The following is a 115,343-nucleotide window of genomic DNA, read 5'->3' as shown; positions in this document are numbered from 1 at the left end:
GGCGGCCCGCAACGCCTCCCGATCGAGGCGCCAATCGCCCGGTTCCGCCACCCACGGCACCAGCCGCGGTTGACCGCCCGCCAGGCTGACGCGATGGATCATGCCGGCATAGCTGGGATCCGTGAGAATGACTTCATCGCCGTGATCCGTGGTGGCGAGCACGGCGTCGAACAGGCCTTCGGTGCCGCCCGCGGTGATCACCACATTCGCCACGCCATAATCCTGGCCGGTTTGCCGGTTGAGGTGTTGCGCCACCGCCTCACGCAGCGCAGTTTGCCCGAGAAACGGTAAATAGCTGTTGTCCGCATCGCGGCCGATGGCGGCGCGCGTCGCCGCCAACGCGGCTGCCGGCGGCGCAAGATCGGTATCCAGATTTTCCAGGCGCAAGACTTCGGGATCATCGCCGGCAGCGGCTGCCATGCGATCAATCGCAAATCCCGGAATGTTCGCCAAGCGCGCGACTATCATTGCGGTTCTCCTGCAGCATGCGTTTGCAGCCAGGCAAGTGTTTCCTGCCAAAGCGCGGCACTCGCGGCTTCACGGAAAAAGCCGAAATGCCCAATTTGCCGCCGGCCAACCTCATGCGGCTCGAGATGGCGGTGCTTCTTTTCGGTGCTGCCGTATGCTTGCATGAGGGCCACCACCGCCGGCTGCGGCGCGTAGAGGGCATCATCGGAAAAACTGAGGAACTGCAGCGGCAAGCGCACGGCGGCGAATCGCTCGCGGACATCGGCGCGATGGCTCAAAACATAATCAGGATGGCGGCCCCAGCGCGCCCATTCGGCCGCAACGCCGCCAGGCAAATCAGCTCCCGCGCCCATCAGCCAACCGGGGAAGTGATCGAACACGGCGGTCGCGCCGGGAATCACCACATGCCACAGCGCCCAGATGAGCGGCCGTTCTTTGCCGTGCCACAGTTTCCAGTAGCCGAACTGGCTGGCAACAAAGCAGGCGGCCTGCACCAAATCATGATTCTCCGCCAGCGGAAAAATCTGTCCGGCAACGCTGTGGCCGACGAGCAGAAGTTTTGGCGGCCGGATTTCCTGTGCCGCCCACTGAATCACGCCGGCCAAATCCAACTCACCCCACTCATGCAGCGAGGCGCGAAAACCCGCAAGGCGCGGCGGCCGGGAAGCACCAATCCCGCGATAATCAAAAGTCACCGCCTGAAGACCGTGTCGAGCGAGAAACTGCGCGAACCTGGCGTAATAGCCGCGGCGCACGGCGGTCGCGGAGGCAATGATTACCAGCGGCGCGGCTGCGGCAGCAGCAGGGAAAAAAGTAGCGGCGAGCGGATAACCATCCAGCGCCGGAATGCGCAACTGGTCCTTTGGCACCAGGCCTTGCGGCAGCGCTCCGGTACGGCGCGGGTGGATGGACTGCAGATTTTCCGGATTCGTCGTGAATTCTCCTGCTCACAAAAATGCCGGCCCTTCGAGGCAGCCGGCATGATTACTGCAAAAGTGGAACACTTCCTCACTTGCTGACGAATCAAGTAAAACATTTTTTTCACTAGATCAAGCACGGCGAGCCGAAAGACAAATCGTTGCGGGCAACGGCCCGACCTTGCGCGCGAGGTTCGTTCGCCTACTCTACGCGGTCAGGTGGCCAACCTGGCCTGCAGGCTGATGGCAGCCGAGCCGTTGCGCAACGCCCGAGAAAGCGCGCAGGCATTCTTGGCAAACTCGGCGATTCTTTGAAAGTCCGCGGCGTCCAGGCCGGGAATGCGCGCTTCCGTCTCCAGAGCAATCGCGGTGATCTGAAAGCCCTGTTCGTCCGCCTCGATGTGCACACGGGCGCGGGTATGAATTCGCTCCGGCGCATACCCGGCTTGCTGCAAGATGCCGGCAAGCGCCATCGAAAAACAGCCGGCGTGCGCCGCGCCCAACAACTCTTCAGGATTGGTGCCCGCTTCTTCCTTGAAGCGCGAGCCGAAAGAATAGCTGCCCTCAAACGCGCCACTGCCCAGCTTCAAGAGCCCTTTGCCTTGCGGCACGCCGCCCAGCCAGATCGCTTCTGCCTTGCGAGTCGCCATGATGTTCTCCTTGATTGGATCGTTGTAGATTGCGCCGCACGGCCGCGGTCGAAGCTCTGCCGTGCTGCGATTGTTTGGTCCGCCTGCAGTGCCGTGATCTGCCGCAGCGAAGAAGCGGTTGAAGCCGGTTTCGCGGATTCACGCCATTCCTTTGGCCGCAGCACCCGGCTTCGTGCGCGTAGCGGGGTAATCCGGAACTGGCGGCGTCCACAGACAACTCTCCCGCGTAGCGTCACCGGCGGTCCGAATCGCGGCGGTCTCGGTTGCGCGGCGTTGCCGGTTTCTTCTGCGGTTTGCGCAAGCGCAAGCAGCGACACTGCGGCGGTAGCGCGAATCATCCTGCGCTCACTTGGGTTTCTTCTCGAATAAGTACCTCCCAAGTTGAATCTAGTGCCTTGTCACTTTGATTTGCATAAATGATTCCGCGTGTCATTCAGAGGGAATCTTGTGAGGTACTTGGCACCGCGCTCAAATCTTCACCGGATCCTTGCTGGATGACGTTGGCGGCGGCGATACATTTCAAGGTAACAGACTACGAGATTGGCGTCATAGTAGCCATCGCTATTTCATCTGTACTGCGACAATCGTCATGTCATCGTGCAAGGCCCGCGCGCCGGCCCAGGACTTGGCTGCCCGCGCCAGATGCCGAACGATCTTGCAGGGCTTTTGATGCGCGACCTCGGCAAACAGCTTGATCATTCGGCTTTCTCCCAGCATTTCCTCTTGTGTGTTGAATGTTTCGTACAAGCCGTCACTCATGAACAGCACGGTATCGCCGGGCTGCAGTTTCAACGTCCTTTGTTGATACTTGAAATTGGAAAAACTGCCCAGCGGCATGGCTTTCAAGACGATTTCTTCGGTCATGCCGGTCGCAGCGCGGTGCACCAGCGTAGAAGGCATGCCGGCCGCGGAGAGAATCAGGCGCTGCCGGTCGAATTTTGCCAAGGTCATTCCCATGAACATCTTGCGAAAGCCCATCGATTTCAGGGCGCGCGACATTTTCTTCAAGATTCGCGCCGGCGCCGGTTCATCCACCAAAGCTTTGAACAGGCTTTTGGTGGAAGCGACAATCGTTCCGGCCTGCAAGCCATGGCCGGTCGCATCCCCGATTGCGACCGTCAGCCCGCCTCCGGAATTCACATTGAAGTCATAATAGTCGCCGCCCACTTCGGTGGCGGTTTGCATGAACACGCCAATTTCAAGATACGGCAGTTTGGGAATGGTTCTGGGCAACAGCGCAAGCTGCAGCCGGCGCGCTTCTTCCAGCTCGCGGGCTTTGCGCGCGTTTTCGGCCTCCAATTTGTTCTGGATGATCTGAAGCTGCTGCAATGTGACTGCCAGCTCATCGTGCCTTGCTTTCAGCTCCGCCAGCAATTCGGTTTTGGCCTGATTCGCCGCTTCTGCCGCCTCCTTTGCTTCGCGCAGCTCTTTCTCCGCGCGCGTCGGCTCAGTGATGTCGCGCAGGTAGGCGGTGAAGATCGGATGCTCGCCCAAATGAATCGGAACGATCGCCAGCTCGACGGGAAACTCTGATCCGTCCGCGCGCATTCCGGTAATCTGAATGCGCCTGCCCAGCACCGGGCCCTGGCCGGTGGCCAGATAATGCGCCATCCCGCGCCGGTGCGCTTCGCGCAAAGCCGGCGGAACAATGGTTGCCGCCAATTCGGCGCCGAGGACCTGCCCGCGTTCATAGCCAAACGTCTTTTCCGCTGCCGGATTGAATTCGATGATCTTCCCGTGGTGATCGATGGTGATGATGCAATCCAACGCGGATCTCAACATCGCATCCTTGCGCGCTTCACTCTCCTGCAGTTGCAGGATGGCCTGGCGCAATCTTGCCTCGGCAGACTTTTGCTCGCGAATATCCGCGCAGGTGACGATGGCGAACTGGCGTTGCTCCGCCGTGTGGAAGGTACGGCTGCTGATAATGGCCGGCACGCGCGCGCCGGACTTGCCGCGCAGGTCGTATTCAAACCGAATGTGCCCGTTGCGTTGCCGCTGCTCGATCTGTTGTTGAATGAAAGGCAAATCTTCCGGCGCAAAAAAATCGGTGCTGGCGCGGCCGATCATTTCCTGCGGTTGGAATCCGGTCATGCGCAGCAACGCTTCATTGACGAACAAGACACGGCCGGCTTCGAGCACGGCAACTCCTTCGTTCATCGCGTCGAGAATGCTCTCGGTTTGCAGCAGCCAGTCCGGCTTTGAGAAGTCGGGCTCATTTCCCATAGAATTCTTGTCATTCTGCAAAAACGATCCTGCCGCTGTCTTTCTCACGACTGCATGCCATGCGCTTGCCGGATTGCTCCGGCGCGCGGCAGCCGCCTGCAATTTCCGTTTTCTGATCATTTTCGCCGCGTACCGGGGAGCCGGCCAGATCGCTGCGGCCCGACGAATCGCCATGATGTTCTCCTTGCTCGGATCAATGCAAATAACGCTGCACTGCCGAGACCGGATCTCGGCGGTGCAGCGCTCGCTTGCTGGCGCTGCGTTGCTGTGCTCTACTGCAACGAAGTCGTGGCACCAGCGCGGCTCGGCGCCGTGCGCACCGGCCGCAAGGCATGCGCAAAGACCCATGCTCCAATCTGCTCGCCTTGCACATAGCCGGCGTTGACCGCAGAGGTGAAGTGAATGCCTGCCAGCACGCGCGAGGCGCCGTTTTCACGCGCGGCCTCCGAGAAACTCCAAAACTTGCGGGTGAGGCCGGGATAGGGCACGCCGCTCGCCGACTGGAAGCTGACGAAGTCGGTTTCGCAGAAGCGCGCCATCACCGTGGCTGCGGCCGCGCCCAGCACCGTGTGCGTGGAGGGATAATCCGGAACCGGCGGCGTCCACAGATAGCTTTCCCATGTGCTGTCACCGGCGGCGCGAATCGCGGTAGCCGGCCGCCAATAGTAGTAGTGATATTTCGCCTCAAACCCGCCGATGAAACCATCGGCCATGGCGAGATTCACCAGCGCGAAGAAGCGGGCGCTTTCCCAAAGCGACAACTTGCGACTCATCGCGATTTCGCGGCTGATGCGATTCCACCCCTGCGTGGAGTTTTCGTACCAGAAGCGCGCGATTTCGCTTTGCTCTTCGCTGCGCGTGGGACTCACTTGTGCGCCGATGGCCTTGACTTCCGCGATGTCAGCCAGCGCAACCTCACTGTCGACGACGGGCGGCGGTGCCGGCCGGAATTGCGCCGCGGACTTCAATACAAAAGGCGTGATCCCCGGCCACTGCGCGAATTTCGCCGGCGTGTAGTCCGGCGGAGTCGGGCGATACTCGCCGGGTTGCGTGCCGGCTGCGCGCTCCACCGTACGACTGGCGCCATCATTCCTGCGCAGCGCAAGCATGGCAGCGGCGGCTTTGCTGCCTACGGAGAGTCCGCGCTTCTTGGCTTCGTCGTTGCGCAACGGCCGCAGCGCCTCGGCATAGGCTGCATCGAAAGTCGGTTTCGCCGCCGGAAACAGCTCGGTCAAGACGGCGTGGGCAGCCGCAGCCACCGCTGCTTCGGCGGTCGCGCCGGCACCCGCAGGCACCGCTGCCGCATAGGTTTCATAACGCCGATCGATGGCATTGAGCGCATCATGAATGGCGAGATGCAGGATCGCGAACAGGCGCGATTCGGCAAGCGGATCCATTTCCACTGCGACTGTCGCGTCGGTCGCGATGCGATTCCAATACGTCACGGCATCAACGGTAGCCGGCGCTGGCTGCGGCCGACCGGCGCCCGCCCAGACCAGCAAAGCGGCGGCGGCGACCGCCATAATTTTTCTACCAGACATAAAGCATCTCCTGTTGATAAAGGTTGATGATTGATTGGCAGGAACGATCAAACCCACAAAAATTCGCTTGTCCACTGTGGTGCGCGCAGCCATCCGCGAGCGGAAAATTCGGGAACGCAGCATTGCCGCACTCGCATTGCGCGTGTCCTCTCCTTCGATCTCACAAATAACTCAGCCACCAGTCTCTGCGGCGCTGCTTGACTTGCGCAAACCAATGGCACAATGGATAGAGCATGCCGACAATGCCGAGCCAGGCGGCATAGATCACCGGCAGACTGAGACCGTAATTCTCCGGCTTGGCCAGTGGCGGCAGGCCGGTGAACAGCCAGGCCGATTCACCGAGGGAAAAATGCGCGAGCACGACCGCCAACGTGTGAATGAGAAACACATGCACGACATAGTACAGAAACGGCACCCGCCCGATGGTCACCATCATTTTGGCCAGCCTGCTTTTGGCTTCATCGAAAAGTGCCAGCGCGGTCAATGCCGGGCCGAGGGTCATTGCCAGGAACAACAGCGAGGGCGGATACTTTTCGCAGTTGATAAAAGCGAGTATGGTCGCCAGCCCGTTGCGCTGCGGCGTCCAAATTGCCGGATCACCGTAGACATTGGCGGCTCGCAGCACGATAAACAAAACGATCAGCGCCAAGCCGAGGCCGAGCAGGCGGCGGCGCCGCGGTCCCGTCGCCAGCAGCATGATCGGACCGCAGGCATAACCTGCCGCCAAAACGCCGATCCAGGGGATCAGCGGATAGAGCACGAAGACCGTCACGTCTTGATTCAAGGGCACAAAGCCGGGTTCGTGCAGCAGCAACCACAGCCAGTTGGCGCTACCGAAACTTTCGGCACGGATGCCATCGAGCAGATGGTGCCCGGCAATCATGGTGAGCGCGAGACCGGCAATCACCGGGCGCGGGAAATGCACCAGGCCGGCGAGCACGACCATCGCCACGCCGATCGCCCAAAGGACTTGCAAGAAGATCACCTCCGGTTGCACGTTGAACGTCCACGCGCAGCGCATAACCGTCAGTTCGATGAAGATCAACCAAAGTCCGCGGGTCAACAGGAAGCGGCTGATTTCACTCTTGCTGCGGCCCCGATTGCCATAAAGAAACGCGGAGACTCCCGCGAGAAAAACAAACACCGGCGCACAGAAATGGGTGATCCAGCGGGTAAGAAACAGGAGCGGCTCATGCACGTCGCGCGGATTCACGCTGCTGGTGCCCAGAAAATCACGGGTGTGATCCAGCACCATGATCACCATCACCAGCCCGCGCAGCCAGTCGATCGCCTCCACGCGCGGCCGTGCCGCTGGGAAGTGCAGCACTGCCGGCCGCGCTGACGGCTTCGTCTTGAATTCAACTTCGCTTGGGGCAGCCATCATGGTTGTCGTCTTTTTCTTTGCGTGAATGTTGTTCTTGCTCACTTCGCAGTTGTGCCTGCGATATATACCAACCGCGTGCCAGGCGCGAACGCCGCGCGTGCATCTTGTGCAAGTGAACGAATGCGCCGGAGTTAGGCAGGCGGGCAACACCGTCGTCAGCTTTCACCTTTTGGCGGCGAGTGCCGAAATACCGGTAGCGTGCTGATATTTGAGAAATGCAATCGGCGCGCACCGGTGTGAATGCAGAGGCCGCAGTGCATGCCCCAAAAAGAAAAACGCCGGCACGCACCGGCGCGGCTGGCGCAATCTTTACATGGCGAAAAGTTGTGTGTCTTCTGGAAAACGTAAACAGTGTCTGCCCGGCAATGAAGAAGCCGCCGGGCTGATGCTAGCAGCACGGCCAAGCAGACAAGAGCGCATCATGCAAACGAAAAGCGCAGTAACGCAGTAGCATTCGCCTGCAATAAGGCAAACCAACGCCTCCGCAACCGATCAATTCGTTTTCGGCAGCGTGATCCCCAACTTCTTCATGCGCGACCACAACGTAGAGCGATGCAGGCCGAGCAGTTCGGCGGCACCGTGCCGTCCGGCCAGCACGCCGCCGCTGCGTTCGAAGGCTTGCAGAATATGGCGGCGCTCGACTTCCTCGAGCGTGAGAAACTCATCTGCCGCGGGTGCGCGATTATCGAGGCGGCCGAGATGCTCGGCCTGTAACACCCGCCCCGCGCAGAGAATCACGGCGCGCTCCAACACGTTGGCCAGTTCGCGCACGTTGCCGGGCCAGTCATAGCGCGACAGTTTCTCAATGGCCTCGGCATTGATGCGATTGATGCGCTTGCCCAGACGCCGCGCGAACTCCTGCACATAGTAATTCGCCAGCAGCGGAATATCCTCCCGGCGCTCGCGCAGCGGCGGCAGGCGGATGGGAAAGATATTCAAGCGATAGTACAAATCCGCGCGAAACGCGCCGCGCTGCACCTCGGCGGCAAGATCGCGATTGGTGGCCGCGATGACCCGCACATTCACTTTCAATGTGTTGGTGCCGCCCACTCGCTCGAATTCCTGCTCCTGCAACACGCGCAACAGTTTCACCTGGGTGTCGAGCGGCAGCTCGCCGATTTCGTCGAGAAAAATGGCACCTTGATGCGCCAACTCGAAGCGTCCCCGGCGCAGCGCGGTGGCGCCGGTGAAGGCGCCTTTCTCATGGCCGAACAACTCGCTTTCGACCAGGCTGGCCGGCAACGCGCCGCAGTTGACTTTGACCATGATGTGATCTTTGCGATTGCTGAGATGGTGAATGGCGCGGGCCATCAACTCCTTGCCCGTGCCGGTTTCGCCCAGCAGCAACACCGTGGCATCCGTGGCAGCCACCATTTCCGCACAGCGGAAGACCGACTGCATGGCCGGACTTTCGCCCACCACCGGCCCAAAGTTGAACTCTTTGCGGATTTCTTCGCGCAAGTACAGGTTCTGCGTTTGCAGCTCCTCGGCGCGCTTGCGGTCGGTAATGTCGCGCGCCACGAACACGATGCTCTGCTTGCCGTTGAGGCTGCGGCGCAGCGGCGCGGTCCGGCCCTCGAACCAGCGCCGGCCCGCGGGCACCTCCAATTCATACTCCAACACCTGCGAGCGATCGGTGGCGATGGTGGTGCGCACGCACTCCCAAAAGCGGGAGGCCTGCGGCTCGGGAAAAACCTCGTGCAACAGCCGGCCCTTGAGTCTCTCCGCAGGCGTGTACAGGAGATTCTCTTCGGCAGTCAGCACATCAAGGTAGCGCCCGTCTTCATCCAGGACAAACAGAAGATCGGGAAGCGCATTGGTAATCGCGCGCAGCCGCTCTTCGCTGGCGCGCAGGGCCTGTTCCGCCTTGATGCGCTCGCTGATCTCGCGGCGCAAATCCGCATTCGCTGCTGACAGCTCCGCGGCACGCAGGGCCATCGTCTCCATGGAGATTCCTGAAGAAATTGTTGTTGGACTGAGCATTGTGCTGCTGCCAAAGTTGTCTATTACTTCCCTCGTGGTGCTGATCGCCTGCCTTCGGTTTCTCCCCTGGGGCGAAAGAAGCCCCACGTTTCGAGGCGCGCAGCGACGCGGGCATGCCCCACGACGCGGTAACCGAAATGCTCATAGAGGGAAACATTCCGCGCGTTCTCTGTGGTCAGCGCCACGCCCTGCGAAGCCGGATCCTCTTCCGACATCGCATGCACCGCCGCGAGAAGCTGGCGAGCTAGACCGCGGCCAAGATGCGATTGCCGCACGCCAATCATGCTGAGATGATGATGCGGCCGGCCAGGATCAAATGCCTGCGTGGCTGCACTGAAAGCCTCGTAGCGCTGGCGCGCGGCTTCGCCCAATTCGCGCCACACCGACGCGCGCAGCCGGGCAAACTCGGCGGGCGGTTGCCGTTTCCCGGGCAACGTGAGAGTTGCCGCGGCGACCAACTCTTCACCGTCGCTTATGCCCAGGATCGGCTCCTCCCGCCACACGCGCGCCATGACGAAAAAGCTGACCAGCGTGTGCAGGCGACGATCATAATCACCATCAACCGGTCCGATGACATACCGCATGACGGGGTAATCGTGAAAGGCGTCGCACAGAACGCTCACGGCGTGCTGCACTTGCGCCGTGGGCAATCGGCGCACCGGTGCAGCCTCGCGGCGGTGAGTCTGATCTAGTTTGCCGTCGATTTTGGAACTCCTGCTGGTTTTTGATTGGAAACTCGCAAGCTGCCGCAAGAATTGCGTCGCAAAGATCCTGGGCAAAGCTTGACCTCATGACATTTGCTTCTTCGTGCTTTCATGGTTGGCAGCCTTCCGGAACTCGATTCTGAGTGTGAAACGCCAAAAGATTAGGATTCCTTAATCCTTCGCCTGCGAGAAAATTCGTTGCTGACAAGCCTGAACCTGCGCGAGTCCCTGGAAATATAGCTTGTGCAGGTTGGTTTTTTTTGCCATTTTTGCTCAAAGATGAGGACTCAATGAACGGCAATCGAGACTATCGGGATCTGCTGCAATGTCTGAATGAAACCGGCGCGCGCTATCTGATCGTTGGCGCATATGCCGTGATTTATCACACGGAGCCGTGTTACACAATAGATTTGGATATTTGGGCAGAACCAACGCCGGAAAATGCCAGGAAGGTATGGGACGCACTGGCAAAGTTCGGCGCACCCTTGGCCGGTTTAACTGTGGCCGATTTGTGCAATCCGGACGTGGTCTTCCAAATGGGCATTGAGCCGAATCGCATCGACATCATTGTGGACGTCGTTGGCCTCGATTTCGCCGACGCGTGGGAAAACCGTGTCAGCACCACCTATGAAGATCAAAAGGCATTTGTTCTGAGTTATGAGCATACCCTGCGCGCCAAAAAAGCTGCCGGCCGGGAACAAGATCTGCTTGATGCACACCGGCTGGAAGTCGCCAAATAGAAAGAAGCCTGAGCCATACCAGGGCAAACGTGGATCATGAGCGAATCGTTGAACGAAACCGAGCAGCCGAAACCTCGCGTCATCATGTCGCGCGTCGCGACTCTTGAACAACACAGTGACCGCTCCTTCGACATTGCATTTTGGCAAGAGGTGGGAGACGCGGGCCGCTTTGCCGCTGCCTGGCAAATGGTGAAAGAAGTCCAGCTCATCCGCGGCCAAAGCGGCGAGCTGCCTCGCCTGCAAAAAAACGTGGCCCGACTGATTCGGCGCTCGCAGAGCAATAATCCCGGGTAGCCACCGCTGAAATAGACCGGGCTGACCAGGGGGAATCTTCAATATCTCAAATGCAATGGAAAAATTCTGCGAATCCATCCGAAGCTTCTCCTGGTCGAGCTTTCGTTGCGGATTTCTTTCGCGCGGACGGCGCAGTTGTTTGGTATTCCTGCGCTGTCGATTACGCGATGCCAGCTTTTGATTCACTTTTCCAGCACCCAGATCATCACCGGGCTTTGCGCCGGATCGAACTGGGCGCGGTCGTAGCTGCCGTAGAGTTGCACGATGCGAAAGCCCGCGCTTTGTGCCATTTGTTCGAAATCGCCTTTCTCCACAAATGCAAATTTCATCTGCAGCAGCCGTTTCTCGCGCAGGCGCCCATCGCCGTCGAAGAACTCGAAAAACTGCTGGCGCGAAACCACCGGGTTCCCACCTTGCTCGAAACCCGATACCACCAACGTTCCATCCTTCGTTGGAAAGTGACCAACGAAATGCAGCAAACCATCGACTTGCTTGCGACGGATCGCCGGATGGTGCAACGTGCAAATGAACCGCCCGCCGGGCGCGAGACATTTACACACGGCTGCCAGCGCCGCGCGTTGATTTTCCTCGCCAATGATTTCCATGAACGCTTGAAAAGGCAGAATGGCAAGCTCGAAGCGCGCCGGCAAACTTAATTGACATACATCCGCGCAAACCACCTCAGCGCGCAATCCGCGCTGCTGCAATTTCCGCGACAAGACGTCGAGCATGGCGCTCGAACTGTCCACGCAAGTCAGCTTCGCGCCGGCCTCGATCAAGGGCAGCGACAGCCGTCCGGTTCCGGCCATCAGTTCGAGAATCGGGCCTTGCACCGGCTTGATTTCCGACAGGAAAAACGGAATGTCATAATCCGCGGTGACGTAGAGATCGTAAATTTCCGCAATGCTGTTGTAGTCGATTTCTTTCATCGTTGAGGCGCTTTGGGATACTACTGCAAGATGATCATCTTCTTGACCGCTGCGAGATTTCCCGCCTGCAGGCGGTAGAAGTAAACGCCGGAGGCCAGGCCATTGCTGCGCCAGCGGATTTGATGCTCGCCCGCGGCCATCACATGATTCGTCAGGGTGGCGACTTCACGGCCCAAAGCGTCGTAAATCTTCAGCCTTGCCAATTCCGTCTTCGGAAGTGAAAACGCGATAACCGTCTCCGGATTGAGCGGATTGGGATAGTTTTGTTCCAGCTTGAAGGTCGAAATGATGGTGGGATCATCATCAACCTCGGTGGCCAGATCGGCGACGAATTCATACACGCCGCCTTTGTCCAGTCCCAGATACAGTCTGTCGGTCATGCCTTCGTTGACATGCAGCAAATCCCACACGCCGCCGAATTGTGCAGTCTTTTCGTGAACTTCCCGCCAGCTTTCGCCGGCATCGTCGCTGAGGTAAACGATAAGCGGTTGTGGATCGGAGGTCTTGAACCACGACGCGGTGTAAATGCGCTCGGGCCGTCCTGGATTGATCGCGAGGCCGAAGAAGAAGCGGCCGTCTTCGGCAAGAATTTCCTCCCACGTCTCGCCGCCGTCCGTTGTTTTCAAAATGTAGCTTTCCAATCCCGCATAGACGGTCTTCGAATCTTGCGGATGAATCACAACCGTTTTCCCGGTGCTGACCTCATCGACGATGCGGGGCCATTCCCGCCAGCTCGCGCCGGCATCTTCCGATTTCCACAGAAAGGCTTCCTCGATTGAATTCTGTCCGCCCACCCAGATTATTTGGGGATCGTTGGCGTCGATCGTGATGAAATTGACTCCTGTGGCCAGCCCGCCCCAACTGCCATGACTGATCTGCCAACTCTCACCCCGATCGCGCGATCTTGCCACAACCGTCGCGCCGGTGGCAAAGAGAATGTGCGGCTGTTGCGCATGACGCTCGATGGCCAGAACGGATTCCGCATACTCGCCGCCAAAGCCATTCTGGTAGGATGACCAGGTCGCGCCGGCATCCGTAGTGCGGTAAAGAGAAACCGTATCGAACTGCGTCGAAGCAAGCAGGGTATCCGTATCAAAAATGAGCAGCGCCCTGGCCCGTTTGCCTTGCAGCCCGATCGGCGTCCACGAGGTATCGGCCACACGAAGATCTTTTCGATACAGGCCGGTGATGGTCGCCGCATAGAGATGTTGATCATGCAGCCGCAACTGCTGGACGGTTTTTCCTCGCAAGCCCAGAAAGCGCCATGTCACGGATTCGGCTTGAGCGAGCAGCGGTGGCAAGCCACCGGCCAGCAAAAGGACGAGCGCGCCCGCGGGCGCCGCAGCGGTTCGGCGGACTGTGATTTGTTTCTTGCAGAGGCACATCAGCGAATCTCCTCAGTGCAGGGCCGGACTTGGGGCGGCCAATTCCCAACGATTTTGCACAGGATCGGGCGCCAGTCTGACTCTGCCCCCTTTACGGTACCTGGTCAGATCACTGCTCTTCGGCAGCGACAACGGTGCTGCAGGTGTTTCGTACGCTGCCGCGGCGCGCATTTTCTTGTTTTGCTGCGCCGCCGCCAGAGGCAACAACATCAAAGCAATGGCATTGCTTGATTCCACGATCATGTTGGGGTGAGACATATTCCCTTCCTGTTCGCTGGTCCGATTGCCATGCGTTGCGACGAGTGCGCCCAACGCCGAATAGTCGCGTGATGCGGCGACCACGCCTGCCAAACCGACTCCGCCCATGCTTGCACGCGCCGGCTGTGTTCCTGCAAGCTTTGCGCTCTTGTGACGTCGAGAATCGTCATGTTTGCCAACTATGCCGGCGGCGCCAGCCACACGAAATGGTCGCAATGTTTCAGCGCGCCCCGCATCGCTTCCCTCATCTTGGCAATTTCAAATCGGCGCTCGCTGAGGAGAAACAAGCTGATCAAATGAACCGCGACGGATTGAATAGCTTGTCGCGACGGCACGCCCGGATGCTGAACCGCGTACGCGTCGACCCTCAGGCGATGCACGGCGGGATGGCGATACTCGCCGTATGCTTTTGCCAGCACTCGCCGTAGATGACCCAGCAGCCGGGCGAGGCGCCGAGATTCGGATGACTCGGGCCGTCAATATCCGGCACCAGGGCTTGGCAGCCGGAACAGGCGAGGGTTTTGATGGGTGCGCTCATTTTTATGCGGGATACGTCTCAATGCGCTCGAAATGCAAAACGCCGGCGCCCGGATCGTCATGATCCGCGGCGAGCATGCACTGAAAATAATGCCGGCACACCGCGCTCTCCGCGACATTCTTAGCGGCTTGTTCGGCGTCTTCCCGGCTTTGCCAATAGACCAGATCGACCCACTGATTGTTCTTCCCCTTCAGAAGCTCGCGCCGGATAAATCCCCTTTGCTTGCTCAAGAATTCTCTTTGAAGAGTTTCGGACGCCTGCAGCAGGGTTTTCTCATCGAAACCTTCCGCCAATTCAAAAGGCGCCCACTCGATAATCACGTTTTGGTTCATTGCAGTCTCTACTATTTGAGTTTGAGTGCCGTCATTCATTGAACTTCCTTTGGCTGAGGCACCGCGTCCGGGCGGTCGAGAGAAAAACCAGTGGCGTCCTCGCAGGGCTGTGCGCGAACATTGACCCCGCGATGGATGCGCTCCAGCGGCTCTTCCCAGCCCACTTGCCCGGACTTGACCGTGAAGCGCTCGCGCTGCTCGCCATGCCGGTATTCGATGGCGAGCGCGTCGCCCCGCGAGATCACGCCGGCGCGGTGATCCGGATCGCGACGCCAAGGTATGGCTTCGCCCGGCGCCAGCCGGAGCCGGCGGACGTAAGTCGTTCCGCGTTGAAAGAGAATCTCCTCGGTCATAAGTGATTTCCAGCATGTTTTGGGTAGTGGGCCAGGGGCGTGGCGCAACGCGTTTTCTTGCGCTTTGCTCTTTGCCCTCTGCCCCATGCCCTACGCCCCATGCCACCATTCATGATGCCGCGCGTGCGTTTCCAGATACGAATTCGGAGTGTAGTATTTGTCATAGAATTCCAAATCCAGGTGATGCGCCTGCAGGTACATCATCACGAAGATCGAAGAAGCCGTTCCGGGGCATCTTCCAAATTGGTCGTAGGTGTATTGTGCCATCGTCGTCACACAGTCTTTGAACTCTTCATCGTGTACCTTCGCGCTGCTGCGCATCTTCGCGTTGTCGCGATATGGTCCTGGCGTTTCACGATGGAATGGGCCGCCAGGACCGAACTTGCGCTGAACGACGCTTTCGACTGCTGCTCGCATATCCGAAAAATGCGGCGGGCAAAGGCCTTCGAAGACCCCCGCAAGACCGGTGACGTTCGGCAACGGCCAGCGCTCATCGGTATCGAATCGGAAGCCCAGCCCCGGCACCTCCGGATCGCCGCTGGCGCCGAGCACGCTGAACGGATTGATGCCGGCATAAGTCCAGCCGCCGAGGCCAATCGCCTGCAGCATGAGCATGCCGGCGTAACACGCCGTGCCGACCTCAACCGAGGCCTCTTGCAGCGTGATTTGCTCCAAAAAGCTGAGCGGATACGGATGCTCCACGTCTACAATGTTCTTGAAACGCGCCATTCCCGGAATCGCGCGCTGATTGATATCGTCGTAAATGCAGGCGCCGTTCTGAACGAGATAGCAGAAGTTCAGCAAGTGATGTTGCGCGAGATCAACCACCGGGATGATCAGCGTGCTGCCGGGCCGGTTGGCGCACCATGGGTTGTGCATCTCGATGTGCGCCGGATGTGCCGGGATGTGCAAACGCTTATCCGAAAGCTTGCGGAGGCGTGACCGATGGGCCTGCAAATACGCATTCAAATCCATGGCGCCGTCACCATCACGTTCGAGCAGCGAGGGTGCGTCACGCGTGGGAAGAAAGTACACGCCATTGTCATCCGTATAGAAAAACTCCGTCGTATGAATGCCGCCGCCGGAGGGAAAAGTGCGACCGCCCGCCGCGCCGGCGTAGTTCGGGATATGCGGCAGATAATTGGAATTGTGGGGAATGAGATGATGCCATCCCGTATTGCCGGCGGTCGCGGTGAGTACCAGCATCTGCTCCAATTCACTCAGCGGCAGGGGTTCGTGTTGGGACTTGAATTGGAACGGACCGTCTTTGATCTCGGCTCCCAACGGAAAACGACGGGAGCGGCGACCGTGCAGCACTTCGATGAACGGCATACGCACCGCCTCTTCCAAACCCGGCGGAATCTTGGGTAGGCGGTCCAAAAGCACCTTGCCTTTGTGTCTGGCGCGTTCGCCGAGCGCGTTCATCTTGAAACCGGAAAGCATCGTGCCGGCGCCCAGCAGCAGCGCGCCAAGCATCTTGCGTCTTGTGGTCAACATCCACGATGATGATTTTGCCGCCACGCTCATGAGACGTTATCTCCTCACCGATGATCCTTCAACACGGCGTTTCTGCATTTGCCTAGCGAAGAAATTCCAGATTTCCTCCAAGCTGTTGAGGTCAGCATTGGTTGCGCCATAGATTTCAGGGAACTGGAACTTGGTCTGCGCAATCGTGTGTCCGCCGCCATGAACCGTGAGCAGACTGACTTCCGGCAAGCCCGCGCCATCCCAAGTGAGACGTTCCACCCAGGTTTCGGCATTGCCGTCGCCGTCCGGATAGCGATGGGCTACTGGTTCAACTTCATGCCCGGCCAATCGGCGAAAGTCATCAGCCGTCTCCAGGGCAGAACGCACGGCACCGAGATGATCGCCGGAAGGCAGAGTCACCATTCCGCCGGCATAGGGATTGATGCGATCCTGATCGCCGTTTACAATCATCACCGCCAGCGGCCGTTGCGAATGGAAACAATCACAGTTGTCCTCAGTTGGCAGATTCGCGCCGATCGCCGCAATCGCCGCAATTTCATCTGGCATTTCCAACGCCAGCCGATAGGCCAGGTGGGCCCCGTTGGAGAAACCCATCGCAAAGACGCGGGAGGAATCCACGCCGAACTCGGCGCGCAAGTGGCGAATCAACGCGCGGACGAAGACGGGGTCATCGACCTGCTTCAAATTGGCCGGATACGGCGCGCGCTGGCGGCAGTCGTTCCAACTTTTCTCAAAACCGTTGGGATAAACCACGATGAAGCCGTTCATCTCCGCCAGCCGTTCAAATTCATAGCCAGTAATCGCACGCATTTGTTCTGCATCAATATTGCCGGCATGAAACACGAAAACCAGCGGTGGGTTCGCCTGCAATAATTTGGGCACATGATAGAGAAAAGTGCGATTCAAATCGCCCACCTGAATGCTCCCGGTTTGTATGGTGGAGGAGAGCTGCGGATTCTGCCGTGGCGCAGCATGAACCGGATCCAAGCTCGCGTTCAACATCAACAGGGCGATGGCGGCTAATCGTGTTTTCTGACTTGGCATCGTGTATCTCTCAAGACAGTTGTTCTTCTTCAACCAGCCATCACGGCAGTCTCCACCATATTCGAGTTCGTCGGCAACCAGACCTCATCAAAGGTCGCCACGATGTCATTTGCGCCGCCGAAAAAGCCGAGCACCTTCGCGGTTTCATTCCCGACGTTGCGCAGATCATGCGGCACCATGGTGGGCACCACGGCGATTTCGCCCTGGCTAAGCCGGCCTTCTTCCCCACCGACGCTGACTTCCACCTCGCCGGCGAGAATCAGCAACGATTCTTCAGCGCTATCGGTGTGGCGGCCCAGACTATCTCCCGGCTCCAGCTCGAAATACACTGCCGCAGAATTCTTGGTGCCCAGCGCACCAAGCAGCGGAAAAGTTGCGCGACAATGTTGCTTGGGATTGGTTTTTCCCGTGAACTCGGTCAATGCGAGTTTGTTCAGATTAACGGTCAGCATGATGATTTCCTTGTTGAGTTTCTGCAAAGCGCCGCCTTGCTAGCGGGTAACGTCGAACGTGCACGCGACGCTGAGGGCGAAGGGCAAGGGGCATGGCGCATGGGGCATGGCGCTTTTGCTCTCTGCTCTCTGCTCTTTGCCCTCTGCTCTTTGCCCCCTGCCCTTTGCTCTATGCCCTTTGCTCTATGCTCTCTGCTCTATGCCCTCTGCCCTACATCCGATGCCACAGCTCCTGATGCCGCGCGTGCGTTTCCAAATACGCGCCGGCAGTGAAGTGCTTGTCGTAGAACTCCAGATCGAGATGATGCGCCTGCAAATAAGTCAGAATGAAGATCGAGGGCACGGTGCCGGGAAATTTGCCGAATTGATCGAACACGTATTGCGCCATGGTGGCCACGCATTCTTTGAACTCTTCGCTGTGAACTTTGCCGGCGCCGCGCACGCGAGCATTTTCGCGATACGGCCCCGGCGTGTTGGGATTGAATGGGCCGCCGGCGCCGAATTTGCGCTTGACAAAGGCTTCCACCGCGGCGCGCATGTTTTGGTAATGCGGCGGGCAAAAGCCCTCGAACACTCCGGGCAAGCCGGTGACGTTCGGCAGCGGCCAGCGCTCATCGGTATCGTAACGGAAACCCAACCCCGGCATTTCGGGATCACCACTGGCGCCGAGCACACTCAACGGCGTGATGCCGTCGAACATCCAGCCGCCCAGGCCCATGGCCTGCAGCATCAACGCGCCGGCATAACATGCAGTCGAAAGCTCCGCCGTCACTTCCGCGAGCGACAACTGTTCGACATACGTGAGCGGATACGGATTCTTCACATCGACCAATGAGCCGAACTTCTCGATGCCCGGAATCGGATTTTTGTTGATGTCGTCGAAGAGGCACGCGCCGTTTTGCACGAGATAGCACAGCACGGCAATATGATGCTGCGCCAGATCCGCCACCGGAATGATGAGCGTGCTGCCCGGCACATTCACGCACCAGGGATTGTGCATTTCGATGTGCGCCGGCTTCGGCGGAATGGCCATGCGCTTGTCCGACAACTTTTTTATGCGCGACCGGTGCGCCTGCAAGTAGGCGTTGAGATCGGTGGCCCCGCTTTCATCCGTCTTGATCAAATTGTCGGCGTCGCGCGTCGGCAAAAAATAGGTGCCGTTATCGTCGGTGAAGAAGATTTCGCTCGTGTGAAAACCGGCAGCCGAAGGAAACGTGCGGCCGCCCGCGGCGCTGGCGTAGTTGGGAAGGTTCGGCACATAGTTCGGATTGAACGGATGCAGATAAAACCAGCCGGTGTTTCCGGCGGCGGCGGTGAGCACCATCATCTGCTCCAACTCGCCGAGCGGCATGGGCGCGTGCCGAGATTTGAACTTCAGCGGGCCGTCCGGAATCTCCGCGCCCAACGCGAAGCGGCGCGCGCGGCGGCCGTGCAGCGCTTCAATGAGCGGCATGGTCACCGCGACTTCCAGGCCTTTCGGAACGGCCGGCATGCCCGAAAGCAAAATCTTGCCTTTCTCCTTCAAACGCCGGCCGTAGGCATTCTGCTTGATACCGGTCAGTAGCGTTCCGGCGCCGACGAGCAACCCGCCGAGCATCTTGCGCCGCGACATCGGCAGCCACGTTTGTGATGTTTTGCGTTCAGACATCTTGCGTTCCTCTCTTTGAACAAGGGGTGACTGGTCTTTGCATCGTGACGATTTGCCACTTGCTATTCATCTTCTCTGAACTGGAAAATCCGTGACCACGTTTTCCCCGGCCGGCGCAAAAGCAGAAAGTGCTTCGGCCAGCTCGCCCGTTCCGCTGCAGATCTGGCACGCGACCCAGCCCCGGCCCTGGCAGCGCGGGCACGCCGCTGTCGTGCCCAGGTAGAAGATCCTGCCCTGGAGGCAGGCGCCGCAATCGAGCCGGCCTTTGCCGGCGCAAATCGGGCAGCCTTCATTCACCGCCAGTGATTTGATCTCCTGCAGCGAGACGCGATGGTTCGGTTGCGGCCGATACTCGTGCCGCGGCGCAGAGCGCAGTGCCATTCCCAACACCAGCGCTGCCAGCAGCGAACTCCAAATCACCGATTGCCGGTGCCGCCGTACGGCGCGCCGGCAGCGCGCCGAACAAAACGGTCCGGCCGTTTCGAAATGCTTGTAGCAATGCGGGCAAATGCGAGTCATGGCCGAATCCTGTTTCTCAAAAAGCTCACTTGGGTCGGCGAGGGAATTGCCCTCACCCATGTCCTGCAGTCAAAGCGGTGATTGCTGCGCCTCAATCCAAGATCTGTGCCGAATGTCCGGAGGCGCGCATGATGTTCTGCAGCGCCACCGAGCCGTTGAGCAGAAATACCCGGCTGGTGATTGCCTCCTGCAGCTTCTCGACCGCGGCCGTGCTCATGCGCGTGACGTCACAGAAATCGAATATGACTTGCCGTTGCTCATGCTGCAGAATCGACTGCAGTGAATCGTCCCAATGCTGCAGGTCTTGAGCGCCGATCTCACCGACCAATTTGACCAGTAGAGTGAGATCGTTTTCAAAAGTTCGGTTGATGCGAAACATATTCCCGTCCCGGTTAAGGTTCGCTGCCGGCGGGTGCCAAAGGCGGGCCAACCTCCTAACGTGACGGGAGTACTGCGGCAAATTCATTTCCGCGAGAGACTTGCCGGCAGGGCGCTCGTGCCGGCACTCGACCTGTGTCTTCGCCCGATTGCCGAAATTCCGGCAGAGCGCTGATATTTCTGCAGTCGGTCGCAACGCAGTGCGTGCTGCAAAGGGCTACCCCCGGGCCTTGAGCGCGATGAAAGTCACATCATCGTGCTGCTGGCTGCGTCCGGCCCACTGCTCACCGGTGCGTACAAAGTGTTCGATGATCTGCGGCGGTGCGAGCGTTGCCACCCCGGCGAACGTTGCTTTCACGCGTTCATATTCAAACAGCTCGCCGGCGGGATTGAACAGCTCCGGAAAGCCGTCACTCATGAGTAGAATGGTATCGCCGGGTGCGAGCGGCACGGTTCGCTGTTGATAGGGAAACTCATAGCTGCCGCCCAACGGCATGGCTTTGAGCGAGATTTCTTCTATCTCGCCGGTCGCCGCACGGTAGTGCAACACCGGCGGCATGCCCGCGGAACAGACTTCGAAGTGAGAATTCGTGCAGCGCAGAATCTGCAGCGCCATGTAATGCCGGGGGAGATTCACGCGCTTAAGCCCGGCATTCAGTTGCTTGAACACGGTGACGAGGTCGGTCTCGTGGCGGAGCGTGGTCAAAATGCTTTTGGTGGCGGTCACCATCATGCCGGCATTGAGGCCGTGGCCGGTGGCGTCGCCGATCACGACGGTGAGCGTGCCGTCTGCGCCCACATGAAAGTCATAGTAGTCGCCGCCGACCTCGGTGGCGGTTTTCATGTAGGCATCGATTTCCATGTGCGGCAGTTGCGGAATTTCCTGCGGCAGCATGGCAAGCTGCATTTGCCGGGCTTTTTCCAACTCTTCGCTCTTGCGCCAGTTTTCTTCGGCGAGCAACGCCTGCGTGCGTTCCAGCTCCGCTTCTGCCTGCCGGCGTTTGGTGATGTCGCGAATGATGCCGGTGACAAACTGACCTTCGTCGGTTTGCCAGGCGGCAACCGACAGCTCGATGGGAAACTCCCTGCCGTCCTTGCGAATGGCGTGCATTTCCACCACGCGGCCGATGATATTGCGCGCGCCGGTGGTGAAGAACCGTTGCATGCCCCGGTGATGCTGCGCGCGATAGCGCTCGGGCATCAGCATCGCCAGCGACTGGCCCAGCGCCTCGCTCTCGGAATAGCCGAAGATCGTCTGGGCGCGGCGGTTCCAGTACATGATCTTGCCGGTGCGGTCGGTAGTGATGATGGCATCGTTGGCCGACTCGGCAACCGAGCGAAAGCGCGATTCCGAGCGGCTGAGATGGTTTTGTGCCTGCTGCAGATCCTGCAGCACATGCTGCAATTGCTCGTTCTTCTGGTGCAGCTCGAGGTTTTTTTGCAGGGTGATTTCCGCTTCGCGCAGTGCTGCCTTTTGCTGCTCTTTTCTGATCAGGCGCGCACGCTGGGTGCGATCCACCACGAAGACGCCGGCGGCCAACAACGCCAGGTAGCCACCATAGGCCCACCAGCTCCGGTACCAGGGCGGCAGCACGGTGAAGGCAAAGCGCGCTTCCCGGCTTTCCTGGCCGTAGAGATTGCGAGCGCGCACCCGAAACACGTAATCGCCCTCGCGCAGGCCGGTGTAATCTTTTTTCGTATCGCTGGTCCAGTTCGACCAGGCCCGATCGAAGCCTTCGAGCAGGAACTGAAATTGATTGACGGCGCCGGCTTCGAAGCTGGCGGCGGCACAATCAAAGCGCAGCGAGTTGAGAGGGTAATCCAACCTCGGCGGATAATCCGGCGGCCGGCCGCCGTGGAAGAAAATCGAATCAGCCTGCGGTGAAATCGTGGAAACGCGGCGAATCAAAGCAGGGAAGTCGCCGGCGGCGGTGACCGCGATCTGCGGCGCATAGCGCGCGACGCCTTCGGCTCCGCCAAACCAAACCGTGCCGTCCGCCTCGGGATAGATGCTGAACACATCGCCCAGATCATGCAAGCGCGCGAACGGTTGCTCCTGCCAGCGATAAGAGCCATCGGCTTGCGGAAACGCGCGGCCGTTCAGGGCCTGCTTCCCGCGACCGGCGATGAGCCAAACCGCGGCGTTGGCATCTTCCTGCATGCGAAAAATCCAGCAAGAGGTATCCGCAAAGGCAGCGCCGAAAGTGGAATCCGGCAGGAACCGCTGTGCCTCTGCCTCGAAGCAGCGCAGCCCTTTTTGCGTGGCAAACAAGATTCGGCCGGCAATGCGCGCCGCGCTGATGCGGGTGTTGGGCAGGCCGTGCGCCTCACCATAACGAGTCACCGGTGCCTGCAAGGCTCCGGACTGCAACGCGGCGGTGGCCTCATGCAGGTCGACGCGCAACACGCCTTCGAATTGCGTGCCCAGCCACAACTCGTCCTCGCTGGTTGCCGTGATGCTGACAATCATCTCGTCGATGCCTTGCAGCCGGCCGAGATCATGCCATTGTCCGGCGCTGCGGCGCAAGGCGGCAAGGCCTTCATACAAACCGACCCAAACCAGCGAGCTGTCCTGCTGCGATCGCCACAGGCAGGTGGCGCCTGACCATTTGGTGTTGAGCAAGGTGGCACGGCCCGGTTGGATTTGGTAGACGCCGTCATCGGTGGCCGCCAGCAGATCCTCGCCGGCGTCCAACAAATACCAGGAATGCGTTGCAATGCCCGGCACTTCGGCAAAACGCGGCGCGACCGACACAGCAGTCGCAGCCACGTCAGTAGGCAGCAAGTGCAACACCCCGCGATGCGTGGCGGCATAAAGGCTGCCGGCATGCCGCAGCAGGTGTTCGACTGTGCTTGCCAAATTTGCGCTGGCGGCAAAGCGTGAAAACGGACTGGGCACTTCCACGTGAGCGAGGCCATTGTTCAACGCCAACCACAGCCCGCCGCGCCGGTCCGCGTGAACAAAATGGACGCGATCATCGCGCAAGCCCGCGGCCTTGTTCACCACCTGGCAGAGATTGCCCTGGCGGTCGATGATTGCCACGCCGCCGCGCAGCGTGGCCAGTGCAATGAAGCCCTCCGGCAAAACGGTGGCGTGATAGAGTTGCTGCTCACGCAAGAAGGTTTCCGCCGCGGTGGGAAAGGGCGTAATCGTACGACCGTCATACACAAACAAGCCGTGCGCCAGGGTGCCGAGCAAGGCCTTTCCGGGTTCGAGCGGCAGCATGGTGAGAAGCGGCCGGTTGGCAAACATTTCACCGCCGCCAACCAGGCGCAGCGAATCGGTTTCCAGCTTCATCAACCCTTCGCCGGGCACGCGCACGAACAGGGTATCCTGCACGGCAAAGGCAAGATGAAAGCGATCTTTGGGCCGCCAGACTTTCATGCGACCGTTGCGCCAACGCAGCAGAGAATCGAAGGTCTGAAAATAGACATCATCGCCAATCACCAGCGTGCGCCATACGTCTTGAAAATCGCGGTGCTCCGCGGGAATGCTGTCGCGCAAGGAAACGTAGCGCAGCCGGCCGATGGCATCTGCCGCGAGATAGCCCAGCTCGCGTTGCGCGCCGAGGTAGATGCGTCCCGGCGCAATTGCCAGCGAGCGCACCGCCGTGTCGTTGATGGGAATGCGCTCCCAGGAGACGCCGTCGTAGATCAACACGCCATAATTGCCGGCATAGATCACGCCGTTTTCATCCTGCGCCAGGCACCAGTTCTGCGGTGTTGCCTGGTATTCCTGCGGGCTGAAGTTTTGCAGATAGGGAACGCCGGCTTCCTGCCAGACCGGAACTGCGGCAGTTTGTGCGCGCAGCAGTGCAGCCACCGGCAGCAGGACGGCGATCAAGTGCAACGAAAATTCGAAACGGCGCATCATGCTCACTGTCACTTGCGGTTGCCTCATTTTGGTGGCCGCAATGTAAACGATTTCACGCGAGATTTCTACTATCCCAAGGGATGGTTCTGGAGGTGAACGGAGGGATGCGCGCGCGACGGGATGCGCGGGTTAAGCACTGTGGGCGACGCGCTGAAAGAGGCGCCAGTGGCTTCGCGTCTTGAAGGTGGGAATTGGTTACCGCCGGTGTCGGGCAATGCCGGGGCCGGATGAGCAAGGGAGGGACAGCACGCTGGCGAGAACAAAAACTGAAATCGTGGATTTCTCTGCAAATCGAAAAACCCGCAGAAAACGTTCTTGCTTTGCAGAGCCAACCAGCCGGCGGCGCTGCCGGCTTTTTCTCCTAGGTTTCCGGCACGCGCAGCCGCTCGACAATTTTGCCGCCGAGCAAATGCGAGTCGATGATTTCGCTGACATCCTGCAGCGTCACTTTTTGATACCACACGCCTTCGGGATAAACCACCACGGTCGGCCCGGACTCGCACAAGTCCAGGCAGCCGGCCTTGTTCGCGCGCATGCGGCCCTTCAGCCCGCGTTTGTGCAGCTCTTCTTTGAATTTTTCTGCCAGCGCCAGCGAACCTTTGGCGGCACAACAGCCTTTGGGGTGGTCCGGCGGCCGCTCGTTGGTGCAAATGAAAATGTGGCGTTCGAATCGGGGCATGGTGAGGCACTCCCTCGCTGCGGGTTCATGCCGCATGGAAAATCCGGGCGCCGGCGGCGGTGCTGGCTGCCGGGCGCCGTGATTCACTCCTGCAATTTGACGCGCGCCAATTCCGCTTCCGCGGAGCGCGGGAATTTTTTGATGACATGTTCGAGCAAAGTTCTGGCTTCGGCGTTGCGATTCAATCCCAACAGCGCGTAGGCACGTTTCAGCATTGCGGCAGCCAGTTTGTCGCTGGTGGGATATTTGTCCGGTACTTCCGCAAACTCGGCGGCGGCGCGGGCATAGTTTTTCTGGGTGTAGTAGCTCTCGCCGATCCAATACTGCGCATTATCCGCCAGCGTGCTTTGCGGATACTTGCGCAGAAATTCCAGAAAGCCTTCCCGCGCGAGATCGATCTGGCCGCGCACCAGGTCCTGATACGCGGTATCGTAGAGCTTTTGCGCGGCCTCAGCGTTTTCGGGGATTGCCGTCGCGGCGGGAGTTTCTGTGGCCGTGGCCGCCGGCGTCGATGGCGTGGCAGCCGCCTTGTCGCTCATCAAGCGCAGCTTGCTCGGCATGCTGGCCAGCCGATTGTCGAGATCGTCAACCCGGTCGCTGAGAATGCGAATCTGATCGGCGAACTGATTGAGACGAAGCTCGTTGTCCGCACGCAGACGCAGGAACGATTCATCGGCTCTGCCGCCGGCCATTTCGGCCTTGGCCGCCGCGGTGCGCAGGCGCTGCACGTGCAGGCGCAGGGAATCCACCTGGGCGCGCAACGAGGCATTGTCCGACTCCATGCGCCGCATTTGGCTCGGCGTGAGGCAGGCGCTCAACGCCAGGCACGCGCCTGCCGAGAGAAAAAGCTTGAGGTTTCGCATATTCTGGTCACCCATGGCAATGCGTAACGCGAAGGTGGCTGCCGCAATCCCGGGCCGAAGCCGCGCCAAGCACGCTGCGGCCGGGAGCGGCGGGCGCCGGCTATTGATTCTGAATCACGAATTCCGCGCGCCGATTCTTGGCCCAGGCTTCTTCATTGCTGCGGGCATCCAGCGGCCGTTCCTTGCCGTAGCTGATCGTGCTCAGCCGCGAGCGTTCGACGCCCAGAGAAACGAGGTAGTCTTTCACTGCGTTGGCGCGCTTTTCACCCAAGGCCAGGTTGTACTCGATGGTGCCGCGTTCGTCACAATGCCCGGCGATGCGCACGTTGAGCTCGGGCCGCTCGCGCAGGGCACGGGCATGCCCCGCCAAAACGTCGCGGGCGCTGGCAGTGAGATCGTATTTGTCGTAATCGAAATTGACATTGGCCAGCATCAGGGGACGGGGCGCCGGCGCTTCCTCACGTTCCACCGCCGGCTGCCGGGCGGGCGGCGGTGGCGGTGGCTCCTCGCGCACCGGTTCTGGCGGTGCCGCTTCGGTTTGTTGCACGATCTGCTTGCCGCCGCCGCAACCCAGGTAACCCACGGACACAAGCAACAACAGAACCAGTGACAATAGCGGCGGCCAGCCGAACTTGCTCGAACGAGACAACATGCAAACCTCCTTGCAGTTTTGACGTTGACGACTAGTCTCTCTCTAAAAGTCTCAATGCGCTCGAACGCAGACGACGGTTTCTCTTTTCCTAAAACCTGAGAGTCAATCCCGGCACGCGCTGTTGAGATCGGGCCGGGAATTGTTTGACCACGCCGGGCTGGTGCAGGTTCCCTTGTGGGTGAGGCGCCGCACATTTTGCCCGTTCCACTCCATGCTGTAAATGTCGCTGCCGCCGCTGCGCGTGGAACTGAACACGATGCGATAACCATCCGGCGACCAGGCCGGGTCTTCATTGCTGCCGGCCTCCGCGGTGAGTTGGGTGAGATTCTCCCCGGTCACCTCGATGGTGGCGATGTTGAACCGGCTGTTCAAACGCGATACAAAGGCGACCTTATCCCCCTTGGGAGACCAGGCCGGCGAGTCGTTGTAATCACCGACGTAAGTCAGGCGGCGGACGTTGCTGCCCTCGGCATCCATGATGAAAATCTGCGGCGTACCCAACCGGTCGGAGGTGAAAGCCAGCTCACGGCCGGTGGGCGACCACGTCGGCGAGGAATCGACACCGGGATGATGCGTCAGCCGGCGCAGACGCTTGCCCTCGGCATTCATCACATAGATTTCAGAATTGCCCTCGTGCGTCGAGGCAAAGGCAATCAAGCTGCCATCCGGCGACCACACCGGCGCGGTTTGCAAACCGGTTTGGGTAAAGGCGCGCACCGTCCGTCCCGTCACACCGTCGACCAGCACGAGGTCGGGATTGTCCTGCCGGTAAGACGTCAACGCCAGCAGCCGCGCGTCCGTGGACCAGGCCGGCGTCAAGTTGAGGTTGCCGAAACCGGTGAACTGCCGCACGTTGGTGCCGTCAAAATCCATCACAAAAATCTCCTTGCTTTCGCCGACTTTGGCGGTGAAGGCAATGCGGCTTTTGGCAATACCGTTTTCGCCGGTGAGCAGGTTGACGATGTCATCGGCAAGGCTGTGCACCAGCAGGCGCAGGTTGTCGCGGCAACCTTGATAGCTCTTCTGCGCCAGCGGCCGGCGCGAGTTGCTGTCGATCAAATCCGCTTCCAGCTTGACGCGATCATTTTGCTGCGTCAGCCGCGGATGCACTTCCAGGCGAAACGGCTGCGCGGGGCCGCGGCTGGCAATTTCCAGCCAGGGCGAGTCGCCGGCTGGCGCTTCATCGCTGCGGAAGGAAGCAATGACGCTCGACATCCACAAATCGTTGTCGAGAACATCGAGTACGCGCGTGGCGTCTTTCGGGCTGGCCTGCTGCAACGGCCGGCACTCCTTCAATTCCACCGGAATGCGCGCGAAAGTGTTGGTTTCCACGCGCAGGTAGACTTCCGACTGGGCGACAACACGGCAAGGCAGCAGAGCAAGCAGGCCGATCATTCCGGCCAGCAACACGAGGGGGTGAGTCGTGCGCCGGCGGCCGGCAGCAATTGCACGGCGACGAGTCGAACGGACACAAACAGGCAGGCGAGATTCCAGCGTCATGATTCTGGCAAGCAACAGTGAGTTACCAATTCGCGACAAAATCAAAATGAACGCCCAGCGTTTCCAGGCCGGAGCCTTCCGGGAGTTGCGGCAGAGGGCTGGCGGTTTGCACCGCGCGCAAGGCCGCTTGATCAAAAGCAAAATTGCCGGAGGATTTTTCCAATTCGCTCGAGATGACGCGGCCTGATTTCGCAATCACAAAATGCACGGTGGCGAGAAACTGGCCACTGCCGCCATAGGGTGGACGCCAATGGCTTTCGATGCGCAATTGCAGCAACGCGATGTAGTGCGGAAAGGCAAAATCCGGCACATCGAGTTTGGCGACGCCACTGACTACCGGACCCTCTTGACCACCGCTGGCTGGGGCAGCGCCGCTGCTGGTCGAAGGCTCCCGCGAAATCGTTGGGGCTTTCGCGGGTGTTTGCGGCTTTGGCGTCTCCTCCGGTTTGGTGGCCGGTTTTCGGGGTTCCGTTTTCCTGGGAACGGCGATCTTGCTCGGCACTTCTTTGGTCACGGCCGGTTCCGGGCGGGGATTGATCACGGCGCGCGGCGCGGCTGCTGACCGCGGCTCGGTCGCTGCGGAGCTGCGTTCCACGAAGGTGGCGGTCAGCACACGGGGATAGCCGCGTGGCGCCGGCCTTGAGAAGCCGAGCAGAAAAATGGCCAGCAGCAACACTGCGTGCCCGGTCACGGAAAGGAGGGCGGCTTTTTTTTCGAATGTTCGCATGTGTTTTCTGCCCGCAGAGCTGGGGTGCTTTCACCCAAAATGTTCCGGCAACGGCTTGGCCGTTACATCAAAATCTTCGCAGTTTCCACAAGACTCGAAGTTTGAGAAACCTCGGCTCAGCCGAGGTTGGAGCACTCCCCAACTCAAGCATGTTCCGGCTACGGCTTGGCCGTTACATCAAAATCTTCGCAGTTTCCACAAGACTCGAAGTTTGAGAAAACTCGGCTCAGCCGAGGTTGGAGCACTCCCCAACTCATGCATGTTCCGGCTACGGCTTGGCCGTTGCATCAAAATCCTCGCAGTTTCCATAAGACTCGAAGTTTGAGAAAACTCGGCTCAGTCGAGGTTGGAACATCTTCGGACAGTTACTCTCCAGTGTCCGTCCCAAAAACCCCACCGCCCGGGCGCTTCATCATGAGCAAAAGCGAGTATTACATCTGACTTGTGCACGCTTCAGGGCCAGGCGCCTGGGCGGTCACTTGATTTCCGGATCGATGCTATCTATTCTTGGCGGCCAGCGGCTCCAGAATCAACCCCACGTTTTGGATGCCCGCCTGCCGCACCATGTCCATCACCGCGACAATCTTGCCGTATTCGGCACGCGTGTCCCCCTCGATCAACACCGGCTGGTTGGGCGCATTCTTGAGTTTGGCAGAGATACTCGCGCCGATGCCGGCCAAAGCAGTGCGCTCGCCGTCCACGAACGCTTCGCCGGTGCGGCTCACCGTCACCACGATGGCGCGCGGCGGTTGCGGCTGCGGCGCGATGGTGCCCGGCAGGTCGACTTTGACGCCCGAGCGCATGAACGGCGCGGCGATGATGAAGACAATCAACAACACGAAGGCGATATCAAGAAGCGAAGTGACGTTGATGTCCGAGACGATCTTCGTTTTTGAGTTTCTCACGGTGGACGACGTGGTTGAAGTAAATGGCCAGTTCCGTGTTGAGGCGGGCGAAATCATCTTCGATGCGGCTCAGGCGGGCCGAGAGGAAATTGTTGCACAGCAGCGCCGGAATGGCGACCAGCAGGCCCGCCACCGTGGTGACCAGGGCCTCGGCGATGCCGGGCGCGACCACCGACAAATCGGCGCTGCCGCCGGCCTGGCCGATGCTCAGGAAGGTGTGCATCACGCCCCAGACCGTGCCCAGCAGCCCGAGAAACGGGCTCAGGCTGATTGACGTCGCCAGAAAGGGAATACCGGCCGCCAGGCTGGAGATTTCCGTGACGCTGGCGGTTTGCAGCCGCAGGTTGACGTCCTTTTCGATGGCCGGCAGCACACCGTCCATCGCCAGGTCGAGTTTGCGGCCGCGCGGCGACTTAACCGGATCGAGATAGCCGGCGATGGTGACAAAGCCTTCTTCAAAAATGCGACCCACCGGCCCGCCGATTTCCTTCACCGCGGTTTGATAAACCGCCGCCACCTCCGAATTCGGCCGCAGGCTGTGCAGCAGCCGCAGGAAATCGGTGGTAATGCCGCGGAATTGCCAGTATTTGTTGATGGTGATCGCCCAGGTGATGATGGACAACAGCAGCAAGCTCGCCAGAATGAGCTTGGCAAAAAGTCCTGATTGAAAAATGAGCGAGACCACACCCTCTTGCCGGAACAGTGGTATGAGTAGGATTGCGGAGATCATGCCGTCCGATACTGATCTGGTTGTGACGAAGTTTCCGATGGCAGCGCCAGCAAGTCTATGCAACATGCCATTCAAATGCAAGAATAATTTCCCCCAACCGGCCGCGGTTGGCGTAGAAAATCATGTCTCATCTTTGATTCCTGCAGCCGCTTGCTTATATTGCCGCCACTTCACCGCGGCGGGCGCCGGCCAATTGAGAATGCACATCCGGGATCGGCAGCCGCCGAGGTGCCGCAGCCAACGACTCGACAACCGGTTTTTCCCGCGGCTTTGAAGAAGCGTCATGACCCCGCAGACCGCACACTTTCTGGAGGCACCATGGAGATTCTCGGCATTGACATTGGCGGCACTGGCATCAAAGGCGCACCGGTGAACCCCAACACCGGCAGACTGAGGAAAGAGCGTTTGCGTTTGCTCACGCCCAATCCAGCCACACCGGCAAAGGTCGCAAAGCTCGTGCAGGAGATGGCGCAGCATTTCGCGTGGCAGGGCGCGATTGGAATCGGCTTCCCGGGCGTGGTGCAGAACGGCAAAGTGCTCACCGCCGCCAATCTGGACAAAGCCTGGGTCGGCAAGCACGCGGAGAGTCTGTTTCGGGAGGCCACCGGCTGTGCGGTCACGGTCATCAATGATGCCGACGCGGCCGGATTGGCGGAGATGCGCTTCGGCGCCGGCCGCGGCCACTCCGGCAAAGTCTTGCTGCTCACCCTGGGTACCGGCATCGGCAGCGCCTTGTTCGTGAACGGCAAGCTGGTGAGCAACACCGAGTTTGGCCATGTGCAAATCCGTGGAAAAGCAGCGGAACGCCGCGCCTCCGATCAAGTGCGGGTGCGCAAGAAACTGAGCTGGAAGAAATGGGCGATGCGCGTGCAGGAGTATCTCGATTACATGTCCCTCCTGCTCTCTCCGGATCTGGTCATCCTCGGCGGCGGCGCCGTGAAAGACTACAAGAAATTCGCCAAGTACCTCAAACTGGCCGCTGTGATCAAACCGGCCGAGAGCGGCAATCTCGCCGGCATTGTGGGTGCGGCGCTCGCGGTGCAGGCGGCCAGCAAGAACCGCCGGCCGCCGCGCTGAACGCCGGCAAACAAAAAAGGCTGTTACCGCCACCGGCAACAGCCTTCGCGAACCGCCAATCTTCTTCATTCAATGAATGCTCTCAGCTTCACGCAAACGGCCTTCCAGCACGATGCGATAGGTGCCGGTTTGATGATCGACACTGGCCAGCGCGGCATTCCAACGTTCCGAATCACTCAGAATGGTTTCCAGATTCTCTTTGAGCGCTTCCGAAGATGGGGGTAAGATTTCAATGAAATCAAGCTCGCGGGATTTGAATTTGAACATGGGTAGACCTCCGTGTCAGCATGGTTCAGTCGAGCAACCTGAGAATTGAAGTGACTGCCCGGCTCTCTGCCAGCCTGCCCGCCTCGTCCTGGAGTTGCGCAGCGGCAGCGAAGCCCGGAGTGCTTGCTCCGATACACAAGAGCAAAAGCGGCTGTCAATAAACAAAAAGTTGCCGCGATGCGCAAGCTTTTTTCAGAAATTTATTGTTTTTCAGCCAAGCGGGGCGGTGCGCAAAGTTACGTTGTCTTAAAGTTGTTGCGCAGGCAATGTGCTTGTCGCTACCTCATGTTATTCCGGCAGTTTCGTGCGCTGCGGGGCGCGCGATAAATCCATGCTGCTCAGAGTATTACGGCTGTGACTTGCCCTTCCCCGGTAGCATGGAATTCTCCTTGACTTTGAATGAACCAACGAGTATGTTTCGCAGCCATGTTGGAATCACAAAATAACCTCCAAAACTTAAGCGAGTTACGAGTAGCGTCCATGAATGCGGAAGACAAACAGGATGGTTTTCGCCCGGCGATTTGGCGGGGTTCTGAAGACAGCAAAGCAGACCAGGAGGTCTGGGATGAATATATCAATCGCCTGAAGCGGGGGCCGCTGCCTGAGCATGTTGCCATCATCATGGATGGCAACGGTCGCTGGGCAAATCTGCGCAACCGGCCGCGCGTACACGGCCATCGTGAAGGCATCAATTCCGTACGCGAGATCGTGCGCGCCAGCGGCGAGTTGGGCATCCGCTACCTCACGCTCTACACCTTTTCGACGGAGAACTGGAGCCGGCCCAAAAGCGAAGTTGCCGCTCTCATGAGTTTGCTGGTCAAGACCATTCGGGAAGAGATCGAGGAGCTCAATCGCAACAACGTCCGCCTGATGACCATCGGCCATCTGCATGATCTGCCCTATGTCGCCCGCGCCGGCATGGAACACGCCATGCGCGCGCTGGGCAAGAATACCGGGTTGACCCTCAATTTGGCGCTCAGTTATTCCAGCCGCCAGGAGCTGACGGATGCCATGCGCCGCATCGCCGCCGAAGTCAAGGCCGGCCGCTTGAACCCGTCAGCCATTGATGATGAACTGATCAAGTCCTTCCTCTACACCTCTGAGCTGCCAGACCCGGATTTGTTGATTCGCACCAGCGGTGAGCTGCGCGTAAGCAATTTCCTGCTGTGGCAACTGGCCTACACCGAGATCTACGTCACCGAAGTGCTGTGGCCGGACTTCCGCCGCTGCGAATTCTACGAAGCGCTGCTGGCTTACCAAGGCCGCGAACGCCGCTTTGGCCGGGTCAGCGAACAAATCATCTCTGCCGACCTCGAACCCCATGGCATGCCGGCGGCCCAGTTCGCCGCCGCTCCGGTACCGCTGGATTTGGAATAGCTCCACATAAACTCATCACGCCTGTCGGCCATGAAGAAACGACGCCGGCGCTTGCTGACGGCGGCCACTCTGGTGGTCGCCGCTCTGCTTGGCCTCGCCGGGTGGAAAATCTACGCCAGCCGCCCCCTGCTGCAGCGCATCGTCGTGGAAAAAATCGAGACGACGCTCGGCGGGGTGTTGCTCTATCGGGATTTGCATCCCACCTTCAGCGGCGTCGACCTGCGTGACCTTTCCTTTCAGCCCCATGCCACCGCCGGCAAAATCGCCTTCACGCTGCACGCCCGGCAAGTCTCCATTCGTGTAAATTATCTCGCGCTGCTGCGTGACCTGTTCGCGCCTGCGCCGCGCGTCATTCAAATCGCGGTGTTTGAGCCGGTGCTGGCGATCTCGCCGGCGCGCTCCTCCCAGCCGGCCGCACCGGCGAAGCCGCCTGCTCTCACGCCGCCGGCCGCGGCCCGCCCCGCGGTGCCAGCCACTGCCGATTCACGTTCTCCGGAAACTGCTGCGCCAGCAGCCGCGGCCTCGAAATATCTCATCATCGAAAACGTCGAGATTCATCACGGCCGGATCACATTCGCCGACAGCGCACTCGCGCAACCGGCCCTTACCATCGTAAATGACATCAACGGCTGGATGCACGCCTGGGGCGAGTCGCAGGCGCAGGTGCGGCTGCACGGCAACGTCCAGCATCCCAGCGCCGCGGAACTGACGCTCTCCACCGCCATCGACATGCGGCGCGTCGCGCTCGATTCCATCCGCCTCGATATTTCCGATCTGCAGTTCAAAGGCCGGTTGCCCATTGGCTTGCCGGGTCGAATGGAAATGGCCGGCGGCACGCTCGGCGGCAGCCTGGTCTTCGCCCGCCACCCGGCGACGACGCCGGAGTCGGTTGCAGACGAAATCGAAGTCGGCGGCCATTTGCATCTCCGCCACGGCAAATTCCTCTACGCGTTGAACGAGCCGGTCAGCCCGGCCAAACCGCAAGCCTCCTCCTGGCTGGATCGCCTCAGCCACAAGCTTGCCGCCCTGACCGGCAACAATTTGATGAAGCATGTGGCCACCTCCCTGCAAACCGCGCCACTCGTCATTGCAGACGCCAGCTTTGATGCCACATTACAAGACGGCAGCCTGACCATTGCCAACGGCAGGCAATTGGTGAATGCCCAACCCATGCATTTCAGCGGCAGTGTGCAACTCGGGGAGCTGCCCTTTTGGATGGCGTCGCTGGGGCGCGGCAAGAATCCCTATGCCCTGAGAATTGCCGCCGAGATGCCACCGGCAGATTCCCTGCAAGCCAACCAATCCAATCTGGCAGTGCGCGCGCCGGCACTCAATCTGCATTTTGGTTGTGACTCTCTTGCGCTGCGCGAGTTTTTGGCGCCCTTTCTGCGCGTCGCGCGCCCGCCACGCACCGGTCAGGCTGCTCCCCTTACCGGCCTGGCTGCAATTCATGCGAGCATCACCGGCACTTTCTTTTCTCCGCACATTCAAGCCAGCCTCGCCAGCCCGCTCGCGGTGATCGGCAGCAAGAGGCTGCGTGAAGTGAAAGCTCAATTCGAATATGGCGCCGAGCCGGCGGACACGGTCGCGGCCGGCGCGAGCGCCTCATTGCGCTGGCGCGGCAGCGGCATGATTGATCTCGCTCACGAACGTGCCGCGCCAGCGCTGGCGCCGCCGCCGGAATTTCAGTGGGAAGGCTGGGGCAATATCGATCTCAGCGCGCGCCAGTTGCCGGTGGCCGCAACCGTGGTGGTGGAAGGCCGCTTGACGCCGCTGCTCTCGCGCTTGCTGGCGCGCCGCGGTTTCAAATTTCAAGACAACGGCCCGGCCAACGGCAGCGCCGGCCTCGTCTCGTTGCCGGCTCTGCCGCAAACGCGCATGGCCAGTGTGGCGCAGATCTCCGGCAGTTTTTGGCAGCCGTTGCTGCAGGGCCGCATGTCGCTCGAAGTGCAACGGCCGGACCAGCCGGCCATCCGCTGGCTGGGCAACTTTGCCATGGCGCACGACACGCTGCGCCTGAGCGCGGCGCTGCCGCAGCAACCCGGCAAGGTCAATGCCACTTTCTGGCGGCTCGGCGCGCGGCCGATGTTCAAAATCGAAGGGCTGGAAGTCGAGGCGCTGCCCGTGCTCTTCGGAGAAAAAATCTCGCGCTCGCTGCTGGCTGATCTCGATGTTGATTTCAACCTCGAAGGCCACACCGACAGCCTCAACATCGGCCTGGAGGTGCGCCGCAAGAATTCGCCAAACAGCTTTCTGCGCGTGGTGGGTTACATGCTGCCGCTGTTGCAGGGCGAGCGGGTCACCTCCGGCTATGTCAAATTCTTTCCGGGCCGGCCCAATGAGTTCATCGCCAACTACACGCTGCACGTGCAGGACAGTCTCTTCCGCATCACGGATTTCCGCTGCGAGCCCTGGCTCAATGCCACGCTCGAAGTGCAAACCGGCAGCCGCCGCGAGGTGAAAGGCGGCCTGCGCTTGTCCGGTGCGGATCTCAGCCGCTTGTTGAACGGCGCTGCGGGCGACAGCGCGGCTTGGCGCGGCAAGATGTTCGGGGAAATGCAGCTCAGCGGCCGCCTCGACGATCCCCGACTTGCCGGGCACTTCTGGCTGTTCGATGGTTTCTTTCATGAAGTGGGCAATCTCGCGATCAGCGGTCAAATCAACGCGGACCGCAGCGGCTGGCAGATTGACAGCCTGCAGGTGATGAAAGACAACCGGCCGGGCCTCGCGGCCGAAGTTGGCTATCGCCGCAGCGACCGCCGGTTGCAGATCGATGTGCGCGGGGGAGAAATTCGCAGCGGCGAATTGCTGCAGGCGCTCACCGGCATGCCGGCGCACAAATTCGACGGCGAGGCCTCGCTCCGGCTCAACGCCGACGGCCCGGCCGCTGATTTCTGGAGCGAAAAAGGCGTGCCGCTCTCCGGCGCGCTCGCCGTGCGCAATGCCAGCGTGTTCGGCATACGCTTCAGCGAGCTGAGTGCTGATCTCGAGGACAACAGCCGCGACCAGCAACCGCCGGCGAGGCTCTCCCGCCATGGGATTTATCTGCCGCGACTGCGCCTCAGTAAACAAGACGTGCTCTCGCTCGCGGGCGAAGCCTTTCTGCCGTTCAGCGGCGAAGCCGACGTGCGGGCCTCGTTTGCCGGCGGCGGCAATCTGCTGGCGATCCTGCCAGAGGTGAGCAATTGGTTCAAACCGGGCGCCTCCGGTCAAAGCCAGCTCAGCCTCAATGTGCGCGGCCCTTATGGCCGCTTGACGTTGTGCAATTCCCGCTTGAGCCTGCGTGACGGCGCCCTTCCGATGGCGCGGCTGGCGCGCGAAATCACCGGCATCAATGCTGAGATTGCCATCGATGGCCGCGGCACTTTCATTGCGATTCCCTTTCTGGAAGCCCGCCTCGGCGAAGCCACGCTGTCGGTGCGCAACGTCGAGCACCTCGCGCCGGTGTTGCTTGCCGATGCCAGCGGCGCCGGCATCGACGCGCTGGCGGCTGCCGGCGGTCCCGGCTGGGAACCGCTGCAGATCGGGAACTCCTCCCTGCATCTCGGCACCATTTTGGCCAAGTCCTCGGAAAACGGTTTGCCGTTGAGCATTCCGGGGTTGATGAAGAAGCATGAAATCGGCCGCTTCCGCTTGACGGGCTTGGTGGATTCCACCGCCGTGTGGGGCGATGCCGATGAGTTCATGATCGGCGGGCCGTGGGACCATCCGCGCGTGCAGGGCCGCGCCGTGCTCGAAAACGTCGAGTTCCAGTTTCCTTTCATCGAGGAATCCGATCCGGTTTTGCGCCACCTGCTGCGCCGCATCAACTGGAACGTGGTGGCGGAAAGCCGCAAGGACAATCACTACGTGCGCGCCATTCCCACCGCCTTCAACGATGTCTATATCGATCTCGGCGTCGATGATGCCCGCAGCCGCTTGCGTTTCGCCGGCATCGTGGATGACACCACCTATGGCGAGAATGCCTTTCGCATCGAGGGCAGCGTGCTCGCCACCCGCGGCGAGGTCGAATATCTCGACATGAACTTCGAGGTCGAGGAATTCGGCGCAGAATTCGACAAGAGCCAACTCTTCCCCATCGTTTATGGCCGCGCCAAAACCGTGGTGCGCGATTCCACCAACGCGCCCTACAATGTCTACCTGACCTTGGTGGCCATTGACCCGGTCTCGGGCCGGGAAGAGCCGCGCGGCCGCTTTCAGCACGCCGTATTCAAACTCGTTTCGGATCAGCCCAACCTGCTGGGAACCGGCCAGGAACAGGTGCTGGCCTCGCTGGGCTATTCCGTGGACCGCCTGGGCGAGAAAGCCACCGAAGCCGTGGGCATCGGCACCGACAATTTGATTTTGCGGCCGTTTCTGCGGCCAGTCGAGCGCGCGGTGCAGCGCACGCTCGGCCTGGACGTGGTACGCTTCAGCTCGCGCTTCACCAGGAATTTCCTGACGACCAACCTGTCCAGCAATTCCTCGGCAAATACGCCCACCCTGCCCGATGCCCGGCGCTCGTTGTTCCGCAGCAGCCGGTTGACGGTCGGGAAATATCTGCTCGACAATCTCTATCTCTCCTACATCGGCCAACTCGAGAGCGGCGCCGAGCAGGACAGCGCCACCGCGATCGCCGGCCAACCGCTGCCGGATTTGGAGTACAAACTGCAACTGCGCCACCGTTTGGGATTGGAGTATCGCCTGAATCCCGACATGTTGCTGCAAGTCGAGTATGACTTCGCGGATGAAAACGTGCGTTCCGATCGCAGAATCTGGTTGCGGCATTCCTTCCCGGTGGAGTTTCCGAAGGAGGAGAATTGAGGCAAAGTACGGAATTGGGATGACTAAAGCGTAATCCGCCGAGACCAAAGAGCCCTCAGCAAGGATATATCAAACACTGGAGCATGAGCATGAATCACACTTTGTTGCGTCAACATATTCAACAATTCATAAGAGCATCAAAGAAAGATCCTCAGGAATTTAACCAACATCTCAAGGATCGCCTGGACTTCACAGCTTACTACCAACAATTCACGCGAGACAGAATCCTTGCGATGACACCTGAGGAAATTTACGAATATATTTCGAAACTTTGGGCCATGTTGATTTGGGGGAATAAACATTACGTGGTTGACAAAATAATTGAAGACAACGGTCTGGCGAATCTTCGAAAGAATCTTGCCAATTTGGTCTGGGGCGAAGCTGACATTGCTGAGAGATGGGACATCTTCAGAAGCGAAATCAAAGGCATCGGACCAGCCATGATCAGTGAGATTCTCTGCAAAACCCATCCCAATGAGTTCATGTTGTGGAACAGAAGAGCGTATGTGGGCTTGCATTATCTATCTATCAGCAAACTTCCAAGATATGACTACCAACTCACTGGCGACGTTTACAGCTCACTTTGTCAAGTCTGCAAGGAGATCGCCCAAGAATTGAAGAGCGCGGGTTTTGGTGATACGACTCTACTCGCAGTCGACTACTTTATTTGGTTTGAACTCCAGGTCGAAGAAAATCTCAGTAAGATTCACTCGAAGAGAGACAATGATGAAGTGACAGAAGTTGAACCGGCAGAGACATCGAAGTTTATTCATGATGATATTCGAGACAAGTTGAGAGATATAGGCCAGTGGCTTGGATTCACTGCAAAGATTGAACAGAAAGTTTCCGAAGGGTCAAAAGTTGACACCATTTGGGAAGCAACAATCGGGAATATGGGACGTGTGATTTATGTTTTCGAAGTCCAAACGAAGGGAAGTATCGATAGTCTTATTCTGAACTTGCTTAAGTCACTCAATAACCCTGCGGTGCAGGGTGTTGTCGCCGTATCAGATAAACAGCAAATTGAGAAGATCAAGAACTATGTGCAAGATGTAAAAGACCTGAGGGATAAGCTGAGATATTGGGACTATGAGGAGATTTCGAGAGTACATGAAAGTCTCGAACAAGTGAATTGGAGTATCAACAACCTGGGATTGGTTCCTCAAGGGTTCTAATCTGGACATCTCTCGCACGACTGGCCTACTGTACTATTTTGGTTTCAGCATGCAGGCGCGTCCCGCCAAAGCGGACCGGCTCGCCGTTGCATTCCGCACCTGGTGGACCTTGCCAGACAAACGACAATCCGCAGGACGCCTCACCCTCTCACCATCATTCACCTCAGTCTTTCCATGCAACAGAATACGCGATTCGATCTGACCGGCAAGGTTGCTTTGATCACCGGGGCCAGCAAAGGCATCGGCGCGGCCATTGCCCGTGGCTTGGCTGAATGCGGCGCCCGCGTCGTCGTGAGCAGCCGCAAACTGGAAGCAGTGGAGGCCGTGGCGCAAACGCTGCGGCAGGCCGGCCACGAGGCGGCCGCCCTGGCCGCGCATATGGGGCGAATGGAAGAAGCGCGCGCTTTGGTGGACCAGGCGCAGGCCGTGTTCGGCGGACTCGATATCATCGTCAACAACGCGGCCATCAGCCCGGTGCTCGGGCCGTTGCTCGACCTGGAAGAAGGTCTGTTCGACAAGATCATGGCGGTGAACGTCAAGGGCCCGCTCGAGTTGTGCAAGCGGGCTTATCCGACGCTGGCGAAACGCGGCAGTGGCGCCATCATCAACCTCAGCAGCGTGGGCGCGATTTCACCCGAGCCCCTGCTCGGCCTCTACAGCGCGAGCAAAGCGGCGCTGGTCACCTTGACGAAGGTGATGGCGCGCGAATGGGGCCGGGACGGCATTCGCGTCAATGCCATCTGTCCGGGCGTGATCAAAACCCGCTTTAGCGCCGTGCTTTGGCAAAATGAAGAAATCGCCGGCCGCGTGTTGCAGCAGCAGGCGATTCCGCGGCTCGGCGTGCCGGAGGATGTTGTCGGGCTTGCGATCTTTCTGGCCTCTGACGCCGCGGCGCTTTGCACCGGCGGAGTATACGTGGTGGATGGCGGGCACACGATTTAGTGCGTTGCGACTTCACTTTGGCCATCCTGCCTCCTCGCGGGGCAGGGTTGCGACCGCGAATCGGTTGGCTTCAACAGCGGTTCACGAGGGTTAGAAACTCCTTCCGGTCCGGGAAGGCTCCCACCTCGGTTGAGCCGAGATTTGGAGAACTGCGAGAGTCGAGGAAACTCTGAGGCTTTGCTGCAACGGCGAGGGCGGGGCAGCAACATAATCTCACCGCCGCCCGACGCTATGGCGTCCGCATCCCGGAGCAACAATAAAAAAAGCCGGAGGCAATCATGCTTCCGGCTTTTTCATTCGTGCGTGCTGCTGAGCTGGAACGCTCAGCTTCGGCGGGGCGGACAGCCTACTTGATCTTCAAAGAGGCGACGACCTTCTCGAACGCGGGCAGAAAATCCGCACGCTTGGTCTGGTCATAGTTCATGATGAGGCGGTAAATCTTGTCGTTCTTCACCACGAAGTAGACCCGGCTCTCGACGCCGCGCACCGGTGAGTAGTTGCGATAGATGGCGGGGTTGCCGTCGATGGTGGTCTCGCTCTGGCCTTTGCCTTTGAAGAATTTTTCGTTCTGCGCGAAGACTTTGTCCACGGTCAGGCCCTGGGCCGGCAACACATCGAGCTGCACGGTGCAATCCTGGCGGTAGCCCTTCAACTGCAGGGAGAATTCCGCCGGCGCTTTGGCGCGCAGCAGGTTGGGGCTGAAATTGTCCGGATGGCGCAGGCTGAGGCGCTCGTTGGAGAACTCGATGAATTCCGCGGAGGGCAGGCTGGGGTCAGCGGCTGCCGCAGCCGCTTGCTTGCTGGGCAGCTTCAGCGTGGCAAGCAGAGTATCGATGGCGGCGCGATACGGCTCATAATAGTCGTTGAAAGCGGAATATTCGACGGTGTACAGCACGGAATCTTTCAACGCGATCACATGCACCACGTGTTTCTTCGTTTCCTTGTCATAGGCGCCGCTGAACACGATCTGCTTGGCGGCGGTGCTGTCGATGATTTTGTCATCGACGGACTTGATTTGGAAACCCTCGGTTTCGCGATCCTGCTTGAAGGAGTCGGCATATTGCGCGAGCGCCTGCACGGAATCCAGGCGCTGATAGCTCACCGCTAGCTGCGCGCCGTCCTTCCCGGTCTTGGAAGTGGGATTGTAAAACTTGTCAATGACATTGGGATCACTTGCCGAATAGATATTGACCTTGCCGCCTTCTTCCACGATATGCCAGCCGGTGGGGTAGCTGAAGGTTCCTTTGAAGTAGGGGTTCTGATACCGTTCATAGCCCGTCACCGGCGGAATATCCGGTTTGGACGAGCAGTTGTGCAACAGCAACAGGGCAAACAACCCCGTCAACAGCCTGCCAGTCATCTTGAACATAAAACCTTCCTCCTTGAGCGATCGATCAACCAACGGTTATTGTCCCAACAATTTCAGCCCTTCCAACGCGTCTTTGTGTCCCGGATTCAATTTTAGCACCCGATTGTATTCCCGTTTCGCCTCTTCCCGCTTGTTCTGCAGGGCGAAAGCTTGCGCCAGCCACAGGTGGCTTTGATAGTCGTTATCATCGAACTTCAGCGAAGCGAGCAGGTAGTCTTCGGCTGCGGGATATTTCTTCTCCAGCAGGTTGAGAAAGCCGAGCTGGCGGTTGGCCTCGGCCAGTTCGGCGCGGTATTTCTCGCGCGCGCTGTCGCCTTGCGCGATCACCAGTTCGTATTGCTTGCGCGCCTCCTGCACGGAATCGACCTGGCTCAGACACAGGCCGAGGGAGTTGCGGCCGCGCAAGTATTTCGGCTGCAACTGCAGGGCTTTGCGCAGGCCGGCGCGCGCCTCATTCCACTGCCGCAGCGCCATCTTGCAGTTGGCGTAATTGATGTAGGTGCTCGCCATCGCCGGCGAATCCGGATCCTTGACGAATTCCTTTTCGAACATGTTGGCGGCGATATCGAATTTCTTCAAGCGCATGTAGAGCGCGCCGATATCGCTGTACAGGTTCCACTGGTTCGGGTCTTTGGCGACGACTTTTTCGTAGGTGAGGGCCGCGAGTGAATCCTGCCTGGTTTCGGCATACGACCGGCCCAACCGCTTCAGGTCGTCAACGCTGAGTGTGTCCGCCGCGCTCAGCCGCTGGTAGCTGACAATCGCCGCCGGGTAATCTTTCAGTTCCGCCTGCGAAGCCGCCAGCACGCGCAACGCGCCGGTGGCTGTGGGATCCTTCTGCAAAACATGTTGCGCGGCCTCGGCCGATTCTTGAAACTGCCGGCTTTGGAACATGGCGTCCATGTAAAGCAGCCACGCTTCCTCCACCTGCGGGAAGCGGCGCACATGCGTCTTGAACACCCGCGCCGCTTCACGCGGCAATTTGGCGGAAACGTAAATCTTTCCCAGTTCAAAGAGCGCCGCCTGGTTCGTCGTATCCAGGCCGGTCAAGCGCTCATAGGTGCGCGCGGCTTCGGTATAGCGCCGTTCCTTGTAGTAGGTTCGGGCGAGTTTGTGATAGAGCGCCGCCTGCAGCGAATCAATCTCCAGCGATTTCTCATACTGCAGGATCCCCATGCCGGCACTTCCCATTCTGGCATAGGCATCGCCCAAGCCTTCGTAGGCTGCCGTGTTTTTCGGATCAGCTTCCTTCGCCAGCGTGTATGCCGCCACCGCCTGCTCAACCGAATCGGCGGCCAGGTAGACTTCGCCGAGCTGCGCCAGCAGGGCCGCATTGTTCTTGATGTTCTTGCGGCCGTTCTTCAGAGTTTTGAAGGCGAGCGCAAAGTCTTTCTTGGCAGCCGCGCCCTTGGCGACCAGAATGTATCCCAGCGGATTCTTATTGTCAATATCTATTACTGTCTGGCCGGCAGCGACTGCGGAATCGGGCTGGCCGGCCTGCAGATGCGTTTCACCGAGCAACTCCCAGGCGGCCAAATCCCGCGGGCTGACAGCCACGGCTTGGCGCAAGAGAGCCAGCGCTTCATTGGTTTTGCCCCGGCCCAGCAGGGCTTTGGCCTCGGGGACCTTGCCCTGGCTCCAGGCTGCGGTGGCCACGCTGAGCACCAGGAATGCGATCAAAGGAGTGTGTCGTTTCATTACGCCTCTAATCCTGTTTGAGCTGAACCACGCGCACGGGCATGGTGGCAGGAACCAGCCCGGCGTCCAAGATGATTTTCTGTCCGGGGCCGCTGGCAACGAAGGTGATGAAGCCGGTGGCGACGCTGCGGCCTTCTGCCGTCCAATAGAAATAGACCGGATAATGCAGAGGGTAAGTGCCGTTGTAGATGTAGGCCTGGTGCAGTTGCACGGGCCGGCTGACGCCGGTGGAGTCCACGTTCTCGACCGCCAGCACGCGCACCGTGGTGGTGGAGTCATACGGCACGGGATGGCCGAGGCTGTCCGCCAGACAACTCAGCGAGACCACCCCGACAGCGCGCGGGTGCGTCGCGACATACTGCAACACCTGATTTTGGTTGGCAGCAAGACGGTTGGGGATGAAGTCCTCTTGCGAAGGGAAAAAATTCTTTTGCAGCAACTCATAGGGGCCGGAGTTGCGACCGGTCAGGCAAAGGTCAATGGCGCCGGACCAATTCGATTCCGGGATCTGGCTCCAATCGCTCGCCTCCCGCCGCAAGATCATCGCAACGGACTGCCGCGAAATGCCGGTGATGGGGTTTTGCCGGTGGGTGATGATCGCTAGTGCGTCCTCCGCAATGCGCAGATTGATAATCTCGAGCTTGGCCTCCTGCACCACCTGCTCTTCTTCCTCGTTGAACTTCCGGTCGATCACAATGACGCCGACGCTGTCGTTGACCAGATGCACGATCGCCTCGCGCGTCGAGGTGGCGTGCACGGCCACCCTGCCTTTGGGATAAAGGCTGTGGAAGCGCTCCGCCTCGCGCTGCATCAGGCGGTAATGGGATTCATTGACCAACATCACCGCCGCGCCTCGCGTCGGATTCTCCGTCTCTTCCAGAGAGCATCCCGCGAGGCCGGCGAGCACAAGGGCAGACCAAAGTATTCTATTCATCATCTCGATAAGATCGCGCCGCATGAAAACGCATCATGACTAAACGGTAAACGCCCATTAACAGCGCCACAATGCCGAACATCACCCGCATTTGAATCGGAATGTAGGCCGGCAAAACAGACAGGCTCGGGAACAGGAGCCCCAGGAAGATCAGGAACGCCAGCCCGAGCGTCACGACGACGACGGTGTAGGCCAGCAGGTCTGCAATTCTCAGCTTGGCCACGAGAATCACTTTCCCGCCAGCTTGAAGCGGAACGGAATGGAGATCCACACCGAGACCGGCCCGTTTTGCTGCAACGCCGGGGTAAACACCCACTGCGTGGCGGCATCGATGGCCGCTTGATTGAAAATCTCCGCGTCGCTCTTCTGCACCACCGCCTTGCGCACTTTGCCTTCTTTGTCAACCCAAACCTTCAGCCACACCGTGCCTTCCAAACCGGCCTTGCGGGCGATTTCCGGATAGGTCGGGCTGGGCTTTTTGATGGCAACCGGTTCCTTCTCGAACGGCACAAAGTCCGGCGGCGGGCCGTCCTCTTCGATTTTGATATCCTGCTCGAACACAACTTCACCGCCGGTGCCCGTGCCTTCCCCGATCGGACCAACGGCCTGCGCCATTTCCTCCTGCGAAGCAAAGGATTGTTCGGGGCTGACTTCCGCATCGGGCACCGGCACCGGAATGCCGACGCTCGGCCGCACCGCGGGCGCAGAGACAGCGACCGCGGGCGCCGCGCTTTGGTTGGTGAGCGAGGGCGGCGGGCCCAGTTCGCTGTACTTCATGATGCGAACCGTGACCGTCGGCTCTTCCTCTTCCGGAAACAGCAACGGGAGGCCGTAATAGGCGCCCAGGGCGGTGCCGTGAATCGCCGCGGCAATGAGGAGGCCGCGGATGACATACTTCTTGTAGACCCGCACCAACTCCGGCGCGCCATAGGGAAAGAGTTGTTCCAACAAAACATCCGCCATGTGATTCTCCCTGGTTATGGACCAACGGCTAGCACCGGCGGGCCGGTATATCCAGCTTTTTCCATGAGCTTTTGATCTTCGGGCAGCATCGGCGCAATGCTGAAGCGCGAGATGTTGGCGAGATTCAGCTCGTCGATGATGTCCACCAGCATGGTGTAGGTGCCTTCCCGGTGAACCTTGATCAGGGTGATGAGTTTGGGATTCGAGCGGTTGCGCTCCTCCATCAACTGGCGGAACTTGGCGAGCGCCCGGGTCTTCTTCTCCGGATCTTTCAGATCCGTGCCCAGCACGATGGCTTCCGGCACGTCATTACCCATGCTGCAGTAAACCGTCCCGTCCGGCACGATGCGCACCGTCATTAGGTTAGACTCCGCCACGTCGACTTTGGATTCGTCGGGCGGCAGGTTGATTTCCATCGTCTGCGGCTTGCTGAACACCGTGGTCAGCATGAAGAACGTCAACAACAGGAAGGCAATATCCACCATCGGCGTCATATCGATGCGAATGCCCAGGCGGCGTTTTTTCTTGTGTTTCTTTCCGGCCCGAGCGTGACTTCTCGATTCGCCACTTTCAACTGCAGCCATAGTGAACCTCCCTCAGGATTTCTCGATGTCGGTCACGAGGTTGAACCGCGTGATGTTGGTTTTTTGCAGCGTGTTCATGACGTCTTCGATGGCGCCGTAGGGAGCGGCTTTGTCAGCCTTGACCACGGTGCGCAGCTTGGGGTTGCGGATGCGCGCGTCGATCATCAGCTTGGCCAGCGTTTCCTTGTCCGCCACCTGCGTGCTCAGCTTCAAGCGATACTCCGGCCCGAACACAGCGGCGCGAAGCTGCTGCGAATCCAGCCCCAGGTGGATGGTGCCGTCGCCGGTCACTGTGACCGTCATCACGTCAGTCTCCGGCAGTTTGATCACCGAATGCGAGCTGGGGATGATGACCGACACGTCTTCCTGCGGCCGAAACTGGGTGGTGAGCATGAAGAACGTCAGCAGCAGGAAGGCCACGTCCACCATCGGCGTCATGTCGATTTTGATGCCGACTCTGGCTTTTTTGATTTTGGGCATGGTTGCGCCTCGCGTGGTTATTTGTTGCCGGTGCGCAGCGCCAGGGTTTGCACGATGCTGTAGCTCGCCTCGTCGATCATGTAGGTGAAGTTGTCAACGCGGGTGGTGAAAATATTGTAGAACACGATGCCGAGAATGGCCGCGAAGATGCCGCCGGCGGTGTTGATCAGCGCTTCGGAAATACCGAGCGAGAGCTGCACCGCGTCCGGCACGCCGGCTTGCGCCATGGCTTTGAAGGCGCGAATCATGCCGATCACCGTGCCGAACAGGCCGACCATGGTGGAAACCGAAGCAATGGTGGAGAGGATAACCAAGTTCTTCTCAAGCAACGGCACTTCCAGCAGCATGGCTTCTTCGATGGCGTGTTGTACGTCCGCCATGATCTCCTTCTGCTCCCTGACCTTGCCCTCGCTCTGCAGTTCTTTGTAGCGCGCCAAACCATTGCGGATGACATTGGCGCAGGAGCCGCGCTGGCGGTCGCAGGCTTCGATGGCGCCGTCGATGTTGCCGGCGTGGATTTCCTGCTGCACCTTCTTCAGGAACAGCGTCATCGAGCCCCGGCCTTCGGCGCGTTTCAACGAGAACAACCGCTCGAAAATGAAGGTGATGACCATGATGGTCAACGCAATCAACACCGACACGACCGGTCCGCCGTCGCGAATGAACTTGGGCAGTTGCGTGTAGATGGCATACCCGATGACCATCGAAATCACTACGACCATGATGGTGAAGAAACCTTGCTTCATGATGCCTCCGCGATTGAGTGGCTTGGTTGAAAGTGGAATGAATTACATGTTCATAATGGCCGCATCACGCGTCTCTTCGACATCGAAGACACTCGTGAGCTTGGTGATCACAAACACATTCTGCACGCTTTTTCCCATGTTGCACAGCTTGATCTTCCCCTGGCCCTTGGTGTACATGGCATGCAAGCCCACCAGCGCACCGATGCCGGTGCTGTTGATGTAGGTCACGCTGCCCAGATCCACCACGAGCTTGCGATTGCCCTGCTCGAACAGATCCTTGGCCTTTTCCTTCAGTTCATCCGTCTCCTTGCCGCCGATCAACGAGCCGCGCGGCTCCAGCACGGCAACGTCAAGGTTGTTGAGAGTGGTGACTTTGACTGACATAGAAGATCCTTGCAAAAAAGAAATTCGCCCGTTCGACCCTGTGCGCTGCGCGCGTGAAATTATCTTTACACTTTTTCGCAAAGCGGGTGCCACCATTTCAGGATGCAGGCCCTGACCACAAGCTACTGATTTTTCGACGCCAATCCCTGCCTCCTCCCAGCCGGAATTTTGAAAAATGCAAGACGGTTTTCGGCCGGAGCCTGCTATTGCAGCCTAATTGTTTAAGTTTTTAAACAGATAAGTCACCTTGCATTTTGCAATGCCGATGCTGGCTGGCAAGCTGAAATCCGCGGCAAAAAAGCGGCATTGGCTGGACAAAAATTCAATTCAATTGGGAAAAGCGTGGCAGGAAGCCGGCGAGTGGAAATTCAGCACTGCAATAACAACCAGGGAGGATTTCAAGAAAGATCGTTGCGGCAAGGCGCGGGATCCTGACAATTCTCACTTGGCGAACTCGGGGCGGATTTGGGGAGGCCGGCCGCAAGGACTGGGCAGAAGGTGATCAAGCTGCAAAGACTTCCCGCCGCAAACGGGCGGCCGCCGGTCACAAACCATACTTCTTGCGCTTGCGCCAAAGCGTAGCAGGATCGATGCCCAGAATCTGCGCCGCCTCGTCATAATCCCGCGCGTGCTGCAACACCCGCTTGATGTGCAGTTTCTCCATTTCCTCGAGCGAGAGCGCGGACTGCGGCTTCTCCAGGGTCGAGCGCACCTCCTCGGGCAAATGATCGAGCGTGACGAGATGATTGTGGGCGAGCAACACCGCGCGTTCGATCACGTTTTCCAACTCGCGCACGTTGCCGCTCCAGCGATAGGCGCGCAGCGCTTGCGCCGCTTCCGGCGAAATCTCGATGACGGTCTCCGGCGAGAATTTCCGCAAGAAGTGCTGGATCAACAGCGGAATATCCTCCGGCCGCTCGCGCAAGGGCAGCAGCTTCAGCCGCATCGTGTTCAGGCGGTAGAACAAATCCTCGCGGAAAGTGCCTTCTTTCAACGCCTCATCGAGATTCTTGTTGGTGGCGGCGATCACGCGCACGTCCACCTGCGTGGTTTTGCTCTCGCCCACGCGCTCGAATTCCTTGCTTTGCAGCACGCGCAGCAGCTTGGCCTGAATGGTGGGCGACAGCTCGGCGATTTCATCCAGAAAAATCGTGCCGCCGTCGGCCATCGCAAAGCGGCCCTGACGGTCTTTCACCGCGCCAGTAAACGCGCCCTTGACGTGGCCGAACAGCTCGCTTTCCAGCAGGTTCTCCGGCAGCGCGGCGCAATTGATCTTGACGAAGGGCCGGCCGGCGCGCGGGCTTTTCTGATAGATAAGCTGCGCCACCAACTCCTTGCCGGTGCCGCTTTCGCCCTCGATCAACACGCTGATGCTGCTTTCCGCCACCCGGCCGGCAAGCTCGAGCATCTCCAGCATCTCGCGGTTGCGGGTGAGGAATTCGTCGCTGCCGCGCGCCGCCGCCACTTGTTGGCGCAGCTCGCGCACTTCGCGGGTCAGCTCGTGATGCTCCCAGGCTTTCTGCGCGAAGATTTGCAGTTCCTTGTAGTCGAACGGCTTTTGCAGGTAATGATAGGCGCCCTTTTTGATCGTTTCGATGGCGCTGTCGATGGAGCCGTGCGCCGTGATGATGACCACGGTGGTTTCCGGCGAATGGCGCTTGATCTCCGCCAAAATTTCCAAACCGTCCATCGGACCCATCTTCAAATCCACGAAGGCGAGATCGAATTGCTCCTGCTGCAACGCCTCCAGCACTTCCTGCGGCTTGGACAGCAGCCGCGACTGAAAGCCGATGGCCTCGAAGCAAATGCCCATGGTTTTGAGAATGTTGGCCTCGTCGTCGACGACCAATACTTTGGGTGGCATGATCCCTTCACTAAAAACGAAACGTTGCAGCCGCCCAGCCCTGCGCCGGCGGCCTCATTCCGCTTGCAGCAGCACCGTGGAGTAGCGCGAATCCTGCTCCTCCGGCAGGCCTTGCGGGGTCACCGGAATGGTGAAATTGAAGCGGCTGCCCCGGCCGACTTCACTCTCGACCCAGATCCTGCCGCCGTGCGCTTCCACCACCTCCTTGGCAATTGCCAGCCCCAAGCCGACGCTGCCGGGCGTGGCGTCACTCGGTTCTTTCACCTGCACGAATTTCTCGAAGATCGTTTCCAGCGCATCGGCCGGAATGCCGCGGCCGGTATCCGCCACGCTCACCTGAATCACGCCGTTGCTGCGTTCGGCGCTGATGGTCACTTTGCCGTGGCTGGGCGTGTAACGCAGCGCATTGCTCACCAAATTATTGATCACCCACGACAGCTTTTCCTGATCGCCGGGCACCTCCGGCAGGGCGGGCGCCAGCGCCACTTCCAGCGCCACTTCCTTCTCTTCGAATTGCAGCCGCAGCGGCCGCAAGGCATGGTCGAGCAGGCTCTGCAGGTTGAGCGACTCGCTCTTGATCTGGTAGCGGCCGGATTCCAGCCGCAGAAGATCGAGCAGCTCACGCACGAGTTTTTTCAAGCGCTCGCAATCATCCTTGGCCGCATTCAGCAGCTCGCGCTGGCGCTGATTGATTTTGCCCAGCACCTCCTGGGAGAGGATGTCGATGGTCATGTTGATGGCGGTGAGCGGCGTGCGAAACTCGTGCGACACCGTGGCCATGAACTCCGACTTCATCTGGTCGAGATTCTTGAAGCGCGTCACATCCTGCAACAGCGTCACCACGCCTTGCAGTTGGCCCTGCTGGTCGGTGATCTTGGTCTGGCGCGGGCGGTAGTAAAAAGTCTTGCCGTCGCGCGCCACCGCCAGCAGCGTTTCGCCGTCCGCCGCCTGCTGCTCGTGCCCGGCCTCGAAGTGCAGGAAGCGGGCGAGCAGCTCGTTGTGCTGCAACAGGTGCAACGCCCGGCCCTGGGCTTTTTCACCCGCTACGCCGATCATCGCCGCCGCGGCCTCGTTCATCAGCAAAATCGCGTTGTTCCCATCGGTGACAATGATGGGATCGGCGATGCTTTCCACGATGGTTTCGGATTTCTTTTTCTCGGCGATCAACTGGTGGATGTTCAATTCTTCGTAGCTGCGCAGCCGCTCGGTCATTTTGTTGAATTCCCGGCTGAGCTCGCCGATCTCGTCATCGGTTTGAATGTCGATCTTCTGGTTCAAATGGCCTTCACCGATGCGGCGCACGGTTTGGGTGAGCTGCTTGAGCGGTTTGAGAATGGAGGCAGTGAATTGAATACTGCCCAGAATGCTGAGCAGGATGGCGATGAACAGGGCAACGATCACGACCTGGGTGGCCTGGCTGGTAATGTCCTTGGCGCGGCGGTCCATGCTGCTGATGGCATCCTGATTGAATTTCAGCACGGTCTCGCAATCGCGGCGGATCTTCTGCGTGACGGGTTGAATCTCGGTGCGCTGGAAGTTGCGCACGCGGGCATAGGCGCGGCGTTCCTGCACCATGCGATGCAGCGAATCGGAATCGGCCAGAAACCGGCGGTAGGCGAGAATGATGTTTTCCAACAGCGTGTGCTCGGCCGGCTGCGTGACGGCGAGATTGATCTTCTCGAACCACTGCAGGAATTCATCGCGATTGGCGTTGAACACCGACAGCGCCGATTCCGGGCTGCGGTTGGCGTTGTACACCACCAGCGAGCGCTCTTCACTGCGTTCGGTGTTGTACACCACCAGCGTCGAATCGCCGCTTTGGATGAGCATGGCGAGCTGGGCGTTCTCCTGGTTCTCCAGGGCTTTCAGCATGTTCTCCGCGGCCAGCACGTTCTCATAGTTCTGCTTCAAAATGCCGCCGACCGAGGTGCTCAATTGCGAAAAATCATGCACCGCAAACACGCTGGTGATCAGGATAATCGCCAGCAGCACGACATAGCCCAGGGCAATTTTGTAACGTAAGCTTCGCATAGGCATTCAGAGGTTGCGAGAGGGAACTGCGTCTCAGGCCTCTCCCCTGCTGCCGGGACGAGGTGCCGTCGGACTTCCTTCCTGCCAGCAGCGGAGAGGCCATGAGCATGACGAAACAACAAGGCGGCCGGTTCGACTGAAAGGGACATTACTCACGGCGCCGCCGGCGCGGCCGCAGCGGTGTGAAAAGTCTGCGCGATAATCTCCAGGCGGCGCAGGTGCGGCACTTTGTCCATTCCCGGCGCGAAGACGGCAACATCGACCAGAAAAACCGTGCGCCGTGCCGCGTCGTAAATTGCCCAACAATGAAACGGTCCGCCGGCGACTTTGGCTTCGTTTTCCCACAGGCCGCGCACTTCCAGCGCCGGCCGGCCGGCAAACTCCGCCGGTGCGGCAGTCAAGCCGTGCGTTGCGACGCGGTCGCCTTCATAATATTTTTCGCCAATCTCATCGCGCCACGCGATCACCTCCGCCAGCGTGGGTGGCTCTGCCGCATTCGCCGCCCGCCAGGCCACGAACAGCCAGCGTTCCGGCGAGGTGCGCCGCAACATCACAAAGCGCTCGGCCGGCAGCTCTTTGAAAATGAAATAGTCATGCGGAACGCGCAACGACCAGCCGTACTCACGCTCCCAACGCCGCGCCAGTTCCTGCTGCTCGCGCACGCTGTAGAGCTGCTGCTCGATCAGGGCGCGCAGCGGCAGCTCGAACGATTCGAACAGCTCAGCGGCATTTGCCGTGAGGCGCTGCTGCAGCTCTTCCCGCGTCGGCGCGGCCAGAATCAACAGCCGTTGCTGGCGGCGCCAAGGATCGTCGGATTTGAACAGGTAGCTCTCGCCCTGCAGGACTTGCTGGCGTTGCGTGGCGTCGAGCGTGGCCGCGACTTGGCGCGCGGCGGCATTCTCCGCCGTCAAACAGCCGAGCATGACCAGGCGCGGCTTGTGCACATGGCGCCTCAACTCGGCGACCGGTGCCCATTTCATTTCAAAAATTCTCTCCGGCGCCGGCGTGGGCAATTCGCGCTCGAACGCGGCCTGCAACGCCGGCCGCAACAATTGAAACTCCAGAGAATCCGCGCACACGACGATTTCTTTTTCCGAACCGACGCTGACCGGTTTTTGCTGACAGCCGAACAGAATGCCGGCCGCCAGCAGCAGAATATTCCATGGCCTCATGGCTTGTCATTCATGTTTTTTGCAGTATCGCCACCAGCGTGGCGCCTTGGCAGGCGAAGGGTGACAGCCGGCTGCCGGCGAGCAGGGAAGCAGCGGCAACCGCACCGGCGCGCAGCAAACGCAGCGGCAGCAGCGCGGCGCCGGCGTGCGCCGTTTGCCGCTGCAATTGCTCGCTCATCACGGCGTTGAAGAAGGCATCGAGCGGCAACTGCCGCAGCGCCCGCACCTGCAAGCCGCAGGCGCGCGCCAAGCGCGTCAACGTGGCCGGCGTGAAATGATTGACATGGCGGGGTGTGTCGAGCGCGATCCAATCGGCGCCGTAGATGCCGGCATCTACGCTCGCGAGGTTGGGCACGGCGATGATCAGCGCGCCCGTGTCCGCCAGGTTGGCGCGCAGCCGTTGCAGTGCCTTCTGGGGAGAATAGAGGTGTTCCAACACATGCCACAGCGTGATGACATCATATCTCCCCGGCTGCAAGTCCGATACGCTGCCCACCTGAATGTCGAGCTGGAACTGCTGGCGGCCCCAGTGCGCGGCATTGGCCTCGCGCTCCAAACCGGCCACCTGCCAGCCGGCCGCGCGCATGCATGCGAGAAACTCGCCGGTGCCGCAGCCGACGTCGAGCAGTGCGCCGCCAGTTTTCAGCCGCGTGATCAGCCGGCGCTTCCAGTTGAGATTCAGGCGCCGCAGAAAATCATAGACCTTCTGCGTGCCGGTCTGGCGGCCGGCCAAACTGGCGAAGGGCAGATAGGCTTCATGTTGATAATACCGGCTGCTCGTCGCTTCCGTGGGCCGGGGATTGAGATAAACCATGCCGCACGCGCGGCAGCGCTGCAGGCTGAAGGCCGGGCCTTGCGCCAGCGCGAAGCGATCGGCCACGCGCAGATGAAGTTCACTCGCCTCACCGTGGCAGACCGGGCACGAGCAGTTTTCGAACTCTGACAACCTTTTCCTTGATCGCTTGCAAATTGATTGATGGGTTGGCATTCCAGCCGCGCGGCCCTCGTGCTTGTGCCGCCCGTACCATACTCACGGCGCCCCGGGCAGATCCGTGAAGCACTTGCGGCGCCGCACGAAGTATTGCCACACGATGCTGCGCGGATAGAATCTTTGCTGCATGGCCGCAGCGGTGAGACGGCGTCGGCGCCGGCTCTCGCGGCGCTGCTGCCGCAGTCCCGGCACGTGGGTGAGCAGATAGCCGTACGCGGCCAGAATCATGGCTGCCTGCGCCGGGCGCAGACCGAACAGCGCGCGCAGCGCCGCAGCCAAATCCAGTATGAAACGCAGTGGCAAGATCGCGCACAAGCGCGCCGCCTCGCCGTGCTTCAACAACAGCAGCAGGCCGTTGCGATGATTGAGATAAACCTTGCGCGGCGAGTCCGTCTGCAGGGTCGAGCCGGCTTGGTGATAAACCACCGCGGCCGGCGTTGCCCTGACGCGATAGCCGGCGAGATGCATGCGCCAGTTGAGATCGATCTCTTCCATGTGCGCGAAGAAACTTTCATCGAGCAGCCCGGTTTCCGCCAGCACGGACTGCCGCAGCAAACAGCACGCGCCGCTCGCCCAGAAAATGTCGGCCGCTTCATCGTACTGGCCGCGGTCGGTTTCGAGTGTGAAAAAGATGCGGCCACGGCAAAAGGGATAACCCAGCCAGTCGAGCAGGCCGCCGGCGGCGCCGGCATAATCGAATTGCTGCGCCGGCGCGAGCGCGAGGATCTTCGGCTGGCAGGCCGCGAGGCGATCATCGCGCTCCATGGCTGCAACCATGGGCGCCAGCCAATTGGGGGTGACCACTGCGTCGTTGTTGAGCAGGGCAACGTATTTGCCGCGGCTCGCACGCAAGCCGAGGTTGCAGCCGCCGGCAAAGCCGAGATTGACGGCGCTGGCCACAACTTTGATTTCGGGGAATTGCGCCGCGGTGGCGGCTACGCTGCCGTCCTCACAGCCATTGTCAACGAGCAAAATCTCGAACGGCTGATAAACCGTGGTGCGCAGGCTCTGCAAACACCGCTGCACAAGCGCGGCACCGCGCCAGTGCGGAATGACGACCGACACCAGCGGGGCGGCAGGCACGGGCTGCTGGTCCATGCGCTCAGCGCGAGGAGTGACTGCTGTCCGCCGGGTTCGCCGGCCTCGCGGAATCCGGCGAGCTGGCGCGCATCTGCTGCAATTGCGTGCGCGCGGCTTGATCATCCGGGAAGCGCGCCAGCAGTTGCTCCAGCACGGTGATGGTCTTGTCGCGCTCGCCGGTCATGTTGTAGAAGCGCGCCATCCACTGATACGGCTCGCGCTGGCCGGGCGCCGTCTTGATGATGTTCTGTACCAGCGATTCCGCCAGCGCGCGCTGGCCGCGATAATTCAGATAATCCGCGAAGGAAAGCCGGTCGCGCAGTTCTTCCAGGCGCGGGTATTCGTTCTCGACGAAATTGCGGTAGCGTTTGGTCAACTCTTCCGGCCGGCCGGCCTGGGCATACATCATACCGATGGCCTCGTTGATGCGAAAGTCGCTCGTCGGAATGACCGACTCCGGCATAATCTCGCCCATGCGATCCAGCACCTTCACCACCTGCTCGTTTTCACGGCGATAAAGATGATGCTGCGCGAGATGCAGAAAGGCGGAGCGGTAATTCTGCAGCAGGCTCATCACATTGTCGTTGTAGTAAACCTTGGGGTTGTTGAGATTGCGATAACGGAATTTTTCGTTCAGGTTCGTCCACATCAGCTCGGGGTCGACCGTGCCGCGCTCGAGTTTCACCGGCAGCACGCGAAAGGCCAGGCCATCCATGCGCATGTAGGGTTCCAGGCCAATCTTGTTATCGGGCGAAACCGTGACCGCGAAGTAAACCGGCCGACGGAATTGATTGTCCTCCAGGATTTTCAAAATCATCAAATCCTGCACGCGGATGGCCAATCCTTCGTAGGTGGGCTTCACTTCCAGGCGCAACGCCGGGTTTTCTTCATAAGTGATACTGGGATCGAGCTTGAGCGTCTCCTGGTAATACCGTTCGTAGACCTGCTGGGCTACCGGAATCGAGACGGTTTTGGTTTTCCATTCGATCGGGCGAATGGCGGCAATGCTGGCGTCCGGCATGCGAATCGGCACCTTGGGCTCATCGTCGCGGAGCTGCTTGATGTACCAGTCCGTGTTGAGCAGGCTCAGATTGACCACGCGCACGTCTGTGCGGATGTTGTGCACGTACTGCAAAAACCACAAGGGGAAGGTGTCGTTGTCGCCGTTGGTGAAGATGATCGCATCCTGGGCGCAGGAGGCGAGAATGTTGTAGGAATAATCGAAGGCAACATAATCGCCCTTGCGGTTGTGTTCACGGAAATTCGACAACCAATCGACCCCCGGCAAAATCGAGAAGAGCATGTTGCCGGGCACCAGCGTGATCACCAGGCCCGCCACCACGGCCGCCACCCCGGTGTGTTTCCCGCTCGCGGCCAGCGCCGCCGTGCCGGCCGGTGCGGCCTTTTTGCCCTCCAGCAGGCCGCGCGCCAGATCGACCAGCGCCGCCACGCCGATGCCGATCCACAGCGCGAAGGCGAAGAACGAGCCGGTGTAGGCATAATCACGTTCACGCGGCTGCGGATCATCCTGATTCAAATAGACCACGATCGCCAGACCGGTCATGATGAACAAGGTCATGATCGGCAGGGCGCGGCGCCAATCCTTGTAGACATGATAAAACATGCCGAACAGGCCCACCAGAAACGGAATGCCCCACAAGCCGCGCGGGGAGAAGACTTCCACAATGCGGCCCTGCACATCGTAGGTCGTGCCCTTGCCGATGAATTGCCAGTTGAAATAGCGGACGTACATCTGCTTGATTTGGTACTCCCAAAAGGGCGCCCGCCGTGGGGTGAGATGCACTTCGCCGTATTGCTCGCGCTTGAGATAACTGACCAGCCGTTCGGGGGTGTCGGGATTGTTTTCGTCGATCGCCGGATCCAGCGTCGACCGGATAAAAATCGCCGAGTAGGTGGAGTAACCGATGATGATGAGCAGCACCGACGTTACCGCCATGCCGAAGACCCGCTGGCGATTCGCCGCCGCCATTGCCACCGCCACCACCAGGGCCACCAGCAGCAGCGCCAGCGCCATGACGCCGCCCTTTTCCATCAACCAGGGCAGCCCCTGCACGACGCCGGTATTGATGCCGTAGTACATCGTCAACCCGCCTACGCCGGCCACCGCCAGCATGAGCAGCAGCTCGCCGAACACGTCTTCTTTCCTGGCTTTGCTTTGGTAACGCTGGGTGAAGAAGATCATCGCAATGGTGGGCAGGGCGAGCAAGTTGAGCAAGTGCACGCCGATGGCCAAGCCGAGCAGATAGAAGATCAGCAAAATGTAGCGGTCGGACTTGGCGGCGGCGGCCTCATCCTGCCATTTCAAAATGAGCCAGATGACGATCGCGGTGAAGAACATCGAGCCGGCGTAGACTTCCGCTTCCACGGAATTGAACCACTGGCTGTCGGAGAAGGCAAAGCCGAGCGCGCCCACCAGGCCGGCGGCGTAAAGCGTGATTTTTTCCGCCAGGCTCTCCGGCTCCCTTTTCCAAAAGAGCAGGATAAGACGCACGATGATGAGATAGGTGAGCATCGCGGTGAAGGCGCTGAAGATCGGCGAGATCATGTTCACGCGCAGCGCGATATTGTCGGTCAGCACGCCCGGAATCTTGGCAGGGTCGAGGCTGGTATCGACGCCGAACGGCAGCAGTGAGAAGACACGGCCGAGCAGCACATAGAGCGGCGCGCCCGGCGGGTGGGGAATGCCGAGGATGTAAGAACACGCGATGAACTCGCCGCAATCCCAAAACGGGGTCGTGGGCGCAACCGTCAGCGCATAGACAATGAATGAAATGGCGAACACCAGGCTGGCCATCAGGGCGTTCAGTTTGCGATGGGGCATTGCAGACAATCTCCTGTTTCCAAAGGTATCATCAGAGGTGAAGCGCTCGGGCCGTGCTGCCGCGGCCGGCGCAGCAATGGCGGCTCCAATCTATCCGTTAACCTGCTAAATGTCAATGTTTGATTTCAACCGATGTGCAGCGCGGCCAACTGATCGCGATAATGCCGGAGCAAATGCGCGCGCAAGCCCGCGTGTTCCGGCCGTTGCAATTGCGGGTCATGCTTGGCCAGGGCAAAGGCTTCCTCGCGCGCGGCAACCAGCAGCCGGCCATCGGAGATGAGGTTCGCAATTTTCAGCTCGGGCAGGCCGTGCTGCCGTGTGCCGAAAAACTCGCCCGGGCCGCGCAATTCCAGATCGACCTCGGCAATGCGAAAGCCGTCGGTGGTGTCTACCAGCGTTTGCAGCCGTTTGCGCGTCTCCGCGCTCACCGGCTCGTCGGCAATCAGAATGCAATAGGATTGCTTGGCGCCGCGGCCGACGCGGCCGCGCAGTTGATGCAGTTGGCTCAAACCAAAACGCTCGGCATGCTCGATCACCATCACCGTGGCGTTGGGCACATCGACGCCGACTTCGATGACCGTGGTCGCCACCAGCACCTGGTGCTCCGCCGCCTTGAAGCCCGCCATGATCACTTCCTTCTCCGCCGGCTTCATGCGGCCGTGCAGCAGCGCCGGATTGAGATCGCGAAAGATGCCCTGGCGCAATTCCTCGTAGCTCTCAGTGGCCGCCGCGAGATCGCTTTTCTCGGTTTCCTCCACCAGCGGGAAAACGATGTAGGCTTGCGAGCCGTTCAGCACCTCCTGCCGCACGAACTGATAGATCTGTTCGCGTTTGCGGGAGGAACGCCAGGCCGTGCGCACCGGCTGGCGGCCGGCGGGCAACTGGTCGATGATCGAAACATCGAGATCGCCGTAAAGCGTCATCGACAGCGAGCGCGGAATCGGCGTTGCCGTCATCACCAGCACGTCCGGCTGTTCGCCCTTCTCGCGCAGCGCGGCGCGCTGCAACACGCCGAAGCGGTGCTGTTCATCCACCACCACCAGGCCGAGGCGGTGAAACTGCACCCCGCCTTGAATGAGCGCGTGCGTGCCGATCACGAGGGCCGCCTCGCCGCTCGCGATTGCCGCCAGAATCTGCTCGCGCTCGCTCTTTTTCTGGCCGCCCACCAGCAGCACGACTTTCACGCCGAGCTGTTCGAGGAAGTGATGGCTGGTGAGATAATGCTGTTCCGCCAGGATTTCCGTGGGCGCCATGAGCGCGGCTTGATAGCCGTTCTCCACCGCCATCAGCATGGCAATGAGCGCCACCACGGTTTTGCCGGAGCCGACATCGCCCTGCAGCAGGCGGTGCATGGGCTGCGGCGCTTTCATGTCCGCGCGAATTTCGCGCAGCACCCGGCGCTGCGCCTCGGTGAGCTGGAAGGGCAGCTTCTCGACCAATTCCCAGGTGCGTTCGCCCACCGCCGTGAAGGTGATGCCCTGCTGCGCCGTGGCAAGCGCGGCCTTGCGGCAGGCGAGAAAAAGCTCGAGGAAGAACAATTCATCGAATTTCAGGCGATTGCGGCCGGCTGCCAGCGCCTCCTCGCTTTCCGGAAAGTGAATCTGCGCCACCGCCTCGGCGAGCGGGAGCAACCGGTAACGGCTGCGCAAGCCGGCCGGCAGCGGATCGGCCAGCGTGTGGGCAAAATCATCGACTGCCTGGCGCAAAAAGCGGCGAAACCCGCGACTGTCCAGCCCGGCCTTGGCCAGCGCTTCGGAAGAACGATACAGCGGAATGATCTTGCCGGTGTGGAGAAAGCGCGCCTCGCCTTCTTCACCCAGCTTGTCAAAATCCGGGTGGATCATGCCGTAGCCGTCAAAGAACGTCACCTTGCCGTGAAAGGCAACGTTTTCCCCGCGGCTGAAGATCTTCGGCCACAAATTGGCGCGATTGAACCACACGCACTTCATGAAGCCGGTGCCGTCGGCCAGGGTCAGCTCGAAGCGCGGCCGGCGTCCGCCATACAGCAATTGGCCGGACATGACCTTGCCGACGACCGTGGCTTCCAGGCCGTCGCGCAGATCGCGGCATTTGAGAATGGTGGAGCGGTCGAGATAGCGCCGCGGCAAATAAAACAAAAGATCGGCAATCGTCTTGATGCCGATCTTCTCCAGCTCGCACCTGCGGGTCTCACCCAGCCCGCGCAAGAACCGAACGGGCGTGGTGGCCGCTTCCTTGCCCGGGCTTGCGGCGGCCGGGCGTGAAGTCGCGCTGCGATTCATGTGATGCCTGATCAGCTCATCTCCGCGGGATACTGACATTCATCAACTGAGCACCGAGGCACCTTGAAATGTTCCTGCGACGGCTTGGCCGTTGCGTCAAAAGCCTCGGCGCAGCCGCGGCTGGAACATCTTCGGATGACACGACCTTGAGTCTGAAATCGCAAAATTCTGAGAAAATGTTCCTGCAACGGCTTGGCCGTTGCGTCAGAATCTTCCGAGTTTTCACGACACGCGAAGTTTCAGAAGCCCAAGCGCAGCCGGAGCTGCAACATGCTCCGGCGGAAAGACACGAACTACCAAGTACGAAAACAGGTGTAGGTAACCTCCGCCTTGCCGCGGGCAGGCACCGCCAGCCGCCATTCTGCTGTGGTGGCATCCTTCTTGGTGTGCTCCGCGGTCTCGCGGCGGATGGTCCAATCACCGTAGAAATGCTCGAGCACGTTTACGGTCACGGCTTCGCTTTTGTGGTTGCGGATTTCGATCTTGACCTCGGTTTCATCGGCGCGATCGCCGGCTTTGCGCGTGCTGAGCACGGTGCGCTCGCCGACAATGTCGAAGGCATCGCCGACGTTGAGCCGCAACTCTTCATCACGCGGCGTATGATCGATGAAATCCTCGCCCACCAAAACTTGCGCTTCGCCTTCGGGCTTGTACAGGCGGATCTTGCCGGCAGGCAGCGCCAAGCCCAGCCCGTTTTCCTTGCTGTTCTTGAAACGCAGCGTGACTTTGACCTTCTTGGGATCACGCGAGCCGTCGTAGGTGTATTCCTTCTTCACCGGCGTCTGGCTGGCGGGAATCAGCTCGATCTGTTTCACCTGGCGATCCTTGAGCGTGGCCGCGCGCGACAGGGTGTAGAGATGATACTCGAAGAATTCCTTCTCTTCGAAGCCGCCGGCCGCCGCCGCCATTTCCATCACCCGCATTTGCTTGGGCAGCGGCCGGGGCGCTTCCGCGCGATGAATGGAGCCGGCCACCAGCAGCAACTGCGCCTCCGGAAAAGTCGCACCGCATTGATTGTCAATCGACACCCAGCCGGCGAGGCTCAGGTTGGCGTCTTTCTCATCCAGCACGCCCACGTATTCGGCATGCCAGGCCAGGCCGGTGGTGAGATAGGAGACTTCCACCCGCTGTTTGGCCGGGCCGTCGTTGGCAACCAGCCACACCAGCGTCGGCCGCGTGATCAAGCCCTCCGGCAGTTTGGGCAAATCCGTGGCCACGATCTCGCTGCTGTTGAGAATCTTGACCGTGCCGTCTTCCGCCTGCAGCACGAGATTGCCGGCCGCGTTCAACAGCGTGCCGCTGATCGTGCCGCCCTGCTTGGTGGCGAGTTGCACTTTCTGATCCAAATACCGCTGCAGAATCCGGTCGGCGCTCACCAGATCATATTCGAAATTCTGTTCCAGCACGCGCACGGCGGTGGGATGCGACAGCGATTTGAAATGCACGGAGGTGGGATCGATTTGCGCGGCGACGTCACGAAATGAGCACACGCCGGTGGGCTTGGGCAGTTCAAGCTCGCGCATCTCATGCACCAGCGCGAGATTCTCGTTGTAAATCGTGACGCGGACATTGTTCTTTTGGGCTTGCACGGCGGTCACACTCAGAATGAAGGTTAGCAGAGCACCAACGTAGATTACATTCTTTCGCTTCATGGCGTTGTTCCGTTCCAGTAGATTCGTGTGCCTCAGACCGAGGCGGACAGTTGCTTCCCCGGCGCTTGCCGGGCTGATAACCGTCCAGGTGCAGAAGGGGCGCAACCATTTCTCTTGCGCCGCGTGCGCCGCCGGCAGAGAATCTATCACCGGCGCCTCACCCGGACTGTTAGCATTACAATGAAACGGCCGTCTTATTCCACCCGGTCGTAGAAAAATCTCTCTTCGCGTTGCTGCGTCATCAAAGAAGGCTTGCCCAAAAAGGCCGGCCTCTCGGTTCCAGGAGAATAACGCGGCGCAATATACGCATCGAGGCTCTGAGAGTCAAGCAAGCTGCCGCCCGGCCTGTGCGTGCCGCGCGCCGCTATTGCCTCCATCACGGTGGTTGACCTAGCGCAGGCGCCCCGTCTGCAGCAGGCCTGAAAGCTGCGCGACTCCCAGTCCCTGAGGCGCTACGCGACGGCATTCCAGGCTTGACTTTGCCGGATCGGCTGTGCATTTTGTGCCGCACAATTCCCCACATTCCTTCACTCACACCACGGGAGGAAAAAAGATGAGCATACTCTGGTTTCTGTTGATCGGCTTGGCAGCCGGCTGGCTGGCGGGAAGGATCATGAAGGGCAGAGGACTCGGTGTCGTCGGCAATTTGGTGGTCGGCGTGATCGGCGCGCTGCTCGGCGGCTTCATCTTCGACCTGTTGGGCATTCCAACATATGGACCTTTCAGCTCGCTGGTCACGGCGGTGGTGGGCGCGATCGTGCTGCTCTGGCTCATCGGTGTCGTCAAGAAGGCTTGAGGCTCCCGCTGGTTCCGGCAATAAATGGCCACGGCACTGCCGTGGCTTTTTCTTTTCAATCCTGCCATGGCAAGGTGGATGCAACACTCTCCCACGTCAATCCGCAGGAATCTTCCCTCGCGCCGGGCACGCATCAGAAAACGAGCCGTGGGCCAGAAGCACGGAAGGACTCTGACAAGAATGACAGCCGCGGGCTCGAGGTTGTCATGCTAGTGATAAAAAAACTCCGGCCGCAGCATGACGCTCACCGTCGCGCCGGCGTGCAGCGCCATCTCTTCCCGCGGGCAGATCAAATAGCAATTGCTTTGCGCATAAGTCGCCTGATCGCCGCTACCCTTTGATTCGAGCGGCCGCACGCGAAACTGCCGGCCGTCATACCAAACCGTGGCGGGCGCGTAGAACTCCCGCTGCGAGCGGTTCTTGATCGAGGCCTCCAGTTGCGCTGCGACGATCTGGTTTTGATAAACCGAGAAACCCATCAGTTTGCGCAGCGCAGGCCGCACCAATAGCTCGAACGTCGTGGCCGCAGAAACGGGATTGCCGGGCAATCCAAAAATCAGTTTCTCGCCGAGCTTGGCAAAGACCACGGGCTTGCCCGGCTTCACTGCGACTTGATTGAAAAAAACCTGCACGCCCAATTCCGCGAACACGTCCTCCACCAAATCCAAATCACCCATCGACACGCCGCCGGTGAGCAGCACCACGTCGTATGCCAGCCCGCGCTGCAGCAACTCGCGAATCTGTTGGTGCTGATCACGCGCCACGCCCAACAGGGCGGCGCGGGCGCCCAGCTTGGCAACTTGCGCCGCCAGGGCCAAGCTGTTGGAGTTGCGAATCTGGCCCGGTGCCGGGGTTTGCGTGAGGTCGATCAGCTCGTCGCCGGTGGCAATGACGGCAACCGCAGGTCGCCGATAAACCGGCACCTCGCTTTTTCCCACCGCGGCCAACAAGCCAATGACCGCCGGTGAAATGAAGCTGCCGGCACGGGCCACCACCTGGCCGGCCACTGCCTCGCTTCCCCGGGGCGAAACATTCTTACCCGGGGACACTGCCTCCAGAATCTCAACGCGATTGCCGGCGACCGGCCGGGTCGTTTCGATCATCTGCACGCTATCGGCGCCGGGCGGCAGCGGCGCGCCGGTCATGATTTTGGCGGCCTGTCCTTTTTCGATTTTGAGGTCCGGGAAAACGCCGGCAGGAATGAAGCCCACGACCTGCAACTGCGCCGGCGCCTGCGCGGCATCTTCGGCGCGCAGAGCATAACCATCCATGCTGCTGCGCGCAAACGGCGGCTGGTCGAGATCGGAAACCACGTTTTCCGCCAGCACGCAGCCGGAGGCTTGCAGCAGTTCAACCTTCTCGGCCGGCAACCGGCCGGTATTTTGGATGACGAGATCAAAGGCTTGCGAGAGGGGGATCATAGTGAGTCTGCAGGAGTTTCAAACCGCGCCTGGACGCCAACGAACGCCGATATGCCATTCGCGTCGATCGGCACCGCTTTGTGGTTGGAACGAATTCGAGGGCCACACTTCAGTCAACGAGATTTTCACGCTGCCAGCTTCGCCAGCACAAATTCTGCGATTTTTTCGGCGGCGGCGAGAGCCTCTTCAGCCTCCGCTTTGCCGATGCTCTCAAAGGGCAGGTCGCCGGGATAACGGCCTTCGGTGATATACTCATTCAAAGTTTCTGCTTGAGGAACAAGCTCGCTGAAGCTTTGATCGTAGCTCAGGGCGTGCCCCAGCAATCTCTGCAAATCATGAATTTTTTCAAGCTCCCATCCTTGCGAAATCAAATATGCCTTTAGATATTTCTCAGCGCTTCCTTGACACAAAAAGCAAATCGTGTGATAGGGAGAATACTCTGCCTTCATTCCGTCCCTGGCATACAGGAGATTCTCTTTTGCGAAGATGAGCTACTGATGCACCAACTTCCGTAAGTCAGGCGTTTTTGTCATATAACACTTTGCCATCCTTGAAAATGTGATATAGATAAAAGGGATTTCCTACTCGGAAGTTCCACTCGACTTCCGAGGGTTTTCGCACTCGCAGGTCGAGAGAAAACAGTCTGCCGCTGAAAAGGCCGTCCACCTTGCGCCGCATCATCCGGCTTGGCTCTTCGCTGTCTTTGATGATCAAAAGATCGATGTCGCTGTCCTCGTGAAAATCGCCACGCGCGTAAGAGCCATAAAGAATGATCTTCTCCGGCTCAATCTCGCGAACGATCTTCGCGACGATGTAATCGATCAGCTCCGGGGTGATCTTTTCCGTGCGCAGTTTTTCGTCGGTTGCCATGTTGGCCTCTCCGCTCGTGCCAAGTCAGAATCACTCCTGGCTGCGGCAAATACAGTTCAATTCTCCTTTTGCACCACGCTGCCCTTTACTTTGTGCTTGCGGTTCAGCCGCTCGGCAAACTCCCGTGCCTGCTCGCGCGTGCTGAAATCCCCCACCCAGACAACATAGTACTTGGTGTTGCCGTCACGCTTCTCGCTCACCGTTGCCTTGTGCCCGGCCTGGCGAAAGCGCTTTTGCTGCGCGACGGCGTTGGACTTTTGCACGAAGGCGCCGGTTTGCACGGTGAAGGAGAGCTTCGCCGCCGGCGCGGCCTTGCGCGCAGCCGCAGGCGGCGGCGCGGGCGGCAATTCGTCGAGATCCTGGCGCGCCAATGCCGCCAGCTTGTCCTGCGGATACTGCTGCACAAAGGCGGTCAGCTCCTGGCGCGCCGTGGCGTTCTCTCCCAAAATGGCGAGCGCCTTGGCGGCATGATAGGCGGCCGGCGCGGCCAGTTCGGAGGCGGGAGACCAGCGCACCAACTCCAAATAGGCCTCGCGCGCCCGGCGGTAACTGCCGCGCGCAAAGTAGTATTGTCCGATTTGATAGCGCGCGCGGCCGGCGTAGGGCGAAGACGAAAACTTGCGCACGACTTCCTGAAACCGGGTAAGGGCGGTTTCGCCGTTCTCTTCGAGCAGCGCGTGGTAGTAGGCGGCGACAGCGGAGGCGGGATCCTGGCGGCTGGCTTCCGCGACCTTGGCGCGGGCGGCGCTCAGCGCGTTGGCAGCCAACATCGCCTTGATTTCATCCTCGGTGATTTGGCCGCGCAAATGGGCGGGCAACAACAGGACGGCAACAAGAAGGCTGGCGCATGAAAGCCCGAAACGTGATCGTGGCATCTGCCCCTCCTTGACCTACGGCGAATAACAGCCAGCGGGTTGAGGGCTGCATCAACCCGCTGGTTTGAATGACGCGAGAATCAATTGCTGGACGGCGGATTCGGCTGCGCCGGCGCAGCAGCCCCGCCCGAGGTGAACTCGGCGTCGAACGCCGCCTTCTCCTCCTCGGGTACGACTTCGGCCGGTGCGGCCTCGGCCGGCGCCTCCTGGCCTTCCGGCTTGCGGCCGCGCTTGCCCTTGCGCCTGCCGCCTTCGGTATCCGACTGTTCCTTGGTCAGGCGCTCGGAGAGGATGATCTTCTTGTTGTCCTTGTTGAATTCGATCACCACCAGCTCGAGCGTATCACCGACGGCATAGCCGTCCGCGGGCTTGGTCAGGTTGGGCTTGGCGAGATGCGACAGCGGCACGAAGCCGTCGACTTCCGCCGGCAGCTCCACAATCACGCCCTTGTCGATCATGCGCACGATCTTGCCCGCGGTCTTGGTGTGCACACCGTAATCCTTCTCGAACACGTCCCACGGGTTCTCTTTGGTCTGTTTGTAGCCCAACGAAATGCGGCGGTTGCCCTTGTCCACATTCAAGACCACCACATCGACTTCATCGCCCTTCTTCACGACTTCACCGGGGTGGCGGATCTTCTTGGTCCACGAGAGATCGGAAATGTGCACCAAACCGTCGATACCTTCTTCCAATTCCACGAAGGCGCCGAAGTTGGTGAGATTGCGCACCACACCGCGCTGATGCGAGCCCACGGGATACTTCTGTTCGATGTCATCCCAGGGATCGGGCTCGAGTTGCTTGAGGCCGAGCGAGATCTTGCGTTCCTCCAAATCGACGTTGAGGACTTTGGCATCGACCATTTCGCCGACCGAGACGATCTTGCTGGGATGGCGGATGTGCTGCGTCCAGCTCATCTCGGAGATGTGAATCAAGCCCTCGACGCCGCGCTCGAGCTCCACGAACGCGCCATAGTCGGAGATGCTGACCACCTTGCCGCGAATGACGGAGCCGACGGGATACTTCTTGTCGACGTCGACCCAGGGATGTGGCTGCAGTTGCTTGAGGCCGAGCGAGATGCGGTCTTTGGGTTCGTTGAAGTCCAGCACCTGCACTCTGATTTTCTGATCCAGCGAGACGATTTCAGAGGGATGGCTGACGCGGCCCCAGGACAGGTCGTTGATGTGCAACAGGCCGTCGACGCCGCCGAGATCGATGAACACGCCGAAGTCGGTGATGTTCTTCACCGTGCCTTCCAGCACCTGGCCCTTGGCGAGATTCTCGAGGATGCGGGCGCGCTGCTCGGACATGGCTTCTTCCACCAGCACGCGATGGGAGACCACGATGTTCTTGCGCAGCTCATTGACCTTCACCACGCGAAAGTCCATGATCTGCCCGATGTAGGCGTCAAAATCGCGGATCGGCTTCAGATCGATCTGCGAGCCGGGCAGGAACGCGTCGATGCCCATCAGATCGACCACGATGCCACCCTTGATGCGGCGCGTGCATCGGCCCTGCAGGATTTCGCCCTTGTCGTGCGCCGCCAGCACCCGCTCCCACACCCGCATGAAATCGGCCTTCTTCTTGGAAAGCACCAGTTGGCCGTCCTGATCTTCGACATTGTCAAGGAAAACTTCGATATCATCGCCGATTTTCAAGCTCCGCGGGTCCTGAAACTCTTCGATCGGAATGACGCCCTCGCTTTTGAAGCCGATGTCGACGGCGACCTCGCGGTTGTTGATGGCGAGGATTTTGCCGGTGACGAGCTGGCCTTCGACGAATTCCGACAGCGTGTCTTCGTAAAGGCGCTCGAAATTTTTCAATTCTTCTTCGGAATACTCGACCGTCTCTTTCAAGTCTTTCTTCGCGATGACTTTGGTGGTGGGATCGTAGGTCATGCCTGTACCATTTGCCAGCGACGCAGTTTTGTGAGCAGCGGTGAGCGTGGCGTCGTCAGCGGCCGCACTGCTTTGCGGCGCGCCTTCGGGTTTGCCTTCCACGCTCCAGTGAATTACTGTGAGTGTGAACATGTCAACAATGAACCTCCTTTGGGGAATGAGGGATCTGCTCTGGCGTGTCTCACCAGCGCAGGTAAACTGTCTATCGTTTCCGGCCGGCACCTGGGCCGGCTCGCATGGGCATGCGCCTGAGTCCCCACCGCGCTACTCGTTGTGCGGCGCCGCCAGTTCTGCGATGCGGGCATTCACCGCGGCCGCCACGGCGAGATAGATCTCCTTGTCGGCCGCGCCGTTGCCGAGAAAAGCCGCCACCCGCAAGGGCTCACCGAACACCACCTGCACCCGCGGCCGCCGCAAGCGGAAGCCGCGCTTCCGGTATAAACCGTCGAGGTACACCGGCACGATGTCGGTGTGATTGCGCACCGCCAGCATGCCCACCCCGGCCTTGGGCGTGCCCAGCCGGCCGGAGCGCACGCGCGTGCCTTCGGGAAAAACCAGCACCGCTTGCTCCGCTGCCAACAGCGTCTCCACCCGCCGCACGGTTGGCAGGCTGGCGCCGGTGCGGTCGGTGGGGATGGCGTTGAAAAAGCGAATCAACGGCCCCAACAGCGGGATGCGAAACAATTCCTTCTTGGCCATGAAATAGACCACGCGCGGAATCAAGCAGCCGACCAGCGGCGGATCGTAACCCGAAATGTGGTTCGCCGCGATCAGAATGCGGCCGCGCCGCGGAATGTTCGCCTGGCCCCGCACTTCAATGCGAAAGAGCGCGGTGAGATAGACCCGCACCAAAAACTGGGAGAATCGGAAGATCAACCGCTTCACGTTTCGATTGCGCTGCGACCTGTTCGCCACCGCCATCCGGTGGTGAAGTTTAAGGTTGAAGGTTCTCCTGCGCCGGCAGGAATCAGCGCCGGCCGTTCACTGCCAGCTACGCCAGCTTGCGCTGCAGCGCCGCGATGATAAAATCGACTTGCTGCTCCAGCGTCAAGTTGGTCGTGTCAAGGATGATGGCATCTTCGGCCGGCCGCAACGGTGCCACCGCCCGCCGGGAATCTTTTTCGTCGCGGATTTCGATCTCACGCCGCAACGTCTGAAAATCCTTGTGCAGCCCTTTGGCCTCCAACTCGCGCTGGCGCCGGCGCGTGCGCTCGTCCAGCGAGGCGTTCATGAAGACTTTGAGATCGGCCTCCGGAAAAACGACGGTGCCGATGTCGCGGCCTTCCATCACTACCCCGCCCTTGCGGCCGATTTCGCGCTGCCGCTTCACCATCACTTCGCGCACGCCGGGGTTGCCCGAAATGGGCGCGATGGCATTGGTGACGTGCGGGTCGCGAATGCGCGTGGTCACGTCCCGGCCGTCGAGATACACGCGATCGCCGTCCGGATCACTCTTGATCGCGATGTGCGTGCGTTGGGCCTCCGTCACCACGGCGGCCTGATGGTCGGGCGGGATCTGCGCTTCCAGAATTTTCAAAGTCAAGGCGCGATAGAACGCGCCGGTATCCAAATAGGTGAAGCCCAAGCGCCGCGCCAGCAGCCGGGCCGTGGTGCTCTTGCCCGAGCCGGCCGGCCCATCGATCGCGATGATCGGGCGCCGTTCACTGGTTTGCGCGTGAGCGGGAGGTGTTGCTTGCTCCTGCGACGTGGTTTCGATCATGGTTCGCGCTACCTGTTTCAATCAATCCAAAACTTCCCTGTCACGAATCCCAAATGGCAGAAACGGCGTCCCTGGTTCTGAGCCGGGAGTAACTGCTGTGCGGGCGGCGATCATTCCTTCATGCGTGCGCCTTTTTCCTCCGTGGAGAAAATCCATCCCACCAGCTTGCCGATGTCGATGCCGCCATCTTCCAGCCAGTAGCGGCGGTTGCGGAAGTAACGTGAACTGGTTTCATGCTCCGGAATGGCTTGCATCTCTTCCTCGAGTTTTTCCACCCGGGCCTGCCACCGGCGCATGTTGGCCACGCGCAGATCCACCCAGCCGTCGTGCGCCCACTGTTCGAGATGGGCGGGCGTGAGATCGAGCACGTTGTGGCCGCGAAACGGCGGAATCTTGATGTCCGGTCCGCGCAGCAGGTGCCGGCCGTCGGTCAGCAAAATCGGAATGCCGATGGAAATGATCTCGGCGCGCAGGCGGGAATTGCGCATGATCTCGGCTTCCAATCGTGTGGCCATTTCCTCCGGATTCTGCGCGCGCACGCCCGCCAGCGTCTGGTACGCGAGCTTGAGCAGATGCGCTTCAAAGAGCAGCTTGGAAAGGCGCGGCGGGCCGAGCAGCTCAAACGCCACGCTGTCGGCCTCATGCGCGGCCGCCAATTCCTTCATCTGCTGCAGCACCGAGGCGCGCATGACGCCGGCGCGATACGTCGGCCCCATCACCGAATTGTCGAGCGCATTGATGATGTCATGGCCGGTGTTGCCGCCCTTCACTTCATAGAGAATGTTGCGCGCAATTTCCTCGGGCGTGACGAATTCCATTTGCCCGGAGTCGGAGATCGCAGTGAATTCACCCAATGAGAAAATGCCGTTCTCGCCGGTGTCCACGAAAACCGATTTGAGCACTTCGCCGCCGAGCGCCTGCCAGGCGCTGCCGCCGGCGGTCTCTTCCTTCAGCAGCAGTTTGTCGCTGAGTGCCACCGCCGCCTGCGGCGGGCAATCATACAGCGGAATCGGCTTGCCCTGGCGCAGCACCGGACCGTAGGCGATGCGCTTCCATGCGATTGCCGCGGTGGGCTTGATCTCCTTGGTGATCGGCGCATCGGGCGTGCGCGCCATGAGAAAGAGCAGCATGGTGTGCGCGCCCGCAATCGAAGATTTGCTCAGCAGCACGCGCGAAGGCTTCTCTTCCGAATGGGTGTAGGGAATGTTCAAGCCCATGCCGCCGGTGCCGCTGGTGCCGACTTTGACGTAGACTTCCGTGCGGGCGCGGCGCATGGCCTCATACAGAATCTGCACGTGCCGAATCACCTGCGGCACGTAGAGCGTGCACAGCAGTTTCTCGACTTCGGCGACGAAGGGCACGGAATACGCCTGCTGCGTTTTCACTTCCTGCAGATGGCCGCTGATGCGGTAATAGCTCGCAAACACATCCTGATAGGCCACCGCGGTGGCCGAGTTCACGCAATCGACAACGATGTTGGGCCGGTACTGATGAATAATCTGAAACAACAAGGAACGCTCGAGAATTGCCTCGTTCAACTCGCCCAACACGTCTTCAATCAGCATCGCGCGCAGGGCTGCGTCCTGCAAAATTTCCTGGCGGGACTTGCCCTGCAATGCGTCGCGCACGAAAATGTTGCCCCACACTGCCGTGATCCGGCAGGGTCCCTCATACTCCTGGCTGAGTTGCATGACCGCATCGCGCGCCTCGGCTTCGGACAGCGAGGCCACGATCAGCTCTTTCGGGTGTTCGCTCAGCGCCTGGCGGCAGACCGCCATCCCCACCAGCCCCCAACCGCCGAGTATCAAAACTGTCTTATTGTGAATTTCCATCGCTCACACCCATCGCCTGGTTCAACAGCCGCACTTCCTTGGATTCAAGATACCGCCAAGCCCCCACCCGCAGATTGCCCAGCCGCAATGGGCCGATTTGAATGCGCTGCAACCGCTGCACGCTACAGCCGACCGCCGCAAACATCTTCCGCACCTGGCGATTGCGACCTTCCTGGATGGTGATCTCACACCAGCGCCGGTCGTGCGGACTCGGAAAGCGCAACTCACCGGCCACCGGCCGCCGCGAATCATCGATGCGCACGCCACGCGCCAGCATTTTGGCGGCGCGTTCCGGCAGCTCCTCCCTCAAAGCGACGCGATAGACTTTCGGCACTTTGAAGCGCGGATGCGTGAGACGGTAGGACAGATCGCCGTCGTTGGTCAGCAGCAACAGGCCTTCGCTGTCACGATCCAGCCGCCCCACCGGAAACACGCGCACCGGCGTCTTGACGAGATGAAAAACCGTCAGCCGGCCCTGCTCGTCGCTCGCGGTGGTGAGATAGCCAACCGGTTTGTTGAGCATGATGTACGTCAGCGCCAGGCTGGGGCGCAAGGTTTCACCGCGCGCCTGTACCACGTCGCGGCTGGCATCCACCTGGCGGCCAAGCTCGGTCACGGTCTTGCCGTTGACCTTGACGAATCCCGCCGCAATCCAACGGTCAGCTTCGCGGCGTGAACACAACCCGGTCTGCGCCAAATAGCGATTCAGGCGAATGAGGCCGGGCGATTCAGAAGCGGCGGAAAGTTTCATGCTCAGGATTTGAGGTGCGCATCAATTCACCACAACACGACGACGGCAAGACATCGGTCGAGTCGCTCCCGCCTACCCTTCTTCCCTCATCCGCCAGCCGAAGCGGGACAAGGTGGTCTTGAGCCAATCCACGGCTTTGCGCCAAATTCGAATGAAGCCGCGGTCGGAATCATTCGCTGCCGGTATCGCGAGCGCTGCGTCTGCCCCGATCTTCGCCGGGGCTGGCACGAAAAAAGAGGGCGCCGCAGCCGCTGGTTGTTCTTCTTGCGCAGCGCTTGCCGGCGCGCTGCGCTCGGGTTCGGTTTGCGGCTCAACGGCGTCCATCATGGGCGCGGCGGCACTCGCCGCGCCGCGGTCAGGCGGCGGGATTTCTTCACTTGCCTCCTCCCCGGCAAAACTCGCAGGGGGAGCAGCAGGCGGCGGCTCAGGCGACGCATTGCTCACCGCCGCCATGTCATCACCGAAAATTTCCTCAAAGAGGGTATTGGGCAACGCCGGCCGCGACGCAGCGTCCTCGTTTTCCGCCTCGGGCGGCAGCAGTTGCGACTGCAAAAACTCAAGCTCGGCGCGGCTGGTTGCCTCATCCGGCATGCCGTGCTCGGGCGCCTCCTCTTCCGGCGCGCGCAATGGCGAAGTCGAATCGTCGGCAAGAAGGTCCAACTCTGCCGGCTTGGTCTCGCTCAAGGATTCATCACCCAGCCAGCCGTCAATCTCGGCGGCCGGCTCTGCCGCAGGCGATTCCTGCTCTTCACCGGCCGCAAAGGCAAGCAGACTGAAGTCGCCGGCCGGCGCCGTGCGTTCCGCTTCCGGCTCTTGGTCCATGCCGGCAATGGCCGCCAGCATGATTTCGCCGGTGCTTTGCAGATCCTCGTTCCACGCCGGCGCCGGCGGTTCCTCCGCAACGCTTTCTTTGTCGATCAGGCTGCCGTCGAGCAATGCGAATTCACGGGTGGTGCCCAAATCCTGCTCACTGGCGAAGCGCGCCGGCAGCGTATCCGCGGCCTGGCTGAGCGGATCCGCGGCCGTAAAATCCGGCTCGCGAATGTTGAATTCCATCGCGGCCAACTCCGTGGTGTCGGTTCCCACTTCGGGTTCGGCCGCCGGTTTGGACAATTCCGGCAGCAGGGTTGCCGGTTCCTGTTCGGTCAGATGCACGAGCGCTTCCAATTCTTCCGCCTCGGCCGCGTTGTCGAAATCGGGCTTGGGTGCCGGTTCATCTGTCCGGGCGGAAATCTCCGGCGCATCGGCAAACAGGCCGTAGAAGCCGACGCCTTCTTCCGACTCGGTGGTTCCGGGAATGACGAGATCGGGCAAGGTATCGATCAGATCGCGCGGCTCTGCCTGCGCTGGTTCTCCCACCAGTTCGCTCACCGCCACCGCCGTCACGCCTGAGGCCGCCCAGGCGGCCGCGCCCTTGCGCTCTGCGCCGGCGCTGCGGGCCACGGTTTCATCGTCAATGCCGGCGAGCGGCGGCACCGTCTCCACCACATTCGTTGTGGTGGGATGGGCGGAAGCGGCTTCATCTTCCAACGACTCGTTTTCCTGCGCACTGGTGTCGGCAGCCGTGGGCAACACCGCCGTGGCAGCCGGGGAGCGGCCGGCCACCGGCTCGGCAGGCTCGGCCTCGCGCGCTGATTCACCCTCAAAACTGATCGGCAGGCTCAATTGCTTGTCGGTTTCCGCGAGCAACTGCGCCACTTCATCAGGCAGGCCTTCCTTGCTGAATAATTCTTCGATTTCGCGCGGCTTGGGCAATTCCGCGAGATCATTGATGCCGAAGTATTTCAGGAATTCCGGCGTAGTGCCGTAGAGCAGCGGCCGGCCCACGCCCTCGGAGCGGCCCACGATGGTGACGAGCTTGCGCTCCATCAAGGAGCCGACCACGGCATCGGAATTGACGCCGCGAATCTGCGCGATGTCCACCCGGCTGATCGGTTGCTTGAAGGCGATGATGGCGAGCGTCTCCATGCTCGCTTGCGTCAGGCGATACTTCTGCCGGCCGAAGAACAGCTTCTTGATCCAGGTGTTGAATTCCGGTTTGGTGGAAATGTGGTAGCCGCCGCCCACCAGGCGGATGAAGAAAGAGCGCTCGCTGGCGGCGTAGTCCTGATTCAAAGCCGTGATGACTTCCGCGATGGTGGCGGCATCGATATCTTCCAGCGTTTCCTGCAGGCGCTCGACGGACACCGGCGAGTCCGAAGCGAACACCAGGGCTTCCACGATGGGCTTGAGTTCGTTGAGATTCATCAAATCCTTTTGAGCCAGATTTCTCCGAACGGAGAGGATTGCGTGGCCGTCACCAAGCCGCGCCGTATCATCTCGAGCAAGGCAATGAAGGTGACGATCATGTAGACTTTGCTGGGCAGTCTTTCCAGCAGGCTCATGAAGAGCAACTGGTGATGCACCGCCAGTTCCTGCAACACATAGTCGATCTGATCCTCGATGGTCACCGGAATCTGCTCGATCGTGTGCGGGGTTTCGCGCGGCACGCGCAGCAGCACGTTCTTGAAGGCCGTGATCAAGTCGAAGAGCGAGACTTCGATGGCGTTGTCGAGAAAGTCGGACTGATCCTTGGTCACCTCATAATCGAAATAGCCGCGCGAAAAGAAATCGCGCTCGCGCACCTCCAATGCCACCATGCGCCCGGCCAGATCCTTGAATTGCTGATATTCGAGCAGCCGGCGCACCAGTTCCTGGCGCGGGTCTTCTTCCTCTTCCTCGGCTTCTTCGGGATTCTTCGGCAGCAGCATCTGCGCCTTGATGCGGATCAGGGTGGCCGCCATCAAAATGAAATCGCCGGCGCCTTCGAGATCGAGCATTTGCAGAATCTCGACGTAGGCCAAATATTGCCGGGTGATGTCGGCAATCGGAATGTCGTAGATGTCGACTTCTTCCTTGCGAATCAGGAAGAGCAGCAGATCCAGCGGCCCTTCAAAGGTATTGAGCTTGACGCGATAAGCCATAAGCCTGCAATTGCCCCGCGCGGGGGCCGGAATGATCTCACGGATGAGCGCCGGAGGGCGCACTTTCAATCTCCCCCAATTGCATGGCGCGGCGCACTTCCGCCATGGTCTGCCGGGCCTCTCCTTGCGCGCGCCGTTCGCCGTCGGCAAGAACGTCCTTCACTTCTCCCAGATGATTCTCGTAATAGCTGCGCTTCTCCCGCATCGGCGCGAGAAATTCCGCAATGCGCGCGGCGCAGCGATTCTTGCATTCCACGCAGCCCAGGCGGCCGCTCTCGCAGCCTGCGCGAATCTCACTGACTTCGCCGGCATTGAACTTGTTGTGATAAGTAAAGACCAGGCAAATGTCAGGCCGGCCGGGATCGCCGCGCCGAATCTTCTGCGGATCGGTAACGGCTTTGCGCATTAGCGCCTGAATCTGTTCGGGAGAATCCGACAGCGCGATGGTGTTGCCCAGCGATTTGCTCATCTTCGCCTGGCCGTCCAATCCCGGCAGGCGCGCGAATTTCGTGAGCTTGACCTCCGGCTCCGGGAATACCGGGCCGTACTGGCTGTTGAACTTGCGCGCAATCTCGCGGGTGATTTCCACGTGCGGCGCCTGATCCTCGCCGACCGGCACGGCCTCGCCCTTGTACAGCAAAATATCCGCGGCTTGCAACACCGGATAGCCGAGATGGCCGTAAATCAGCGTCTCGAGATTGAGATCACGCGCCTGTTCCTTCACCGTGGGGTTGCGTTCCAGGCGTTCCTTGGTGATCAGCATGCCGAAGATCAAATACAACTCGGCATGCTCCTTGATTTGCGACTGGCGGAAGATCGGACTGCGCACCGGGTCGATGCCGGCCGCCAGCCAGTCGATCACCATATCGATGGTATTGCGGTAAAGTTGCGCCGTATCCAGGCTGGTGGTGAGCGAGTGATAGTCGGCGACCAGGTGGAAATTCTGATAGGTTGTTTGCAGCTCGACCCAGTTTTCGAGTGCGCCGACGTAGTGGCCGAGGTGCAGCCGGCCGGTCGGCCGCATGCCGCTGAGGATGCGTTTCTTGATCATCTAGTGAAAGTTGCTTCGACAGTTCCGCGTGTGATGGTTTCAAGCTGCTTTACAAACGGCAACCTGTTGATGGGTAGAATTGGCGACAAAATAAAAGGCGCCTCGCACTTGACGAAAACCCAGCAACCAAGCCGAGGACGCCTGCACTAAATCTCAACCGTCGCATGCTGCGGGCAGGGAGACGGCAAAGAAAAAGCCCTAGTTCATGAAGAGGTAGGGCTTCCAACGCTCATCGCCAATGCCGATAAAATGCTGGATGAAGTAAAGCTGGTTCGGCCTTTGCGGTTTGCGCAGCATTGGCATGCGCGCCTCTTCCGGCGTGCGATTTCCCTTGCGGTTGTTGCAATACACACAGGCGCAGACCAAATTCTCCCAGGAATCCTCGCCGCCGCGGTTTTTCGGCAGCACGTGATCCACGGTCAGCGGACGCTGCGAGGTGCCGCAGTATTGGCAGCGGCCGTTGTCGCGCTTGATGATGTTCTTGCGTGAGAGAATCACCCGCTTGCGGGGAATGTGAATGTAGGTAACCAGTCGCACGATGCTGGGAAACGGCAACGACGACCGCACCGACCGCACTTCCCACAGCGGATGGCGCTCGATGATCTCCGCCTTGCCCAATACGATCAGCACAATCGCCTTCTTTGCGGTGATGACGCTCATCGGCTCATAGTTCTGATTGAGGATGAGCACATGTCGATTCAGACTGCCCATACGGTTTGCAGGCGAATTTTTCCTGATCTGGGTTTTATAAAGTGCGGCCAATTTAAAAGAAACGGCCGCAAGAGTCAAGATTTTTCTCGGAGGGTGCCGGGCGCAACTCCAACAGCTTTAGGCAGTTGGCACAAGCAGGCCCAGGTTGGGCCGCGGTGCGCGGGCGGTAAAGCAGGGTTTTGTTGCGGTTGCCTCAGCCGGCGGGCTTCACCACAATGCGAAAAATCTGCGGCTCGAACAGCGCCGCGCCATAGATCCAACCCTGCGGCCCCAAGGCCATGCTGGTCACGCCGGTGAGATGAAAGATGTGCCGGTTGTCCGCAAGCTCGCCCGCGGGCGAGATTTTCACGGCGCGCACGTAGCCGAGAAAGACATCGTTGAACAGCAGCCGGCCGTCGAGCAAATCATTGTACGGGTCTTCACCCGCGCCCTCGTACACCACGCCCAGCGCCAACGAATGCCGCAATTCGCCGATGGTCTCGGGATCTTCATTTTGATAAGTTGGATCGCGATGACTGATGGCGAGGATGGGATTGCGGAATCCCGGTTGGCTGCACACGCCCTCACATTCCGGCCAGCCGAAATTCGCCTGGCCGCCGGTGTAGAAGTTGATTTCTTCAAACTGATTCGAGCCAACGTCGGAAATCAGCAGCCGGTCCCGCCAGGCCAACAGCCGCAGGGGACTGCGCAGGCCCAGAGCCGCGATCTCATCGCGCACGTTGGGATCGGCACGATACGGGTTGTCAGCGGGAATGTCATAGCCGCCGCTGGCCCGCGGCGCAATGCGGATGAGCTTGCCCAGCAACGAAGTGGGATCCTGCGCGTATTGTGACTGCGTCGCGTCGCCCAGCGCCGCGTAGAGATAGCCGTCGGCGCCGAATGCGAGAGAATAGATCCCGTGCCATGCCCGCCCCGGCGCCAGGCGATCGACGTTCAAAATGATGGCCAGGGAATTGGCCGTGGCCTGATAGTTGTTCGACCATTGCACGCGCACGATGCGATTCCAGCGATTGTCGCCCGTGCTGAAACAAAAGTAGACGAAGCCATTCAGCGCGAACTGCGGATCGAAAGCCACATCGGTCAAGCCAATCTCCGCGGGTGCCGGCGCCACCTCCGGCAGCACAAACGTGCCGAGCAAGGCCGCCGAATCGGCGATGAGCACGAAATGGTAAACCTCGCCGGCCTTGCCCAAAACCAGAAACTCGGCGGAATTGGGGAAGAACTCGAGGCAAGTGGTCATCGCAGGCAGGCTGGCCGCGGAGAGCACGCGTTGCGTGGTGAAACGGTTGAAAATATCCTCGCTCGCGCCGTTGCTGTCCGTCGGCAGATCGCCCGCTTGCGGGCAGGCCAGGCAAAACAGGCTGAGCAGGCCGGGAAGAAGAGAGGCAGCAGTTTTCATGGCGGCACGCAAATCAAACATGAAAAACAAAAAAACCGGAGGGCATATGAGCAATTCTCATGACGACGAATGCGAAGGCTTTCACGAGGAAGACGAGGGACTTCTGGCAAAGCCGGGCCAATTGCATCCCGTGAGGTGGTATTGCGCCCGCTGCAGCGAGATCAACGAAACCCTGGTCGATCCCTCCGCCGGTTTCGAACAGGAATATGTCGAAGACTGCGCCGTGTGCTGCCGCCCGAATGTGATCTTCATCAACATTGACGAAGAAAGCCTGCGGCTCACGCTGCGCAATGAGTTGGAGTATGAATGAAGGCGCCGTGTTCCGCCACGGCTGGGCCGCGGCTTTCCCTCGTTCTGTGTGTGAGCACCGCGTCTTTGGAGCAGCGGCAAGCGATGGCCAAGCCGTCGCCGTTTCGCACAAATGAAAACCACAAAAGCGACGGCCAAGCCGTCACGGATCGCAAACAAACGTCGCTCGGTATGCTGATGACGCGCCTGCCAGTATCTGATTCTGTTGATCTGTTATAAGCTAACGGACAAACTAAACATCATCTTGACTATAATCAATCAAATTTTGATTGCTTTCTTGTGGGGTAATTCTAAATTGGGGTTGAAAATTTGGGGATACCATGCAGATAAACCGTGTGGCCATTCCGCAAGAATTCGCCGAAAAAATATGGCGCAAGCATCATGTCGAGGAGTATGAAATACGTGAAGTTTTGTTATCACGCGGTGGGAGTTTTAGAAGATTGGAAAAAGGCCGCGTTGCCGGTGAAAACCTCTTTGGCGCATACGGCCAGACTTCGAACGGACGGTATTTAAGCATCTTTTTCATCTACAAACTCAATCTGGATGCTTTTGTGATCAGTGCTCGCGACATGGACAAGAAAGAGAGAAGACGATATGCCAAAGCGTAAAAGCCTGCCCAATTTTGGCAGCTCCAAGGCGGCGGGTGAATGGCTTGACACACACTCCACCGCTGATTTGTATGCCAAACCAGTAAAATTCTCGGTCTCGCGGAATCTGCAAGTTCTCGTCGTCGACGCACAAGGCTATCCGATTGAAAGCGTATCACTCAAGAAGCGGATGAGCCAACAGATTCGCCAGATTGCAGCGCAAGAGGGTGTTTCGCCTGAATGGCTTGTGCAGAATTGGCTGCGGGAAAAAATACGCGAGCGCTTACACATTCCGAGATAAAAACAAAGGCCGAGAGATCATTCCTGATCCCTCGGCCTGTCACCTGAGGAGGAGGAAGGCAAAACTCAAAAATCCGTGCCGAGCGAGAACATGTATCTCGGCTTGCTGATCGCGCGCAAATCCGTGGGCCACGCCACCTCATACTTCAACATGAAATAGCCGAGATTCAGACGCGCGCCCACGCCGAGGGCGCCGCGCAAATCCTGCAAATGAAACCCGCCCTGCGTTGAAAACGGCTGAAACGTTTCCTTCACCAAGCCCGGCACCTCGAGACCCCAGGCGCCGGCAAAATCCGCGAACGTCGCGGCACTCAAGAAATCCGCCGTCGGCGGCAGGAACGGAAACAGCGGAAACCGGTATTCCAAATTTGCCGCGACGAACTTCGTTCCCACCAAATCGCCGTAATCCGCACCGCGAAACGTGTACGGCCCGCCGATTTGAAAAATCTGCGCATCGCGATCGAAACTGCCGCCCCCCAGCAGACGTGCGGCAACCACCGAGCGTTGCTTCACATTGAAGTAGCGACGATAATCTCCGACGAACGTCGTAAACTTCAAATCATTCGTCGTGCGCTGCACTTCGAAGCGGCTGCGTACGCCATTGAACGGTCCGAGCGGACCATAAACCGTGTTGTCAAAAACATAGGCCGCGCCCACCTGTCCGAAAGTCGCATTGCCGAGATCCAACTCCTCCCGGCGAATCCCGCCGCGACTGAAATCGATTTGATCGACGACCAGATTCGCATCCACCAAGGTTGCGCCTGCGCTCAGCTCCAGTCGCGCGAAGCGGCTGAACGGAAAAAAGGTGAAGGCATTGAAGCCGCGATAGGTTTGTGTGACAAATCCCGCCGCGGTCGGCGTGTAAAAAGCGCCATATGCATCATTGAGCTGAAACGCCTCAAAGCCCCAATTCAAGCGGCGCGCTTGATTGAAATAGGTCACGCCCACGTCGGTCAGGCTGAGATCGCTGCGCAGATTGGCCGCGAGAATCAAGTTGTGATGATTCATCACATCGCTGAAGAGAAATTGCGCCCCGCCCACCGTGCCGTAAAATCCGCCGAAACTCGCGCCGATTGCGGCGGTGGTGAATTTCGGCATGCTGCTGTAGCTGCGTCTTTCGATGGAATCTGCATCGGCAAGCGCGTAATTCATGAACAAGGTATTGGGATCTACGATCGCCGGCACCCATGCGGCTTCCGAGGCCTGCACCATCGTCGCGAGTGAATCAGCGCGGGCAGCCGGCGCCGCGCTGACGATGGTTCCCTTGGCATTTGGTTCCACCGCGGCCAATGCAGGAGCGTCCGGCATTTCCATGCGGTACAAATGCCAACCGGCTTTCTCGAACGCGGAAAGCACCAGAACGCGGCCATCCGCCGACCAACTCATCGCCGGCGTCGATTCCGTGATGCCGGCCACGCCGTTGCGCAACGCCGTCACCGGAACAATCTCTTTACTCGCTAGATTGAGACGATAGACATTGGCAATGCCTTGATGATCGGACACGAACGCGATCTCACGGCCGTCCGGCGACCACTGCGGATTGATGGCGTTGCCGTGCAGATCTGTGATCACACTGATCTCTCCGCTGGCCGGCACATACAGCGCCAATTCATACTCTCCGAAAAGCAAGTTTTCAACCTGGGTGTCGCTACCGCGATCGGTTGCAAACACAATGCTGACGCCGTCCGGTGACCATTGCGGATGCTTCTCAGCATAGATGTCATTCGTCAGCCGCTGCAATTTACCGTTGCCGAGATTGACAACATACAAATCCGACCGGCCGCCGCGAATGCCGACAAAAACGAGATGATCGCCCTCCGGCGAAAAACTCGGCGAGAGCAAGCCGTTCAATTCCGCAAAGACCAGGCGATGGCTGATCTCATCCGTGTGGGGATTCATCACATAAATCGCATCGTCCTTGTTTGATTTGGAAACTAAAGCAATGCGTTCGCCGTCGCGCGACCAACTGATCGCGGTGTCGAAAAAGCGCAACGTTTCAAAATCGCGGCTCTGGCCGCCTTTGATCAAACGGCGATCAGCGAAACTGCCGTCGGCGTTTTCGCTCAGCAGGTACAATTCGTCCGAGAGATTCTTGTTGGCAACGTAAACAATCTGCCTGCCGTCCGGACTCACCGCCGGCACGAGATTCATGCGATGATAATAGCCTTCGCGCTGGGTAAGCTGCTGCGCGATTTGCGAGGGCATAGGCAGCGTGCTGTCCGCCGGTATCACCTGCTTGCGCGCGAAATCGTGCCAGGTGAGGGTCAGCGATTTGAAATCGAGACCGACCTGTTCTTTGAAAGCCTTCTCGATATCATTTAGCCGAACGGCTGCTTTGAAAATGGCGCCGACTTTCTGTTTGCCGTGCGTTTCGCCGATGTAATTCCACAACGATTCGCCCAGACGATAAACGCGAATGTCAAACGTGTTGTTGAGCTGTTCGACTTTGAGCAAATCATCATAGAACAGCCCATCGCGCACCCACATGCGGGTCACGTTATCCATGCCGATGGAAAGATACTCGGCCATGCCTTCCACAAACCACAGCGGCGGATTGAAACTGCCGAGGCCGCCGTTGTCGATGCTTTTCATGATATCGAATTGAAAGGCATGCACCAGCTCGTGCACCAGCACGTGATTGAACTCGCGATAGGAGCCGGTGATGGGCAGCACCACGCGGTTTTTCAAACTCTCGGTTATGCCGCGCGTGCCGTCGCCGATCAAACCATCAACCACATTGGTTTGCTGAAAATCGTTGAGCGAAGCATACAGCACCAGCGGAATGCGGCTTTTGATTTGATGGTCGAGCACGTCGCTGAGATAAGCATAGCCGCGCTCGGCCATGCGCGCCGCATCTTGCGCAGCTTCGGCTTCCTCGGGATAGTAATGCACATCGAAATGTTCGGTGCGCAACACCTGCCATTTAAAGTTTTTATACTGAACTTTGTTTTGGCCGAATTGATAGCCGGGTTGGGTTTGTCCGATGCCGTGCAGCAGGGCCAGGCTCAGAGTGATTATTGCGAAAATGCGGGTTGGTCTTGTTGCCATCGCAATCTCCTTCGCATTGTGAGACTCGCTTCGTTCATAGCGACCCAGTCACAACGCAAAGCATATGCCCGCCAGAAGAGCAAAGGTTGGCTTCCGAGGCTGGCGAGTTCTTCCTGCGCGCAACTCGCTCAAAAACAGATTGTGGACCTGGTTTCGCGGCGCAGCAGGCCAGCCGTCATTCATCGGCTGCTTGAATTGGCACGCATGAAAGACAAAGAAAGGGTGGGTTCTATGACAGCAATGTGGTAATCTGCTTTACGGGGGTGAAAAGCAGATGATGAACTGGGACAAGGCAAGGGGATGAATCAATTTCCATCGCGACTCAATGAACAGCATAGATCGCAAAGCTCTGGGCGCTCAGCGAATCACCAAATACATACGTCAATTGATACCCTGTCTCTCCAGTGTAATCGAGCGACTTGCCAAAGTCACGCCAGCGCCGCATCTTTTCCAAGATTTTCTGCTCAAGACCAGGCGCACGCAGCGTGGTGCCTACAATTTCAGGATTCGTCAGATACCCGTTTTCGTCGATTCGAAAGCGGAGGGTCAGACTTCCCCGCAGATCCGGGTTGTTGCGAAGCTCTCTCTGATAAAGATCAGTAATAGCCGGATCATGCCGCTGAATCACACTTCTGATGGCCTGAGGATCTCGGCCACCAACACGCCGGCCTTTTAATCCTGCGATGGCCGGCGGAATGCCGGCACGAGACCGATACTGCCTCAGCGAGGCTTGCTCCAGCGCCATGAAATCTGCAGAAGACAGACGGGACTGCCTGCCGGCAAGAGATTCGCGCTCAACCAATGCCGGATCACTGGCTTCCTCATTTTCGAGCGACAACGAAGCCCTGTCGAGCCGACGCGCGACAGTCAAAGTATCCAAAGCCTTGAATGCAGATTCAAGCACTGCCTTCAGCGTGTCGATCTCTTCAGACTGTCGCTGGATGGTCGCCTTCAGCCTTTCGTTCGTAGCGCGCAGGGTTGCGATTTCGCGGTCGATGGCCCGGCTACTGTTCTCGATTGCAGTAATCTGCTGCAGCGTGTCTCTCAAGGCGCGGACATTTGCCAGCAGCAGGCCGGCGCTCATCAAAATGCCAAGCGTCAGACCGAGTTTTAGCAACCCGCGGTTGGGCAGCCCGCCCTGCGGCTTCCTGCCGCGCTGAGACTTTGGGGATGGTCGTTCCATGGCAGTTCTTGCTCGCTCGATTTGCGGCCGTCTTGCAGCGTCGCGTGCGCTTTCCTCTTGCGATTGCCCCGTGGGCGAATAGACCTCGTAATCCTCAAGGTACATAAGAGCTCAGCTTCCTGCGAAGAGTATGATGTCTTGCACTGTCGGCTGCGAGCGCCAGTTTCTGGTCGCCCCGCGGTGAGTGGAACCGCTGGGTGTATGCTCACTGTTCGCTGCCGAATTGATAAGTTGCGAGGTAGAAGGTCTCCTCATGTTCAGCAGTCACAGGGAAATCCCTCCAGTAAATCATTTTCTGCTGGATTTCTTCGATGAAGCGTGCGGCTGCTGCATTGGGTTCCAGGCCGTTTTCGATGAGGTGCGGCATCATCAAAAAGCCTCTGGCATCTATTCTGAAGCGAATCTTCACATGTCCCTTCAGCCCGGGAGTCATCTTAACGTGCCTGGCGTACAAATCCGCCAGGGTCGCGTTGTGTTTTGCTAGTTCCTGCCGAATGAGCCCGAGGTGGTGTTCATCGCCGGCAGAGTCGCTGTTTGCCGTGATGATGTCAACCAGATCGGTGTGCCGCTGCTGCAGCGGACGATCGAACGCCGAGTACGCGGCAAGCGGTTCGGGCGAAAAGGATTCGATGGTGACTTCTGGTGCGCGATTCTGCTTTGCCGGTACCATTTCACTCGCGCTGGAATCCAGAGAGTGCAGCTCTTTCGCGTGCTCATCACGCAGAATGTCCAGGCTGCTCAGCAGAGTCTCTCCCTGCAACTGCAGCGCGTCCAAAGCCATCGAGGCGTCCTGCTGTTGCCGGTCGAGCTGGGCAGTCTCCTCGTTGAGATTTTCGATTTGTTGTTGGGTCTGAACTTGTCTCTTCCCAGTCTCACTGAGGAGGTTTCGAAATACCCTTATGCCCGCATTGATCACCTCCATGGACAGAAGGACGATGAGCAGAAGAAGGATGATCGCAACGTATCGCTTTCTGGCCCTCCGCGAAGTCAACTTCTTGAAGAGCCGTTTCGCCGGTTTTGATTTCATTATGCTGAGCACCAGCTCGAGTATTTCCTTCCACGGCATCACAGACCCCCAGGCATCCTGTCTTGTTCTCGCCTCCCACGACCAACCGTGCCGGCACACAAACGCCAGGCGTGCGAGGGAACACCCGCCACACGCGATGATTGGCAGACGGCTTCGCCATGGGCCATCGGCCTTTGTGGATGATTGACAGGTTTGCCGGCAAAATAAAAGCGCCTTCCCTCGGCATCAGTTTCAACTGACATAATGCCCCAGCTCTCCCACAACGGGAATGATTGAAAGGAATTCGATGAACTAATGTGAAAGAATGAATATTGCCGTGCGCTCCCCGGTTTTTGTTGATCCGGTGCATAAAGTCCAAGTTGATGAGGTGAGACAATTGAGACGCGAAACGGGAGGTGGGAGGTCTTCTGACAGCCCCAAAACGGAGTTCGACAGCTCAGGACTTATTCAGGCAAGATTCGTGCCGTCAAACGGTTTCCCAAGAAATGGAAAGGTTGCCAGACAAAGACGGTTTCAGCAAGTGAAAAAGTGAACGGAATTGTAATTCGCATTTCATTCTTGTCACGACGAGTCGCCGGCGAAGATAGATAATCAAAAGCCCCGGGCATCAACGGCATGCTCGGGGCTTTTGATATTGCAATCAGAATGTCGGCACTGCACTACTGTGGCGCGGCAGAACTGCGCGGGAGCCTTCCGTAGCCGGCGCGCCGATCCTTGCGACCATTGTCCGCATTCCACCCATAGTCTATACTGCATTGATCACCGGCCGCGGTTCACACCGCAAGCCGTGAACTCAACTAAAAGCCGGACTTTCCTCCATCTCTTCTTCTTCCTCCTCCTGCACTTCGAGTTTCTCCGAGCGGCCCCAGCGCGCCCGCGCCGCGGAAGCCAGACGCAGCAGCAACAAGCCGCCGAGTCCGACCCCCACCCACACGTAACCGGCCTGCGCAATGTTGGTGCTGGTGTCGATCAGCCTGACCTTGCCGTCGGTGGCAAATTCGAATCGCACGGTATTGCCCGCCGCGCGCGTCTCGCTGCCCGCTGCCGGAAACTTGAAACTCAAAACGGTTTCTTGATTGATGAGCGAGCCTTGATGCACGCAACCCTCCGCCACATCATCAAACAGGCGGTTCGTGATCTGCACTTCCTGCGGCGGGCGCAGCATGGCGTACCAATGATAAATGAAAAAGCGGTCCGGCACGGCGTTGGGAGAGACGGGCGAACGAAATGCAAAATAGGTGCTGTCCGCATTGAGCGCGCGCAAGTCGGTTTTGAGATCGACGCGGTTGGCGTAATAGGCCAGAATCAAATCGTGCCCCTGCGAAAGCTCGGCCTCTTCCAAGCGGCCGTCGCCGTTTTGATCGATCGCCGGCAGTGCCACCAACAAGGCTTGCGGAGAAATCTCCGATTCGATCCAGATGCCGCGTTTCTCCAGCCGGATCTTGGTCTTGGTGTCAAAGGGATGAAACGCAGGCTCGGCCAGGCCGGGCAGGTTCATACAGGCGAGAACAATTCCAACTGCAGTGATCCAATTTCGGTTCTTCATGTCCTTCTTCCTATCTCATCTTCTTCCTGAATGATGGTGAATGCGAATCATCGCGGTGCAGGACTTGCCGGTTGGCGGCCCGGCAAAGGCATACACGATCGCCGCAGACAATTTGTGAGCAGAAGGCGATTCCGCACCCGGCCGTGCTGAATATCCGCGCGCTCTTTTCACGCAAAGGCGGTGCCAAAAACGCCGGTGACGGCAAAGCTCGGCGGCAGAGTGCAAGCCGCTTGAATCGTCTCAGGTTATGGGGAAGTTGTCGAAGACAGCGGGTTGGAGCGGCAAACGCGGTGAGAAAACTTTTCCCAGTTAGTGTAATGAGATTTCTCACTTCAAAAGCGTACCTGCCAACTCAAGCCGGCCACAACCTTCCCTGTTGCGGGCACCGGCAGCAGGCCCACCGGCGGCGGTTGCGCCGCGGGCGAAGTCAATGCGTCGAAGAACGAATAAAGCCAGAGGCCACTGGTCAACAGAGCCGAGAGATTGCGCGCCCGGTTGAGGGTGTTGTAGCGGCGATAAGTGGCCTCCGCCTTGGCAATTGTCGAGGCGGAAAGATAATTCTCCCGCGCTTTCTCGCGGCGCAGATGCAAGGCGCCGGTGAGCACCACGCCCGCGCCTGCACCGGCCATCAACGCTCGCCCTTTGGACTTCTGGTTCTTGTGAAACTGGCCCAAACCCGGCAGCAGCAACGAGCGCAGCGCTGCTTGCGGCCGGAGGTCGGGAATCACCAAATAGCGCAATGTGCCACTGCTGTGCCCATTGCCCATGGCCAGATTGGCTTTGAGTTGATCCAAAAACTGGTGGATCTTGGGCGACACATACAGCGAATCCAGCTTGAGATCCGGCTCCAGCGAGAGCGCCTGTTCGAATTGCGACTTGGCCTCGAAAAAATCACCCTCACTGTAGGCAATCACACCCAGCACTTGATGCACCTCGATGGCCTGCTGCGGCGTCAAGCGTTGCCAGTGTTGCAACGCTTGTTCACCCGCTTTTTTGGCAGCGGTGTAATTCAACTGTTGAAACGCATTCCGCATTTCGGTCACGGCCGGAGTGCTCGTCTGGGCTGACACCGAAGAACTGGCACTCAGGCTGAACCACAGGAACAGCGTTGCAACAAGGATATGACAGGGCCGGACATTCATGCCTTTGCGCGGATAGGTCGCCAACACTTGCTTCGAACTGCATTCTGCTCAGCAGTAGAATAGTGACCAAACCAGCCGGCTGCGGATTTTTGTGAGGTGACGGTTACAGTCGATTTGACCGGGCACAGGGCGGGCGATCGTGCGGCAAGAAACTGCGCAGGAAACGCAGTCACTGCAAAGGGTGCGGCCGTTTCAATCTTCGATCACAATCGCGCGTTCCACGCTGGCGGCAATTCGATGCGAGTTCGCCTCGCGCACGGTGATCTTGAGGAGATGCGGGCCATTGGCCAAATCTTCGAGCGCGAGTGCGATCAACTCGGCGGCTGTGTCGTCAGTGATGGCCTGCGCGTGCGACACGCGCAGCGCCGTGGTGCCGGCGTCGGACCGGCCGGAGGTGATTTCGTAGCTCAGCTCATAGCTCTCCCCCAGGCCTGCCGCCTGCAGGTTGTAGATTTCAAAATAGCAGAACACCGGCAGGCTTTTGCGCAGCGTCGTCCACGGGTAGGGCGCGAGCGCAAGCTGCTGCTTCAAAATTTGCGGCAGTATGCGGCTTTGTTTGTCATTGTCGATTTTCAAATAGAACTGCACATCGCTGAGCTGCAGGCTGTCAGTCGCGAAGGCCCGAATCTGCAAAGGCCGGGTGGCATAGCCGAGCTGCGCCGTTGGGAGATTCTGCACCTGCAGCGAGAGTGTCACGCTTTGCGGCGGTGAGAGGATTGCAAAGAAGCCCACGGCGTTGGGCAGATTTTCCTGCTGTGCCCAGCGCAGCGGAAAGCGAACGCACTGGTGTTGCGCGGCGAGCGAGTCCCAGTTTTGATCGCGCAGCAGCCAGGCAAAGTCGACGGCCACACTGTCCTCTGCGTTGACTTCTCCGCGGCCGGCAGAAAATTTTGCCAGCGGCGCCAGCAGGGTGACTTCGACGCGCGTTTTGCCACCGGCTGCGCGAAACTGGGCGATGCTCTCCGCAAACGGCAGGCGATCGGCAGGCGCCGGCTCGTGCGCGCTCGCCGGCGCGATCCGCCGCGCCGCTGCGCTTTCCGATTCACTCTGCCGCGCAATTATCAAAAGGCGTTCGCTCGGCGCAGTCAGCTCGCCGGGCGAAAGCTCACCGCGGCGGCTGAGCGTGGCGGCCTGCAGCAGCGCCATCTCGAGCTTGCCCACTTCATCTGCGGCGCGCACCAGCACCGGCGAAACGCCGGCGCGCTGCTTGATCAAATCTCCCCATTGCCAGGCTTGATTGCGGCGGAGCTGACTCGCCGCCAACTCGGTCAAACTGTGCACCTCGCGAAACACGCTGCCGACGCGCTTGAAATGCACCACGAAATCGGGCGTCACGTTTTCATAGCCCCAGCTTTCATTGGCAACCACGAAGTAGTGTTCTTGCGGAGCTTGTTGGAAAGGATAAAGCCGCGCCACCCGGGCATAGGTGACGGGATTGAAAAAGGCGATGCGGCGGTAGCCGCCCGGATCCTGATAACGCCGGAAGGGCTTGCCGTACTTGAGGTAGAATTTGCCGCGATCATCGCAATAAGGCGGCGTGGCAGCGGCGAAGTGCTGGCGCGCGTACTCGCGCCGGCGCAAGTGATCGTCCAAACGATCGTTGCGGGGGCGCAGCGGGTTGGGGTCGTTCGCTTTCCAATACGCGGCAATGAAGGCTTTGCGCGCCGGCAGCGTAGGCAGGCCATCATAGTCGCGCTGCTCGCCGTCTTCCAGCAGCAGCCGGAATTCGGCCTCGAACTCCCGCGCAAAAGTGAGCGAGTCCGCTTGCTGCAAGGCGGTCAGATATTGCAGGCCCGTGCGCAGCGAGTCGGCGGAAAAATGCGGCGGCACAGCGGGCTGGGAACGAAGGCCGGTGAGGAGAATCGCCCAGACTGCCAATCCCGCCCAAACGCGGCGCAGAACGACCCGATGCGTGTCCGCGAACCTGTATTTTGAATGCACCATGAGAACCACCGGCGAGAGGCAAGACGGATTGGAACTCTCGTTTCACCAACAGGAACTCCGCAGAGCGGCAATGCGTCTGCGCTGACGATGGCGGCAAAGAGGGAGGCGGCGGAATGACTCGGCACTGGGCAGGTGAAAGGCAGGCACGGAAACAACGCGCGGCCTGGGCAGCGACGAGGCCGGCAACTTGTTGGAGCAATCTTTTTTCTGCGTACGGCTGCAATCTGGAGATAAACGGCAATGCCGAGCAGGCCGCGGGAGCAGGCGAATTACGCGCGTGACAGATGGTTCTCTTTTCCGCGTAATTCGCGCTGCCCGCGAGGGCCGGCGCGGGCCTCACTCACTTCAAGAGGCGGCCGCGGCGGCTTTGCGCGTTTTTTTCCGGCGTTTAATGCGGGCCCTCAGCTTTTGCCGGCGCTCCATGCGCATGCGGCGCTGTTTGCTTTTGCTTCTCGCCATAAAACTCCACTGCCAGTTTGATAGAGGTGAAAATCCAGGGCAAGTCATTCGTCACGCAGTCTACCAGACTGCAAACGAAGCAAGCTGGAAAAGACTTCGCGATCGCGCTGTTTTTTCCAGAGGAATACGATAATGTGAACGGGAATTTAGTCGCGCCAGCCACATTTGCAAGTTCTTTTTGGCTGACGCAATGCCGCAAACCCGCGGCGGATCCGCCGCGGGTTTGCATCCGGCAAGTCGGCGAGATAGAATTCAGCAGTAGCGTCTAATGCCGGTGGATTCTCTGCCGTGCCGCGGCGCGATAGAGTGAATCACCGCGGGCGGCGAGTTGTTCGTAGAGGAGTTGTGCTTGATCGGGATCTTGTTCGAGGCAGGATTCAGCGAGGAACCATTGCGCGGCGGAATCGTCAGGCTGGCGTTGGACGAGATCATGCAAAACCGCGCGCGCAGCTTCCGGCTTTCCGATTCGCAACAGACTGACGCCCTGGAAAAGCAGCAGTCGTGGTTGGTCCGGCAGCGCTTGCACGAGCGAGGCCAGCAGCGGCAAAGCTTGTTGGTATTGCTGTTTCTCATAGGCCTGGCGGGCTTCTTCCCACATTTGAGCCAGAGCGGGATCTGGCACGCCGGCAACGCTGCTGGCCGGCCACTCCGGCTGCCGCAGGTGGGCAGGCGTTTGACCGGCGGAAAAGGAAGGGCCGGCAGTTCCGGCTTCGTCGTACTGGCCGGAGGATTCGTCGCCAGCGGTGTGTTGGTAACGATCCAACCAGAAATAGCCGGCGCCCAGAATGAGCACGAGCACGGCATAGCCGGCCAGAGCCGGGCCGTGCGCACGCAGCCAGTGCACGGCGAGCGCGCCAATCGAGTCGTGCGTTTTTCTGTGGAGGAAATTGCGCAGAAAGGCGGGGGTGCGGTGGCGGCGTTGAAAAATCAAATCGCCGTGACGCTTCATGACCAGCGCCGTCTTCTCCATGAGCAGCAGGTCGCGGCCGCACTCGTCGCAGCCCAGGTAGTGTTCTTCGAAGGATTCCTGCGCCTGCTCGGGCAACTGGTGACGAACATAGGCGGCAATAATCTCGAGACGGTCTTCATAGGTGCATGGCATGGGAACCTCAGCAATCGTTACTCCCTCACGAATAAAACAAGGATCGAAAGACCGGATCTTTCAGGCAGAGCTTGCGCAGACGTTTGAGCGCATCGGACTTCAGGCTGTAAACCTTGTCGGCGGGCAGACCCATGACCTCGGCGGCCTCGCCTTCTTTCAGCCCTTTGTAGAACACCAGCTTCAGAACCTGGAAGTAATTATCCTTCAGCTTGGAGATTTTGCTGTGCAGGCGGCGGGCCAGGTCATTGGCCTCCGCCTCGTCACGAAAGACAATACCAATCGCCTCGGCAAACTCCAGGGGCGCGGTGCGACGCTGCCAATTGCCCTTCTTGCGAAAGTGAGTCTGCGCCACATTGTTGGCAATCCCGATGAGAAACGTGCCGGGCTTGGCGTCGTTGAGGCCCTTGTAGTTTGGATAACTCTGCAATGCCGCCAGCATCGTATCCTGGACCACTTCCTCCAGATCGACGCCGTCCAGATGCCAGTTCTTGATCAGATAGTACTTCACCATCAACTGGCGCGAGGCGATCCATTGGGGATCAATCGATTTGGGTTCGTCAGCGATGATTCATTCCTCCCTGCGCTCGAATGCAACCATTCATGCAGCATTTTTTCCTCGCGAGTTCACCAAGTTGCAGCGTCCTCAAAGTGGTTGTGAGTAATCACAGCCGGTCTGGGTCTTATATGAATGAACGGGGGAGAACTCACCCCCAGGGGCCCTTCCAAGTTTGCCGAGTAGGGGAACGGTGCAATAATAACGCTCTCTCCGATCAAAAGCAAACCCTGCAACGGTGAAATCTCCCGGCTCTGCCGTGCGCCCGGAAGGCGCGCGAGGCCGAGCCACAGTTGGCCGACTGTGCCGCATGTCTTGTGATTTCTTTCACTCCAACCTGAAAGGACTGAGACCATGCGTACAGTCATTCGTTTGCTCGCATTGCTGGCGTTGTTGGCATTGCAGGCCTGCTCCGCAAACCTGCCGACCGCGCCGGAGAGTCAAGCTGTTCCATCCCAGCAGACCGATATTGGCAATACGACCCACGGCGGCGAAGACCCGCCTCCGCCTCCGCCCGGCAACGGCGGCGGCTGGTCCTGAGCTTATGCCGTGATCTGCTTCATGCGCCGGAGCCTGCTTCCGGCGCATGAAACCATCCTCGTTCCTCAGCAATCCCTCCGCCTCGAAAGATTTGATTACCGCTTTAGTGAACACTGTGGGCTAGTGGCGAGCGCCGGAGGCTCTAGGCCGGCGGAAGCGTCGCACTGCATAAACGGCGCCCGCCAGAATGATCAGGGCAACGGTTGCCGCATACCAATAGTAGTTCGAAGAGCGCGGCGGCGGCAGCGTGACTTGCCAATCCGGCCCGTAATAGCAGAACCCGGCCCAGTCCAGCAGACTGGCATTCGGGTCTTCCAGCATTTCGAGCTTGGCGGTCTGCAGTGCCTGCACGGTGGATTGGCCGCGCCGCAGCGCGGCATAGTACACCGAAAAGAATCGCGCCGTGGCTTGATCATTGATCGCCCACAGGCTGGCAATCACGCTCGGGGTGCCGGCGGCGCGAAAAGCCTGCACGAATCCCGCAAAGCCCTCACCGTTGAGAAACAGGCCGCGCGCGGTTTCACACCCGCTCAAGATGGCGATCCTGGCCGCAAGTGTCCGGCCGAAAATTTCAAACGCATAGATGCGATCGAGCGCACTGTCCGCCGCGTTGGACAGCAGAATCTCGGCGTGCAGCGGCTCACCGGCCTCGCTGAAGGCATGGCCGGCGATGTGCAGCCAGTCACAATCCGGCAGTGCCTCCAAAACGTTTTGGCGCGTGGCGGAGCGGCCGGCGAGAAGGCGTTGCACGCTGGTGGTGGCTTGGATCGCTTCCAGTTCGTTGCGGCTGCCCGGCAAAGCCTCGCGCCTGCGCCGCGTGCCGGCGGGTGAAGTGATCGAGAAGGGAGCAAAGCGAAGCGGATCGGCCACCAGCAGGAAGGACTTTATGGCGAGTGGTTGCGGCGCCGGCTGCGGCAGCGATTGCAGTGAAAGGCCGTAACGAACGGTGTGGTGCTTGAGCAGGAACGCAGCACGGTTGCCGGCCGGCGTCTCGGTCACCAGAATCTCAAAAGGCAGGGCATGCAAGATCTCATCGGGAACCACGGCCAGCCCTCGCTCCCGGCGCGCAGACAACGGCCCGGCGACGAGAAGCCGGTAGACGGCATGCGCGGCCGCCGTGTCAAAACCGGCAGCCTCGCGCGCAAATGAATCCGTCTGTTGCAGCGCCAGCACCGGGTGCATGCGCGCGAGCAGCGGTTCGAGTTGCCGCCGGCCGGCTGGGATCTCCCAGCCTTGCAGGGTATCACCGGCCACCAAGAACACCAGGCTGAGCGTATCCCCCACAAAAAAGCTGAGGGCCACTTCGCCCTGGTGCGCCAGCGTCCGGCGCAAGCTCTGCAAGGCCACATTGTCGAGGGAAGGCGGCGGCTCATCGACGTGACCGAGCAGACTCTGCATCAGCTCTTGGCGCGCCAACTCATGGCGGCGAAGATCCGCGGCGAGCAGAGGCGCTGCAACGCCAGGCTCACCGGAGGCCTGCTGCAGCCGCTGGCGCAGGATCAAAGAATCGAGATGAGCCAGCTTGGCGTGCAAATGCTGCAACGAGTCAGCGGACTTCAGCAGATGCGCCTGCCAGCGCCGGCGCTGAACCACCAGATCGCGGCTGCGCTCCGCCAGGCAAATCGCCTCTGCGGTTTGATTGGTGCGCCACAGCGCGCGACTGAGGCCCAAAAAAACCGCGCGTTCTTCGCGGGCCAAGGAGGCGGATTGCTCCAGAGTGGCGGTGCGGGCATTGGAGACCACCACTTCCAGGGCCGTGCGATAAAGCACAATGGCGCGCGTCAAGTCGCCGGTGCGAAAAACGGTTTCTGCCAGGCCGGAGGAGGCCTTCAAATAGCTGAGATAGTCAGGCGCTTGTTGCAGGCGGGCGAGCGTAGCCGTGAAGGTGCTTTCGGCGCGGCGGAATGCGCCGGCGCTCAAATACAATTCACCCACCGCAGTTTGGGCTTCCAGCTCGAGATCGACGAAACCCGCTCGTGACGCGGCGGCGGTGACCTCCTCCAGCAAGGGCAGCGCTTCGGCATGCCGCCCCAGCAACGTCAACAGACGCCCACGATCGAGAACGATGGTCAAGTGCAACCTGCGGTTCTCACCTGCCTGCGTGATTGCCAACGCGCTGTCACAGTACGCCAGGGCTTCGGCATGGCGGCCAAGTTGTTCATAGGCATTGCTGAAGTGTTGCAGATAGTAGCGCCGGTGCAAGAGTGAGCCATGCTGTTGCATGCGCTGTTCGTTTTCCTGAAAGCGTGCCAGCGCCTGTTGCACGCGGCCTGCCTTGAGATCGGTGACGGCGACACTGTAAAGCAATTGAATGGCATATTCACGCTTGCCGAGCGAATTCGCGATGGCCGCGGCCCGCAGAAAATTTTCGGCGGAAGCCTGCCAGCGCCCGCGTGCTCTTTCCAATCTTCCCTGATGATACATGGCCGTGAGCAGGGTGTTCGCGTCCGCAAAAAACTGCGCCTGCTCCCGCACAAACTCGAGGTGCTGCTCTGCCTCCGACCAACGGCAGAGATTGAGGAGCTCCTGGCTCAAGCTCAAGCGCAGCAGATACTCCAACTTCAGGTTGCCGGTCTGCTTCGCCAGCGCGAGACTCTCGGCCCGCAAGCGTTGCGCTTCCGCGAGATTGCCGCGCCCCATCTCAGTCTGCGACAAGACGTTGAGTAGTTGGGCCAGTCCGTCTTCATCGCGCATGCTGCGGCACGCGGCAATTTTCCAATTGAGCAGCCTGCCCGCCTCCGCGAAGCGGGATTGGTAGTTCAAGTTGTTGCCAAGCGTGACGCAGACTTCCCAGGAGTCATGCCCTTGCTCGATCAAAGCGAAAAACATGGCGGCCGCGGCCGCCGCCTGATTTTGGGATTGGAGCAGATAAGCCTGGGCATGCCGCAGTCGCCAGTTGGCCGGCTGCAACTGGCTCTGCCGCTGCAGGATTTCCGCAGCGCGCTCGCGCTCCCAACTGTCGACGAAAAGCTCATAGGGATGCAGGTTGCGGCAGCCGAGCTCCAGCGCTTTCTCGGTCTGCACCCGGGTCTGGGCGGTGTCCCGGCGAAAGTGATGCAATACCGCGAGCGCGCCTGCGATTTCACCGCGATAGTCCCGGTAAGTGGAATCGGCAAGCAGCTTCGCGAAAAAATCCAGGCCTTGCTCGATTCTGCCTTCATAAATGAACAAATAGGCCGCGGTTGGGAAAACGCGCGGAAAAATTCGCGGTTGCCGCAGGCTCGCGGCAAGCAAGGCATGCGCCTCGCGGTACTGCCCTTTCCCCATGGCATGGCGAATCTGCAAATATTCGGCGGGAACAAATTGCTCCGGCTGAGCGGCGAGCGCGAGCGCGAGCGCCACCGGCAGCAGCATGCTGAGCGCAACGCCGCGGCCAAGCGGGGTCAGCAGCTTGGCCCACCCTCCCCGGCTATGATCCTCGGATTTTTTCGGCAGTCCGGGTTGGTGCGGCGTTGCAGGCGTGCGGCCTCGCGCTGGCGCAAGCCGGGCGGGAAATGGGGGTGTGCAGTGCATAGCGGCCAGTGCCTCTGAATTTGAGCAATGCAAAAAGCCCGCGATCTGAGCGCGATCGCGGGCTTCGAATCTCGTGTGAGGCGGCAGGTTACTTGTACTCTTCCATGATTTGCTGCAGCGCCTCGCGACCGGGGCGCACGCGGCTTTCCGGCAGAGTGGCGAGCGGCTCGTCCACCACATTCAAGAGGCTGATGAAATCATCCAGGCCGGGATCGACGAAGAGAATGCCGGTCAGCACTTCCTCGCGCGCCCGCGCCTTGGCAAGCGCGCGCAGTGCGTCCGCCTTGCGCGCCGGGTTGTAGTCTTCCGGCAGTTTGCTCAACAACAGACGGGAGCCGTCGTGCAGCGTGACTTCCTGGGTGGTACCGGGCGCATAATCCACCACGATGTCATCGAAGAAGGGCACGAAGCCGAGATCGCTGAGCTTTTCCTCGTGCTCTTTGACGTAGTCGTAGCTCTTGGTGGAGCCTTCATGATCGTTGAAGGTGACGCACGGCGAAATGATGTCGAGCAGAGCGGTGCCGCGATGTGCCACCGCGGCTTTCAGAATGGTGGTGAGTTGGCTCTTGTCGCCGGAGAAGGCGCGCGCCACGAAGCTGGCGCCCAGTTCGATGGCGAGCGCGCACATGTCGATGGCGGGCAGATCATTGACCACCCCGGTTTTGAGCCTGGCGCCCTTGTCGGCGGTGGCGGAGAACTGGCCCTTGGTCAGGCCGTAAACGCCGTTGTCTTCGATGAGGTAGATCATGGGAAGATTGCGGCGCATGAGATGGACATACTGGCCCATGCCAATGGAAGCGGTGTCGCCGTCGCCGCTCACGCCCACGATCATGAGTTGATGATTGGCCAGCGCCGCGCCGGTGGCAACCGCGGGCATGCGGCCATGCACCGCATTGAAACCGTGCGAGGTGCTCAAGAAATAGGCCGGCGATTTGCTCGAACAGCCGATGCCGGAAAACTTCGCGACGCGGTAAGGATCCACGCCCATATCATAAAAGGCGTCGATGATGCGCTCGGAGATGGCGTTGTGGCCGCAGCCGGCGCACAACGTGGTCTTGCCGCCGCGATAAGAATCGCGGGCCAGGCCGAGACGATTGACTTTCGCCGCCGGCCGGCCGGGAGTTTCGGTGATCTGTGCCATGTCAGCTCTTCTCCTGATTCAGAATATCTTCCACGATGATGCGCGCCGGAATCGGCAGGCCGTTGTAGCAGCGAATGCTGTGCAGTTTTGCTTTCACCGCGGCCTCGTGCTCCATGCCCAGCAGGCTGAACATCTGGCCGTCGCGGTTTTGATCCACCACGTAAACGCGCTCGTGTTGGGCGATGAAGTCTTTCACCTCGTCGCCGAAGGGATAGGCGCGCAGCCGCAGATAATCCGCGGCCACCTGATGCTGCTCGCGCAGCACGTCGAGCGCCTCCAACACCGCCCAATGGCTGGTGCCGTAAGCGATGAGGCCGAGGGCCGTGCCGGCCTCGTGCTCGCGCACGGCAGTGGGCACGCGCTGCCGCGCCGTCTCGAATTTGTGCGCCAGGCGGTCGACATTGCGGCGATAATCGCCCGGCCGCTCGCTGTATTGCGCGCGTTCATTGTGGCCGCTGCCGCGCGTGAAATAAGGCGCCTTGGGATGTTTGGTGCCCGGCAGCGTGCGGTAGGGAATGCCGTCGCCGTCCACGTCTTTGTAACGGGCAAATTCCGCGACTTTGTCCAGGTCTTCGGCAGTGAGGACTTTGCCGCGGCGCAGCGGCTCCTCGGGATAGGCGAAGGGATCGGACATCCACAAGTTCATGCCGAGATCGAGATCACTCATCACGAACACCGGCGTCTGCAGCTCCTCCGCCAAATCAAAAGCCTGAATCGCCATCGTGAAGCACTCCGCCACCGAGCAGGGCAACAGCATCGGGTGTTTGGCATCGCCGTGCGAAAGCACCGCGGTCGAGAGAATATCGCCCTGCATCGTGCGCGTCGGCAGGCCGGTGGAAGGCCCGACGCGCTGAATGTCGAAAATCACCACCGGGATTTCGGCATAGTAACCCAAACCCACGAACTCCGACATCAACGAGACGCCGGGACCGGAGGTGGAAGTCATCGAACGCGCGCCGGCCCAGCCCGCCCCGATCGCCATGCCCACCGCCGCCAACTCGTCCTCCGCCTGCACGATGGCAAAGGTGGCTTTCTTGGTCTCGGGATCGATGCGGTATTTGTTCATGTATTCGATCAAGGTCTCGCACAGCGAGGAAGACGGCGTGATCGGATACCAGGTGACGACCGTGACCCCGGCGAACAGGCAGCCGAGCGCCGCCGCGGAATTGCCGTCGATGACGATTTTGCCCGCGGTCTCGTTCATGCGCTCGACGCGATAAGGAGGTTTCTGCGCGAAATTCTTCTGCGCGAATTCATAACCGGCTTTGGCAGCTTCCCAGTTCATCGCGGCAGCCTTGGCCTTGTTCTTGAACTGCTTCAACAACGCGCGTTCCACTTCCGCCATGTCCAGGTCGAGCAAGTAGGCCAGCACGCCGTCGTAGATCATATTGCGCACCAACTTGCGCAGCTTGGCCACCGGACAGACCGGCACCACCAGCTCATCGAACGGCACCGGGTAAAAGGTCACATCCTGGCGAAGTTTGTTGAGCTGCAAGGGTGCGTCGTACACCGCCACTGTGCCGGGCGCCAGCCGCATGACGTCTTCGTTTGCGGTTTCGGGATTCATCGCCACCAGCACGTCGATCGTTTCGCGGCGCGCAATGTAACCGTGCTGGCTCACCCGCACGGTGAACCAGGTGGGCAGGCCTTGAATGTTGGAAGGGAAAAGATTCTTTCCGGAAACCGGAATCCCCATTTGAAAAATGGCGCGCATCAGCACCAGGTTCGAACTTTGGCTGCCGGTGCCGTTGGCGGTCGCAACATGAATATTGAAATCGTTGACGCAAACATCGCCATTTTGGGCAGGGGTGAGGGATTGGGATTGAACCGCATTCACCACGATACTCCTCTTGACTCAGGTTGAGATTGAAGGGATTTGGGAAGTTCTTGCGCAATGGCGCGCAATATAAGGCGCGCTTGCGATAAAAATCAATTTCTTTCTGTCCGGCGCGAGAAGGGAAACTGCCGCCGCAGCTCACCGGCTTCGAGTAACGGCGCACCGCGCAAGAGCGCCTGCAATTGCACCGCGTTGATCAGGCTGTGGCCGCGCGGATAATTGTTGAAGACGATGCAGCCGAGGGAAGTCCGGGAGAGCGCTGTTCTCACCCGGCCGGCAATCGCGGCCAACTCGGCATCGGAATACAAATAATCGTGGCGATCATCGCGGCTGGCCGCCGCTGCCAGCCAGGCGGCTTGATTGCGGCCGTCAAAACGGGCATAAGCCAGCCGGCTGGGCGTTTCGAGCGGAAAGACAAAGGCCCGGCCGGGCCGCGGCTGATCAACATGCGCCAGGCACAAGCCCGCCGCCAGCAGATTCTTCCCGGCGTTGGTCTCGGACCACGAGTGGTGATGCAGCTCGATCACCAACGTGTGTCCGGCCAAAGCGTCTGCCAGCCAGCGCAGCCAGTCCTGATTCGCGGGAGAATTGTGAAAGGTGTGAGAAAACGGCGCGACCACTGCGGCGAGACGCTTGGCGCCCGTGAGCGGTTCGAGACCCGCGAGAAACCGCTGCACTTCCGCCGGCGATTGCGCCGAGCGCTCGCGCAACAATTTCTGCCACAGGCGGGCCGTGAAGCGCAGCCGGCCATTTGCTTTCACCGGCTCGAGCCAGCGCCGGGTCGTCTCCGGCGCTAGCGGCTGGTAATAGCTCGCGGTGATTTCGATGAGATTGAAAGTGCGCGCCAGCCAGGCCAGAATTTCATCGCGGTTGCCGTTGCCCAATCCGGCAAAGCGCGCGGGATCATCCCAGCCGGCAACGCCGAGATGGAGATTTTGCGGTGCAGCAGGTAAAGGCGGCAGCGGATTCATGCAGATGACAAGTTCTCATTGAGCTGAACAACCGCGTGGTCTCATCCTCCTGGCAGAATGTTTCGCGGGCACGGGCACCGCTGCTCGCATGAGCGGCAAGCCCGTTGGCAACGAAGACTCATTCTCCGGCGGCGCCTGTCACCGGGGCGGTGATGAGTTTGTCCGACAACGCCGCCAGCAGTTGGCGATAATCCGCCTCGGTATTCACATTGTAAAACGATTGCAGCGCCGCATCGACCTGCCGCAACTCGGCTTCGCTTACTTCACGCACGTGCACGTGAGAGAGCCAGCCCGTCATGCGCAATTGGCCGGCGGCAAGCGCACGCGCGATGAACGGCAGGCAGGCCTGGTCATAGACGGCGCATAACGGCTGCAGCCGATCGTGTACGTGCGGGATGACCACCTCGAATCCGCTGCTCCTGGCCATCAAGTCCTGCGCCAGCTCGGGCAGCAGCAGCGGCATGTCGCAGGCGCAGACAAAATTCTTCTGCGCGGGTGATTGCATCAGGCCGGCATGCAGACCGCCCAGGCTGTTTTTGCCGGGAATGAGATCATAGACGATGCGGCCGGCGGGCGAATCGACTTGGTGGTCCGGGGCGGTGACGATCAGCACGTGCGCAAAAGCCTGTTGCAGGCGCGTGGCAAGCGCGGCCAGAATCGTGGTGCCCTGCCACGGCAACAGCACCTTATCGCGGCCCAACCGGCTGCTCTTGCCGCCGGCCAGAATGATAGCCGCGCCCTCGCTCTTCATTCTCACTCCTCTCCCGCCGGCCCTTATCGGTTGGATTGCAATTCAATTTCTGCGAAAGTCACCGCGGGATCAGCGATGATGAAGCCATAGGCGCGGGCTTCATCACCAAAGGTTTGCGCGAACGCCGCATCAGCGGCAGCATCGCCGATGTGCCACGACACCGTGCGGGACGGGAGAGAACTGCCGGTGTCCGAAGCTTCGGTGAGATAGCGCTCGCCGTTGGGAAACTCCAGCACGATGAACACGCGCGGCTCCGGCGCCCGCTTGCCTTCCGCGATCATGAGCGCAGCCAGCCGGCCCCGGCGTTCTGCCTCCGGCACCGACAGTGGAAAGTCAAAGGGGTTCACGCTGAGCGTTTGCCACGGCACCGCGACACTGCCGGCCGCGGTCAGCTCATTGGCGGTTTGCGAGCGGTAGTATGCCACCGTCACCGGACTGATCACGAGCAGATATTTGCTGTGATCCTGTAGAAAGTCCAGCGACTTGATTTTGACCGCAGGATGGCGCCTGACTTCCTTGGGGCTGACCACGGCCACGGCTGCGGAGTCACGCGCGGCCGGTGCTGGAGCATGCCGGTCTTTCAGAATTCCCCCGGCCCCGAAAAGCAGCCAAAAGATGGCACCACCCGCAACGAGTTTGAGCAGGATGTCCATAATCCCCTCCTGGAGGCCTGGGTCTGTCAAAAACTTGACAATGCTGCGTTGACTCTCACGCTCCCGAGATGGTCATGCTGCCAGCATTCTTTGCAGCGCACGCCACAGTCGCTGAGATCGCCGCAACTCATCGGTTGCTGGCAAGGCCTCATCCTGAGTGACACGTTTGGCGGGTGTATCCGCCAAGTCAACATTGTCAAGCTAGCCGTTGTCTATCCGAAAACGTTCCAACCTTGGCTCAGCCGAGGTGTCATCCTGCAAGGATCCTGTGAAAACTCGAGTACGGTATCAAGTACTTCACAAGATTCCTTCTGAATGACTCTCGGAAGCACTTATACAAATCAAAGTAACAAAGCACTAGAGATTCTGATGCAACGGCCGAGCCGTTGCAGGAACATTTTCTCACAAGTTCGCAATCGCGGAACAGACACGGATCATCCGGCTGGCGATCGGTGCCTGGAGCGACGTGCGATGCTGGTTGTTTTGTATTCTGCCTTCCATCCTTTCGCCCGACTGTCGTCGGGGCAATTTGCCAACCGCGCCCTGGCCCCGCTGATGATTCCGCACGCCTGCGGGCGTGTTCATTCTAACTCACACTGGCGAGAGAAGCAAGGATAAATTCCGCTGCCAGCGACAGCAAGTAGCGCGGATTGCTCGTCTGCCGCAAGCGCGACGCCAACGCGACGATTTCCCGGCAAATTCCCCGATTGTCGGCCGCAAGACCGGCAAAAACTCGTTGACATTCCTGATTTTTGTGCTACATTCCCAGCGTCGGCGATTGAGGAGGGTGCACATGAAGCAGAGGTTCCACGATAGCGAAAACTAAAGGCATGACATTCCGTTGTGCCTTTTTGCTTTTGGGAGCTGGGCGCCATGGCAAACCCACGCAAGCAAAACGAGCCGGTGGCCGGCGGTGCCATCAGACCGGCAGCAGTGGCGGGCATGTTCTATCCGGAGAATCCGCAGGTGCTCAGCCGAGTCGTGCGCGATTTGCTGGCGCAGACCCAGCTCGCAGCAGCGCCCGGCCGGTTGGTCGCCGGCATTGCACCGCACGCCGGCTATCGCTATTCCGGACCGGTGGCCGCCCACACCTATGAACTTCTGCGCCGCCAGCCTCCGGCAACAGTCGTCATCATCGCGCCCAGCCATTGGGAGTATTTTCCGTTCGTCTCCGTCTTCTCCGGCAGCGGTTATCGCACGCCGCTCGGCGAAGTGCCGGTGGCGGCCGCGCTCGCCGAACAGCTCATTCAAAAAAACGAAAACTTCAGCGCAACCTGGAACGGCCATCGCGTCGAGGCAGAGGGCGGCGAACATGCCATCGAAGTGCAACTGCCGTTTCTGCAACTCGTCGCGCCGGCGAGCACGATTCTGCCGATCGTGATGGGCGAACAATCCTGGGACTTGTGCGAGGCCCTGGGGCAGGCGCTGGCGGAATTGGCGGCACAGACCACGATGGCCATCATCGCCAGCTCGGATCTTTCCCACTATCACAGCGATGCCGAAGCGCGCCGCCGCGATGGCTATTTCATCGAGTTGCTTGAGGCCGGCGAACCGGAGCCGCTGTTCGAGGCTCTGCAACAACGCACCTGCGAAGCCTGTGGCGCCGGCCCGATCGTGGCCGCGCTGCTTGCCGCCCGCCGGCTGGGCGCCGATCAGGTGCGGGTGTTGTGCTATCAAAACTCCGGCGACACCAGCGGCGATTACAGTCGCGTCGTCGGCTATGTTTCCGCCGCCTTCGAAACAATGCCGTAACGGCCCGCGGTTCTGCCGCAGGCCAGAGAGGTCGAGCCATGCTCTCCGACCGGCAAAAGGCCATTTTGCTGCAACTCGCGCGCGACGCCATCCGGGCCAGCCTCCGCGGTGAGCCTGAGATCACCGCGCCCGGCACAGCGGATGCCGAATTGGCGCAGACGCTCGCCGGGGTGTTCATCAGCTTGCACGTCGGCGAGGAGTTGCGCGGCTGCATCGGCAGCATCGAGCACAGCCGGCCGCTGCTGGAATCGGTGTGCGCGATGGCCGTGGCCGCGTCCTGCAACGATCCGCGCTTCGAGCCGTTGCGCCTGGAAGAACTGCCCCGCACCTGCATCGAGATTTCCGTGATCACACCGCTGCAACCGCTGCGCAGCCTGCAAGATCTGCAAATCGGCATACACGGCGTGATGATCCGTCTTGGCAAACGCCACGGCCTGCTGCTGCCGCAAGTGGCCTCGCAACGCCGTTGGGATGCCGCCATGTTCATGCGCCACGTTTGCCGCAAAGCCGGCCTGCCGGAAGAAGCCTGGCAGGATCCCAAGGCCGAGCTGCTCTATTTCAGCGCCGAAGTCTTCTCGGATCAGCCGTGACCGACACGCCAACCACAAAACCGGCGGCCGCGTGCCTGCCACCCAATCGCTGCTGACATGACTCACCGCATTCGCACCCGGATGGATTGGCTCGCCTGCGAGGAACAATGGCTCGCGCCTTATGCCTGCCGCAATCGCGACGCCCACGCCACCCGCCGCCACCCCGAACCCGAGCACACCTATCGCGTCGCGTTCCAGCGCGACCGCGACCGCCTGGTGCATGCCCGCGCTTTTCGCCGGTTGAAACACAAACGCCAGGTCTTTCTCATCACCGAAGGCGATCACTTTCGCACCCGCATGACGCACACCCTGGAAGTCGCGCAGATCTCGCGCACCCTGGCGCGTGCCCTGGCCTTGAATGAGGATTTGGTCGAGGCCATCGCCCTCGGCCATGATCTCGGCCACACGCCCTTCGGCCATCTCGGCGAAAGAGTGCTGGACGAGATTCTGCAGGGCCGGGATGCGTTGGAGGGCGACGCGGCCCCGCGTGCGGCCGGCGGCTTCAAGCACAATTATCAATCCCTGCGGGTGGTGGATTGGCTCGAACAAAAATACACGTTCCCCGGTCTCAATCTTACCGCCGCGGTGCGCGAAGGCATTCTCAAACACACTCGCTTGAAACGCGGCCAGTATCACTATCCCGATTTCGATCCTGCCGGCCTGGCGTTCGAGCAGGAGGCCGCCAGCACGCTCGAGGGCCAGGTGGTGGCGGTGGCTGACGAGGTGGCGCAGCGCACGCATGATTTCGAAGACGGCTTGCGCGCCGAGCTCGTCGCCCTCGATGAAATCGCGGAGCTCGAGCTGGTGCAGCTCGTGCACCAGCAAGGCGGCCTGGCGCAACTGCGTCACAATCATTATCTCTATTGCAACCGCCTGATTCACGGCCTGGTCGATCTGCTGGTCACTGATTTGATCGAAGAAAGCTTGCGGCGGGTGCAAGCCTTCGAGCAGCGCGAGCGCCGCTGCCATCACTTTACGGAGGAGATCATCGGCTTCAGCGCAACCGTCGATCTCATGCAGCGCGAGCTCAACAAGTTCATTTATCAACACATCATCTTCCGTCCGGAAGTGCGTCATGCCGACGAAGATGCGCGCCAGGTTTTGCGCACGCTGTTTCGCTTGTACCGCGCAGATGCCAGCCTGCTGCCGCCCTCGGCGCAACTGGTGGCCGCGCCGCCGAGCCTTGAACCCGCCGGGCGTCTGCGCCTGATTGCGGATTTCATCGCCGGCATGACCGACAATTTTGCCATTGCCGAATTTCAACGGCTGCGCCGCCTGGGGCTGTCGGTGCCGGAAGTTGATCTGCAGGAACTGAGTCCCGGCCGGCGAATCATGGCGACCGAAAGTCCCAACCGCTGACCAGCAAGGAATCCGATGGAAGTTGTCTTTCACAATGTTTCATTCGCGTACGAGCGCTTTGGAGAAAACGGCGCCGCGCCGTTTTTTGCCCTCCGTCATTTGCATTTCAAGATTGGCGCAGCCGAGTCGCTGGCAATCGTGGGCAGATCCGGCTCGGGCAAGACCACGCTCATGCAAATGTTCAACGGTTTGCTCAAGCCCACTGCCGGCCAGATTCTGGTGGAGGGCGCCGACATTCATGGCCGCGGCTATGATCTGGCGGCACTGCGCGTGCGCATCGGCTTGGCATTCCAATTTCCCGAGGCGCAGCTTTTCGGCATGACGGTCGCGGAAGACATCGGCTTTGGGCCGCGGCAACAAAAGCTGGCTGCGTCTCAAGTGCTGGCAGCCACACAGTCCGGCCTGGCGCAGGTCGGCTTGCCGCCGGAATTCCTGCCGCGCCATCCCATGACTTTGAGCGAAGGCGAAAAACGCCGCGTCGCGCTCGCCGGCATTCTGGCGATGAATCCCGAGATGCTCATTCTCGATGAACCCACGGCCAGCCTGGATGCCGCGGGCGTGCGGGAAGTGATGCGCCTTTTGCGGCAATGGCACCGCCGCGGCAAAACCGTGGTGATTGTGAGCCACGACATGGATCTGGTGGCGGCGCTGGCGGAGCGCGTGCTGGTGTTGCATGCCGGCGAGATTATTTTCGATGGCCGGCCGGCCGAGCTGTGGCAAGGCCATACCGCCGCGCCGCCGCGTGACTCGAATGCGGCGGCAGGGCTGTTGGCACGCGCAGGCTTGCCGCTGCCGCGCGCCGAGCGCGTCCGCCGATTGCTGCATCTGAAGGGACTGGAGCTGCCACCGGAAATCCTGGCCGGCGAATAGCTCTACCTGAACACATTCAAACCCATTGCCCACGAAATACACGAAAAGACGCGAAAAACCTTTTTGGTGTCTTTCGCGTGTTTGGCGGGCCCAAGGGTAATCTGTCCAAGCAGGAATAGCGTGGCCGTTGGTGCTGGGTGGCCATCGCGGACGCGAGCGAGCTGCGGATAATGCCATCCTCAAAAAGGCTCATCTGAAGACGCAGGCACAACGCCGCGAGCCTCACTCAATTGCCCCGAATGAAAGACAAATGAACCGATTCGCTGAGTCGGTTTCTAACAGCCCCAGATTCGACCAAGAGAAAACCGAAAGGAACCCCATGAACCGCTTCACCGCGATTGGCATTTTGCTCCTGCTCACCTCCACCACCGGCGCGCAGACGTTTGACCGCCTGTTTCACAACCGCACTTTGCGGGTGGATTTCTATCACACCGGCACCAAAGGCCAGGAATCCATTGCCCTGGATCAATGCTATGAAGAAGGCGAATGGGCGGGCAGCCGGCACAACTTGATCGACAATCTCAACCGCGGCGAGTATCAAGCGCGCGTGTATGATGTCGCCACCGCAACGCTGATCTTCTCCTATGGCTATTCCACCATTTTCAATGAATGGCAAACCACGGGCGCAGCCGCGCAGGGCCAGTGGCGCACCTTTCACGAAAGCGTGCTGCTGCCGCTGCCGAAAGGCAAGATTCAGTTCACCATTTCCCGCCGCGACAAGCAGATGAACTTTCGCGAGATTTTTTCGAGCGTGATCGATCCCAATGCGCCCACGCAGATCAACCGCAGCCGGCGCACGCCGCAATTCAAAGCCACGCCGCTGCTGCAAAACGGGCCAGCGAGCACCAAGGTCGATCTCGTCATCCTCGGCGACGGCTACAGCGCCGCCGACTTGGAGAAATTCCGCAAAGATGCCCGGCATTTCAACGATCTCATGTTTGCCACCTCGCCTTTCAAAGAGCGCCGGCAGGATTTCAACGTGTGGATGATCGAGGTAATCTCGGAGGAATCTGGCATCTCCAAGCCCGATGCGAATGTTTGGAAAAGCGGCGCGCTCGGCACCGCCTACAACACCTTTGGCTCGGCGCGTTACGTGCTCACCGAAGCGAACAAAACCCTGCGCGACCTCGCCGGCCAGGTGCCTTATGATTTCGTCAACATCTTGGTGAATGACAATCGTTACGGCGGCGGCGGCATCTATCGTCTATACACCACCACCTTCGCGACTTCCGATCAGCCCGGCCAGGAATGGCAGCGCGATTACGTCTATGTGCATGAGTTCGGCCATTCCTTCGCGGGCTTGGGCGACGAGTACTACAGCTCGCAGGTTTCGTACGAGGAGTTCTATTCGAAGGAAATCGAGCCGTGGGAGCCGAATGTGACGGCGCTGCTGGACCACGCCAGCCTGAAATGGAAGGCGTTTGTGCTGCCCGGCACGCCGTTGCCCACGCCGTGGGAAAAATCGGAGTATGACAGCCTGGCCGGCGTGCGCGCCAAGCTCGATCGTCTCGCGCCGGACTATTATGCCAAGCGCGAACCGCTGATCAAGCGCCAGGAGGAGATTTTGAAAAACGCGAAGTATGCCGGCAAAGTCGGTGCGTTCGAGGGCGCAGGCTACCAAGCGCGCGGTCTCTATCGCCCGAGCCCGGATTGCCGCATGTTCTCGTTGAGCCTGGTGGATTTTGATCCGGTCTGCCGTGCTGCCATCGAGCAGGTGATTGACTTCTACGCCAAGCCCGCGGCGCAATAGCGGCTCTTTGCAGCCAGGGCGCCGGAAGAAGCCGGCGCCCTGGAAAGCAGCGCAAACGGTGAGATTATGAACCCATCATCATTGAGCTGAGCATTCAAGCGAGGCTACCCTGCAACAGACGCCTGGCGCGTTGATGTAACCTTTGACATTTGACGTTCGGCGTTATATATTTCCGCACGATTCGGCGATTCAAAGACAGGGAAACGGAGAAGGTCTTTCCCGCAAGCTACCTCTAAATATTCGGGCAGTCGCGTTTCGCAAGCTATGACTTGGGTGTACAGACAGCCTGGCGCGGATCCGGCGAATCGAGCATGAAATTCATTTCGATGATACCTCCGAAGTTTTGTCTTCGATCAAAGTGAGTGCAAACTCGCTAGACTGTACTTGCCGCTGTCAGCGGATCAACAGGACAATGACGTGCGAGAAAGATCTCATGAATCCACAAGATATTCTGACCAAATTGAGAGAATTGAAACCCACCATCACTGCACGCTTTAAAGTGAAGGAAATCGGACTGTTTGGCTCTTTTGCTCGAGGAGAACAGGGAGCAAGCAGTGATATAGATCTCTTGACAGAGTTTGAAGACAGCGCGGACTTGTTCGACTTGATGGGATTGTCATTGTTTTTGGAAGAGGTTTTCCAGCGGCGTGTAGACGTCGTTCCCAAACGAGCCCTGCGCGCAGAACTGCGAGAATACGTCTTGCATCAGGTTGTGACCATATGAGAGACTATACGCTGTACTTGAAGGATATTCTGGCAGCGATAGAGAGCATCGAAGGCTTCATCGCAGGAATGGATCTGGATTCATTCCAAACTGATGACAAGACTACCAGTGCTGTCATGCGAAAACTCGAAATCATGGGGGAAGCAGTGAAACAGATTCCTGATGAGATACGCCAAACGTATCCTCAAATTCCATGGAGAGAAATGGCAGGCACGAGGGACAAGCTCATCCACTTTTACTTCGGCGTGGATTATCATCTCGTTTGGAGAGCGATTACGGAACGACTGCCACAGGTCAAACAAGAGATTCAGAGAGCCTTACAGAATGCGGGCTGAGCGGGCCGGACAGGGTTTCTCTCCCGCCTCCCGCACCACCGGACAGGCAGGTCGCGCATCCGGAGATGCACCCAGGATCCACTCGCTGCCAGACCGTTAGCTGCAAGCTTTCAGAAGCCGGAAGACAGAAGACGCCTGCGCACCTCGCGCAAGCGGCCCAGCCCTCCGCCCGCCTGCCTAGCATGTCGCCCCGCCTTTCTCTTCTCCGGCCGGCGTTTGGCAATGTCGCTGTAATAGGGGTGGCGCAGAAATCATTCTTGCTGCAGCAGGGCCGCCTGCGCTACGTTTGCACCCATGACTGAGGCGATACCCTGCCCTCAAAATTTCTCCTTGACTTGCGGGGGCTTTTTTTGTATCATATCCCCGACCAAAAAAGTCGGATTTAAACAAAAGGCCCATGCTGAAGCTATCACGCAAAGCCGAGTATGCCATCATCGCATTGAAGCACATGCTCAATCGTGAAGCTGAGCATTTGTGCACGGCCAAGGAGATTGCGGAGCGTTACCGCATCTCCGACGAGTTGATGGCCAAGATCCTGCAAAAGATGACCAAGTCCGGCATTCTGACGAGCACGCAGGGCGTACGCGGCGGTTACGTGCTGAGCCGGCCGGCGCACAAGATCACGGTCGCGGACATCGTGGAATGCATCGATGGGCCGCTGGGCATCGTGGAATGCGCCACTGACGGCGGAGATTGCCGCTGCGTGCAATACAGCGAGGGCGTCTGCAACATCAGCGACCCTTTCATGAAGATTCAAATCGAGTTCAAAAACTTTCTCAACGGCATTTCGCTGGCTGACTTGAACCAGCCCGCCAGCCCGGCCGGCAGAGTGTATCAAATCCGTGTTTGAAATCGGAAGAACGTTCTTCCCAACCGTACCCAAGGAGGTTTGCCGTGGTTACCCTCACCCCCCGAGCAGCGTCGGAAGTCAAGAAGATCATCGCACAAGAAACGCAGGAGCACGGCGCGGAGCTGTCTTTGCGCGTGGGCGTGCAAGGCGGCGGCTGTTCCGGTTTGTCTTATTTTCTCACGCTGGACAACGAGGCGCGTGAAGACGACGAGGTGATCGAGTCCAACGGGGTGCGCATTCTGCTGGATTCGAAGAGCGCACTGTATCTGGAAGGCACCACCGTGGACTACACCGACGGCCTGCAAGGGTCCGGCTTCACCTTTGCCAATCCCAACGCACAACGCACCTGCGGCTGCGGCCATTCGTTCCAGGCCTGAGGCCGAGGCGCGTGCGCCTGTTGAACTCCCTGCTGAACGCGCAGGCAACCCGGAGTCGTTCCGCCGCCTGCGCGTCGCCGGCACTGTGTCACCAATCCGAGAAATCATCTCATGAGCACCGAGATTTCCACTATTGAAAAGCTGACGAAGAGCGAATACAAATACGGATTCTACACGGATATCGAAACCGACCTCGCTCCCAAAGGCTTGCATGAAGACACCATCCGCCTGATCTCCCACAAGAAAAACGAGCCGGAGTTCATGCTGGCATGGCGGCTGAAAGCGTTTCGCCAGTGGCAGAAGATGAAAGAGCCGCGCTGGCCCAACGTGCATTATCCGCCGATCAATTATCAAGACATCATCTATTATGCCGCGCCCAAAGCGCGCAAGCAGCTCAGCAGCATGGATGAAGTCGATCCCAAGCTGCGCGAGACCTTCGAAAAGCTCGGCATTTCGCTGGAGGAGCAGAAGCTGCTCGCCGGCGTGGCGGTGGATGCGGTGATGGACAGCGTGTCGGTCGCCACCACCTTCAAGAAGGAGCTGGCGAAGCTCGGCATCATCTTTTGCTCGTTCTCAGAGGCGGTGCAGCATCACCCCGAGCTGGTGCAAAAATACCTCGGCTCGGTGGTGCCCTACACCGACAACTTCTTCGCGGCCTTGAATTCCGCGGTGTTCAGCGACGGCTCCTTCTGCTTCGTGCCCAAGGGCGTGCGTTGTCCGATGGAGCTGTCGACGTATTTTCGCATCAACACCGCCAACACCGGCCAGTTCGAGCGCACGCTGATCATCGCCGAAGAGGGTGCATACGTCAGCTATCTCGAGGGCTGTACCGCCCCGATGCGCGATGAGAATCAACTGCACGCCGCTGTGGTGGAACTGGTGGCGCACAAGAATGCGACGGTCAAATATTCCACCGTGCAGAACTGGTATCCCGGCGATGCCGAGGGCAAGGGCGGCATTTACAACTTCGTCACCAAGCGCGGCATCTGCCTGGAAGAGAACGCCAAGATCTCCTGGACGCAGGTGGAAACCGGCTCGGCGATCACCTGGAAATATCCCAGCGTGATTTTGAAGGGCGACAATTCGGTGGGCGAATTCTATTCCGTGGCGGTGACCAACAACCGCCAGCAGGCGGACACCGGCACGAAGATGATTCATCTCGGCAAGAACACGCGCAGCACGATCGTGTCCAAGGGCATCTCCGCCGGCCGCAGCAACAACTCCTATCGCGGCCTGGTGCGGGTCGGCCCGAAAGCGGAAAACGCGCGCAACTTCTCGCAGTGCGATTCGCTGCTCATCGGCGACCAGTGCGGGGCGCACACTTTCCCCTATCTCGAAGTCGCCAACAAGACCGCGAAAATCGAGCATGAAGCCACCACCTCCAAGATCGGCGAAGACCAGTTGTTCTACTGCCACCAGCGCGGCATCTCGATGGAAAACGCGGTGGCGCTGATCGTCAACGGCTATTGCAAGGAAGTGTTCAAGGAGTTGCCGATGGAGTTTGCTGTGGAAGCGCAGAAGCTGCTGGCCATCAGCCTGGAAGGCAGCGTGGGATAATTGATGTCCCTCCGAGGATGTACCACGCTCGGCTGAGCCGAGGTGGCCAAGTCATCGAGCACAGTGGCATCTCCGAGGTTTTCAATGCAACGGCTGGGCCGCTACAGAAGCAATTTGGTTAAGAGGCCGGCGGGCGCGGCAAGGCACCATCACGCAAAGCCCGCCCTCCGCCGCCTGGCGAATGAAGGCATACCATCACAAGACTAGCAAGCAGGGACGTGAAAGCATGTTGAGCATCAAAGGGTTGGAAGTTTCCGTCAATGGCAGCAAGATTTTGCGCGGCCTGGATCTCGAAGTGAAGGCCGGCGAAGTGCATGCGATCATGGGGCCGAACGGCTCCGGCAAGAGTACGCTCGCGAATGTGCTGGCCGGGCGCGAAGGCTATGACCTCGACGCCGGCGCAGTGATTTACAAAGGCAGGGACCTGCTCGCCCTGGCGCCGGAAGAGCGCGCGCGCGAGGGCGTGTTCCTGGCGTTTCAGTATCCCGTGGAGATTCCCGGGGTGAGCATGGCGAATTTTCTGAAAACCGCGCTCAACGACATCCGGGAATACCGCGGCCTGCCGCCGGTCGATGCGATGGAATTTCTCAGCACGATGAAGGCGAAGATGCGGCTGGTGCACATCGATGAAAAACTGCTCAGCCGCGCTGTCAATGAAGGCTTTTCCGGCGGCGAAAAGAAGCGCAACGAAATCTTCCAAATGGCGATGCTGGAGCCCTCTCTCGCCATTCTCGATGAAACCGACTCGGGCCTGGATATCGACGCGCTGCGCGTGGTTGCCAACGGCGTCAACAAGCTGCGCAGCAAGGACAATGCGATCGTGGTGGTGACGCACTATCAACGCCTGCTGAACTACATCGTCCCTGATTTCGTGCACGTGCTGGTGCAGGGCCGCATCGCGGAATCCGGCAACAAGGAGCTGGCGCTCAAGCTCGAAGAGCACGGCTACGACTGGGTGCGCGACGAAATGATGGAAAACGAGGCCGCCTGAGGCCGATACCACCACCGGACTCCGCCGGCGGTGAAGTCACAGCGGCGGCAGGCACCGCACCCTCTGCGCTGCGGGAAACTCTTGACAGGTTGATAAACATGGAATCCAAAACGCTGCAATATACCGATGCCAAGGCGTGGTATCTCTCCTATTTCGATTTTTTCGAAAGCAAGTTGAACGGCGGCGCCGCGCTGCCCTTTCATCAAACCCGGCGCGAGGCCCTGGCGCATTTCGCCGAATTGGGCTTTCCCACCACGCGCCACGAGGAATGGAAGTACACGAATCTCGCGCCTTTGCTCGAACACACCTTCAATCTCGTCACCGAGCCTGCCAGCCTGACGCCGGCGCAGGTGGCGGCCTGCGAAATTCCGGAAGGCACGCACAACCTGCTGGTGTTCGTGAACGGTCGCTTCCTGCCGGAGCGCTCGCGCTTGGTGTCGAAGGCAAAGGGATTGGTGGTCGAGAATCTCGCGCACGCACTGCGGCGCGACCCCGGCCTGGCCGGCGAGCATCTCGCCCAATACGCCAACTATGAACAAGAGCCTTTCATCGCCCTGAACACCGCCTTTGCCCACGACGGTGCGTTTGTGAAAGTGCCGCGCCGCCTGGCGCTGGCCGAGCCGATTCACCTGCTTTATCTCTCCGCCGGCGAGGGCAACAACTCGTTTGTAGCGCATCCGCGCAACCTGATTTTGGCCGGCGAGGACAGCCAGGTCGAGATCGTCGAGAGCTACGGCAGCCTCGGCAACGGCGTCTACTTCAACAACATCGTCACTGAAATCGTGGTCGGCAGCAAAGCGATCGTCGAACACGTGCGCCTGCAGAATGAAGGCCGCCAGGCCTTCCATCTCGCGACGCGCGAAGTGCAGTTGGCGCGCGACAGCGTCTACACCTCGGTCAGCATCGATCTCGGCGGCCGGCTGGTGCGCAACAATTTCAACCTGCGGCTGCGGGAGCAACATTGCGAGGGCAACCTCTACGGTTTCTATCACGGTGCGGGCGAGCAATTGATCGACAACCACACGCTCATCGACCACCTGATGCCGAACTGTCCGAGCAACGAGCATTACAAGGGCATTCTGGCGGACAAGGCCCATGGCGTGTTCAACGGCAAAGTGATGGTGCACAAGGATGCGCAGAAGACCAACGCTTACCAGCAAAACCAGTGTCTGCTGCTCTCCAATGAGGCTGTGATCGACACCAAACCGCAGTTGGAGATTTTCGCAGACGACGTGAAGTGCAGCCACGGCGCCAGCGTCGGCCAGCTCGATGAAGACGCCGTCTTCTATCTGCGCAGCCGCGGCATCGGCGCCGAAGAGGCGCAATCGCTGTTGCGCTTTGCCTACGCCAGTGAAATCATCAATCGCATCAAATCCGACCCGGTGCGGGCGCATGCCGAGAATTTGGTGAATGCCTGCCTGCGCACCGACCAAAGCATGTGAGCATGGCATGGCCGCTTTCGTTCCGGGAGCCAATCTAAGCCCGCAGTCAACCGCCGCCCGCCTCGAGGTGGAACGGATTCGCCGCGATTTTCCGATTCTGCAGAGCAAAGTGCGCGGCAAGCCGCTGGTCTATCTCGACAACGCCGCCACTTCGCAAAAACCGCAAGCGGTGATCGACGCGCTGGTACATTACTACCAGGCGCAAAATGCCAACGTCCATCGCGGCGTGCACTATCTCAGCGAGGCCGCCACGCAAGCCTACGAGGGCGCGCGCGAAACAACGCGCCGATTTCTGGGTGCGGCTTCGACCCGCGAGATCATCTTTGTGCGCGGCACGACCGAAGGTATCAATCTCGTCGCGCACAGCTATGGCCGGCGGCACCTGCGGCCGGGCGATGAGATCATCATTACCGCGATGGAGCATCACTCCAACATCGTACCGTGGCAGTTGCTGTGCGAGGAAACCGGGGCAAAGCTGCGCGTGATCCCCATCAACTCCGCCGGCGAGTGGATTTGGGAGGAGGCGGTCAAGCTGTTCAATCCCAAAACCAAATTCGTCGCGTGCGTGCACGTCTCCAACTCGCTGGGCACCATCAACCCGATCGCACGCTTGATCCAACTGGCACATGAGTGGAAGGCGCCGGTGCTCGTGGATGGCGCGCAGGCGGTGCCGCATCAAGCGGTGGACGTCGCCGCTCTCGATTGCGATTTCTACACCTTCTCCGGCCACAAGGTTTTCGGGCCAACCGGCATCGGCGTGCTGTACGGCAAGGAAGCCATGCTGGAAAAAATGGCGCCCTACCAGGGCGGCGGCGACATGATCAAGTCCGTCACCTTTGCCAAGACGACTTACAATGATTTGCCCTATCGCTTCGAAGCCGGCACGCCGGATATCGCCGGCGCGGTGGGGCTGGCCAAGGCCCTGGAGTATCTCACCAGCCTGGGCTATGACAAAATCGCCGCGCATGAGCACGAGCTGCTGGAATATGCCACCGCAGCCCTGGCCACCATCAAGCCGCTGCGCGTGATCGGCACGGCACGGGCAAAGGCGAGCGTGGTGTCGTTCGTGCTCGACGGTGTTCATCCCCACGATGTCGGCACCATCCTCGACCGCGACGGCATTGCCGTTCGCACCGGCCATCACTGCACCCAGCCGGTGATGGAGTTTTTCAACATTCCGGCGACTTCGCGTGCCTCTTTCGCCTTCTACAACACCAAGGCCGAGATCGACGTATTGGTGGAGGGCCTGCACAAAGTGATCAAGCTCATGACCGCCTGAGCGGCGGCTCAGCCCGCCGCCGCGACCCGACGAGGAACAGCCATGGACGAGCTTCGCGAACTTTATCAACAAGTCATTCTCGACCACAACAAAAGCCCGCGCAACTTCGGCGAGCTGGCGCAGGCCAATCACGCCGCGGAGGGTTACAATCCCCTATGCGGCGACCGCATCCATCTGTTTCTCATCGTCGCAAACGGTGTCATTCAGGACATCCGCTTCACCGGCCAGGGCTGCGCGATTTCCAAGGCCTCGGCCTCGATCATGACTTCGCTGGTGAAGGGGAAATCCACGGCGGAGGCGCAGGAACTGTTCAGCAAGTTTCTGCAGCTCATCACCAGTGATCCGACTCGCGCCGTCGATCTGTCCGGCTTTGACCGGCTGGCCGTGTTTGCGGGCGTGCGGGAGTTTCCGCTGCGCGTCAAGTGCGCCAGCCTGGCTTGGCACACTCTGATGTCCGCGCTCGCCGACAGCGGCGCGGTGGTCACCACGGAATAACGGCGGAAAGCCTCACCATGAACAACGGCAACGACAAAGCCCGGCTACGGGAAGAGATCATCAAGGTTCTCGAAACCTGCTACGATCCCGAAATTCCGGTGAATATTTATCAACTGGGTTTGATCTACAGCATCGATATCAATGATGCGCACGAGGTCGATATTCAAATGACGCTGACGTCGCCGATGTGCCCGGTGGCTGGTTCTCTTCCTCCCGATGTAGAAAACAAAGTGAAGACGGTCGAAGGCGTGAAAGACGCGCGGGTGCAAGTCGTGTGGGAGCCACAGTGGCATCCCGGCATGATGAGCGAAGTCGCGAAGTTCGAGCTGGGCTTTCTGTGAGCCTGGCGCACGCTGCGAATCTCTCCTCACTTTCCTGCCCCAGTTTCCCCTCCAAGATTTGACCGGCGGTTCCATTTGCGAATCCAAAGCAAAAGACGCCAGTTGAAGAAGCGAAGCGGCGGAAGTTTTCTGTGAAATTTTCTCATTGCCATACGAAGCCGTTGTCACTATATTTTGTCCATGATACAGCCGAGAATCGTTTTAGACACTTGCGTGATCGAAGCGTCTTTTGCAAGAGGTGCTCCATGTCTGAACTTCAAGATAGCCTGCCCGAAGCAAATCACCGGAAAGCTCAAGAGATTGCGCAGAAAGAAAGACTTTCATTGCAGCAACTCTTGGTGAATTCTGTTTCCAATGAAATCATCCGCTATGAAACCATGAATTTTTTTGCGGCGCGTGCGAAGGATTTCAATGAAGCGGACTTTCTTGCCGCTTTGCAAGAAAGTCCCGAGGTGGAACCGGAAGAAAAAGATAAGTTGGAACACGAAACAAAGCGATGAATAAAACCACTTTGCTCAATGACGCCGACAGGAACTTCATCATTGCCTGCGCCCGCAAGTATGACGTAGCAATGATCTATCTGTTCGGCTCTTCATTGCATGACCCAGCCCAGGCGCGCGACATTGATTTGGGCGTCAAGGGTATCAACCCGGCATTGTTCTTCAAGTTTTATGGTGAGTTGATGCGTCACCTCTCCAAGCCGGTGGACGTGGTCGATTTGTCGCAGAAAACTTTGTTCAATGAGTTGGTGGAGGAAAGAGGCGTCAAAATTTATGGATGATCTTTTGCGGGAAATTGCGGCGGAAAAGGAGCGTGTCGACGCTACTTTGAGCGCATTGGAAAAAACGCTCCGTCGCAAAAGAAGAACGATTGTAGAATTGGCCGCGA

General features: G+C 59.6%; 104 protein-coding genes (2 of these 104 running past the window's edge). 30 read left to right on the top strand and 74 right to left on the bottom strand.

The window, feature by feature from the left end:
• From L6R21_00960 to L6R21_00925, 8 genes are all read right to left on the bottom strand, one after another.
• Positions 1 to 468 carry the beginning of a pyridoxal phosphate-dependent aminotransferase gene (locus tag L6R21_00960; protein MCK6557745.1) on the bottom strand. It extends 699 nt beyond the left edge of the window, so 468 of the gene's 1,167 nt are visible here — the first part of the coding sequence; its start codon is at positions 466 to 468; its stop codon lies off the left edge, out of view.
• Complete coding sequence (locus tag L6R21_00955) at positions 465 to 1,337, bottom strand: alpha/beta fold hydrolase (GenBank protein MCK6557744.1); 873 nt, start codon at positions 1,335 to 1,337, stop codon at positions 465 to 467. Before L6R21_00955 ends, L6R21_00960 begins: the two co-directional genes overlap by 4 nt.
• Before the next feature lie 263 nt (positions 1,338 to 1,600).
• Complete coding sequence (locus L6R21_00950; GenBank protein ID MCK6557743.1) at positions 1,601 to 2,035, bottom strand: OsmC family peroxiredoxin; 435 nt, start codon at positions 2,033 to 2,035, stop codon at positions 1,601 to 1,603.
• A 561-nt stretch (positions 2,036 to 2,596) separates the two neighbouring features.
• On the bottom strand, positions 2,597 to 4,261 hold the full coding sequence (locus L6R21_00945; GenBank protein MCK6557742.1) for a PAS domain S-box protein: 1,665 nt from the start codon (positions 4,259 to 4,261) through the stop codon (positions 2,597 to 2,599).
• Between the two features lie 272 nt (positions 4,262 to 4,533).
• Positions 4,534 to 5,802: a vanadium-dependent haloperoxidase gene (locus L6R21_00940; protein MCK6557741.1), complete on the bottom strand. Its 1,269-nt coding sequence runs from the start codon at positions 5,800 to 5,802 to the stop codon at positions 4,534 to 4,536.
• 160 nt (positions 5,803 to 5,962) lie between these two features.
• Positions 5,963 to 7,186, bottom strand: a complete 1,224-nt coding sequence (locus tag L6R21_00935; GenBank protein ID MCK6557740.1) for a heparan-alpha-glucosaminide N-acetyltransferase domain-containing protein — start codon at positions 7,184 to 7,186, stop codon at positions 5,963 to 5,965.
• A gap of 492 nt (positions 7,187 to 7,678) precedes the next feature.
• Positions 7,679 to 9,133 (bottom strand): sigma 54-interacting transcriptional regulator, encoded by a 1,455-nt coding sequence (locus L6R21_00930; GenBank protein MCK6557739.1) that lies wholly within the window; start codon positions 9,131 to 9,133, stop codon positions 7,679 to 7,681.
• Positions 9,134 to 9,192: 59 nt separating this feature from the next.
• On the bottom strand, positions 9,193 to 9,948 hold the full coding sequence (locus L6R21_00925; protein MCK6557738.1) for a GNAT family N-acetyltransferase: 756 nt from the start codon (positions 9,946 to 9,948) through the stop codon (positions 9,193 to 9,195).
• A gap of 185 nt (positions 9,949 to 10,133) precedes the next feature.
• On the opposite strand from L6R21_00925, the gene L6R21_00920 reads away from it, so the two are divergent.
• Positions 10,134 to 10,613 (top strand): hypothetical protein, encoded by a 480-nt coding sequence (locus L6R21_00920; protein ID MCK6557737.1) that lies wholly within the window; start codon positions 10,134 to 10,136, stop codon positions 10,611 to 10,613.
• Between the two features lie 36 nt (positions 10,614 to 10,649).
• The gene (locus L6R21_00915) at positions 10,650 to 10,907 is read left to right on the top strand and encodes a hypothetical protein (GenBank protein MCK6557736.1); all 258 of its coding nucleotides are present in this window, start codon (positions 10,650 to 10,652) and stop codon (positions 10,905 to 10,907) included.
• Positions 10,908 to 11,089: 182 nt separating this feature from the next.
• Here L6R21_00915 and L6R21_00910 read toward each other — a convergent pair whose 3' ends face one another.
• The 20 genes from L6R21_00910 to L6R21_00815 form a co-directional block, all read right to left on the bottom strand.
• A complete protein-coding gene (locus tag L6R21_00910; protein MCK6557735.1) occupies positions 11,090 to 11,836 on the bottom strand; it encodes a class I SAM-dependent methyltransferase in 747 nt (248 codons plus the stop codon).
• 20 nt (positions 11,837 to 11,856) lie between these two features.
• Entirely contained in the window at positions 11,857 to 13,221 is a 1,365-nt protein-coding gene (locus L6R21_00905; protein ID MCK6557734.1) for a T9SS type A sorting domain-containing protein, read from the bottom strand.
• Positions 13,222 to 13,233: 12 nt separating this feature from the next.
• Positions 13,234 to 13,572, bottom strand: coding sequence for a hypothetical protein (locus tag L6R21_00900; GenBank protein ID MCK6557733.1), 339 nt, complete (start codon positions 13,570 to 13,572; stop codon positions 13,234 to 13,236).
• 274 nt (positions 13,573 to 13,846) lie between these two features.
• Positions 13,847 to 14,017 carry a hypothetical protein gene (locus L6R21_00895; protein ID MCK6557732.1) on the bottom strand — a complete coding sequence of 57 codons (171 nt, stop codon included), beginning with the start codon at positions 14,015 to 14,017 and terminating at the stop codon, positions 13,847 to 13,849.
• 2 nt (positions 14,018 to 14,019) lie between these two features.
• The gene (locus L6R21_00890; protein MCK6557731.1) at positions 14,020 to 14,349 is read right to left on the bottom strand and encodes a hypothetical protein; all 330 of its coding nucleotides are present in this window, start codon (positions 14,347 to 14,349) and stop codon (positions 14,020 to 14,022) included.
• Positions 14,350 to 14,384: 35 nt separating this feature from the next.
• On the bottom strand, positions 14,385 to 14,702 hold the full coding sequence (locus tag L6R21_00885; GenBank protein ID MCK6557730.1) for a hypothetical protein: 318 nt from the start codon (positions 14,700 to 14,702) through the stop codon (positions 14,385 to 14,387).
• A 90-nt stretch (positions 14,703 to 14,792) separates the two neighbouring features.
• On the bottom strand, positions 14,793 to 16,034 hold the full coding sequence (locus L6R21_00880; GenBank protein ID MCK6557729.1) for a hypothetical protein: 1,242 nt from the start codon (positions 16,032 to 16,034) through the stop codon (positions 14,793 to 14,795).
• A gap of 201 nt (positions 16,035 to 16,235) precedes the next feature.
• Complete coding sequence (locus L6R21_00875; GenBank protein MCK6557728.1) at positions 16,236 to 17,234, bottom strand: polyhydroxybutyrate depolymerase; 999 nt, start codon at positions 17,232 to 17,234, stop codon at positions 16,236 to 16,238.
• 29 nt (positions 17,235 to 17,263) lie between these two features.
• On the bottom strand, positions 17,264 to 17,686 hold the full coding sequence (locus L6R21_00870) for a cupin domain-containing protein (GenBank protein ID MCK6557727.1): 423 nt from the start codon (positions 17,684 to 17,686) through the stop codon (positions 17,264 to 17,266).
• A 211-nt stretch (positions 17,687 to 17,897) separates the two neighbouring features.
• Complete coding sequence (locus L6R21_00865) at positions 17,898 to 19,178, bottom strand: hypothetical protein (protein MCK6557726.1); 1,281 nt, start codon at positions 19,176 to 19,178, stop codon at positions 17,898 to 17,900.
• Between the two features lie 222 nt (positions 19,179 to 19,400).
• Positions 19,401 to 19,853: a hypothetical protein gene (locus tag L6R21_00860; protein MCK6557725.1), complete on the bottom strand. Its 453-nt coding sequence runs from the start codon at positions 19,851 to 19,853 to the stop codon at positions 19,401 to 19,403.
• Between the two features lie 91 nt (positions 19,854 to 19,944).
• On the bottom strand, positions 19,945 to 20,232 hold the full coding sequence (locus L6R21_00855) for a hypothetical protein (protein ID MCK6557724.1): 288 nt from the start codon (positions 20,230 to 20,232) through the stop codon (positions 19,945 to 19,947).
• A 216-nt stretch (positions 20,233 to 20,448) separates the two neighbouring features.
• Complete coding sequence (locus tag L6R21_00850) at positions 20,449 to 24,105, bottom strand: PAS domain S-box protein (GenBank protein MCK6557723.1); 3,657 nt, start codon at positions 24,103 to 24,105, stop codon at positions 20,449 to 20,451.
• Between the two features lie 361 nt (positions 24,106 to 24,466).
• Positions 24,467 to 24,784, bottom strand: a complete 318-nt coding sequence (locus tag L6R21_00845) for a (2Fe-2S) ferredoxin domain-containing protein (GenBank protein MCK6557722.1) — start codon at positions 24,782 to 24,784, stop codon at positions 24,467 to 24,469.
• A gap of 83 nt (positions 24,785 to 24,867) precedes the next feature.
• A complete protein-coding gene (gene ybgF, locus L6R21_00840; protein ID MCK6557721.1) occupies positions 24,868 to 25,647 on the bottom strand; it encodes a tol-pal system protein YbgF in 780 nt (259 codons plus the stop codon).
• 100 nt (positions 25,648 to 25,747) lie between these two features.
• On the bottom strand, positions 25,748 to 26,299 hold the full coding sequence (gene pal / locus L6R21_00835; protein MCK6557720.1) for a peptidoglycan-associated lipoprotein Pal: 552 nt from the start codon (positions 26,297 to 26,299) through the stop codon (positions 25,748 to 25,750).
• 102 nt (positions 26,300 to 26,401) lie between these two features.
• Complete coding sequence (locus L6R21_00830; GenBank protein ID MCK6557719.1) at positions 26,402 to 27,694, bottom strand: Tol-Pal system beta propeller repeat protein TolB; 1,293 nt, start codon at positions 27,692 to 27,694, stop codon at positions 26,402 to 26,404.
• A gap of 127 nt (positions 27,695 to 27,821) precedes the next feature.
• On the bottom strand, positions 27,822 to 28,526 hold the full coding sequence (locus L6R21_00825) for a TonB family protein (protein ID MCK6557718.1): 705 nt from the start codon (positions 28,524 to 28,526) through the stop codon (positions 27,822 to 27,824).
• Between the two features lie 497 nt (positions 28,527 to 29,023).
• Positions 29,024 to 29,431 (bottom strand): biopolymer transporter ExbD, encoded by a 408-nt coding sequence (locus L6R21_00820; protein MCK6557717.1) that lies wholly within the window; start codon positions 29,429 to 29,431, stop codon positions 29,024 to 29,026.
• Positions 29,376 to 30,161 carry a MotA/TolQ/ExbB proton channel family protein gene (locus L6R21_00815; GenBank protein ID MCK6557716.1) on the bottom strand — a complete coding sequence of 262 codons (786 nt, stop codon included), beginning with the start codon at positions 30,159 to 30,161 and terminating at the stop codon, positions 29,376 to 29,378. Before L6R21_00815 ends, L6R21_00820 begins: the two co-directional genes overlap by 56 nt.
• A 318-nt stretch (positions 30,162 to 30,479) precedes the next feature.
• Between L6R21_00815 and L6R21_00810 the strand changes: the two genes are divergently transcribed.
• A complete protein-coding gene (locus L6R21_00810) occupies positions 30,480 to 31,238 on the top strand; it encodes an ROK family protein (protein MCK6557715.1) in 759 nt (252 codons plus the stop codon).
• A 69-nt stretch (positions 31,239 to 31,307) separates the two neighbouring features.
• Here the strand turns inward: L6R21_00810 and L6R21_00805 are convergent, their stop codons facing one another.
• Positions 31,308 to 31,505, bottom strand: a complete 198-nt coding sequence (locus L6R21_00805; GenBank protein MCK6557714.1) for a hypothetical protein — start codon at positions 31,503 to 31,505, stop codon at positions 31,308 to 31,310.
• A 621-nt stretch (positions 31,506 to 32,126) separates the two neighbouring features.
• Between L6R21_00805 and L6R21_00800 the strand changes: the two genes are divergently transcribed.
• From L6R21_00800 to L6R21_00785, 4 genes are all read left to right on the top strand, one after another.
• On the top strand, positions 32,127 to 32,882 hold the full coding sequence (locus tag L6R21_00800; GenBank protein MCK6557713.1) for an isoprenyl transferase: 756 nt from the start codon (positions 32,127 to 32,129) through the stop codon (positions 32,880 to 32,882).
• 30 nt (positions 32,883 to 32,912) lie between these two features.
• Positions 32,913 to 37,685, top strand: a complete 4,773-nt coding sequence (locus L6R21_00795) for a translocation/assembly module TamB (GenBank protein MCK6557712.1) — start codon at positions 32,913 to 32,915, stop codon at positions 37,683 to 37,685.
• Between the two features lie 89 nt (positions 37,686 to 37,774).
• On the top strand, positions 37,775 to 38,860 hold the full coding sequence (locus L6R21_00790) for a hypothetical protein (protein ID MCK6557711.1): 1,086 nt from the start codon (positions 37,775 to 37,777) through the stop codon (positions 38,858 to 38,860).
• Between the two features lie 174 nt (positions 38,861 to 39,034).
• The gene (locus tag L6R21_00785) at positions 39,035 to 39,802 is read left to right on the top strand and encodes a glucose 1-dehydrogenase (GenBank protein MCK6557710.1); all 768 of its coding nucleotides are present in this window, start codon (positions 39,035 to 39,037) and stop codon (positions 39,800 to 39,802) included.
• A 346-nt stretch (positions 39,803 to 40,148) separates the two neighbouring features.
• Here L6R21_00785 and L6R21_00780 read toward each other — a convergent pair whose 3' ends face one another.
• From L6R21_00780 to L6R21_00700, 17 genes are all read right to left on the bottom strand, one after another.
• Positions 40,149 to 41,171: a hypothetical protein gene (locus L6R21_00780; protein MCK6557709.1), complete on the bottom strand. Its 1,023-nt coding sequence runs from the start codon at positions 41,169 to 41,171 to the stop codon at positions 40,149 to 40,151.
• 36 nt (positions 41,172 to 41,207) lie between these two features.
• Positions 41,208 to 42,869 (bottom strand): tetratricopeptide repeat protein, encoded by a 1,662-nt coding sequence (locus L6R21_00775; protein ID MCK6557708.1) that lies wholly within the window; start codon positions 42,867 to 42,869, stop codon positions 41,208 to 41,210.
• Positions 42,870 to 42,876: 7 nt separating this feature from the next.
• Entirely contained in the window at positions 42,877 to 43,827 is a 951-nt protein-coding gene (locus tag L6R21_00770; GenBank protein ID MCK6557707.1) for a substrate-binding domain-containing protein, read from the bottom strand.
• Positions 43,796 to 44,026, bottom strand: a complete 231-nt coding sequence (locus tag L6R21_00765) for a hypothetical protein (GenBank protein MCK6557706.1) — start codon at positions 44,024 to 44,026, stop codon at positions 43,796 to 43,798. Before L6R21_00765 ends, L6R21_00770 begins: the two co-directional genes overlap by 32 nt.
• A 5-nt stretch (positions 44,027 to 44,031) precedes the next feature.
• Positions 44,032 to 44,766, bottom strand: a complete 735-nt coding sequence (locus L6R21_00760; protein ID MCK6557705.1) for an energy transducer TonB — start codon at positions 44,764 to 44,766, stop codon at positions 44,032 to 44,034.
• Between the two features lie 14 nt (positions 44,767 to 44,780).
• A complete protein-coding gene (locus L6R21_00755) occupies positions 44,781 to 45,350 on the bottom strand; it encodes a biopolymer transporter ExbD (GenBank protein MCK6557704.1) in 570 nt (189 codons plus the stop codon).
• Positions 45,351 to 45,362: 12 nt separating this feature from the next.
• Positions 45,363 to 45,830, bottom strand: coding sequence for a biopolymer transporter ExbD (locus L6R21_00750; protein MCK6557703.1), 468 nt, complete (start codon positions 45,828 to 45,830; stop codon positions 45,363 to 45,365).
• A 17-nt stretch (positions 45,831 to 45,847) separates the two neighbouring features.
• Entirely contained in the window at positions 45,848 to 46,576 is a 729-nt protein-coding gene (locus L6R21_00745; GenBank protein MCK6557702.1) for a MotA/TolQ/ExbB proton channel family protein, read from the bottom strand.
• A gap of 42 nt (positions 46,577 to 46,618) precedes the next feature.
• Positions 46,619 to 46,960: an STAS domain-containing protein gene (locus L6R21_00740; protein ID MCK6557701.1), complete on the bottom strand. Its 342-nt coding sequence runs from the start codon at positions 46,958 to 46,960 to the stop codon at positions 46,619 to 46,621.
• Between the two features lie 544 nt (positions 46,961 to 47,504).
• A complete protein-coding gene (locus tag L6R21_00735; protein ID MCK6557700.1) occupies positions 47,505 to 48,824 on the bottom strand; it encodes a sigma-54 dependent transcriptional regulator in 1,320 nt (439 codons plus the stop codon).
• Between the two features lie 54 nt (positions 48,825 to 48,878).
• Complete coding sequence (locus L6R21_00730; GenBank protein MCK6557699.1) at positions 48,879 to 50,855, bottom strand: ATP-binding protein; 1,977 nt, start codon at positions 50,853 to 50,855, stop codon at positions 48,879 to 48,881.
• A 152-nt stretch (positions 50,856 to 51,007) separates the two neighbouring features.
• Positions 51,008 to 52,027: a DUF4837 family protein gene (locus L6R21_00725; GenBank protein ID MCK6557698.1), complete on the bottom strand. Its 1,020-nt coding sequence runs from the start codon at positions 52,025 to 52,027 to the stop codon at positions 51,008 to 51,010.
• A 10-nt stretch (positions 52,028 to 52,037) separates the two neighbouring features.
• Positions 52,038 to 52,973: a class I SAM-dependent methyltransferase gene (locus L6R21_00720; GenBank protein MCK6557697.1), complete on the bottom strand. Its 936-nt coding sequence runs from the start codon at positions 52,971 to 52,973 to the stop codon at positions 52,038 to 52,040.
• 84 nt (positions 52,974 to 53,057) lie between these two features.
• Positions 53,058 to 54,116: a glycosyltransferase family 2 protein gene (locus tag L6R21_00715; GenBank protein MCK6557696.1), complete on the bottom strand. Its 1,059-nt coding sequence runs from the start codon at positions 54,114 to 54,116 to the stop codon at positions 53,058 to 53,060.
• Positions 54,117 to 54,120: 4 nt separating this feature from the next.
• Positions 54,121 to 56,940 (bottom strand): DUF2723 domain-containing protein, encoded by a 2,820-nt coding sequence (locus L6R21_00710; protein ID MCK6557695.1) that lies wholly within the window; start codon positions 56,938 to 56,940, stop codon positions 54,121 to 54,123.
• A gap of 125 nt (positions 56,941 to 57,065) precedes the next feature.
• Complete coding sequence (gene recG / locus L6R21_00705) at positions 57,066 to 59,240, bottom strand: ATP-dependent DNA helicase RecG (protein MCK6557694.1); 2,175 nt, start codon at positions 59,238 to 59,240, stop codon at positions 57,066 to 57,068.
• 254 nt (positions 59,241 to 59,494) lie between these two features.
• Positions 59,495 to 60,853 (bottom strand): DUF4139 domain-containing protein, encoded by a 1,359-nt coding sequence (locus L6R21_00700; protein ID MCK6557693.1) that lies wholly within the window; start codon positions 60,851 to 60,853, stop codon positions 59,495 to 59,497.
• A 553-nt stretch (positions 60,854 to 61,406) separates the two neighbouring features.
• Between L6R21_00700 and L6R21_00695 the strand changes: the two genes are divergently transcribed.
• Positions 61,407 to 61,649 carry a GlsB/YeaQ/YmgE family stress response membrane protein gene (locus L6R21_00695; protein ID MCK6557692.1) on the top strand — a complete coding sequence of 81 codons (243 nt, stop codon included), beginning with the start codon at positions 61,407 to 61,409 and terminating at the stop codon, positions 61,647 to 61,649.
• A gap of 209 nt (positions 61,650 to 61,858) precedes the next feature.
• On the opposite strand, the gene L6R21_00690 is transcribed toward L6R21_00695, so the two are convergent.
• From L6R21_00690 to L6R21_00625, 14 genes are all read right to left on the bottom strand, one after another.
• Positions 61,859 to 63,070: a molybdopterin molybdotransferase MoeA gene (locus L6R21_00690; GenBank protein ID MCK6557691.1), complete on the bottom strand. Its 1,212-nt coding sequence runs from the start codon at positions 63,068 to 63,070 to the stop codon at positions 61,859 to 61,861.
• Positions 63,071 to 63,195: 125 nt separating this feature from the next.
• Positions 63,196 to 63,519 carry a HEPN domain-containing protein gene (locus L6R21_00685; GenBank protein MCK6557690.1) on the bottom strand — a complete coding sequence of 108 codons (324 nt, stop codon included), beginning with the start codon at positions 63,517 to 63,519 and terminating at the stop codon, positions 63,196 to 63,198.
• Between the two features lie 67 nt (positions 63,520 to 63,586).
• The gene (locus L6R21_00680; protein ID MCK6557689.1) at positions 63,587 to 63,940 is read right to left on the bottom strand and encodes a nucleotidyltransferase domain-containing protein; all 354 of its coding nucleotides are present in this window, start codon (positions 63,938 to 63,940) and stop codon (positions 63,587 to 63,589) included.
• 56 nt (positions 63,941 to 63,996) lie between these two features.
• A complete protein-coding gene (locus L6R21_00675; protein MCK6557688.1) occupies positions 63,997 to 64,815 on the bottom strand; it encodes an SPOR domain-containing protein in 819 nt (272 codons plus the stop codon).
• 80 nt (positions 64,816 to 64,895) lie between these two features.
• Positions 64,896 to 66,842, bottom strand: coding sequence for a 30S ribosomal protein S1 (gene rpsA / locus L6R21_00670; GenBank protein ID MCK6557687.1), 1,947 nt, complete (start codon positions 66,840 to 66,842; stop codon positions 64,896 to 64,898).
• 132 nt (positions 66,843 to 66,974) lie between these two features.
• Positions 66,975 to 67,595 (bottom strand): 1-acyl-sn-glycerol-3-phosphate acyltransferase, encoded by a 621-nt coding sequence (locus L6R21_00665; GenBank protein MCK6557686.1) that lies wholly within the window; start codon positions 67,593 to 67,595, stop codon positions 66,975 to 66,977.
• Positions 67,596 to 67,701: 106 nt separating this feature from the next.
• Entirely contained in the window at positions 67,702 to 68,430 is a 729-nt protein-coding gene (gene cmk, locus L6R21_00660) for a (d)CMP kinase (GenBank protein MCK6557685.1), read from the bottom strand.
• A 110-nt stretch (positions 68,431 to 68,540) separates the two neighbouring features.
• A complete protein-coding gene (locus L6R21_00655; GenBank protein MCK6557684.1) occupies positions 68,541 to 70,262 on the bottom strand; it encodes a short-chain dehydrogenase in 1,722 nt (573 codons plus the stop codon).
• The gene (locus L6R21_00650; protein MCK6557683.1) at positions 70,246 to 71,013 is read right to left on the bottom strand and encodes an rRNA pseudouridine synthase; all 768 of its coding nucleotides are present in this window, start codon (positions 71,011 to 71,013) and stop codon (positions 70,246 to 70,248) included. Before L6R21_00650 ends, L6R21_00655 begins: the two co-directional genes overlap by 17 nt.
• A 72-nt stretch (positions 71,014 to 71,085) precedes the next feature.
• Positions 71,086 to 73,260 carry an SMC-Scp complex subunit ScpB gene (scpB, locus tag L6R21_00645; protein ID MCK6557682.1) on the bottom strand — a complete coding sequence of 725 codons (2,175 nt, stop codon included), beginning with the start codon at positions 73,258 to 73,260 and terminating at the stop codon, positions 71,086 to 71,088.
• Positions 73,260 to 73,976 (bottom strand): segregation/condensation protein A, encoded by a 717-nt coding sequence (locus L6R21_00640; protein ID MCK6557681.1) that lies wholly within the window; start codon positions 73,974 to 73,976, stop codon positions 73,260 to 73,262. Before L6R21_00640 ends, scpB begins: the two co-directional genes overlap by 1 nt.
• A 37-nt stretch (positions 73,977 to 74,013) precedes the next feature.
• The gene (trpS, locus tag L6R21_00635; GenBank protein MCK6557680.1) at positions 74,014 to 75,027 is read right to left on the bottom strand and encodes a tryptophan--tRNA ligase; all 1,014 of its coding nucleotides are present in this window, start codon (positions 75,025 to 75,027) and stop codon (positions 74,014 to 74,016) included.
• Between the two features lie 198 nt (positions 75,028 to 75,225).
• Positions 75,226 to 75,738, bottom strand: coding sequence for an HNH endonuclease (locus tag L6R21_00630; GenBank protein MCK6557679.1), 513 nt, complete (start codon positions 75,736 to 75,738; stop codon positions 75,226 to 75,228).
• 193 nt (positions 75,739 to 75,931) lie between these two features.
• Positions 75,932 to 77,137 carry a PQQ-dependent sugar dehydrogenase gene (locus L6R21_00625; GenBank protein ID MCK6557678.1) on the bottom strand — a complete coding sequence of 402 codons (1,206 nt, stop codon included), beginning with the start codon at positions 77,135 to 77,137 and terminating at the stop codon, positions 75,932 to 75,934.
• 121 nt (positions 77,138 to 77,258) lie between these two features.
• On the opposite strand from L6R21_00625, the gene L6R21_00620 reads away from it, so the two are divergent.
• From L6R21_00620 to L6R21_00610, 3 genes are all read left to right on the top strand, one after another.
• Positions 77,259 to 77,447 carry a CPXCG motif-containing cysteine-rich protein gene (locus L6R21_00620; GenBank protein MCK6557677.1) on the top strand — a complete coding sequence of 63 codons (189 nt, stop codon included), beginning with the start codon at positions 77,259 to 77,261 and terminating at the stop codon, positions 77,445 to 77,447.
• Between the two features lie 334 nt (positions 77,448 to 77,781).
• Positions 77,782 to 78,054, top strand: a complete 273-nt coding sequence (locus L6R21_00615; protein MCK6557676.1) for a BrnT family toxin — start codon at positions 77,782 to 77,784, stop codon at positions 78,052 to 78,054.
• Positions 78,041 to 78,334 carry a BrnA antitoxin family protein gene (locus L6R21_00610; GenBank protein ID MCK6557675.1) on the top strand — a complete coding sequence of 98 codons (294 nt, stop codon included), beginning with the start codon at positions 78,041 to 78,043 and terminating at the stop codon, positions 78,332 to 78,334. The genes L6R21_00615 and L6R21_00610 overlap by 14 nt, the downstream gene beginning before the upstream one ends.
• A gap of 65 nt (positions 78,335 to 78,399) precedes the next feature.
• On the opposite strand, the gene L6R21_00605 is transcribed toward L6R21_00610, so the two are convergent.
• The 8 genes from L6R21_00605 to L6R21_00570 form a co-directional block, all read right to left on the bottom strand.
• On the bottom strand, positions 78,400 to 81,381 hold the full coding sequence (locus L6R21_00605) for a hypothetical protein (GenBank protein ID MCK6557674.1): 2,982 nt from the start codon (positions 81,379 to 81,381) through the stop codon (positions 78,400 to 78,402).
• Between the two features lie 322 nt (positions 81,382 to 81,703).
• Entirely contained in the window at positions 81,704 to 82,564 is an 861-nt protein-coding gene (locus L6R21_00600) for an AgmX/PglI C-terminal domain-containing protein (protein ID MCK6557673.1), read from the bottom strand.
• A 205-nt stretch (positions 82,565 to 82,769) separates the two neighbouring features.
• A complete protein-coding gene (locus L6R21_00595; protein MCK6557672.1) occupies positions 82,770 to 83,630 on the bottom strand; it encodes a hypothetical protein in 861 nt (286 codons plus the stop codon).
• A 754-nt stretch (positions 83,631 to 84,384) separates the two neighbouring features.
• Entirely contained in the window at positions 84,385 to 85,137 is a 753-nt protein-coding gene (locus tag L6R21_00590) for a hypothetical protein (protein ID MCK6557671.1), read from the bottom strand.
• 332 nt (positions 85,138 to 85,469) lie between these two features.
• Entirely contained in the window at positions 85,470 to 86,171 is a 702-nt protein-coding gene (locus L6R21_00585; GenBank protein ID MCK6557670.1) for a tetratricopeptide repeat protein, read from the bottom strand.
• A 300-nt stretch (positions 86,172 to 86,471) separates the two neighbouring features.
• Positions 86,472 to 88,223: a GWxTD domain-containing protein gene (locus L6R21_00580; GenBank protein ID MCK6557669.1), complete on the bottom strand. Its 1,752-nt coding sequence runs from the start codon at positions 88,221 to 88,223 to the stop codon at positions 86,472 to 86,474.
• Positions 88,224 to 88,947: 724 nt separating this feature from the next.
• On the bottom strand, positions 88,948 to 89,784 hold the full coding sequence (locus L6R21_00575; protein MCK6557668.1) for a tetratricopeptide repeat protein: 837 nt from the start codon (positions 89,782 to 89,784) through the stop codon (positions 88,948 to 88,950).
• Between the two features lie 25 nt (positions 89,785 to 89,809).
• Positions 89,810 to 90,295 (bottom strand): sigma-70 family RNA polymerase sigma factor, encoded by a 486-nt coding sequence (locus tag L6R21_00570; GenBank protein ID MCK6557667.1) that lies wholly within the window; start codon positions 90,293 to 90,295, stop codon positions 89,810 to 89,812.
• A 396-nt stretch (positions 90,296 to 90,691) separates the two neighbouring features.
• Between L6R21_00570 and L6R21_00565 the strand changes: the two genes are divergently transcribed.
• Positions 90,692 to 90,877, top strand: a complete 186-nt coding sequence (locus L6R21_00565; GenBank protein ID MCK6557666.1) for a hypothetical protein — start codon at positions 90,692 to 90,694, stop codon at positions 90,875 to 90,877.
• A gap of 120 nt (positions 90,878 to 90,997) precedes the next feature.
• On the opposite strand, the gene L6R21_00560 is transcribed toward L6R21_00565, so the two are convergent.
• The 6 genes from L6R21_00560 to L6R21_00535 all read right to left on the bottom strand — a co-directional run bounded on the left by L6R21_00560 (position 90,998) and on the right by L6R21_00535 (position 99,743).
• Positions 90,998 to 94,390 (bottom strand): CHAT domain-containing protein, encoded by a 3,393-nt coding sequence (locus L6R21_00560; GenBank protein MCK6557665.1) that lies wholly within the window; start codon positions 94,388 to 94,390, stop codon positions 90,998 to 91,000.
• An 88-nt stretch (positions 94,391 to 94,478) separates the two neighbouring features.
• Positions 94,479 to 95,531, bottom strand: a complete 1,053-nt coding sequence (locus L6R21_00555; GenBank protein ID MCK6557664.1) for a 2-oxoacid:ferredoxin oxidoreductase subunit beta — start codon at positions 95,529 to 95,531, stop codon at positions 94,479 to 94,481.
• A 1-nt stretch (position 95,532) separates the two neighbouring features.
• Positions 95,533 to 97,368: a 2-oxoacid:acceptor oxidoreductase subunit alpha gene (locus L6R21_00550; protein ID MCK6557663.1), complete on the bottom strand. Its 1,836-nt coding sequence runs from the start codon at positions 97,366 to 97,368 to the stop codon at positions 95,533 to 95,535.
• 92 nt (positions 97,369 to 97,460) lie between these two features.
• A complete protein-coding gene (locus L6R21_00545; GenBank protein ID MCK6557662.1) occupies positions 97,461 to 98,339 on the bottom strand; it encodes a DUF72 domain-containing protein in 879 nt (292 codons plus the stop codon).
• Positions 98,340 to 98,457: 118 nt separating this feature from the next.
• Positions 98,458 to 99,090, bottom strand: a complete 633-nt coding sequence (locus L6R21_00540) for a molybdenum cofactor guanylyltransferase (protein MCK6557661.1) — start codon at positions 99,088 to 99,090, stop codon at positions 98,458 to 98,460.
• Between the two features lie 23 nt (positions 99,091 to 99,113).
• Positions 99,114 to 99,743, bottom strand: a complete 630-nt coding sequence (locus tag L6R21_00535) for a hypothetical protein (protein ID MCK6557660.1) — start codon at positions 99,741 to 99,743, stop codon at positions 99,114 to 99,116.
• 873 nt (positions 99,744 to 100,616) lie between these two features.
• Between L6R21_00535 and amrB the strand changes: the two genes are divergently transcribed.
• From amrB to L6R21_00445, 18 genes are all read left to right on the top strand, one after another.
• On the top strand, positions 100,617 to 101,495 hold the full coding sequence (gene amrB, locus L6R21_00530; GenBank protein MCK6557659.1) for an AmmeMemoRadiSam system protein B: 879 nt from the start codon (positions 100,617 to 100,619) through the stop codon (positions 101,493 to 101,495).
• A 38-nt stretch (positions 101,496 to 101,533) separates the two neighbouring features.
• The gene (gene amrA, locus L6R21_00525) at positions 101,534 to 102,085 is read left to right on the top strand and encodes an AmmeMemoRadiSam system protein A (GenBank protein MCK6557658.1); all 552 of its coding nucleotides are present in this window, start codon (positions 101,534 to 101,536) and stop codon (positions 102,083 to 102,085) included.
• A gap of 57 nt (positions 102,086 to 102,142) precedes the next feature.
• Positions 102,143 to 103,444, top strand: a complete 1,302-nt coding sequence (gene dgt / locus L6R21_00520; protein ID MCK6557657.1) for a dNTP triphosphohydrolase — start codon at positions 102,143 to 102,145, stop codon at positions 103,442 to 103,444.
• A 15-nt stretch (positions 103,445 to 103,459) separates the two neighbouring features.
• Positions 103,460 to 104,314: an ATP-binding cassette domain-containing protein gene (locus L6R21_00515; GenBank protein MCK6557656.1), complete on the top strand. Its 855-nt coding sequence runs from the start codon at positions 103,460 to 103,462 to the stop codon at positions 104,312 to 104,314.
• 319 nt (positions 104,315 to 104,633) lie between these two features.
• Complete coding sequence (locus L6R21_00510) at positions 104,634 to 106,064, top strand: IgA Peptidase M64 (protein MCK6557655.1); 1,431 nt, start codon at positions 104,634 to 104,636, stop codon at positions 106,062 to 106,064.
• Between the two features lie 433 nt (positions 106,065 to 106,497).
• A complete protein-coding gene (locus L6R21_00505) occupies positions 106,498 to 106,788 on the top strand; it encodes a nucleotidyltransferase family protein (GenBank protein ID MCK6557654.1) in 291 nt (96 codons plus the stop codon).
• Positions 106,785 to 107,123, top strand: a complete 339-nt coding sequence (locus tag L6R21_00500; protein ID MCK6557653.1) for a DUF86 domain-containing protein — start codon at positions 106,785 to 106,787, stop codon at positions 107,121 to 107,123. Before L6R21_00505 ends, L6R21_00500 begins: the two co-directional genes overlap by 4 nt.
• Positions 107,124 to 107,520: 397 nt before the next feature.
• Entirely contained in the window at positions 107,521 to 107,973 is a 453-nt protein-coding gene (locus L6R21_00495; protein MCK6557652.1) for an Rrf2 family transcriptional regulator, read from the top strand.
• 44 nt (positions 107,974 to 108,017) lie between these two features.
• Positions 108,018 to 108,350 (top strand): iron-sulfur cluster insertion protein ErpA, encoded by a 333-nt coding sequence (gene erpA / locus L6R21_00490; protein MCK6557651.1) that lies wholly within the window; start codon positions 108,018 to 108,020, stop codon positions 108,348 to 108,350.
• Positions 108,351 to 108,461: 111 nt separating this feature from the next.
• Complete coding sequence (sufB, locus tag L6R21_00485; GenBank protein ID MCK6557650.1) at positions 108,462 to 109,907, top strand: Fe-S cluster assembly protein SufB; 1,446 nt, start codon at positions 108,462 to 108,464, stop codon at positions 109,905 to 109,907.
• A gap of 226 nt (positions 109,908 to 110,133) precedes the next feature.
• Entirely contained in the window at positions 110,134 to 110,898 is a 765-nt protein-coding gene (gene sufC / locus L6R21_00480; GenBank protein ID MCK6557649.1) for a Fe-S cluster assembly ATPase SufC, read from the top strand.
• A gap of 98 nt (positions 110,899 to 110,996) precedes the next feature.
• A complete protein-coding gene (gene sufD, locus L6R21_00475; GenBank protein ID MCK6557648.1) occupies positions 110,997 to 112,340 on the top strand; it encodes a Fe-S cluster assembly protein SufD in 1,344 nt (447 codons plus the stop codon).
• Positions 112,341 to 112,347: 7 nt separating this feature from the next.
• A complete protein-coding gene (locus tag L6R21_00470; protein ID MCK6557647.1) occupies positions 112,348 to 113,619 on the top strand; it encodes a cysteine desulfurase in 1,272 nt (423 codons plus the stop codon).
• A 42-nt stretch (positions 113,620 to 113,661) separates the two neighbouring features.
• Positions 113,662 to 114,114 (top strand): SUF system NifU family Fe-S cluster assembly protein, encoded by a 453-nt coding sequence (locus tag L6R21_00465; protein MCK6557646.1) that lies wholly within the window; start codon positions 113,662 to 113,664, stop codon positions 114,112 to 114,114.
• A 17-nt stretch (positions 114,115 to 114,131) separates the two neighbouring features.
• Positions 114,132 to 114,455, top strand: a complete 324-nt coding sequence (locus L6R21_00460; protein MCK6557645.1) for a DUF59 domain-containing protein — start codon at positions 114,132 to 114,134, stop codon at positions 114,453 to 114,455.
• A gap of 245 nt (positions 114,456 to 114,700) precedes the next feature.
• Positions 114,701 to 114,955 (top strand): hypothetical protein, encoded by a 255-nt coding sequence (locus tag L6R21_00455; GenBank protein MCK6557644.1) that lies wholly within the window; start codon positions 114,701 to 114,703, stop codon positions 114,953 to 114,955.
• Complete coding sequence (locus L6R21_00450) at positions 114,952 to 115,236, top strand: nucleotidyltransferase domain-containing protein (protein ID MCK6557643.1); 285 nt, start codon at positions 114,952 to 114,954, stop codon at positions 115,234 to 115,236. Before L6R21_00455 ends, L6R21_00450 begins: the two co-directional genes overlap by 4 nt.
• On the top strand, positions 115,229 to 115,343 hold the 5' portion of the coding sequence (locus L6R21_00445; GenBank protein ID MCK6557642.1) for a hypothetical protein. The gene runs 329 nt beyond the window's last position; the window shows 115 of its 444 coding nt (coding positions 1-115); it begins with the start codon at positions 115,229 to 115,231; the stop codon falls past the right edge of the window. Before L6R21_00450 ends, L6R21_00445 begins: the two co-directional genes overlap by 8 nt.

Source organism: bacterium, from assembly GCA_023150945.1.
Taxonomy (GTDB): domain Bacteria; phylum Zhuqueibacterota; class Zhuqueibacteria; order Zhuqueibacterales; family Zhuqueibacteraceae; genus Coneutiohabitans.
Note: the sequence above shows the minus strand (reverse complement) of the source record. Positions and strands in the feature narration are given on the sequence as shown.

What these genes read in the sequence shown, in the direction of transcription:
- L6R21_00950 (MCK6557743.1), bottom strand. Translation starts at nt 2,035, where the DNA reads ATGGCGACTCGCAAGGCAGAAGCGATCTGGCTGGGCGGCGTGCCGCAA.
- L6R21_00605 (MCK6557674.1), bottom strand. Translation starts at nt 81,381, where the DNA reads ATGGCAACAAGACCAACCCGCATTTTCGCAATAATCACTCTGAGCCTG.
- L6R21_00695 (MCK6557692.1), top strand. Translation starts at nt 61,407, where the DNA reads ATGAGCATACTCTGGTTTCTGTTGATCGGCTTGGCAGCCGGCTGGCTG.
- L6R21_00780 (MCK6557709.1), bottom strand. Translation starts at nt 41,171, where the DNA reads ATGTTCAAGATGACTGGCAGGCTGTTGACGGGGTTGTTTGCCCTGTTG.
- L6R21_00450 (MCK6557643.1), top strand. Translation starts at nt 114,952, where the DNA reads ATGAATAAAACCACTTTGCTCAATGACGCCGACAGGAACTTCATCATT.
- L6R21_00505 (MCK6557654.1), top strand. Translation starts at nt 106,498, where the DNA reads ATGAATCCACAAGATATTCTGACCAAATTGAGAGAATTGAAACCCACC.
- L6R21_00500 (MCK6557653.1), top strand. Translation starts at nt 106,785, where the DNA reads ATGAGAGACTATACGCTGTACTTGAAGGATATTCTGGCAGCGATAGAG.
- L6R21_00905 (MCK6557734.1), bottom strand. Translation starts at nt 13,221, where the DNA reads ATGTGCCTCTGCAAGAAACAAATCACAGTCCGCCGAACCGCTGCGGCG.
- L6R21_00785 (MCK6557710.1), top strand. Translation starts at nt 39,035, where the DNA reads ATGCAACAGAATACGCGATTCGATCTGACCGGCAAGGTTGCTTTGATC.
- L6R21_00585 (MCK6557670.1), bottom strand. Translation starts at nt 86,171, where the DNA reads ATGCGGAATGCGTTTCAACAGTTGAATTACACCGCTGCCAAAAAAGCG.
- L6R21_00845 (MCK6557722.1), bottom strand. Translation starts at nt 24,784, where the DNA reads ATGCCCCGATTCGAACGCCACATTTTCATTTGCACCAACGAGCGGCCG.
- rpsA (MCK6557687.1), bottom strand. Translation starts at nt 66,842, where the DNA reads ATGTTCACACTCACAGTAATTCACTGGAGCGTGGAAGGCAAACCCGAA.
- L6R21_00580 (MCK6557669.1), bottom strand. Translation starts at nt 88,223, where the DNA reads ATGGTGCATTCAAAATACAGGTTCGCGGACACGCATCGGGTCGTTCTG.
- scpB (MCK6557682.1), bottom strand. Translation starts at nt 73,260, where the DNA reads ATGAATCTCAACGAACTCAAGCCCATCGTGGAAGCCCTGGTGTTCGCT.
- L6R21_00860 (MCK6557725.1), bottom strand. Translation starts at nt 19,853, where the DNA reads ATGACTCGCATTTGCCCGCATTGCTACAAGCATTTCGAAACGGCCGGA.
- L6R21_00465 (MCK6557646.1), top strand. Translation starts at nt 113,662, where the DNA reads ATGGACGAGCTTCGCGAACTTTATCAACAAGTCATTCTCGACCACAAC.
- L6R21_00470 (MCK6557647.1), top strand. Translation starts at nt 112,348, where the DNA reads ATGGCCGCTTTCGTTCCGGGAGCCAATCTAAGCCCGCAGTCAACCGCC.
- L6R21_00495 (MCK6557652.1), top strand. Translation starts at nt 107,521, where the DNA reads ATGCTGAAGCTATCACGCAAAGCCGAGTATGCCATCATCGCATTGAAG.
- L6R21_00590 (MCK6557671.1), bottom strand. Translation starts at nt 85,137, where the DNA reads ATGAAGAACCGAAATTGGATCACTGCAGTTGGAATTGTTCTCGCCTGT.
- L6R21_00805 (MCK6557714.1), bottom strand. Translation starts at nt 31,505, where the DNA reads ATGTTCAAATTCAAATCCCGCGAGCTTGATTTCATTGAAATCTTACCC.
- L6R21_00630 (MCK6557679.1), bottom strand. Translation starts at nt 75,738, where the DNA reads ATGGGCAGTCTGAATCGACATGTGCTCATCCTCAATCAGAACTATGAG.
- L6R21_00600 (MCK6557673.1), bottom strand. Translation starts at nt 82,564, where the DNA reads ATGGAACGACCATCCCCAAAGTCTCAGCGCGGCAGGAAGCCGCAGGGC.
- L6R21_00575 (MCK6557668.1), bottom strand. Translation starts at nt 89,784, where the DNA reads ATGCCATGCACCTATGAAGACCGTCTCGAGATTATTGCCGCCTATGTT.
- L6R21_00775 (MCK6557708.1), bottom strand. Translation starts at nt 42,869, where the DNA reads ATGAAACGACACACTCCTTTGATCGCATTCCTGGTGCTCAGCGTGGCC.
- L6R21_00535 (MCK6557660.1), bottom strand. Translation starts at nt 99,743, where the DNA reads ATGGACATCCTGCTCAAACTCGTTGCGGGTGGTGCCATCTTTTGGCTG.
- L6R21_00810 (MCK6557715.1), top strand. Translation starts at nt 30,480, where the DNA reads ATGGAGATTCTCGGCATTGACATTGGCGGCACTGGCATCAAAGGCGCA.
- L6R21_00940 (MCK6557741.1), bottom strand. Translation starts at nt 5,802, where the DNA reads ATGTCTGGTAGAAAAATTATGGCGGTCGCCGCCGCCGCTTTGCTGGTC.
- L6R21_00770 (MCK6557707.1), bottom strand. Translation starts at nt 43,827, where the DNA reads ATGCGGCGCGATCTTATCGAGATGATGAATAGAATACTTTGGTCTGCC.
- L6R21_00825 (MCK6557718.1), bottom strand. Translation starts at nt 28,526, where the DNA reads ATGCGAACATTCGAAAAAAAAGCCGCCCTCCTTTCCGTGACCGGGCAC.
- cmk (MCK6557685.1), bottom strand. Translation starts at nt 68,430, where the DNA reads ATGATCGAAACCACGTCGCAGGAGCAAGCAACACCTCCCGCTCACGCG.
- L6R21_00865 (MCK6557726.1), bottom strand. Translation starts at nt 19,178, where the DNA reads ATGCCGGCCGTTCCGAAAGGCCTGGAAGTCGCGGTGACCATGCCGCTC.
- L6R21_00800 (MCK6557713.1), top strand. Translation starts at nt 32,127, where the DNA reads ATGGATGGCAACGGTCGCTGGGCAAATCTGCGCAACCGGCCGCGCGTA.
- L6R21_00730 (MCK6557699.1), bottom strand. Translation starts at nt 50,855, where the DNA reads ATGCGAAGCTTACGTTACAAAATTGCCCTGGGCTATGTCGTGCTGCTG.
- L6R21_00790 (MCK6557711.1), top strand. Translation starts at nt 37,775, where the DNA reads ATGAATCACACTTTGTTGCGTCAACATATTCAACAATTCATAAGAGCA.
- L6R21_00855 (MCK6557724.1), bottom strand. Translation starts at nt 20,232, where the DNA reads ATGTTTCGCATCAACCGAACTTTTGAAAACGATCTCACTCTACTGGTC.
- L6R21_00640 (MCK6557681.1), bottom strand. Translation starts at nt 73,976, where the DNA reads ATGGCTTATCGCGTCAAGCTCAATACCTTTGAAGGGCCGCTGGATCTG.
- L6R21_00895 (MCK6557732.1), bottom strand. Translation starts at nt 14,017, where the DNA reads ATGAGCGCACCCATCAAAACCCTCGCCTGTTCCGGCTGCCAAGCCCTG.
- L6R21_00655 (MCK6557684.1), bottom strand. Translation starts at nt 70,262, where the DNA reads ATGGAAATTCACAATAAGACAGTTTTGATACTCGGCGGTTGGGGGCTG.
- L6R21_00830 (MCK6557719.1), bottom strand. Translation starts at nt 27,694, where the DNA reads ATGATCGGCCTGCTTGCTCTGCTGCCTTGCCGTGTTGTCGCCCAGTCG.
- L6R21_00880 (MCK6557729.1), bottom strand. Translation starts at nt 16,034, where the DNA reads ATGCCGTTCATCGAAGTGCTGCACGGTCGCCGCTCCCGTCGTTTTCCG.
- L6R21_00650 (MCK6557683.1), bottom strand. Translation starts at nt 71,013, where the DNA reads ATGAAACTTTCCGCCGCTTCTGAATCGCCCGGCCTCATTCGCCTGAAT.
- sufB (MCK6557650.1), top strand. Translation starts at nt 108,462, where the DNA reads ATGAGCACCGAGATTTCCACTATTGAAAAGCTGACGAAGAGCGAATAC.
- L6R21_00455 (MCK6557644.1), top strand. Translation starts at nt 114,701, where the DNA reads ATGTCTGAACTTCAAGATAGCCTGCCCGAAGCAAATCACCGGAAAGCT.
- sufD (MCK6557648.1), top strand. Translation starts at nt 110,997, where the DNA reads ATGGAATCCAAAACGCTGCAATATACCGATGCCAAGGCGTGGTATCTC.
- dgt (MCK6557657.1), top strand. Translation starts at nt 102,143, where the DNA reads ATGACTCACCGCATTCGCACCCGGATGGATTGGCTCGCCTGCGAGGAA.
- L6R21_00910 (MCK6557735.1), bottom strand. Translation starts at nt 11,836, where the DNA reads ATGAAAGAAATCGACTACAACAGCATTGCGGAAATTTACGATCTCTAC.
- L6R21_00510 (MCK6557655.1), top strand. Translation starts at nt 104,634, where the DNA reads ATGAACCGCTTCACCGCGATTGGCATTTTGCTCCTGCTCACCTCCACC.
- L6R21_00565 (MCK6557666.1), top strand. Translation starts at nt 90,692, where the DNA reads ATGCGTACAGTCATTCGTTTGCTCGCATTGCTGGCGTTGTTGGCATTG.
- L6R21_00555 (MCK6557664.1), bottom strand. Translation starts at nt 95,531, where the DNA reads ATGGCACAGATCACCGAAACTCCCGGCCGGCCGGCGGCGAAAGTCAAT.
- L6R21_00915 (MCK6557736.1), top strand. Translation starts at nt 10,650, where the DNA reads ATGAGCGAATCGTTGAACGAAACCGAGCAGCCGAAACCTCGCGTCATC.
- L6R21_00710 (MCK6557695.1), bottom strand. Translation starts at nt 56,940, where the DNA reads ATGCCCCATCGCAAACTGAACGCCCTGATGGCCAGCCTGGTGTTCGCC.
- L6R21_00795 (MCK6557712.1), top strand. Translation starts at nt 32,913, where the DNA reads ATGAAGAAACGACGCCGGCGCTTGCTGACGGCGGCCACTCTGGTGGTC.
- L6R21_00570 (MCK6557667.1), bottom strand. Translation starts at nt 90,295, where the DNA reads ATGGTGAAGTACTATCTGATCAAGAACTGGCATCTGGACGGCGTCGAT.
- sufC (MCK6557649.1), top strand. Translation starts at nt 110,134, where the DNA reads ATGTTGAGCATCAAAGGGTTGGAAGTTTCCGTCAATGGCAGCAAGATT.
- L6R21_00700 (MCK6557693.1), bottom strand. Translation starts at nt 60,853, where the DNA reads ATGAAGCGAAAGAATGTAATCTACGTTGGTGCTCTGCTAACCTTCATT.
- L6R21_00870 (MCK6557727.1), bottom strand. Translation starts at nt 17,686, where the DNA reads ATGCTGACCGTTAATCTGAACAAACTCGCATTGACCGAGTTCACGGGA.
- L6R21_00875 (MCK6557728.1), bottom strand. Translation starts at nt 17,234, where the DNA reads ATGCCAAGTCAGAAAACACGATTAGCCGCCATCGCCCTGTTGATGTTG.
- amrB (MCK6557659.1), top strand. Translation starts at nt 100,617, where the DNA reads ATGGCAAACCCACGCAAGCAAAACGAGCCGGTGGCCGGCGGTGCCATC.
- L6R21_00930 (MCK6557739.1), bottom strand. Translation starts at nt 9,133, where the DNA reads ATGGAGACGATGGCCCTGCGTGCCGCGGAGCTGTCAGCAGCGAATGCG.
- L6R21_00540 (MCK6557661.1), bottom strand. Translation starts at nt 99,090, where the DNA reads ATGAAGAGCGAGGGCGCGGCTATCATTCTGGCCGGCGGCAAGAGCAGC.
- pal (MCK6557720.1), bottom strand. Translation starts at nt 26,299, where the DNA reads ATGTTGTCTCGTTCGAGCAAGTTCGGCTGGCCGCCGCTATTGTCACTG.
- L6R21_00945 (MCK6557742.1), bottom strand. Translation starts at nt 4,261, where the DNA reads ATGGGAAATGAGCCCGACTTCTCAAAGCCGGACTGGCTGCTGCAAACC.
- L6R21_00935 (MCK6557740.1), bottom strand. Translation starts at nt 7,186, where the DNA reads ATGATGGCTGCCCCAAGCGAAGTTGAATTCAAGACGAAGCCGTCAGCG.
- L6R21_00885 (MCK6557730.1), bottom strand. Translation starts at nt 14,702, where the DNA reads ATGACCGAGGAGATTCTCTTTCAACGCGGAACGACTTACGTCCGCCGG.
- L6R21_00740 (MCK6557701.1), bottom strand. Translation starts at nt 46,960, where the DNA reads ATGTCAGTCAAAGTCACCACTCTCAACAACCTTGACGTTGCCGTGCTG.
- trpS (MCK6557680.1), bottom strand. Translation starts at nt 75,027, where the DNA reads ATGATCAAGAAACGCATCCTCAGCGGCATGCGGCCGACCGGCCGGCTG.
- L6R21_00460 (MCK6557645.1), top strand. Translation starts at nt 114,132, where the DNA reads ATGAACAACGGCAACGACAAAGCCCGGCTACGGGAAGAGATCATCAAG.
- L6R21_00745 (MCK6557702.1), bottom strand. Translation starts at nt 46,576, where the DNA reads ATGAAGCAAGGTTTCTTCACCATCATGGTCGTAGTGATTTCGATGGTC.
- L6R21_00755 (MCK6557704.1), bottom strand. Translation starts at nt 45,350, where the DNA reads ATGGCTGCAGTTGAAAGTGGCGAATCGAGAAGTCACGCTCGGGCCGGA.
- L6R21_00685 (MCK6557690.1), bottom strand. Translation starts at nt 63,519, where the DNA reads ATGAAGGCAGAGTATTCTCCCTATCACACGATTTGCTTTTTGTGTCAA.
- L6R21_00890 (MCK6557731.1), bottom strand. Translation starts at nt 14,349, where the DNA reads ATGAACCAAAACGTGATTATCGAGTGGGCGCCTTTTGAATTGGCGGAA.
- L6R21_00610 (MCK6557675.1), top strand. Translation starts at nt 78,041, where the DNA reads ATGCCAAAGCGTAAAAGCCTGCCCAATTTTGGCAGCTCCAAGGCGGCG.
- L6R21_00690 (MCK6557691.1), bottom strand. Translation starts at nt 63,070, where the DNA reads ATGATCCCCCTCTCGCAAGCCTTTGATCTCGTCATCCAAAATACCGGC.
- L6R21_00815 (MCK6557716.1), bottom strand. Translation starts at nt 30,161, where the DNA reads ATGATCTCCGCAATCCTACTCATACCACTGTTCCGGCAAGAGGGTGTG.
- L6R21_00715 (MCK6557696.1), bottom strand. Translation starts at nt 54,116, where the DNA reads ATGGACCAGCAGCCCGTGCCTGCCGCCCCGCTGGTGTCGGTCGTCATT.
- L6R21_00595 (MCK6557672.1), bottom strand. Translation starts at nt 83,630, where the DNA reads ATGCCGTGGAAGGAAATACTCGAGCTGGTGCTCAGCATAATGAAATCA.
- L6R21_00515 (MCK6557656.1), top strand. Translation starts at nt 103,460, where the DNA reads ATGGAAGTTGTCTTTCACAATGTTTCATTCGCGTACGAGCGCTTTGGA.
- L6R21_00725 (MCK6557698.1), bottom strand. Translation starts at nt 52,027, where the DNA reads ATGAGGCCATGGAATATTCTGCTGCTGGCGGCCGGCATTCTGTTCGGC.
- L6R21_00750 (MCK6557703.1), bottom strand. Translation starts at nt 45,830, where the DNA reads ATGCCCAAAATCAAAAAAGCCAGAGTCGGCATCAAAATCGACATGACG.
- ybgF (MCK6557721.1), bottom strand. Translation starts at nt 25,647, where the DNA reads ATGCGAAACCTCAAGCTTTTTCTCTCGGCAGGCGCGTGCCTGGCGTTG.
- L6R21_00680 (MCK6557689.1), bottom strand. Translation starts at nt 63,940, where the DNA reads ATGGCAACCGACGAAAAACTGCGCACGGAAAAGATCACCCCGGAGCTG.
- L6R21_00675 (MCK6557688.1), bottom strand. Translation starts at nt 64,815, where the DNA reads ATGCCACGATCACGTTTCGGGCTTTCATGCGCCAGCCTTCTTGTTGCC.
- L6R21_00735 (MCK6557700.1), bottom strand. Translation starts at nt 48,824, where the DNA reads ATGCCACCCAAAGTATTGGTCGTCGACGACGAGGCCAACATTCTCAAA.
- L6R21_00545 (MCK6557662.1), bottom strand. Translation starts at nt 98,339, where the DNA reads ATGAATCCGCTGCCGCCTTTACCTGCTGCACCGCAAAATCTCCATCTC.
- L6R21_00850 (MCK6557723.1), bottom strand. Translation starts at nt 24,105, where the DNA reads ATGATGCGCCGTTTCGAATTTTCGTTGCACTTGATCGCCGTCCTGCTG.
- L6R21_00760 (MCK6557705.1), bottom strand. Translation starts at nt 44,766, where the DNA reads ATGGCGGATGTTTTGTTGGAACAACTCTTTCCCTATGGCGCGCCGGAG.
- L6R21_00560 (MCK6557665.1), bottom strand. Translation starts at nt 94,390, where the DNA reads ATGCACTGCACACCCCCATTTCCCGCCCGGCTTGCGCCAGCGCGAGGC.
- amrA (MCK6557658.1), top strand. Translation starts at nt 101,534, where the DNA reads ATGCTCTCCGACCGGCAAAAGGCCATTTTGCTGCAACTCGCGCGCGAC.
- L6R21_00625 (MCK6557678.1), bottom strand. Translation starts at nt 77,137, where the DNA reads ATGAAAACTGCTGCCTCTCTTCTTCCCGGCCTGCTCAGCCTGTTTTGC.
- recG (MCK6557694.1), bottom strand. Translation starts at nt 59,240, where the DNA reads ATGTCAGTATCCCGCGGAGATGAGCTGATCAGGCATCACATGAATCGC.